108 protein-coding genes (2 of these 108 running past the window's edge) are annotated in these 112,638 nt (G+C 61.0%); 55 read left to right on the forward strand and 53 right to left on the reverse strand.

The window, feature by feature from the left end; translation table 11 throughout:
* Window positions 1-849: the 5' portion of an N-acetylmuramoyl-L-alanine amidase family protein gene (locus E5K00_RS00480; RefSeq protein ID WP_245328176.1), read on the reverse strand. 219 nt of this gene lie to the left of the window's left edge; 849 of the gene's 1,068 nt are visible here — the first part of the coding sequence; the start codon lies at window positions 847-849; the stop codon falls past the left edge of the window.
* A 238-nt stretch (window positions 850-1,087) separates the two neighbouring features.
* Window positions 1,088-1,897, reverse strand: coding sequence for a T9SS type A sorting domain-containing protein (locus E5K00_RS00485; RefSeq protein ID WP_135460641.1), 810 nt, complete (start codon window positions 1,895-1,897; stop codon window positions 1,088-1,090).
* 41 nt (window positions 1,898-1,938) lie between these two features.
* On the opposite strand from E5K00_RS00485, the gene E5K00_RS00490 reads away from it, so the two are divergent.
* Together E5K00_RS00490 and E5K00_RS00495 are read left to right on the forward strand one after the other, a co-directional pair.
* Window positions 1,939-2,601: a hypothetical protein gene (locus E5K00_RS00490; protein WP_135460642.1), complete on the forward strand. Its 663-nt coding sequence runs from the start codon at window positions 1,939-1,941 to the stop codon at window positions 2,599-2,601.
* 18 nt (window positions 2,602-2,619) lie between these two features.
* Window positions 2,620-3,042: a helix-turn-helix domain-containing protein gene (locus tag E5K00_RS00495; RefSeq protein WP_135460643.1), complete on the forward strand. Its 423-nt coding sequence runs from the start codon at window positions 2,620-2,622 to the stop codon at window positions 3,040-3,042.
* An 89-nt stretch (window positions 3,043-3,131) separates the two neighbouring features.
* On the opposite strand, the gene E5K00_RS22700 is transcribed toward E5K00_RS00495, so the two are convergent.
* The 3 genes from E5K00_RS22700 to E5K00_RS00505 all read right to left on the reverse strand — a co-directional run bounded on the left by E5K00_RS22700 (window position 3,132) and on the right by E5K00_RS00505 (window position 4,691).
* Entirely contained in the window at window positions 3,132-3,302 is a 171-nt protein-coding gene (locus E5K00_RS22700; protein ID WP_167856682.1) for a hypothetical protein, read from the reverse strand.
* 214 nt (window positions 3,303-3,516) lie between these two features.
* Window positions 3,517-3,981, reverse strand: a complete 465-nt coding sequence (locus E5K00_RS00500) for a hypothetical protein (RefSeq protein ID WP_135460644.1) — start codon at window positions 3,979-3,981, stop codon at window positions 3,517-3,519.
* 86 nt (window positions 3,982-4,067) lie between these two features.
* Window positions 4,068-4,691, reverse strand: coding sequence for a 2'-5' RNA ligase family protein (locus E5K00_RS00505; RefSeq protein WP_135460645.1), 624 nt, complete (start codon window positions 4,689-4,691; stop codon window positions 4,068-4,070).
* A gap of 157 nt (window positions 4,692-4,848) precedes the next feature.
* Here E5K00_RS00505 and E5K00_RS00510 point away from each other — a divergent pair, with 157 nt between their 5' ends.
* The 4 genes from E5K00_RS00510 to E5K00_RS00525 all read left to right on the forward strand — a co-directional run bounded on the left by E5K00_RS00510 (window position 4,849) and on the right by E5K00_RS00525 (window position 9,261).
* The gene (locus E5K00_RS00510; protein WP_135460646.1) at window positions 4,849-5,598 is read left to right on the forward strand and encodes an acyl-CoA desaturase; all 750 of its coding nucleotides are present in this window, start codon (window positions 4,849-4,851) and stop codon (window positions 5,596-5,598) included.
* 368 nt (window positions 5,599-5,966) lie between these two features.
* Complete coding sequence (locus E5K00_RS00515) at window positions 5,967-6,329, forward strand: hypothetical protein (RefSeq protein WP_135460647.1); 363 nt, start codon at window positions 5,967-5,969, stop codon at window positions 6,327-6,329.
* Between the two features lie 31 nt (window positions 6,330-6,360).
* Window positions 6,361-6,882 carry a PAS domain-containing protein gene (locus tag E5K00_RS00520; protein WP_167856683.1) on the forward strand — a complete coding sequence of 174 codons (522 nt, stop codon included), beginning with the start codon at window positions 6,361-6,363 and terminating at the stop codon, window positions 6,880-6,882.
* A gap of 189 nt (window positions 6,883-7,071) precedes the next feature.
* A complete protein-coding gene (locus E5K00_RS00525) occupies window positions 7,072-9,261 on the forward strand; it encodes a serine/threonine-protein kinase (protein ID WP_135460649.1) in 2,190 nt (729 codons plus the stop codon).
* A 41-nt stretch (window positions 9,262-9,302) separates the two neighbouring features.
* Here E5K00_RS00525 and E5K00_RS00530 read toward each other — a convergent pair whose 3' ends face one another.
* Complete coding sequence (locus E5K00_RS00530; RefSeq protein WP_135460650.1) at window positions 9,303-10,247, reverse strand: gluconolaconase; 945 nt, start codon at window positions 10,245-10,247, stop codon at window positions 9,303-9,305.
* Between the two features lie 272 nt (window positions 10,248-10,519).
* On the reverse strand, window positions 10,520-11,542 hold the full coding sequence (locus tag E5K00_RS00535) for an SMP-30/gluconolactonase/LRE family protein (protein WP_135460651.1): 1,023 nt from the start codon (window positions 11,540-11,542) through the stop codon (window positions 10,520-10,522).
* Window positions 11,543-11,751: 209 nt separating this feature from the next.
* Between E5K00_RS00535 and E5K00_RS00540 the strand changes: the two genes are divergently transcribed.
* Entirely contained in the window at window positions 11,752-11,934 is a 183-nt protein-coding gene (locus tag E5K00_RS00540; RefSeq protein WP_135460652.1) for a DUF2256 domain-containing protein, read from the forward strand.
* A gap of 91 nt (window positions 11,935-12,025) precedes the next feature.
* A complete protein-coding gene (locus E5K00_RS00545; RefSeq protein WP_135460653.1) occupies window positions 12,026-13,663 on the forward strand; it encodes an amidase in 1,638 nt (545 codons plus the stop codon).
* 14 nt (window positions 13,664-13,677) lie between these two features.
* Here the strand turns inward: E5K00_RS00545 and E5K00_RS00550 are convergent, their stop codons facing one another.
* The 3 genes from E5K00_RS00550 to E5K00_RS00560 form a co-directional block, all read right to left on the reverse strand.
* On the reverse strand, window positions 13,678-14,076 hold the full coding sequence (locus E5K00_RS00550) for a hypothetical protein (protein ID WP_135460654.1): 399 nt from the start codon (window positions 14,074-14,076) through the stop codon (window positions 13,678-13,680).
* A gap of 86 nt (window positions 14,077-14,162) precedes the next feature.
* Window positions 14,163-14,870 carry a GAF domain-containing protein gene (locus E5K00_RS00555; protein ID WP_135460655.1) on the reverse strand — a complete coding sequence of 236 codons (708 nt, stop codon included), beginning with the start codon at window positions 14,868-14,870 and terminating at the stop codon, window positions 14,163-14,165.
* Between the two features lie 323 nt (window positions 14,871-15,193).
* Entirely contained in the window at window positions 15,194-17,026 is a 1,833-nt protein-coding gene (locus tag E5K00_RS00560; RefSeq protein ID WP_167856684.1) for an AAA family ATPase, read from the reverse strand.
* 105 nt (window positions 17,027-17,131) lie between these two features.
* Here E5K00_RS00560 and E5K00_RS00565 point away from each other — a divergent pair, with 105 nt between their 5' ends.
* Window positions 17,132-19,063, forward strand: coding sequence for an ABC-F family ATP-binding cassette domain-containing protein (locus tag E5K00_RS00565; protein WP_135460657.1), 1,932 nt, complete (start codon window positions 17,132-17,134; stop codon window positions 19,061-19,063).
* A gap of 87 nt (window positions 19,064-19,150) precedes the next feature.
* Here the strand turns inward: E5K00_RS00565 and E5K00_RS00570 are convergent, their stop codons facing one another.
* The 6 genes from E5K00_RS00570 to E5K00_RS00595 form a co-directional block, all read right to left on the reverse strand.
* On the reverse strand, window positions 19,151-20,032 hold the full coding sequence (locus tag E5K00_RS00570) for a hypothetical protein (protein WP_167856685.1): 882 nt from the start codon (window positions 20,030-20,032) through the stop codon (window positions 19,151-19,153).
* Between the two features lie 283 nt (window positions 20,033-20,315).
* Window positions 20,316-22,130: a cytochrome c peroxidase gene (locus tag E5K00_RS00575; protein ID WP_135460659.1), complete on the reverse strand. Its 1,815-nt coding sequence runs from the start codon at window positions 22,128-22,130 to the stop codon at window positions 20,316-20,318.
* Window positions 22,127-23,029, reverse strand: coding sequence for a leucine-rich repeat domain-containing protein (locus tag E5K00_RS00580; RefSeq protein WP_135460660.1), 903 nt, complete (start codon window positions 23,027-23,029; stop codon window positions 22,127-22,129). The genes E5K00_RS00575 and E5K00_RS00580 overlap by 4 nt, the downstream gene beginning before the upstream one ends.
* Before the next feature lie 27 nt (window positions 23,030-23,056).
* On the reverse strand, window positions 23,057-24,727 hold the full coding sequence (locus E5K00_RS00585) for an alkaline phosphatase PhoX (RefSeq protein WP_135460661.1): 1,671 nt from the start codon (window positions 24,725-24,727) through the stop codon (window positions 23,057-23,059).
* A 313-nt stretch (window positions 24,728-25,040) separates the two neighbouring features.
* Entirely contained in the window at window positions 25,041-25,499 is a 459-nt protein-coding gene (locus E5K00_RS00590) for a nuclear transport factor 2 family protein (RefSeq protein WP_210114262.1), read from the reverse strand.
* Window positions 25,500-25,701: 202 nt separating this feature from the next.
* Window positions 25,702-26,367 (reverse strand): hypothetical protein, encoded by a 666-nt coding sequence (locus tag E5K00_RS00595; protein ID WP_167856686.1) that lies wholly within the window; start codon window positions 26,365-26,367, stop codon window positions 25,702-25,704.
* Window positions 26,368-26,754: 387 nt separating this feature from the next.
* On the opposite strand from E5K00_RS00595, the gene E5K00_RS00600 reads away from it, so the two are divergent.
* A complete protein-coding gene (locus E5K00_RS00600) occupies window positions 26,755-28,092 on the forward strand; it encodes a type IX secretion system plug protein (protein ID WP_135460663.1) in 1,338 nt (445 codons plus the stop codon).
* A 272-nt stretch (window positions 28,093-28,364) separates the two neighbouring features.
* On the opposite strand, the gene E5K00_RS00605 is transcribed toward E5K00_RS00600, so the two are convergent.
* Together E5K00_RS00605 and E5K00_RS00610 are read right to left on the reverse strand one after the other, a co-directional pair.
* Window positions 28,365-29,588 carry a hypothetical protein gene (locus E5K00_RS00605; RefSeq protein ID WP_135460664.1) on the reverse strand — a complete coding sequence of 408 codons (1,224 nt, stop codon included), beginning with the start codon at window positions 29,586-29,588 and terminating at the stop codon, window positions 28,365-28,367.
* Window positions 29,569-30,567: a DUF2157 domain-containing protein gene (locus tag E5K00_RS00610; protein WP_135460665.1), complete on the reverse strand. Its 999-nt coding sequence runs from the start codon at window positions 30,565-30,567 to the stop codon at window positions 29,569-29,571. The genes E5K00_RS00605 and E5K00_RS00610 overlap by 20 nt, the downstream gene beginning before the upstream one ends.
* Window positions 30,568-30,914: 347 nt before the next feature.
* Between E5K00_RS00610 and E5K00_RS00615 the strand changes: the two genes are divergently transcribed.
* Window positions 30,915-32,369 carry a M48 family metalloprotease gene (locus E5K00_RS00615; RefSeq protein ID WP_135460666.1) on the forward strand — a complete coding sequence of 485 codons (1,455 nt, stop codon included), beginning with the start codon at window positions 30,915-30,917 and terminating at the stop codon, window positions 32,367-32,369.
* Window positions 32,370-32,688: 319 nt separating this feature from the next.
* On the forward strand, window positions 32,689-34,128 hold the full coding sequence (locus E5K00_RS00620; RefSeq protein ID WP_135460667.1) for a M48 family metalloprotease: 1,440 nt from the start codon (window positions 32,689-32,691) through the stop codon (window positions 34,126-34,128).
* Window positions 34,129-34,143: 15 nt separating this feature from the next.
* Here the strand turns inward: E5K00_RS00620 and E5K00_RS00625 are convergent, their stop codons facing one another.
* Window positions 34,144-34,905, reverse strand: a complete 762-nt coding sequence (locus E5K00_RS00625) for a hypothetical protein (protein ID WP_135460668.1) — start codon at window positions 34,903-34,905, stop codon at window positions 34,144-34,146.
* Window positions 34,906-35,176: 271 nt separating this feature from the next.
* Here E5K00_RS00625 and E5K00_RS00630 point away from each other — a divergent pair, with 271 nt between their 5' ends.
* The 4 genes from E5K00_RS00630 (at window position 35,177) to E5K00_RS00645 (ending at window position 42,283) form a co-directional block, all read left to right on the forward strand.
* On the forward strand, window positions 35,177-36,469 hold the full coding sequence (locus E5K00_RS00630) for a sensor histidine kinase (protein ID WP_135460669.1): 1,293 nt from the start codon (window positions 35,177-35,179) through the stop codon (window positions 36,467-36,469).
* 196 nt (window positions 36,470-36,665) lie between these two features.
* Window positions 36,666-37,406, forward strand: coding sequence for a LytR/AlgR family response regulator transcription factor (locus E5K00_RS00635; protein ID WP_135460670.1), 741 nt, complete (start codon window positions 36,666-36,668; stop codon window positions 37,404-37,406).
* Between the two features lie 399 nt (window positions 37,407-37,805).
* On the forward strand, window positions 37,806-38,708 hold the full coding sequence (locus tag E5K00_RS00640; RefSeq protein WP_135460671.1) for an ABC transporter ATP-binding protein: 903 nt from the start codon (window positions 37,806-37,808) through the stop codon (window positions 38,706-38,708).
* An 11-nt stretch (window positions 38,709-38,719) separates the two neighbouring features.
* Window positions 38,720-42,283 carry a M1 family aminopeptidase gene (locus tag E5K00_RS00645; protein ID WP_135460672.1) on the forward strand — a complete coding sequence of 1,188 codons (3,564 nt, stop codon included), beginning with the start codon at window positions 38,720-38,722 and terminating at the stop codon, window positions 42,281-42,283.
* Between the two features lie 92 nt (window positions 42,284-42,375).
* Here the strand turns inward: E5K00_RS00645 and E5K00_RS00650 are convergent, their stop codons facing one another.
* The 3 genes from E5K00_RS00650 to E5K00_RS00660 form a co-directional block, all read right to left on the reverse strand.
* On the reverse strand, window positions 42,376-42,585 hold the full coding sequence (locus E5K00_RS00650) for a zinc ribbon domain-containing protein YjdM (protein WP_019947089.1): 210 nt from the start codon (window positions 42,583-42,585) through the stop codon (window positions 42,376-42,378).
* A 143-nt stretch (window positions 42,586-42,728) separates the two neighbouring features.
* A complete protein-coding gene (gene ychF / locus E5K00_RS00655) occupies window positions 42,729-43,829 on the reverse strand; it encodes a redox-regulated ATPase YchF (RefSeq protein WP_135460673.1) in 1,101 nt (366 codons plus the stop codon).
* A 420-nt stretch (window positions 43,830-44,249) separates the two neighbouring features.
* A complete protein-coding gene (locus E5K00_RS00660; RefSeq protein WP_135460674.1) occupies window positions 44,250-44,606 on the reverse strand; it encodes a DUF3276 family protein in 357 nt (118 codons plus the stop codon).
* A 271-nt stretch (window positions 44,607-44,877) separates the two neighbouring features.
* Between E5K00_RS00660 and E5K00_RS00665 the strand changes: the two genes are divergently transcribed.
* From E5K00_RS00665 to E5K00_RS00675, 3 genes are read left to right on the forward strand one after another with little or no spacing between them, the layout of a single operon-like run.
* On the forward strand, window positions 44,878-45,795 hold the full coding sequence (locus E5K00_RS00665) for a DUF58 domain-containing protein (protein WP_135460675.1): 918 nt from the start codon (window positions 44,878-44,880) through the stop codon (window positions 45,793-45,795).
* Window position 45,796: 1 nt separating this feature from the next.
* Window positions 45,797-46,054, forward strand: coding sequence for a hypothetical protein (locus E5K00_RS00670; protein WP_135460676.1), 258 nt, complete (start codon window positions 45,797-45,799; stop codon window positions 46,052-46,054).
* Window positions 46,055-46,086: 32 nt separating this feature from the next.
* Window positions 46,087-46,296 (forward strand): hypothetical protein, encoded by a 210-nt coding sequence (locus tag E5K00_RS00675; RefSeq protein ID WP_135460677.1) that lies wholly within the window; start codon window positions 46,087-46,089, stop codon window positions 46,294-46,296.
* Between the two features lies 1 nt (window position 46,297).
* On the opposite strand, the gene E5K00_RS00680 is transcribed toward E5K00_RS00675, so the two are convergent.
* Window positions 46,298-46,918: a DNA-3-methyladenine glycosylase family protein gene (locus E5K00_RS00680; protein WP_135463632.1), complete on the reverse strand. Its 621-nt coding sequence runs from the start codon at window positions 46,916-46,918 to the stop codon at window positions 46,298-46,300.
* A 28-nt stretch (window positions 46,919-46,946) separates the two neighbouring features.
* Window positions 46,947-47,603, reverse strand: coding sequence for a metallophosphoesterase family protein (locus E5K00_RS00685; protein WP_135460678.1), 657 nt, complete (start codon window positions 47,601-47,603; stop codon window positions 46,947-46,949).
* A gap of 210 nt (window positions 47,604-47,813) precedes the next feature.
* Between E5K00_RS00685 and nhaA the strand changes: the two genes are divergently transcribed.
* Window positions 47,814-48,998, forward strand: coding sequence for a Na+/H+ antiporter NhaA (gene nhaA, locus E5K00_RS00690; protein ID WP_135460679.1), 1,185 nt, complete (start codon window positions 47,814-47,816; stop codon window positions 48,996-48,998).
* Window positions 48,999-49,034: 36 nt separating this feature from the next.
* Here nhaA and E5K00_RS00695 read toward each other — a convergent pair whose 3' ends face one another.
* Window positions 49,035-49,463 carry a winged helix-turn-helix transcriptional regulator gene (locus E5K00_RS00695; RefSeq protein ID WP_135460680.1) on the reverse strand — a complete coding sequence of 143 codons (429 nt, stop codon included), beginning with the start codon at window positions 49,461-49,463 and terminating at the stop codon, window positions 49,035-49,037.
* Between the two features lie 79 nt (window positions 49,464-49,542).
* Between E5K00_RS00695 and E5K00_RS00700 the strand changes: the two genes are divergently transcribed.
* Window positions 49,543-50,388, forward strand: coding sequence for an SDR family oxidoreductase (locus tag E5K00_RS00700; protein WP_135460681.1), 846 nt, complete (start codon window positions 49,543-49,545; stop codon window positions 50,386-50,388).
* A gap of 104 nt (window positions 50,389-50,492) precedes the next feature.
* On the opposite strand, the gene E5K00_RS00705 is transcribed toward E5K00_RS00700, so the two are convergent.
* The gene (locus E5K00_RS00705) at window positions 50,493-51,572 is read right to left on the reverse strand and encodes a threonine aldolase family protein (protein ID WP_135460682.1); all 1,080 of its coding nucleotides are present in this window, start codon (window positions 51,570-51,572) and stop codon (window positions 50,493-50,495) included.
* Between the two features lie 116 nt (window positions 51,573-51,688).
* Between E5K00_RS00705 and E5K00_RS00710 the strand changes: the two genes are divergently transcribed.
* A complete protein-coding gene (locus tag E5K00_RS00710; protein WP_135460683.1) occupies window positions 51,689-51,874 on the forward strand; it encodes a hypothetical protein in 186 nt (61 codons plus the stop codon).
* 266 nt (window positions 51,875-52,140) lie between these two features.
* Here E5K00_RS00710 and E5K00_RS00715 read toward each other — a convergent pair whose 3' ends face one another.
* Entirely contained in the window at window positions 52,141-52,653 is a 513-nt protein-coding gene (locus tag E5K00_RS00715) for a metallophosphoesterase family protein (RefSeq protein ID WP_135460684.1), read from the reverse strand.
* Window positions 52,654-52,859: 206 nt separating this feature from the next.
* Here E5K00_RS00715 and E5K00_RS00720 point away from each other — a divergent pair, with 206 nt between their 5' ends.
* Together E5K00_RS00720 and E5K00_RS00725 are read left to right on the forward strand one after the other, a co-directional pair.
* Entirely contained in the window at window positions 52,860-53,564 is a 705-nt protein-coding gene (locus E5K00_RS00720) for an NUDIX hydrolase (protein ID WP_135460685.1), read from the forward strand.
* Window positions 53,565-53,586: 22 nt separating this feature from the next.
* Window positions 53,587-54,069: a hypothetical protein gene (locus E5K00_RS00725; protein WP_135460686.1), complete on the forward strand. Its 483-nt coding sequence runs from the start codon at window positions 53,587-53,589 to the stop codon at window positions 54,067-54,069.
* Here the strand turns inward: E5K00_RS00725 and coaD are convergent.
* The 4 genes from coaD to E5K00_RS00745 all read right to left on the reverse strand — a co-directional run bounded on the left by coaD (window position 54,066) and on the right by E5K00_RS00745 (window position 56,769).
* Window positions 54,066-54,545, reverse strand: a complete 480-nt coding sequence (coaD, locus tag E5K00_RS00730; protein WP_135460688.1) for a pantetheine-phosphate adenylyltransferase — start codon at window positions 54,543-54,545, stop codon at window positions 54,066-54,068. The two genes, E5K00_RS00725 and coaD, sit on opposite strands and share 4 nt — an antisense overlap.
* Before the next feature lie 92 nt (window positions 54,546-54,637).
* Window positions 54,638-55,501, reverse strand: a complete 864-nt coding sequence (locus E5K00_RS00735; protein ID WP_167856687.1) for a DUF3822 family protein — start codon at window positions 55,499-55,501, stop codon at window positions 54,638-54,640.
* Between the two features lie 125 nt (window positions 55,502-55,626).
* Window positions 55,627-56,151: an NUDIX domain-containing protein gene (locus E5K00_RS00740; protein ID WP_135460692.1), complete on the reverse strand. Its 525-nt coding sequence runs from the start codon at window positions 56,149-56,151 to the stop codon at window positions 55,627-55,629.
* Window positions 56,152-56,178: 27 nt separating this feature from the next.
* On the reverse strand, window positions 56,179-56,769 hold the full coding sequence (locus E5K00_RS00745) for a DUF4126 domain-containing protein (RefSeq protein ID WP_135460694.1): 591 nt from the start codon (window positions 56,767-56,769) through the stop codon (window positions 56,179-56,181).
* Window positions 56,770-56,860: 91 nt separating this feature from the next.
* Here E5K00_RS00745 and E5K00_RS00750 point away from each other — a divergent pair, with 91 nt between their 5' ends.
* From E5K00_RS00750 to E5K00_RS00775, 6 genes are all read left to right on the forward strand, one after another.
* Complete coding sequence (locus E5K00_RS00750; protein WP_135460696.1) at window positions 56,861-57,298, forward strand: PaaI family thioesterase; 438 nt, start codon at window positions 56,861-56,863, stop codon at window positions 57,296-57,298.
* A 3-nt stretch (window positions 57,299-57,301) separates the two neighbouring features.
* Window positions 57,302-57,832 carry a hypothetical protein gene (locus E5K00_RS00755; protein ID WP_135460698.1) on the forward strand — a complete coding sequence of 177 codons (531 nt, stop codon included), beginning with the start codon at window positions 57,302-57,304 and terminating at the stop codon, window positions 57,830-57,832.
* A gap of 217 nt (window positions 57,833-58,049) precedes the next feature.
* A complete protein-coding gene (locus E5K00_RS00760; RefSeq protein ID WP_135460700.1) occupies window positions 58,050-58,391 on the forward strand; it encodes a hypothetical protein in 342 nt (113 codons plus the stop codon).
* 35 nt (window positions 58,392-58,426) lie between these two features.
* Window positions 58,427-59,860, forward strand: a complete 1,434-nt coding sequence (locus E5K00_RS00765; protein ID WP_135460702.1) for an ATP-dependent DNA helicase — start codon at window positions 58,427-58,429, stop codon at window positions 59,858-59,860.
* 96 nt (window positions 59,861-59,956) lie between these two features.
* Window positions 59,957-60,619, forward strand: coding sequence for a DUF4136 domain-containing protein (locus tag E5K00_RS00770; protein ID WP_135460704.1), 663 nt, complete (start codon window positions 59,957-59,959; stop codon window positions 60,617-60,619).
* Window positions 60,620-60,784: 165 nt separating this feature from the next.
* On the forward strand, window positions 60,785-61,330 hold the full coding sequence (locus E5K00_RS00775) for a DUF1573 domain-containing protein (RefSeq protein ID WP_135460706.1): 546 nt from the start codon (window positions 60,785-60,787) through the stop codon (window positions 61,328-61,330).
* Window positions 61,331-61,474: 144 nt separating this feature from the next.
* Here E5K00_RS00775 and E5K00_RS00780 read toward each other — a convergent pair whose 3' ends face one another.
* From E5K00_RS00780 to E5K00_RS00800, 5 genes are all read right to left on the reverse strand, one after another.
* Window positions 61,475-61,852 (reverse strand): DUF423 domain-containing protein, encoded by a 378-nt coding sequence (locus E5K00_RS00780; protein ID WP_135460708.1) that lies wholly within the window; start codon window positions 61,850-61,852, stop codon window positions 61,475-61,477.
* 100 nt (window positions 61,853-61,952) lie between these two features.
* Complete coding sequence (locus tag E5K00_RS00785; RefSeq protein WP_135460710.1) at window positions 61,953-62,633, reverse strand: YggS family pyridoxal phosphate-dependent enzyme; 681 nt, start codon at window positions 62,631-62,633, stop codon at window positions 61,953-61,955.
* A 308-nt stretch (window positions 62,634-62,941) separates the two neighbouring features.
* Complete coding sequence (locus E5K00_RS00790) at window positions 62,942-63,991, reverse strand: vWA domain-containing protein (protein ID WP_167856688.1); 1,050 nt, start codon at window positions 63,989-63,991, stop codon at window positions 62,942-62,944.
* A 32-nt stretch (window positions 63,992-64,023) separates the two neighbouring features.
* A complete protein-coding gene (locus E5K00_RS00795) occupies window positions 64,024-64,944 on the reverse strand; it encodes a hypothetical protein (RefSeq protein WP_135460712.1) in 921 nt (306 codons plus the stop codon).
* 2 nt (window positions 64,945-64,946) lie between these two features.
* Window positions 64,947-65,795, reverse strand: coding sequence for a DUF58 domain-containing protein (locus E5K00_RS00800; protein ID WP_245328177.1), 849 nt, complete (start codon window positions 65,793-65,795; stop codon window positions 64,947-64,949).
* 91 nt (window positions 65,796-65,886) lie between these two features.
* Between E5K00_RS00800 and E5K00_RS00805 the strand changes: the two genes are divergently transcribed.
* The gene (locus E5K00_RS00805; protein WP_167856689.1) at window positions 65,887-66,252 is read left to right on the forward strand and encodes a DUF4296 domain-containing protein; all 366 of its coding nucleotides are present in this window, start codon (window positions 65,887-65,889) and stop codon (window positions 66,250-66,252) included.
* Window positions 66,253-66,269: 17 nt separating this feature from the next.
* Here the strand turns inward: E5K00_RS00805 and E5K00_RS00810 are convergent, their stop codons facing one another.
* The 6 genes from E5K00_RS00810 to egtB form a co-directional block, all read right to left on the reverse strand.
* Window positions 66,270-66,614 carry a tRNA-binding protein gene (locus tag E5K00_RS00810; protein ID WP_135460718.1) on the reverse strand — a complete coding sequence of 115 codons (345 nt, stop codon included), beginning with the start codon at window positions 66,612-66,614 and terminating at the stop codon, window positions 66,270-66,272.
* Between the two features lie 24 nt (window positions 66,615-66,638).
* Window positions 66,639-67,208 (reverse strand): DUF922 domain-containing protein, encoded by a 570-nt coding sequence (locus E5K00_RS00815; protein WP_135460720.1) that lies wholly within the window; start codon window positions 67,206-67,208, stop codon window positions 66,639-66,641.
* A 106-nt stretch (window positions 67,209-67,314) separates the two neighbouring features.
* Complete coding sequence (locus E5K00_RS00820) at window positions 67,315-68,682, reverse strand: MATE family efflux transporter (RefSeq protein ID WP_135460722.1); 1,368 nt, start codon at window positions 68,680-68,682, stop codon at window positions 67,315-67,317.
* Window positions 68,683-68,758: 76 nt separating this feature from the next.
* Window positions 68,759-69,865, reverse strand: a complete 1,107-nt coding sequence (locus tag E5K00_RS00825) for a pyridoxal phosphate-dependent aminotransferase (protein WP_135460724.1) — start codon at window positions 69,863-69,865, stop codon at window positions 68,759-68,761.
* Window positions 69,866-69,914: 49 nt separating this feature from the next.
* On the reverse strand, window positions 69,915-70,895 hold the full coding sequence (gene egtD, locus E5K00_RS00830; RefSeq protein ID WP_135460727.1) for an L-histidine N(alpha)-methyltransferase: 981 nt from the start codon (window positions 70,893-70,895) through the stop codon (window positions 69,915-69,917).
* A 45-nt stretch (window positions 70,896-70,940) separates the two neighbouring features.
* Window positions 70,941-72,233, reverse strand: a complete 1,293-nt coding sequence (gene egtB, locus E5K00_RS00835; RefSeq protein WP_135460729.1) for an ergothioneine biosynthesis protein EgtB — start codon at window positions 72,231-72,233, stop codon at window positions 70,941-70,943.
* 311 nt (window positions 72,234-72,544) lie between these two features.
* Here egtB and E5K00_RS23285 point away from each other — a divergent pair, with 311 nt between their 5' ends.
* From E5K00_RS23285 to E5K00_RS00870, 7 genes are all read left to right on the forward strand, one after another.
* Window positions 72,545-72,811: a KGG domain-containing protein gene (locus tag E5K00_RS23285; RefSeq protein WP_135460731.1), complete on the forward strand. Its 267-nt coding sequence runs from the start codon at window positions 72,545-72,547 to the stop codon at window positions 72,809-72,811.
* A 148-nt stretch (window positions 72,812-72,959) separates the two neighbouring features.
* Entirely contained in the window at window positions 72,960-74,030 is a 1,071-nt protein-coding gene (menC, locus tag E5K00_RS00845; RefSeq protein WP_135460733.1) for an o-succinylbenzoate synthase, read from the forward strand.
* A gap of 65 nt (window positions 74,031-74,095) precedes the next feature.
* Window positions 74,096-75,385, forward strand: a complete 1,290-nt coding sequence (locus E5K00_RS00850; RefSeq protein WP_135460735.1) for an aspartyl protease family protein — start codon at window positions 74,096-74,098, stop codon at window positions 75,383-75,385.
* 145 nt (window positions 75,386-75,530) lie between these two features.
* Window positions 75,531-76,691, forward strand: coding sequence for a lysophospholipid acyltransferase family protein (locus E5K00_RS00855; protein WP_135460737.1), 1,161 nt, complete (start codon window positions 75,531-75,533; stop codon window positions 76,689-76,691).
* 198 nt (window positions 76,692-76,889) lie between these two features.
* On the forward strand, window positions 76,890-77,861 hold the full coding sequence (locus tag E5K00_RS00860) for an alpha/beta hydrolase (protein ID WP_167856690.1): 972 nt from the start codon (window positions 76,890-76,892) through the stop codon (window positions 77,859-77,861).
* Window positions 77,862-78,072: 211 nt separating this feature from the next.
* Window positions 78,073-78,621, forward strand: a complete 549-nt coding sequence (locus E5K00_RS00865; protein ID WP_135460741.1) for a phasin family protein — start codon at window positions 78,073-78,075, stop codon at window positions 78,619-78,621.
* 151 nt (window positions 78,622-78,772) lie between these two features.
* Window positions 78,773-80,455 carry an ABC1 kinase family protein gene (locus E5K00_RS00870; RefSeq protein ID WP_135460743.1) on the forward strand — a complete coding sequence of 561 codons (1,683 nt, stop codon included), beginning with the start codon at window positions 78,773-78,775 and terminating at the stop codon, window positions 80,453-80,455.
* 3 nt (window positions 80,456-80,458) lie between these two features.
* On the opposite strand, the gene E5K00_RS00875 is transcribed toward E5K00_RS00870, so the two are convergent.
* Window positions 80,459-81,580 (reverse strand): hypothetical protein, encoded by a 1,122-nt coding sequence (locus tag E5K00_RS00875; RefSeq protein ID WP_135460745.1) that lies wholly within the window; start codon window positions 81,578-81,580, stop codon window positions 80,459-80,461.
* 357 nt (window positions 81,581-81,937) lie between these two features.
* Between E5K00_RS00875 and E5K00_RS00880 the strand changes: the two genes are divergently transcribed.
* Complete coding sequence (locus E5K00_RS00880) at window positions 81,938-83,002, forward strand: DUF4349 domain-containing protein (protein ID WP_135460747.1); 1,065 nt, start codon at window positions 81,938-81,940, stop codon at window positions 83,000-83,002.
* Between the two features lie 168 nt (window positions 83,003-83,170).
* On the opposite strand, the gene E5K00_RS00885 is transcribed toward E5K00_RS00880, so the two are convergent.
* Together E5K00_RS00885 and E5K00_RS00890 are read right to left on the reverse strand one after the other, a co-directional pair.
* Complete coding sequence (locus E5K00_RS00885; RefSeq protein WP_135460749.1) at window positions 83,171-83,656, reverse strand: nuclear transport factor 2 family protein; 486 nt, start codon at window positions 83,654-83,656, stop codon at window positions 83,171-83,173.
* A 438-nt stretch (window positions 83,657-84,094) separates the two neighbouring features.
* The gene (locus E5K00_RS00890) at window positions 84,095-85,831 is read right to left on the reverse strand and encodes a phospho-sugar mutase (RefSeq protein WP_135460751.1); all 1,737 of its coding nucleotides are present in this window, start codon (window positions 85,829-85,831) and stop codon (window positions 84,095-84,097) included.
* Window positions 85,832-86,107: 276 nt separating this feature from the next.
* Here E5K00_RS00890 and E5K00_RS00895 point away from each other — a divergent pair, with 276 nt between their 5' ends.
* Window positions 86,108-87,805 (forward strand): Hint domain-containing protein, encoded by a 1,698-nt coding sequence (locus E5K00_RS00895; protein ID WP_135460753.1) that lies wholly within the window; start codon window positions 86,108-86,110, stop codon window positions 87,803-87,805.
* On the opposite strand, the gene E5K00_RS00900 is transcribed toward E5K00_RS00895, so the two are convergent.
* Both E5K00_RS00900 and hppD read right to left on the reverse strand, forming a co-directional pair.
* Window positions 87,769-88,854 (reverse strand): serine hydrolase domain-containing protein, encoded by a 1,086-nt coding sequence (locus E5K00_RS00900; RefSeq protein WP_135460755.1) that lies wholly within the window; start codon window positions 88,852-88,854, stop codon window positions 87,769-87,771. The two genes, E5K00_RS00895 and E5K00_RS00900, sit on opposite strands and share 37 nt — an antisense overlap.
* Before the next feature lie 573 nt (window positions 88,855-89,427).
* A complete protein-coding gene (gene hppD, locus E5K00_RS00905) occupies window positions 89,428-90,561 on the reverse strand; it encodes a 4-hydroxyphenylpyruvate dioxygenase (protein ID WP_135460757.1) in 1,134 nt (377 codons plus the stop codon).
* 266 nt (window positions 90,562-90,827) lie between these two features.
* Between hppD and E5K00_RS00910 the strand changes: the two genes are divergently transcribed.
* The 3 genes from E5K00_RS00910 (at window position 90,828) to E5K00_RS00920 (ending at window position 92,701) form a co-directional block, all read left to right on the forward strand.
* Window positions 90,828-91,226 carry a hypothetical protein gene (locus E5K00_RS00910; protein ID WP_135460758.1) on the forward strand — a complete coding sequence of 133 codons (399 nt, stop codon included), beginning with the start codon at window positions 90,828-90,830 and terminating at the stop codon, window positions 91,224-91,226.
* A gap of 133 nt (window positions 91,227-91,359) precedes the next feature.
* Entirely contained in the window at window positions 91,360-91,707 is a 348-nt protein-coding gene (locus tag E5K00_RS00915; protein ID WP_135460760.1) for a DUF952 domain-containing protein, read from the forward strand.
* 130 nt (window positions 91,708-91,837) lie between these two features.
* A complete protein-coding gene (locus tag E5K00_RS00920; RefSeq protein WP_135460762.1) occupies window positions 91,838-92,701 on the forward strand; it encodes a hypothetical protein in 864 nt (287 codons plus the stop codon).
* 55 nt (window positions 92,702-92,756) lie between these two features.
* On the opposite strand, the gene E5K00_RS00925 is transcribed toward E5K00_RS00920, so the two are convergent.
* Both E5K00_RS00925 and E5K00_RS00930 read right to left on the reverse strand, forming a co-directional pair.
* Entirely contained in the window at window positions 92,757-94,670 is a 1,914-nt protein-coding gene (locus E5K00_RS00925; RefSeq protein ID WP_135460764.1) for an ABC-F family ATP-binding cassette domain-containing protein, read from the reverse strand.
* Between the two features lie 67 nt (window positions 94,671-94,737).
* Window positions 94,738-94,971 (reverse strand): hypothetical protein, encoded by a 234-nt coding sequence (locus tag E5K00_RS00930; RefSeq protein ID WP_135460766.1) that lies wholly within the window; start codon window positions 94,969-94,971, stop codon window positions 94,738-94,740.
* Between the two features lie 120 nt (window positions 94,972-95,091).
* Here E5K00_RS00930 and murI point away from each other — a divergent pair, with 120 nt between their 5' ends.
* Window positions 95,092-95,925: a glutamate racemase gene (murI, locus tag E5K00_RS00935; RefSeq protein WP_135460768.1), complete on the forward strand. Its 834-nt coding sequence runs from the start codon at window positions 95,092-95,094 to the stop codon at window positions 95,923-95,925.
* A gap of 18 nt (window positions 95,926-95,943) precedes the next feature.
* Here murI and E5K00_RS00940 read toward each other — a convergent pair whose 3' ends face one another.
* The 3 genes from E5K00_RS00940 to E5K00_RS00950 all read right to left on the reverse strand — a co-directional run bounded on the left by E5K00_RS00940 (window position 95,944) and on the right by E5K00_RS00950 (window position 97,811).
* Window positions 95,944-96,693: a hypothetical protein gene (locus E5K00_RS00940; protein WP_135460770.1), complete on the reverse strand. Its 750-nt coding sequence runs from the start codon at window positions 96,691-96,693 to the stop codon at window positions 95,944-95,946.
* Between the two features lie 177 nt (window positions 96,694-96,870).
* Entirely contained in the window at window positions 96,871-97,389 is a 519-nt protein-coding gene (locus tag E5K00_RS00945; RefSeq protein ID WP_135460772.1) for a hypothetical protein, read from the reverse strand.
* Window positions 97,390-97,442: 53 nt separating this feature from the next.
* The gene (locus tag E5K00_RS00950; protein ID WP_135460774.1) at window positions 97,443-97,811 is read right to left on the reverse strand and encodes a hypothetical protein; all 369 of its coding nucleotides are present in this window, start codon (window positions 97,809-97,811) and stop codon (window positions 97,443-97,445) included.
* Between the two features lie 354 nt (window positions 97,812-98,165).
* Between E5K00_RS00950 and E5K00_RS00955 the strand changes: the two genes are divergently transcribed.
* Window positions 98,166-98,951 (forward strand): LuxR C-terminal-related transcriptional regulator, encoded by a 786-nt coding sequence (locus E5K00_RS00955; RefSeq protein ID WP_135460776.1) that lies wholly within the window; start codon window positions 98,166-98,168, stop codon window positions 98,949-98,951.
* On the opposite strand, the gene E5K00_RS00960 is transcribed toward E5K00_RS00955, so the two are convergent.
* Window positions 98,948-99,739 carry an alpha/beta fold hydrolase gene (locus tag E5K00_RS00960; protein ID WP_135460778.1) on the reverse strand — a complete coding sequence of 264 codons (792 nt, stop codon included), beginning with the start codon at window positions 99,737-99,739 and terminating at the stop codon, window positions 98,948-98,950. The genes E5K00_RS00955 and E5K00_RS00960 overlap by 4 nt on opposite strands.
* A 256-nt stretch (window positions 99,740-99,995) precedes the next feature.
* Between E5K00_RS00960 and E5K00_RS00965 the strand changes: the two genes are divergently transcribed.
* The 10 genes from E5K00_RS00965 to E5K00_RS01010 all read left to right on the forward strand — a co-directional run.
* Window positions 99,996-100,676, forward strand: coding sequence for a hypothetical protein (locus tag E5K00_RS00965; RefSeq protein ID WP_135460780.1), 681 nt, complete (start codon window positions 99,996-99,998; stop codon window positions 100,674-100,676).
* Between the two features lie 6 nt (window positions 100,677-100,682).
* Window positions 100,683-101,879, forward strand: a complete 1,197-nt coding sequence (locus tag E5K00_RS00970) for a glutathionylspermidine synthase family protein (RefSeq protein WP_245328178.1) — start codon at window positions 100,683-100,685, stop codon at window positions 101,877-101,879.
* 555 nt (window positions 101,880-102,434) lie between these two features.
* Window positions 102,435-102,866, forward strand: coding sequence for a CsgE family curli-type amyloid fiber assembly protein (locus E5K00_RS00975; RefSeq protein WP_167856691.1), 432 nt, complete (start codon window positions 102,435-102,437; stop codon window positions 102,864-102,866).
* Between the two features lie 29 nt (window positions 102,867-102,895).
* Window positions 102,896-103,333, forward strand: a complete 438-nt coding sequence (locus E5K00_RS00980) for a curli production assembly/transport component CsgF (protein ID WP_135460784.1) — start codon at window positions 102,896-102,898, stop codon at window positions 103,331-103,333.
* Between the two features lie 19 nt (window positions 103,334-103,352).
* A complete protein-coding gene (locus tag E5K00_RS00985; protein WP_135460786.1) occupies window positions 103,353-104,765 on the forward strand; it encodes a CsgG/HfaB family protein in 1,413 nt (470 codons plus the stop codon).
* Window positions 104,766-105,487: 722 nt separating this feature from the next.
* A complete protein-coding gene (locus tag E5K00_RS00990; protein ID WP_167856692.1) occupies window positions 105,488-106,462 on the forward strand; it encodes a hypothetical protein in 975 nt (324 codons plus the stop codon).
* 223 nt (window positions 106,463-106,685) lie between these two features.
* Window positions 106,686-107,264 (forward strand): hypothetical protein, encoded by a 579-nt coding sequence (locus E5K00_RS00995; RefSeq protein WP_135460791.1) that lies wholly within the window; start codon window positions 106,686-106,688, stop codon window positions 107,262-107,264.
* Window positions 107,265-107,368: 104 nt separating this feature from the next.
* On the forward strand, window positions 107,369-107,764 hold the full coding sequence (csgH, locus tag E5K00_RS01000) for a curli-like amyloid fiber formation chaperone CsgH (protein ID WP_262710044.1): 396 nt from the start codon (window positions 107,369-107,371) through the stop codon (window positions 107,762-107,764).
* A gap of 48 nt (window positions 107,765-107,812) precedes the next feature.
* Complete coding sequence (locus tag E5K00_RS01005; protein ID WP_135460795.1) at window positions 107,813-109,351, forward strand: carboxypeptidase regulatory-like domain-containing protein; 1,539 nt, start codon at window positions 107,813-107,815, stop codon at window positions 109,349-109,351.
* 863 nt (window positions 109,352-110,214) lie between these two features.
* Window positions 110,215-112,638, forward strand: the 5' portion of a protein-coding gene (locus tag E5K00_RS01010) for a T9SS type A sorting domain-containing protein (protein WP_167856693.1). It continues 525 nt past the right edge of the window; the window shows 2,424 of its 2,949 coding nt (coding positions 1-2,424); its start codon is at window positions 110,215-110,217; the stop codon falls past the right edge of the window.

The raw sequence follows: 112,638 nt of genomic DNA on the forward strand, positions 1-112,638 counted from the left end.
GCGGCTGGTGAACACCCGGTGAATGTTCTTGGCCAGGCGCAGGCCGGTGGCGCTGTTGGGGTGGTGGTAAAAAAACACGTCGATGTTCTGGCCCACGCTGCGGCTATCCACGTGCAAGGCCAGCAGGCGCTGGTAGGCCCCCTTGTGGCGGGCGTAAAGCTTATTGACCTGGGCAATGCGCTGGCGCAGGCGCTGCACCTGGCTCAGCGGAATGCGCAGCTGCGGGTACTGCACCTCGTCGTAGTCCATGGGCAGCACGTTCTCGTCCCGGATGCCGTCGTTGGGGTCCTGCACCATCACGTAGACCAGGGCCCCGTAGGAGAGCAGCACCCGGGCCAGGCGCACGGTCACGTCGTAGGCGTACTCGTCTTCGGCCAACTGAAAGGAGCCGTACTGGCCGATGGCGCCGGGGTCGGGGCCGCCGTGGCCGGAGGACAGGTAGAATACCGCGCCCCGCAGCGGCCCGCGGCCGGCCCGGGCCAGGTTGTAGCGGGGCCCAAACAGGGCGGCGTTGCTAATCGGCGTTTTGCTGATGACCACCGGCGCTGCCGTGGCCACGCGGGCGGTTTTGACCCCGTTTTTACGGCTGCCGCCGACCGTCGCTTTGCGGGTGGCTACGGGCCGGGGCAGCAGGTAGGTGCGGCCGGTGATGAGGCCGTGGCGGCGGGTCAGGTTTTTCTTATTGAGCTGCTTGAAGGCGGCCCCGTAGCGGCCCGGGCTCAGGCCGTGGCGCAGCAGCAGGGTTTCGACCCCGTCGCCGTTGCGGGCCTTCACGCGCCGGTAGGCAGCCTGGGCAAACGCCTGCGCCGACAGCAGGCAAAAAAGCAGTAGGAGGGAGACGGTGCGCAAAAGCAAAACGGGATAAAAAGGCGGCCGGCGGCTGAGCAGAAGCACGTAGCCCCCGCGCCGGCCCCCGGAGCCCGACCAACGACAGAAGCCCTGCATACGTGCCACGGCCGGCTTCTGCCATACAATACTGCAAAGGAGGCAGTAAATCTTCAGAATATAGAATATAAAAAAGGCCCGCGGCCGAGCCGCGGGCCTGGGCCGGCTACGATTCCGGCGGGCCTGGCCGCCGGAGCGGGCCTTAGTGGCTTACCACGAAGCGGCGCGCCGGTGAGGCCGAGCCGTCGGCGGCGACCACCTGGTAGAAATACACGCCCGAGCGTAGTTCCCCGGCGTTGAGCAGCAGGTGGTCGAAGGTCGAATCGACCTGGTAGGTGGCGACCGTGCGCCCGGCCGCGTCGGTGATGCGCAGCGTGGCCGTGCCTTTCTTCACCTCGTAGGGCAGGCGCAGGCTTTCGGTGGCGGGGTTGGGGTAGGGCTGGCGTAGGCCGTCGGCTTCGGCCTGTTGGGTTTTGAGCGTGGTCAGGGTGCCGCCCAGGGCGTAGGCTACCACTTTGGAGCGGTTGCCGCCCGTGAGGCTGGGGTAGGCCTTGCTCAGCAGCATTTTGGTGCCCGCGCTGGTGTTGAAAATGTGGTTGACGTACGCCGAGTCGGAGCGCAGCAGCAGGGTGCCGGCCTCCGAGTACACGTTCAGCATGGTCGTTTCCTGGGAGGTGGCGTTGGTGCGGTTGTAGTACACGATGTACTCCAGGGCCGCATCCTGGTTGAAGAGCTTGTCGCTGACGTAGTCGATGCCAGGGGCACCGTAGCCGGCCGGGGGCGCGGGCACGGTCAGCTGCTTGAACTGGCTGTGGTTGAGGTTGTAGAGCGTCATCAGCCGGGTGGCCGAGTTGAAGCGCACGTACTTGGCTTCGCCGGTGGAGAGCTTAATCGGAAACAAGTCCTCGCTCTGCATGGCGGGGGCGTTGAGCACGTAGGTGTTTTCCAGCGTCACCTGGGCCGAGGCCGCCGTGCTGATGAGGAGCGAAGCGGCGAGTAGTAGTTTTTGCATGTAGAGTAGAATAGGGAAAAGAGCCAACCGGAGCGAAACAAGTGCTGCCGCCGGCGGCCTGCGCACAAGCCCCGGCGGGTGCCCCGGGCCACAAATTTATTGGCCGGGAGTTATTCAGTAACAGTATTCCGCTGGAAATTTACGCCTCGCGCCCGGGCCAGGCGCGGGGCGGCAGCCGGCCGCCACCCGAGGAAAAGCTCGTAGCTTACCGGCAAAAACCAACTGTACGCATGGGCTTTTGGAGTTTTCTGTTTGGCAAGCCCCTTCGCCTCGAAGACCAGGTGTTTGGTCGTTTACGCTATTTTGATACACCAGAATCTGGTGGTGGCTACTGGGAGGGAGAAACCCGGTTTACGGCGGCCCGCTACGAAGTCGGGTTGGCTATTGATGGCCCTAAAACAGGCCCAACGGCTGCTCAGCGGAGCTTTTATCAGGAAATAGAAGCCCGGTATGAACAGATGGTACCGGCTATAGCGCAACTAATAACGGCCACGTTTACAAAGTCGGAACCTGATTTTGTGATTCGTGATTTTAAGCAGGAATTTCAGCCGGACTTTCTCAGTTTGCCCGTTATCGAAAAACCAGATACTGCGGAACCGGCTTGGGAAATAGCCTTTGAAACAACGCATGCTAAAATCCGAATGGCCTCGGTGTATGTTGAGATGAGAGGCTTTCAGCCCTATTATGTGTACCTGATGGCCTAACCGCTATTCTCTGCCTTTATGCCTTCTACCCCGTCCATTCCCAAGAAACTCCTGGCCCGCCAGCACGAAATCACCGCCGATTTCCTGCGCCTGATTGACCAGCACCTGGCCGATATCGTCAGCGGCAAAGCCACGGAAATGTTTGAAATCCGGGACCTGGCCGGCCAGCTCTGCATTCATCCCACCCACCTGAGCAACACCATCAAGCTCACGACCGGCCACGCGCCCTGCTACTTTTTCGAGGCCCGCCTGATGGACCTGGCCCGGGCGCAGCTGCTGGACGCGACCCGCTCCGTGGCCGACATTGCCCAGGGCCTGACCTACGACCCCTCGAACTTCACCAAGTTTTTCAAGCGCTTCCAGGGCTGCACGCCCAAGCAGTACCGCGAGCAGCAGTGGGAAGCCCAGCGCCTGGAAGCCTCGGGCGGCTATGCGCTCTAACTAACGCGTCCTGCCCGCAACGCCAGTGGCCCGCCCCATCAACTCTGGATGGAGCGGGCCACTGGTAGGTTTAGCTTTGGCCGGGGGCGTTAGGCTTGGCGGGTTTTCTGGTAGGCTTCGAAGCTGTTGCGCACGGCCGCCAGCAGCGCGGCATACTTGCGCCGGGCCAGCTGGCTCGACTCCAACTGGTGCAGATGATTGTCGATCAGGTGGCAAAACTCATCCCGCGAGAATCGGGGATTGGACGCTGGCTTTTGCACGAGAATAGAGCTGAAGAAACGGACAGTAGAAGAACACTGGCTACGGGTAACAGTAGCAGCTATACTACGCAAGATTGCAAGAAGAAGTGATGGAGACTATAGCTCGCCCAAAAAAACCGCTGAGCCCCTACGCATAGGCGTTAAACTACAACGGCTCCCGGGTGAAGCCGGGAGCCGTCGGTAGGCAACAGATGACCAGAGCCGGAGCCTGCCGCTAGAAGCGGAACAGGGGCCGGGCCGGGTTCCAGATGCCCCACGGAATCATGAGCAGCACCAGCAGCAGGGCAATGGTAAACCACACGAAGGCGCGCTTGTGCTTGAGTACCGGGTCGGTAGCTTTCTTGGACAGGGTGCGGCCCACCTGGGCGGCAATGACGGCCAGCACCATCGTGGCAATGTGCTCGACGCCCCAGAAACGCCCAATCGGGTCTTTCATGACGGCGGCGCCGGCCGTTTCAAACGCCTTCACACCGAAGGGGCTCAGGCCGAAGTACAGAATCAGGCCCAGCAGCAGCTGCAGGTGCATCGAGCCCACGAAGGCGGCGCCCATGCCGTTGTCGGCCCCGAGGTAGGGCTTGCGGCCCTGCCAGCCGCCCAGCGCGCGGAAAATGGCAATCAAACCAAAAATCAGAACCAGCCAGCGGCTCCAGGAGTGCAGAATGAGTACGGCGTTGTACATAAGCAGAAGGGAAGGGTGAAGCGGTAAAGGTCGGGGCTGGAAACCAGATTGCCGCGCCGGCCGCGCAAAAAGTGGAGCCGGCGGCTTTACAGGGCGCGCGGCGTGAGCAGCGTGGCCGGCAGGGGACAGGCCTCGGCATCCGGCGCGGGTGCTGGCGCGGGCACCGGCCGGGGCCGCCCGTCGAAGCAAAACAGCTCCTCGCTCAGAAACAGGTCGCCTTCCTGCCGCAGAATGGCCAGGTTGTCGAGCATGAGCTTCATGTTGAAGGTTTGGCGGTTCAGGTACTGCAGCACCGGGCCCAGCAGCTCGGGCGTGGTGTCGTGCAGGGCCAGGGAAATGTGGGGCAGCCAGCAGTCGGGCCCGCTGAACTTATCGGTGCGCAAACACAGCGGCGCGGTGGCCCGGATGATGCGCTGGTGCAGCTGGTTCAGCGCGTCGGTGCGCAGCACCGGGATGTAGATAACCGGGTTGGGCCCCGGAAACACGCCCAGGCCGGTGGTATGCACCTCAAACGGGGCGGTGGTGGCCGCAATGTCGCGGAGCACCGTTTTCAGCGCCGAGAGCTTGCGCACCCCGGCCAGCTGGTAAGTGATGTGCGGATCGGGGGTTGCCTGCACGTCGTCGAGGCCGAATTCCGTTTCCAGCCCCTTGATGATGCGGTTGATGCGGTTCGCGTAGTGCGGCGTGAGCAGAGTGGTGATGGCGAGCATACCTGCTAAACTCCATAACCGGCCCCGAGGTTGAGCTGGACCGGTATTTCCTGGCCGCTCCCGGTGCGGACCGGCTTTGCTGAAGGGCAGATTCAGTATATTTCCCCGGCTGGCGGCGGGGCTGCCGGCGGGTTTCACGTCTCCGTTGTGCTGCGCTATGGCTATCCTCGTTTTCTTTCTGGCCCACTGGTACCTGTCGCTGTTTACGCAGTCGTTTTTTCAGCACCGCTACGCCGCCCACCGCATGTTTAGCATGCACCGGTACTGGGAAAAGGTGTTTTTCGTGCTGACCTACCTCTGGCAGGGCTCCTCGTACCTGTCGCCGCGGGCCTACGCGCTGCTGCACCGCCTGCACCACGCCTACTCCGACACCGAGCGCGACCCGCACTCCCCGCACTACTCGGCCAATGCCTTCCTGATGATGTGGAAAACGCGGACCGTGTACCACGACGTGCTCTACGGCCGCTCCCGGGCTGCCGAGCGGTTTGCCCAGGGCGACTACCCCGAGTGGCGCGGCTTGGACGAGTTCGGCAACAAGTGGTACTCGCGCGTGGCCTGGGGCGTGTTTTACATTCTGTTCTACGTGCAGTTTGCCACGGCCTGGTGGCAGTACCTGCTGCTGCCCATCCACTTCACGATGGGTGCCGTGCACGGGGCCATCGTCAACTGGAGCGGCCATAAGTACGGCTACCAGAACTTCGACAACCACGATAAGTCGCGCAACTCCCTGTTTTTCGACTTTCTTACCGGCGGGGAGCTGTTTCAGAACAACCACCACAAGCTGCCCAGCCGCGCCAACTTCGGGGTGAAGTGGTGGGAGCTGGACCCCACGTACCCCGTCATCTGGACCCTGGATAAGCTGCGCGTCATCCGCCTCCGCAAAGACGGCGCCCAGCTCCTGCGGTAAGTGGGCCGCCGCTGGCAAACCGGCCACCTACGCTGCCTGGGCCGTTGCTGCCTCCCGGCTGGTCGTTGGGGCATTGGTACTGCGGCCGAGGAGTATAACTATAACCAGACGAAAAGTTCGGTAAGCGGCCGGCAGCACATCGAAAGTTGTTTTTCTGCTACCGGCAAAACACCTAAATTTATGTTTGTGACACTCAGGCCGAAGCGTTAGTCATTGTGAGAGCTCAACCATAAACTGAACTTTTGCCTTTCTCTGCTGTTGCTGCCTCTGATACATTTGCACAACGCAATTTTTCTTTACCCACGGCGGCGGATAGCTGTAGTTGCGTTCAACTCGCTGGTTGTCAGTTATTGGGTAACAGGTACACTATGGACGAAATTCTATTTGACGTCAATTTGCAGCAACTGCCCGATGAGTATCTCACCGGGGAGTGGTGCGTGGCAGACCGGGTGCTGAACCGGGGCAACCCGAACAGCGCGCTGGCGCAGGCCACCAAGCTGACGCTGCAGCCGGGCACTTTGCAGGTGCACGCTCCGGCCCAGCACGACGCGGGCCAGTGGTCGGTGCAGCGCGACGCGCTGCTGAACCGGCCCTACCTGGAGCTGCAGCTGCTGCAGGAAGAAACCAAGGCCCTGATTACGCGGCTCCGGCGCTCCGCCGACGGCCTGCAGAGCCAGCTTAACTTGTATTTCCAGTCGGGCATGGAGTTGCAGCTCGCCCAGCCCTGTTGATTTTTCTTTCCCTATGTTACCCTCTGAATCTTTGTCAAGCGAAGAGCAAATCCGGCAGCAGGCAGAAGCGCAATTCCGTCTTTTCGCTGATTTTATCCCGCAGCTGGTCTGGTTTACCGACCCCACGGGCTTTCATACCTACTTCAACCAGCGTTGGATTGACTTCACCGGCTACTCGCTGGAGGACAGCGTGGGGCCGGATATGTGGAACAACCTGTTGCACCCCGACGACCAGCAGCGGGCCCGCCAGGTGTGGGGCCACTCGCTGGCCACCGGCGAGTTTTACGAAATCGAGTACCGCTTCAAGTCCAAAGCCGGCGACTACCGCTGGTTTCTGGGCCAGGCCCAGCCCCAGTACGACGAAAACGGGCAGATCCGGCAGTGGTTCGGCACCTGCACCGACATTCACGACCAGAAGCTCACAGAGCTGGCCCTGCGCCGGCGCGAGCAGGAGCTGGAGCGCGCCTACGCCGACCTGGAAGTGAAAGTAACGTTCCGCAACCTGGAGCTGGAGCGGCAGGTGCAGGAGTTGCAAAAGCGCCTGGGCAGCTAAGCCGCCGGGCCCGGATTGATTTTTTGCAAAAGGCTTTCCCCGGCGGGAAAGCCTTTTTTTGTCTGGCAAGGGCGGGGTAGGCCTGACGGCGGAAGCAGCGGGCCAAAACAAAACGGGATTCGGCCGGTGGTATGGCCGTAAGCGTAGCGTTCTGCGTTTAGGTCAATTCCCTCTGTCTTTGACTTTCCCGTGACTCTACTCTCCTCTGTCCCCACGACCAACGAGCCGCTGGTTTTGGCCGGCAAGAAACCGCGCCGCTGGCCTTATTGGGTGGGTGGAATCCTGCTGGCGCTGCTCGTGGTGCTGGGCGTGGCACTAGCGCGGCTCGACCCGTGGCTGCGCCGGACGCTGGAAAAGCAAGTCGCCCGGCAGAGTGAGGGGCGCTACCAGCTGCGCATCGGCGAGCTGCACACCCAGCTGCTGACCGGCACGGTCCGGCTCCGTGACCTGCGCCTGCGCCCCGCCGCCGCCGACTCCTGCTGGCAGCAAACCCGCCTGCCCCGGCTACTGGCCGACGTGCGGGAGCTGCGCCTCTCCGGCATCGGCCTGTGGGCCGCCCTGCGCGGGTCCGTCGTGCCCGTTGATACCGTGCTGCTGGCCGGGGCCCGCCTGCGGGTGCTGCGGCTGCCCCCACCCAATCCCGCCGCCCAGCCCCTGCACGAGCAGCTGCCCCAGCACTTTGATGGTCTTCGCATCGGCTACCTGGGGCTGCGGGAGCTGCAGGCCGCGTACGGGCCCGGCCGGGTGCCGCAGGCCAGCGTGCGGCAGGCTTCTTTTTCGGCCCACGACCTGCTGCTGAGCGCCGCCGGAGCCGCCGACTCCCAGCGCGTTGGCTACGCGGCGGCCTGGGCCGGCGGGCTGCGGCGCGGCGTGATGACCGTGGCCCGGCACCGGGTGCTGGTGGGCGCGGCGCAGTTTGCCTCCCGCCGCCAGCAGCTCACCGTCGATTCGCTGCGGGTTCGGTCCCTGGATGCCATGCAGCGGCAGGGCAAGGTCGTGCGGGTACACCTTGTGTTGCCCCGGCTTCAGGTCGGCGGCCTGCGCCTAACCGCCTTGCGGAGCCGCCAGCTGCGGCCCGATTCGGTGGTGCTGACCCGGCCCTGGCTGGCGTTGGCCCTGCCCACTCAGCCGCCCCCGCCGCTGCATGAGGTGCTGGCGCCGTACCTGCGGCAGGTGCAGCTGGGGCAGCTGCGGGTGCGCGGCGGCACCCTGCACCTGACGGCCATCAAGCCCCAGCCCCGAATCCAGGACATTCGCCTGCTGGCCGACAACGTGCTGCTGACGGCCGCCGGGGCCCAGGACCCAAGCCGGATCTGGTACGCCAAAAGCTGGGAGCTGCGCACCGGGCGGGTCCAGACCACGGTTTCGGCCCCGGTGTACTGGCTGGGTTTGCGCAGCATCGAGCTGCTGACGCGCACGGGCCGGGTGCAGGCCACCGGCATCATGCTGAAGCCCACGATGACGCCCTCGGCCCTGGCCCGCTACAAAGGCCACCAGACGCCCCACATTACGGTGCGGGCCCACGCGCTGCAAATTGCCGGCTTCGACTTCGCTGCCTTTGCCCGCCGCCGCTCGTTGCTGGCCGAGCAGCTGCGGATAACGAAGATGCGCGTGCTCATTGCCGGCGACGGGCGCTTTGCCCTGAACCCCAAGGCCTCGTTGGTCACGCAGGAGTCGTTGGCCAAGCTGGCGGTGCGCCTGAACGTGCGCCGGGTACAGCTCGTCAACGCCTACGTGGCCACGTCCTACATCGGGCCCACTACGGGCCGGCCGGGCTACATTAGCTTCAACCGCATCAACGTGACGCTGCGCAACGTGACCAACGACCCGCGGCTGATGACGGCTGCCACGCCGATGACGGCCCAGGCCAGCGGCTGGCTGCAAAACAGCTGGTACGCCACCGCCGCCTTCCGGATTCCGCTGCTCGACCCGGCCGGGCGGCACAGCGGGCAAGGCACGTTCGGCCCGGCCTCCATTACGCTGCTCAACACCATGACCGAACCGACCCGTTTGGTGCGCTTCGAAAGCGGCAACGTGCGTCGCGCCACCGTCCGGTTTCAGGGCAGCCGCCGGCAGATTACCGGCACCATGCAAGCCGAATACTCGGACCTCAAGCTTACGCTGCTCAGCAAAAACGGCGGCCCCGATCAGAAAACCCTGCTTACCAAGTTGGGTTCCAAGCTGCTCAACGGCATCGTCATCCGGGACGAGAACCCGCGCGGGCTGGGCCCCGACAAGCTGAAAGTCGGCTCGATGGAAAGCCGGCGCGACCTGCGCGTCTCGGTGTTTTCCCTGTGGCGGCAGGGGTTGGTCAGCGGCCTGCTGAACAGCATCGGGGCACCCAAAAAAGTGGCCCGGCACATCAGCGAGCAGCCGTAAGCTGCTGCCGTGGTGCCGGGCCAGCGCAGAAGCAAAAAGAGTTAAAACTTCAGCTTACTCAAACTGAAGTCGGGGGAGGAAGAGGGGACAGGCTGCAGCAGTTCGTTGAGCCGGGAGTAGAGCACATAGGTTTCAGTCGTCGTGGTACGGGCCAGGGCGGTGGGGTATTGGGACAAGCCGGCAAAGGTGCCGGATAGCGTGGCCGTAGTCCAACCGTTGTTGCTCGTCAGGCGAAATACCTTTGCCTGACTGCCGCTCACCCCACAAAGTGTGGTAGCATCCATCAGCGTGAGGCCATCCACACCCGTCAGGTCCTGGCCGGTGACTACCGTCGTGAAGCCCACGGGATTGGTTAGCGGCACCTTAAGTAAGCTGCCATCGTCAGTTTTGGCCACCAGCAGATAGCCGTCGGGGTGAAACACGATGCCATTGAGGCCAAATTTTTCGGCTGGGGCACCGAGCCGGGCATCTTCCAAGAACACGGTGGCTTTGCCTTTATTGTCGACTTTATAGATAACCGGGGCGAAGCTGTCCGTCACGTAACAGTTGCCGGCAGCATCTACGGCTACGTCGTTGGCAAAATGCTGGAGTAGGGGCCGTAGGCTACCCAAATCTACGTAGCTGATCTGCTTGCCCAAAGCATCAAAGGAAGCCAGCGCCGCCAGCTTATCCTTGGTGGCCGCCGACGTTTTGGCCTTGTTATAACCTGGGTCGGAAATAGTGACCAGCAGGCGGTTGCCAACGGCGTCAATCTGCAGGCCGCACGAGGAGACGAGGCTGGTGTGGGTAATGAAAGGCTTATAGGTTGTCAACGACCCTACGCCTATTCGGCCGATGGTGCCCGTGGTGAGGGAACTCAGATAGAACAGCTTGCTATTCGTATCAAATTCCACGCTTTCCGGGTACAAGCTGGGTTGCCGGTAGGTAATCAGGTCAGGCGTTGGAGGGGGCACCGGCTTGTTAGGCTCGGGCAGGCTGGTATCCACACAGGCCGATAAACCCAGTAGGCTTGCTAGCAGGCTACAAACTGGTATACTGCTTCTTCTGCGCGTAAAGTAATTGGGCATAACAAGATTGAGGAGAGCTGTTTTGAAAAGAGTCGGTATTAGCAATGAAAATAGCAGACCCGCCACCCACTGCAGCGGTTGGCAGGCCTGGTGTGCGGTACGATTCTACAACACGCCGCCAGGCCTCGGTAGGAAGCAAGTAGGGATTCCTGCCGAGGCCGATTCGGGGCAAAGCAGACGTGCCGACGTAGTTAAAACTTCAGCTTGGCAATGTTGAACTTGGTGGCCGCCGGCGTGGCGGGCGTTTGCAGCTCGTTGATGCGCGAATACAGCACGTAAGTTTCCGTGGCGCTGCGCCGGGCCAGGGTGGTGGGATATTCGGGCAGAGTGGCGAAGGTGCCGGCCACCGTTACGTCGCCCCAGCCATTGGCCGTGGTCAGGTTGTAGACTTTCGACTGGGAGTTGCAGGAGGCGTACAGCCGGCCGGCTTCTATTAGGGTCAGCCCGTCGATGCCCTTCAGATCCTGGCTGCTGCCGACTTTGGTGAAGGCCGTGGGGTTACTCAGCGGCACTTTGAACAGGCTGCCGTCATCCGTCTTGGCGACCAGCAAGTAGCCGTCGGGGTGCACCTCGATGCCGTTGAGGCCAAACTGCCCGGCCGGGGCACCCAGGCGGGCATCTTCCAGGAAAACCGAGGCCACGCCCGCCACGTCGACCTTATAGATGATGGGAGCGAAGCTGTCGGTGACGTACACGTTGCCGGCCTGGTCAACGGCCATATCGTTGGCGAAGTGGCTCAGGGCGGGCCGCAAGCTGCCCAGGTCGACGTAGCCCACGCGCTTGCCAAACCCGTCGTAGCTGGCCAGCGCCGCCAGCTTGCCCTTGGTGGCGGCCGTGGTTTTGTCCTTGTTGTAGCCGGGGTCGGAAACGGCCACCAGCAGGCGGTTGCGTTCCGCGTCGATGTGCAGGCCCACCGACGACACCAGGCTGGCGTCGGTAACGAACGGGGCGTAGGAGCCATCATCGGCCACCTGGCTGATGATGCCGGTGGTCAGGGAGCTCACCAGAAAGCGGCGGCCGTTGGTGTCGTAGTCGATGCCTTCCGGATACAGATTTTCCTTGGTGAAGGTCACCAGGTCGGCCCCGGGGGGAGGCGCCAGGGTAGGCTCTACGTCGTTGTTGAAGCAGGCCGAGAGGCTGACAGAGCCCACCAGCAGGCCCATCATCATCGTGAACTGGCGTGCGCCCCGTGGTTTTAAGCGAAAAGAAGTCATGCGAAGAACAGCGTAAAAGCAGAAAATAATCTTGAAACGTGCGGGCCCCCACCGGGACCAGGCCGCCGGACGAAGCTTTGCTTACAGATAAGAGCCGTTGGGGGCCGGAAAAAGTTGCCTGGCGCACAAGATTAGTAGAATTGTCGCAGATGCCGGGCCGCCCGCAGCCCGCAAAACGAACAAGCCCCGCGTTTTGGTGTTTGCAGCCTATGCCTCGTCCTTCCTCATCGGTGCCCGCCAAGCTGGTCAAAGGGAATCTGCCCACCAAAGTCTGCGCCGTGTGTGGCCGGCCGTTTGAGTATCGCAAAAAATGGCGCAACTGCTGGGATGAGGTAAAGTACTGCGGCGAGAAGTGCCAGCGCCATAAGGCCGGCCGGCCGGCGCCGCAGTAGCGAAGCGCCGCTCTCATTCCTGGCTCTACCCCCGCCGCGCGCCTGGCGCCGTAGGGCCGCGCTGCGTATCTTGACCCGCAAAACCACCCGCATGAACCGACGCTTTTTCCTGCGTACCAGCAGCCTGGCCGGCGTGGCCCTGTCTACCTGGACGCTCAGCAGCTGCACCACCGAATCGAAGGACACGCCCGCGGCCCTGGCCGTGGACCCCGAACAGGCGGCGGCTACGCCCAGCTTTGAGCTCAGCGAGGCCACCATTACGGACCTGCAGGCCAAGCTCCAACGCGGGGAATACACGGCCCGCCGGCTGACGGAGCTGTATTTGCAGCGCATCGAGGCCCTCGACCGGAATGGGCCCCGCCTGCGCGCTGTCATCGAGGTGAACCCCGAGGCCCTGCAGCTGGCCGACGCCCTGGACCAGGAGCGCAAAAACGGCAAGGTGCGCGGCCCCCTGCACGGCATTCCGGTGCTCATCAAGGACAACATCGACACCGCCGACCAGCTGCAAACCACCGCCGGCGCCCTGGCGTTGGCCGGCCACAAGGCCAAGCAGGACGCCTTCATCGTGCAGCGGCTGCGGGCGGCCGGGGCCGTGCTGCTGGGCAAAACCAACCTGAGCGAGTGGGCCAATTTCCGCTCGACGCGCAGCACCAGCGGCTGGAGCAGCCGGGGCGGCCAGACCAAAAACCCCTACATCCTGGACCGGACGCCCAGCGGCTCCAGCTCGGGCTCGGGCGTGGCCGTTGCCGCCAACCTCTGCGCCGTGGCCATCGGCACCGAAACCGACGGCTCGGTGGTGTCGCCGGCCTCGTGCTCGGGCATCGTGGGCATCAAGCCCACCGTGGGCCTGCTCAGCCGCGCGGGCATCATCCCGATTTCGGCTACCCAGGACACGGCCGGCCCCATGGCCCGCACCGTGCGCGACGCGGCCCTGCTGCTCACGGCCCTCACCGGCGTGGACGCCAACGACGACGTAACCCGGGAAAGCGCCGGCAAAGCCGCGGCCGACTACACCGTTTTTCTGCAGACCGACGGGCTGCAAGGGAAGCGGCTGGGCGTGGAGAAAAACCACCTAAAAGGCAATTCCGACGCTATTCCGCTGCTACAGGCCGCTTTGGCGGAACTCAAAGCCCAGGGCGCCACCATCGTGGAAGTGGAGCTGGAAAAGCATATCGACCCGCTCGGCGAGGCCGAGTACGACGTGCTGCTCTACGAGTTCAAGGACGGGGTGAACAAGTACCTGAGTACGGCCGGGGCCGCGGTGAAAACCGTAGCCGACGTCATGGCCTTCAACCTGAAAAACAAGGCCCAGGCCATGCCGTTTTTCCAACAGGAAATTCTGGAAGCGGCCGAAAAAACCGACGGCCTGAGCAGCCCGAAATACCAGGCGGCGCTGAAAAAAAGCCACGGTGGCGCCCGCCAGGCCCTCGACGCCGTGCTGCGCGACAACCGCCTCGACGCCCTCGTGGCCATTACCAACAGCCCCGCACCCTGCCTCGACCTGATCAACGGTGACTCCTGGAAAGGACCGGGCTTTTCCTCCCCGGCGGCCATGGCCGGCTACCCGCACATCACCGTGCCCATGGGGCAGGCCCACGGCTTGCCGGTCGGGCTGTCATTCGTGGGCGGGGCCTACCAGGAAGGCCCCCTGCTGACGCTGGCCTACGCCTACGAGCAGGCGTCGAAGAAGCGGACAGCGCCGCAGTTCGGGGCTCCGTTTGTGGGCTAAGCGGTTGGTAAGCGTCAGGGCACTAGGTGCGCGACCTGCGGCCAGGCCACGGCGGCATGCGTCAGGGCTATGGTGAACAGAAAGGTCAGTAGGCCAACCAGGGCGAAAAACCAGCCTGGTTTGTAGGATTCGATAAGCCTGATTTTGAACAGGCCGTATGCCACGCCCACGGCCAGCAGAAAAGCCGACCCGCCGCACACTACGGACCCCCAATTGCTGCCCAGAAAACCCCGGGGCGTTAGCACGAGCAGCAGCACCAGGAGCGCCAGCAAAAGCACACTGCCGCAAATTACCAGCAGCAGTACGTACCCGACCAACCGGGCCGGCGTCGTGGGGCGTTTGGTTGGTTTGGAAGGCGAGTCAGCTAGCAGTAACAGGTTGCTAAGCACGTCCAGTGCGTCAAGAAAATCCATTGCCTGCTGAATATCAGTATTCTATAACGGCAACCAACAACGGTTGGAGCGGCGCAAGATAAGCAGCCTGGCGTTGAACCAGGAGCTTACGAAACCAGCATTTCCCCAATCAGGCGGTTGAGCAGGGTCGTGAGCTGGGCGGCCTCCTGGTGAATTGCCGGCGTGCCAACGGGGTTGCCGGCAATGTCGACGGCCGCGCCGGTGCTGCCAATTTCGGCCAGCATCGTCAGGCTGTGCACCAGGGAGGGTACCGTCAGGTGGGGCTGCGTTGCCGCGGCCAGCGGCGGGTTGCCCAGGCGGCGCAGCTCCAGCAGCAGCATCACCGTGGTAGCCAGTTGCCGGAGCAGCTCCTGCTCGTCGGGGGAAAAAGTGCGGGCCTGGTGGTCGATAACGCAGAGGGAACCGATGTTGAAGCCGTCGGGCGTTTGCAGCGGATGGCCGGCGTAGAACTCCAGGCGCAGGGCCTGCAGCAGGGTGGGCTCCGTCAGGGCGCAGGGGTTGGTGCCCAGACTTTCGAACACGGTAGCCTGGTTGTGCAGCACGGCCACCGAGCACAGGCTTTCGGAGCGCCGCACCCGCCCGGCGTCGGGCAGGCCAAAGTTGGCTTTAAACCACACGCTCTCGGCTTCTACCAGCGACACCAGGGCAATGGGGGCCCGGAACAGCTTGGCCGTGAGGGCCGCCAAATCGTCGAAGAGGCTTTCCGGGGCCGTGCCCACAATTTGGTAGCGACTCAGCGCCAATAGTCGATCCTCTTCGTTGCCGGGAATCAAGGATGAGGGCGAAAGAGGCATGAAAAACTACGTGGGAAGGATGCGTGTTTCTACGGATAGAAAAATTATTAGATGAATAGGATTTGTTGAATGTTTTGTGAATGGGCTGGGGCAACAGCTCTAGATGACGGTTGCTTTTCCTTACCAGCATGGCACCTATTCCTAGCTCTCCCTACTCGGCGAAGACGGCCGCTACCACCTGCGCGGCGAGTTCTACACGCCCGGCGCTATTCCGATGGCCACGCTGCCGGAGTTGCAACTGGAGTGGGCGGAGGTGTTTGAGGGGGTAGGTGCCTTTAAAAATAGTATCATCCACCTTACAGTGTAAGGTGGATGATACTATTTTACTTCTGTTCCTTGGATCGTAAGCTGCTTAACATTTCAACTATTTCACTTGGTATATCCTCTAATTCTAGACTTGCAAGTATTTCTGCATAAGATATTTGTACTTTAAGGTCATTGTTGATCCAGTGCATTATCCCCTTCATTGTTTCTTTACCCATTCCATTTATGATTAGGCTTTCGAAAGTGCCATCAGCTTCATATAGTTCACATATTTTTTTTGCTTCGCTTCTAGCTAATTCAGGATTTCTGTATTCTTGTTTTCCCATAAGTTGAGCTGATTTGTAAATGTTTTCCTCTAGAGTTCCTTCAAAGTTATATTTTCTAAGTGTTATCGTCTCCTTTAACAAAGATAGTATTTTATCTTTTATGGCTTCAATAGATGTTAAATGAATTATTTCCTTTTTTTTATTAATTGCTCTGAATAATAATTTTGGATTTAGCAGATAATTTTCTATTTCATATCTTTTTAGTACATATAAATTTACATTTTTTCTGTGTCCGAAATTTATTAAATTACTGCTCCATTCATCAGATAGTCCATCTCTGTCTCTTATAAATGTAATATTAATATCTTTGTCTAAAAATTTGTTAAAAATGTCATTGAGAAAAAAAGGAGATTTATCATCCTTTCCTCTGCCTTTTAGTATTGGAATTGTATTCGCTCCGGTTAAGCTGCCAATGCTTGCTATTTTGTCAAAAGCTTCTAATATAGATGTGTTTGCATCCTCCAAAAACAAAAGTTGTCCACTTATTACAGATTTGCCCAAATCATAAGAATCTATTCTTCCTGCTATTTCATTTTCTACATCTTCAGAATTTGCTAACGCTTTGTTTATTTTATTTAAAGATGATACTGGAATAACTTCAGTTGGCTCTGAAGCTCGAATTATGGAAGTAGAATGAGTTGATATTATTATTTGAATACCCAATTCCTTCTGTATGTCACGTAAGGTTTTTGCCAATGAAGTTTGAAGATTGGGATGTAGATGCGCGTCGGGTTCATCCAATAGTACTATATCACAATCTATTGGGCAGAAGCGATAAATAGGTGTAAGTATTTGTAAAATTTGCATGAATCCACTTCCCGAAGACATGAAATCCAAAGAAAGTTTTTCTTTGTCACATTGTTCAGTGTAATGTGCAAGAATATTCAAGTCCTCTCTCTCATTAAATTCTACTTTTTCTAATTCGAAGTTAAAGTCATTCTTAAGTCTTGTTGCTAGTTTTTGATATGCATCAGGTGTATTTTGTTTTGTATCTAGTACTAAATTTCTGATGATTGTGCTTACATCGCCTGTTCTCATTCTATCTTGAATAGCTAGAGGAAATACCCTTTCCTCGCTTGCTCTTAGGCCAATAAATCCCGATATAAATAATGGAGCTTTATTATGTAGATTTGGATTATTTTTTAATTCAGAGGCAGTGGAGACACATTTTAAATTGAATGTTCCAAATAAAGCTCTTATTTTTAATTTATAAATGTTTTTATTTTCATCTGTTAATTCAATAGCGGCTCCTTGGTTAATTGATTTAGTATTCCTTTGTGTGTTCTCACCGCGAGAGAGCTTTGCATAGAATAATTCTCTGTAATCTGAGAAGCTTATGCCTGGTAGGTTTGTCATGCCTACGCCTCTTTTTTTGACTTTTATATTTCCATTTGCGTCGTTGCTGACGAATTCGTTCTTGAATAGAGTATTTAAAGATAAGTTGATAGCCTGCATAACTGTTGTCTTTCCTGAGCTGTTTTCTCCCATGAGTATAGTGAACGGGGCCAATTCTACTTCGATGTCTTTAAATTTTTTGAATCGCTGTATTTTGATTTTGTGTAGCATTAGTGCTAAGATTAGTTGTTTGAGAAGATTGAGAAAAGTAAATAAAAGCCTACTTAGTGAGTATTCCAACCTGTATCTTTGCGGCTTCATACCCCGCAAAGTAGGATGATTTCCATTACCGACCTCGATTTTCACTTCGGCTCCCGCACTCTCTACGACAAGGCCAGCCTCCATATCAAACCCAAGGATAAGATTGGCCTGATCGGGCTCAACGGCCGGGGCAAATCCACGCTGCTGCGCATTCTGGTGGGCGAGTACAAGCCCGACGGCGGCAGCATCTCCATGAGCAAGGACGTGAGCCTGGGCTTCCTGAACCAGGATTTGCTCAGCTACGACTCCCACGAGCCCATCCTGATTGTGGCCATGCAGGCCTTCGGCGAGGCCCTGGAAGTGCAGAAGAAAATCGACGAGGTGCTGCTCGAGTTCGAAACCAACTACACCGACGACTTGGTCGAGAAGCTGGCCGACTTGCAGGAGCGCTTCGAGGCTCTGGGCGGCTACACCATGCAGGCCCGCACCGAGGAAATCCTGGAAGGCCTGGGCTTTACCACCGAGGAGCTGCAAAAGCCGCTGAAGCAGTTTTCGGGCGGCTGGCGCATGCGCGTGATGCTGGCCAAAATTCTGTTGCAGCAGCCTTCCCTGCTGCTGCTCGACGAACCGACCAACCACCTGGACTTGCCCTCCATCAAGTGGATTGAAAACTACCTGGCCGGCTACGAAGGCGCCGTGATTATCGTGAGTCACGACCGGGAATTCCTGGACCGCACCACCAACACCACCGTGGAGGTAACCGGCGGCAAGCTGGTGCCCTACGCCGGCAACTACTCGTTCTACCTCGAAGAGAAGGAGGAGCGCAACGCCATTCAGAAGGGCGCGTTCGAAAACCAGCAGGCCCAGATTCGGCAGGCGGAGCGGTTTATTGAGCGGTTTAAGGCCAAAGCTTCGAAAGCCAAGCAGGCCCAGAGCCGCGTGAAGGCCCTGGATAAGCTGGAGCGCATCGAAGACGTGGCCGCCGACGACGCCAAGGTCAACATCAAGTTCAACTTCACCGTCACGCCCGGCCGCCACATTCTGCGCATGGAGCACGTGGGCAAGAAGTACGCCGATAAGCTCATCTTCCGCGACACCCACGTCCACATCGAGCGGGGCGACAAAATCGCGCTGATCGGGGCCAACGGCAAGGGCAAGTCCACCTTGATGCGCCTGGTGGCGGGGCAGGAGGCGCCCACCACCGGCAACCACCAGCTGGGCCACAACGTCATCATGTCGTTCTACGCTCAGCACCAGCTCGAAAGCCTGCGCATCGACAACGAGATTCTGCAGGAAATGGTGGAAGCCGGCTCCAAGCGCTCCGAAATGGAGCTGCGCTCGGTGCTGGGTTCGTTCCTGTTCACCGGCGACGAGGTTTACAAGAAAATCAAGGTGCTCAGCGGGGGCGAGAAAAGCCGCGTGGCCCTGGCCAAAACCCTGATTTCGGAGGCCAACTTTCTGCTGCTCGACGAACCGACCAACCACCTGGACATGCAGTCGGTCAACATCCTGATTCAGGCCCTGGACCAGTACGAAGGCACCTACATCGTCATCAGCCACGACCGGTTTTTCGTGGAAAACGTGGCCAACAAGATCTGGTACATCGAGGACTACCAGCTGAAAGAGTACCCCGGCACCTACGCCGAGTACGAGCAGTGGCAGGAAGACCGGGACAAGGCCGCCAAGAAGGCCGGCCTACCGTCGCCGTCGGCGCCCAAGCCCTTGCCGAAGGAGGAGAAAAAGCCGGTTTCCAGCTCCGAGCGCGAAGCCAATCAGCAGGAGCTGAAGAAGGTGAACAAGGAGCTGAAGGAAATCGAGGGCAAAATCACGACCCTGGAAAAGGAGCTGGCCGTGTACGAAAAGCAGCTGTCCGACCCCAACATCTACAACAACACCGCCCAGCTGAAAGACGCCACGATGAAGTTTGAGCAGGTGAAAAAGGAGCTGAACCGCACCAACGACCAGTGGGAAAAGCTGGCCGAGCGCGCCGAGCAACTCGATAAGTAGCCCCAAACTGCCCTACTGTGCAACGCCCCGCTGCAAACCCGAAAGGGCGCAGCGGGGCGTTGCTGGTTTCTATCAGCTGGGAAAAGCCTACGGATGGTTCTGCTTGACCAGGCTCACGTTGTCGTTGCCCGCCTGGTACACGGTGCTGCGCTGGCCCTCGGCGCCTTGGTAGGTTTGGGCCGCGTTGCGGCCGCCAATCTGCTCCTGCCGGGCGGTGTGGCTGTTGCCGTCCTGGTCGATGAAGGCCGTATTGCCCACCGTGAAGGGGCCGTTCTGCAGCTGTTGGGCGTCATTATCGTCGCCGTCCTGCTCGATGGTAGCCCGGTTGGTGCCAAATGCGCTTCCCTGCAACTGCTGCTGCGTGGCCACGTTGCGGCTGCCGACCTGGGTGGCGGTGGCCCGGTCGGCTTCCCCGTTCTGGGTTTGGGTGAGGGCGTTGGCGTTGCCGATCTGCGTGCCGGCTGCCGTATTGCCGATGGCACTCTGGCTTTGGTGCGCGCGGTTGTCATTGCCGGCTGTCGTCAGGCTGGCCGTGTTTCCCAACGAGGCCTGGGTCTGGATGGCCTCGTTGTCGTTGCCGGTCTGCACCACCGAAACCAGATTTTCCCGGCCCTGCTGCAGTTGCTGGCTGGCATTGCGGCTACCGATTTGCGCGGCTGTGCCGGTGTTGCCGTTGCCGCTCTGGATCTGGGAAAGCACGTTGTCAACACCGGTTTGCGTGCCCGTGACCCGGTTGAAAGGGCCAAGCCGTTGGCTTTGCACAAGCGTGTTCCGGTCGCCGAGTTGGGTGGCCTCGGCCGTGGATCTGGCCTCTCCAATCTGGTCCTGGGTAATAGCGTTGCGGTTGCCCGTCTGCCGGGCTGCGGTGGCAACCTGCGTGCCTAGTTGATTTACCGTCAGCGTGTTCAGACTGCCGGTCTGGATGCCGGTTGAGGAACTGGCATTACCGGTTTGAGTGATGGTAGCCAAGTTGCTGGCCCCCGATTGGCTAAGGGTCTGAGTGTTATTTTGAGCGTAGGTGCTGCCGCAAGTCAGTACGAAAGCCCCTGCCCATACGGCAGACACAATATTTGTTTTCATAGCAGGCGTGAATAAGAGTGGCGGAGTAGGATGAATGTAGTTAAATAGTAATATAATTTATAAGAATTATTTAATTAAATCCAGGTTGATTGGCTATCGTATTGCCAGTCCAGTTGCCTACGGCCAAGGAATGTGTGGGCTGCTGTTCAGCTTGTCTTACCCCAAAATCGGGCTACGGGGCCGCTGGGGCCGCATCGTCTAGTGCCCCAATGAAGGCAATAATGGCCTGCTGCTCGGCGGCGTTCAGCTGCAGCGGGTCGGCGGCCAGCGTTTGAGAAGGTACATCCAAGCCCAGACCCCGCCCGCCGCCGCGGTTGTAAAAATCCAGCACCTGCTCCAGCGTCTGGTATACGCCGTTGTGCATGTAGGGCGCGGTCCGGGCGGCATTGCGGATGGTCGGGGTTTTGAAGGCCTGGCGTTGGTGGGCAATGCCGTAGAGCCCGAACTTGCCGGGGTCGGCGTCGAGGGCGGTGGCCGCGGCCGTGGCGGGCACGCCCAGCACTTCGCTTTCGGCCTTGTCGTAGAGGGGCGGCACGCTGCCGTTGAACAGCGGCATGTAGTGGCAGGTGCCGCACTGGGCCTTGCCCATAAACAGGTTGAAGCCCAGTACTTCCTGGCCCGACAGGCGCGCGGTGTCGCCGCGTAGGTATTGGTCGAAGCGGCTGTTGAGGCCCACCAGGCTGCGCACATAGGCGGCCACCGCGCGGCGGATGTTGGGCTCCGAAACCGGTTGCTTATCCGTGGCAAAGGCTTGGGCAAACAGCTTCTGGTATGTGGTTTTTTTGCGCAGCAACGCCGGAATTTCGCTCAGTTGCCCGCCCATTTCGGCTTTATTGGTAACCACCGCATGTACCTGATCTTCCAGAAAATGCACCCGGCCGTCGGCAAACTGCTCGGGCTGCAGGGCGGCGTTGAGCAGGGTGGGCGTGTTGCGGGCCAGCTCGGTGCCGGCCAGCAGGGAGCGGTTCACGCGCAGCCCGTCGGTGTAGGCGCGGCCCGGCACGTGGCAGCTGGCGCAGGAGCGCCCCGCCGCCTTGCCCGACAGCAGCGGCTCTTGAAACAAGGCTGCGCCCAGCGCCAGCACGGCCGGGGTGGGCGCGGCGGCATCGGCCGGCGCGAAAAAGGCCGGGTCGAAGGCGTCGGCGGCAAAGAAGGAGGGGGCTTGGGGGCGCACGGCGCGGCGGGCCGCTACGTAGGCTATGCCCAGCTGCTGCTGGGCCTGCTGTAGCCCCGCCAGGGCCGGGTTGAAATACCGTACGAAAAACCGGGCCCGGTCGAAGTTTTCGAAGGTGGCCGCAGGAGCCAGGAGCACGGCCCGGCCGCGGGCCAGCGGGGCCAGAACGGCCGCTGGCCCACCCAACAAGGCCAGCACCTGCTCCGTGGCGTGCAGGGTAACGGCGGCTTCGGGCAGGGCGGCGTGGGCCACCGGCGAGTCGAAGCCCGAAAGGCCCTTGGCGGCCAGGCGGTAGAGGTTCAGGCGCAGCGCATCCAGTACCTCGGCCTCGGAAAAAGTCAGCATGGGGGCCTGCTGCTCCAGGTGCCGCACCTGGTAGAGCAGGTTGTCGGTTTCCTGGCGGATCAGGTCCCGGGTGGCGTGGTCGGTGGGGGCGTCGTACACGTATTCTTCCAGCACCTGAAAGCCCGTGGCCGGAATAACCTCGCCCGGCTCCCCGGCCTCGGTTTCGGGCAGATTAGCCCCGTTCAGGCGCTGGGCGGCGTGCGGGTAGTAGTATTCCACCGCAAACTCCAGGTACTTGTATTCGGTGCGGCAGGCCACAAACTGCCGGCGCAGCGCGGTAGTATCGGCCCGGGGGGCCAGCTGTTGCAGGGTGGTGAGGGCGGCGTGTAGCTGGCGCAGGTGCCCGTCGTAGTAGTCCCGGACCTGCTCGGCGGGCGTTTTGTGCAGCACCGCAAACGAGAACAGCAGTCCGGCCAGGCCCAGCAGCAGCGGCCGGCCCACGCGCCGGCGAAAAGAAAGCAGGTTCATTGAAAGTAGATAGTGGCGTCGGGCAACAGGGCCTGGGCCTGGCGGCAGGCTTCGGGGGTAAAGGCGTTGCCCTTCACGATGATGGTTTTCAGCTTGCGCAGCCGGGCCAGGGAGCGGGGCAGGGCTGTGAGCTGGTTGTCGTTGGCAATGAGCATTTCCAGGTTTTGCAGCCGCCCCAGCTGTTTGGGCAGGGCCTTCAGCTGGTTGCCCGACACAATCAGCACCTTTAGCTGCGCGCACTGGCCCAGGCTGGCGGGCAGGTCGGTTAGCTGGTTGTTGGCCAGGTTCAGCTCTTCCAGACGCGTCAGGGTGCCGAGCCGCGCGGGCAGGCGCTCCAGCCGGTTGTCGTTCAGGTAGGCGTAGCGCAGGCGGCGCAGCTGGCCCAGGGCAGCGGGCAGAAACAGCAGCTGGTTGTGGGAGCCGTCGAAGTATTCCAGCCGCCCCAGCTCACTGAGCTGCTCGGGAAACGAGGTGAAGTTGTTCCAGGCCGCCAGCAGAAACCGCAGGCTGTCGAGGCCGCCGATGCTGGGCGGCAGCTCCCGCAGGGCATTCTGGTCGATTTGCAGCTGGGTCAGGCGGTGCAGGTTGCCCAGCGCGGGCGGCAGGTCGAGCAGGCCGTTCTTATTCACGAACAGCACCTGCAGACTATCCAGGCCGGTAAGGGCTTCGGGCAGGTGGCGCAGGTGGTTTTCGTGGGCGTAGAGGCGCCGTAGCCGGGGCAGCCGGTCCAGGCTGGCGGGCAGCTGCTCCAGGGCCTGGCCGCGCAGGTTCAGCTCCCGCACGCAGCCCGGGCGGCTCAGCGCATCGGTCAGGGTGAAGGCGGCCGGGGCGGGGCAGGGCGGGGCTTGGGCCAAACAGGCGTTGCCCCGCAGAAACTGCGAGGCAACGCCGGCTAGCATAACGATAAGAAAGGGTAAGCGCACGAGCTATTGCTTGATAAAAGGCCGGGTAGTGGAGGTCGTGGCCGTCTGGATAACCAGCGTGTAGTGGCCGCCGGGCAGCTTGCTCACCGGCACCCGCAGGCGGTTCAGGCCCTGGGCCAGCACGGCGGATTGCGTCAGCACCCGGGCCCCGAGCGTGTTGAATACCTGCACCGTGGCGGCTTCCCGGCTCAGGCTGGTCAGCTCCACGCTCAGCTCGGCGCCGGCGGTGGGGTTGGGGTACACGTCGGCCTTAGCTAGCTCGGGGCGGGCTTTTTCGGTGGACAGCGTGGTGCCCAGCACGCCGCGGCGGCTGATGACGATGGCCGACGACTTGTTGAACACCACGGCCTGCCCGGCGGCGTCGGTGGTGGCCAGCGTGTTGGTCGGGTCGGGGCTCTGGATGGAGATGAACATAAATTTCTCGTCGGGCGAGAAGGTCATGCCGGTAGGCTCACAGCCGTTGGGCGTCACGGCAAACAGCTCCACGGCGGGGCTGGCCTGGGTGTGGCAGGGGCGCACCACCCACACGTGGTTGCGGCCCCCATCCTGGAGCACGTAGAGGTTGCCCTGCGAGTCGAAAGTCAGGTTGTCGTTGCCGGTGCCCCAGGCTTCGCTCACGGTGGCCGCGCCGTAGCTGATGGGGTAGGTGCGGTTGGTAACGCCGGGCGAGTTGCCCACGAAAACGTCGAAGGCACTGACCGTGCTGCCCGCGTCGGTGAAGCGGTAGGTGGTGCCGGGGCCTTTGGCCGTGAAGTAAATCTGGCCCGTGACGGGGCTGATTTCAATGTCTTCCACGCCGTTGAAGCTAGTGGCGCCCAGGGCCAGGGCGGCGGCGGCGGTGTTGTTGCACTCGGCCGGGGTGGTGTTGGGCACCGGCAGCCAGGTGCCGGTGGTGGCCGTGCCAATGGCCCCGTCGAGCTTCAGGGCGTAGAGCGTGCCGTTGGCGAACTGCCCGGGCGTGGTAGCCACGAACTTATAAACGAAGCTGTTGGCCGAGCCCTCATCGGCGCCCTCGTACACGGTGCGGCGGTCGGCGGCCACTACCACGTTTTCGTGCTTGAAGCGGCCCATTCGCCAGAGCTTGTCGGGCGTGCCGTTGCCGTCCTGGTCTTTCACGGTGCGGGTGGCCGGATCAATTTCCACGTTCCAGCCGAAGTCGAAGTAGCCGTCGTTGTTGCTGTCGGTGGGAGCGGTGGGGGCGTTTTCCTCGCAGGTAATCACCGTACTCCAGGGCGTGACGCCGCCCGAGCAGTTGTTGAACGTGCCCACCACGGGCCCGAAGTTCACCGGGTTTTTGGCCGTCACACCCCAAAGCTTCGTCAGCGGGTCGAAGCTCAGATTCAGCATGCTCACGCCCGAGGTAGCCGCCGCCGAGCCCTCGTGGTTGATGGATAGGTAGCCGCTGGTGCTGCTGCCCCCGATGGGCACGTAGCCGGTGAAGTCGAAGGCTTCCTTCACGTTGCCGTCGGCGGCCGAGGAGTAGGCCGCCCCGCCCTGCACCAGCAGCTGGAAGGTGTGGGTGGCGGGCAGGCGCAGGTCCTGGGGCTGGGTGGAGGGCTGCACCGAGGTGAAGCGGCTGATGTGGTCCTGGGGTAGGGTGGGGCAGGCGGTCTGGGCCCGGGCGGCGGTGCTCAGCAAAGCAGTGGCGGCCAGTAGCGTAGTCGTGTGTTTCATAGAAGCTTGCGTCGGGGTTGAAAGGTGCCGCAAGTACGAAACCGACTGTTGCGTCTGGTTTACCGCTGGGTTAAGAGTACATAAAGGAGCCGTGACGGCAGTGTTACCGCGCCGTCGCCCGGTTGTCGCCGGGGCTTCGGGAGCAACCGGGCGCTTTTGGCAGTCAGAATAACGAGTAACGTTACCGTATTGGCAACGTGGCGGCATTCACCACTTATCCGGCCCGTACCAATGCCGAATACCTGTACAAGTGTTCATTGCTTGTTTTGTGGCTCAATGAAACCCGGTCACGCCAAAACAAAGTCTGGTTAGCCTAATGGTCGTAGCTAATTACTCTCGTTATTTTCCAGCCGTCGGCTCTTTTTTGCCAGATATGAACGAACTTAAATGTGCCACAATCATCTTTCCCGTTTTCCTGGTGACAAAAACGGTGTGTGCCTATTTCAATGGCGCCGTAGTCTTTGATAGGGTATACCTGAAGACTGCCGGGGACAAGCGTTCTTCTTAGTCCATTGTTTTGGCTGAAAAGCCGGCTGGTATTTTCAATAACCTGATTATAGTTCGTTAAGCCTCCTTCGTCATGGTAAAATTCGAGGTCGGCTGCGAATAGTAGCTTTTGTTTCTCAAGGTCCCGGTTGTTGAATGCGTCAAACAACACGCTGTCCATGTGGGCAATAGTGTTGTATAGCTCTTTCGATGCCGGTGTGTATGATTTTGCTGCCTCGCTACTGCTGGGTCGGGAAATAGAACAAGCGGTAGTAATCCACGCCAAGGTTATATAAACAACAGCGGTCCTTATTCTTTTCATAGGCTCTTTTTAACGTTTTGCGTTGCCTGCAGGTAACGGTTTGGGGCTTGGCGTTCGGGTGGGTTTCGGAATACAACACTGTCAACCAGCACTGGATTTGAATAGACGCACAAAGCTCCCAGTTTGCACGTCACTCAGCCTGAAGTAAAACCCGTGTTATGGGCAGCTATTCTTTTCTGTCCCATAGTTCTAGCATGGCGGTCAAGTCGTGGTATTCTTCTGCAAATGCACCGTCCAGGGTTCCGAATCTGCTTTTAAACTCTTTAAAATATTGTCTTGCGTTTTTGTTGCCCGAAATTGTTGCAATAAAAAGTTTGTTCGCTAATTTCATTTTACTGTCGTTAAGACCTGGTGTTGCTGTTTTATACATTTTCAAAACAGTTTGAATTTCGTCTTGGCTGTATTTCCTGATTTGTCTGTTAACCGTAACCTCTCTAATTACTTTCTGTCCGCTGAAAAATATTTTTTCTGTTGTCCAAACGGTTTCCTGATATTTTAGGCCCTTTCCTGTTGGTAGATTACGAAGGTTGTCAACAAGTAATACGTCTTTGTTGACTCTGAGTCGGCAAGTCAGCGTCGCACCCCAAAAGTTAATGATTTTGCCTTGTCCGCAGGCGGCAAGAATAAACTCCGAAAAAGTTGCCGGCTTGCTGTCAGGGTTTTTGTAGCCACACAAAACAATTGTTTTGCCATTGGAAAGATGAAAAGTCGTATCGGATTTTGTTCCCGCATATTGAGTTTTCGGGCAGTCACACGACGTTGCCTTTGTTTGTCCGTAAATGGAAGGCAAAGTCAGAAAGGTCAGTATGATTGCTATGAGGGTTGACGTCATTATAGTTGCTTGTAACGTTTGAATTGCCGCTACTCAACGGCACTGTATGTAGCGGCAATCCGCCCATAGTACATTACTGAGTAGCGCAATGCAGGTCAATATAGCTAGGAGTACGCTACTTGGTGTTTTCCATAGCGAAGGTTAATAAGCGGGTAGTTATTTCGGTAGTCTTGCTACCGGCGTGGCCTGGCCGATCCTGAATCATTCGGCTATCGGTTGGGGTAAAGAGTGAGCACCTGCTTCCGGTCATCAGCTTCTGCTGTTCGCCACCCCGAGCGTATACCCCGGTCGTAGGGTGGGCAGCTTGGCAGGATAAGTGGTTCCTTGCCGTTCGGATTGCCACCCGCCCGCGCTGCGAAGCGGCTTCTTCCCCCTACATTCGCCTTTATGCACCGTCTCTTACTGCTTTTGCTGCTGGCCGCCCCGGCCTGCGTGCCCCTGGGTACGCCCATCACCGACCCCAACGCCGCCCGGCAGCCGGGGCAGCAGCGCCCCCCGGAGTACTACGCCGACAAAGCCCTGCGCTACGAAGACTACGTGTATGACCCCGACGTGCGCACCGTGCAGTGCTACGTCGGCACGGGGGTGAATACGGAGGTGTTTCAGCCCCCCATCGTGCCTATCAGCCAGCAGCAGCCCATCGTGCTGGAGTTCGATTTGCTGGGCAGCAGCTCGGAGCGGATGACGGCCAAGCTGGTGCACTGCGACGCCGACTGGAAGCCCTCGGTGCTGACCGACATGCAGTTTCTCAACGAAATCAACGAGTTTCTCATCACCGATTACCGCACGGGCGTCAACGTGAAGGTGCCGTACTACCATTACCGGATGCAGGTGCCGCGCGTCAAGCTCAGCGGCAACTACCTGCTGGTGGTGAGCGGGGCGGGGGGCGTGCCGGTGCTCAGCCGCCGGCTATTGGTGTATGAAAACAGCGTGGAAGTAGCCATCCGCCAGGGCATTCCGGTGGCCGGGCAGGAGCGCTACACCCTGCAACAGGTTGATTTCTCCATCGGCTACGGCGGCTTCAACATCGTGAATCCCAGCCAGGAGATAAAGGTGATGCTGCGCCAGAACTTCCGCTGGGACAACGCCAAAACCAACCTGCGCCCCACCTTCGTGCGCGACGCCGAGCGGCGGCTCGACTACCAGTACTTCAACTTCGAAAACGCCTTTGCCGCCAGCAGCGAGTTTCGCTACGCCGACCTGCGCTCCTTGCGCGTAGCCGGGGCCGGCGTGGCCCAGCTCGACCCGGCCGCCTCGCCCCGGGCCGTGGTGCTCAGCCCCGAAGCCACCCGCAACGGCCAGAGCTACTCCCAGTTCGACGACATCAACGGGCAGCGCGTGATTGAGAGCCGCGAGTACGGCAACGGCGCCACCAATGCCGACTACGCCAACGTCACGTTTCAGCTGCGGGCCCCGTCGGCCGCGCCGGGCCCGGTTTACGTGTTCGGGGCCCTGTCCGACTGGCAGCTGAAGGACGAGTTCAAGCTGACCTACAACGAGGAGCAGAAGCAGTACACCGGCACGGCCTTGCTCAAGCAAGGCTACTACAACTATTACTACGTGGTGGGCAAGCCCAGCGGCCCGCCCGACGACGTGTACTTCGAAGGCAGCCACCAGGAAACCGAAAACCAGTACGACCTGCTCGTCTACTACCGCCCGCCCGGCACCCGCGCCGACCTGCTCATCGGCTACCAGATGCTGGCCGTAAACAGCCGCAGGCCTTGAGGTGAGGTGGTGAATGAGTGAATGAGTGAGGTTTTCGTTCTGTCATCCTGAATGTCGCGAAGCAGAGTGAAGGACCTTCCTACCCTGGCCCACCGCGGTTTGTGCCAATGTGCAAAAGCCCTTTGCCGCAACAGTGGTAAAGGGCTTTTATGCGTTGAATGAGCCTTGTCACTTAGGGGAGGAAGGTCCTTCACTCTGCTTCGCGACGTTCAGGATGACAGAACGAACAACCAACAACTAACAACTAACAACCGACAACCAACAACTAACAACTAATACTTCCCTTCCGCGCCGCCGCCGCCGGAGCTGCCGCCGCCGAACTGGAAGCCGGGCTCGGGGGCCTGCATCGTGTTGGCCGCCACGTGCGACATCACCACCGATTCCAGGTTCAGGATGCTGAGGCCGGGGCTGTCGGCGGGCTCGGCGGTGAGGCCGTGGCGGGCCGGGCGCAGGTAGCGCATGGCCCAGCCCGCCACCACAATCAGGACCGCGCCGCCCAGGGTGAGGGCCCACTCGGGCGGCAGCACCGAGCGGTAGAAGCGGTAGGTGAAGAGCGAAAAGGCCAGGGCCAGCAGGCCGGTGTGCAGGAAAATCCGGTCGGCGCGGCGCAGGCCCAGGTAGAGGTAGAGCAGCGGAATGGCGACGGTAAACAGGTAGAACAGCGGGGCAAAGCTGATCTGCACCGAATTGGGTAAGCCCAGGAGCAGGGCATTGACTTCGCGCACCACCAGGTAGTTGCCGGCCAGGTAGAAGCAGGCCAGGGCCAATACTTTCACCGTGCGCACGCAGGTGCGGTAGTAGAGGTAGTCGGGGCGGCGGGTTAGCCACTGCACCACCTGGTAGGCCAGGGCGCAGGCCAGCATCAACCCGAAGGGCAGCAGGGCCTTGCCCAGGGCCGAGGGCAGCAGCAGGGTCACGACGATGCCCAGGTACAGGAAAAAGCTGACCGCGCCCAGCACCGGGTCGGCGTAGCGGATGGCGGCCAGCACCACCAGCACCAGCAGGGGCAGCAGGTAGAGCCACAGCACGCCCCGCCCGAGCAGGATTTCGGGGTCGACGAAGTTGGGCAGGGCCAGGCTGTAGAACGACAGCAGCGTGGCCCCCGCGTACCCCAGGCCGCAGTACAGCAGGGCATTGTCGACGCCCGAGCGGTAGAGGTGGTTGGATGTAATCAGCGTCTCGAGCAGGACGAACGTGCCCACCCCGCACAGCATACAGCCCAGCAGCAGCCGCCACTCCCAGCTGTGGGAGCCGCCGGACGCGCCCTGGCTGACGAACAAAAACACCACCCCCGACACGCCCGACACGGCGAAGCAGGTGAACAGGAACAGCGCCACCTTCACGAACAGGTGGGGCTCGTAGAAATCGGTCGGGAAAGCCTGCCTGACGCTTTCGGCCTGCTCCGGCGTCAGCAGGCCGGTTTTGGCCCAGCGCCGGGCCGTGTCCTGCACCAGGCGGTTGAAGATTCCCTGCTCGTTATAGGCCTTTCTCGTCATGGCTCGCCACTATTTTTTTCAGGTTGAGAAGCAACAGCACCACGCCCACGGTAGACAGCGGGAAGTAAAAGAACAGCAGCCCCTCCAGCCCGGGAATCAGCTCCACCACCTGGAACATCAGGTACGTAACGGCCACGTAGCCGTACAAGGCGCCCAGCAGCACGAACACGTAGGAGTGGGTGCGGCGCGCGTACCAGACCAGGGCCGCGCTTAGCCCGATGATGAGCAGGGCGGCCAGCACCGGCGGCATAAATCCCTGGTCGTAGGGGCCGCTGAGCAGGGCCGTGCAGGCCGCCAGCAGGGCTACGTTGCTGCCCAGCAGCAGGTAGGTGTAGCCGAAGTGCTTTTTGCGGTCCTGGTACTCGGAAACCAGGCCCACGGCCGCCAGCCCCAGGCCCAGCACCAGAGCCACTGCCCCGAGGTGGGGCACGGCGAAGTCGTTCTGGGTGAAGGCCGACAGCGGGGCGATGCTCACGCCCACCCAGGCCGCCAGCCCGGTAATGGCCATCGACAGCACGCCCCGGTGGTCGAAGCGGTAGGCGCAGACGAAGAACACCACCGTGGGCAGCAGCACCAGCAGGCCGTAACGGGTGCCAAACAGGTTGTACTGGTATTGCAGGTAGCCCAGCAGCGTGAGCAGCGTGAGGCAGCCCAGCAGCAGGGCGTAGTCGGCCCCGGTGCTGGGGTTGGGGTTTTGCTGCCACGTAAACGGCTGCCGCTTCCGGTAGGCGTAGCCGAAGCCCGCCGCCGACACCAGCGCAATCAGGCCCACGATGACGCCGTGGCCCAGCGTGTCGATGTTCTGGTAGATGAGCAACCCCAGGCCGGTGCTCAGCAGCGTGACGCCCAGGGAAAGCAGGGTGCGCAGCTCGTAATACAGCGAAAAGGGCTTTTCCCGCTCGTAGGTGGCAATGCCAGCGGCCTGCTCCTCCGAAATCAGGTGCAGGGCCCGCAACGACGCCAGGATTTTATCGGTCATAGGGCAGAGGTAAAAAGTAGGGGAGGGCCGCCGGCGGGTAAACATAGAGTTTTCCCGATTATCCGCCCCTGTTTTGGCCCCGGCAACCCGAAGACGTACCTGCTCAAGCGAAAACGAGAAGGTACTGCAGAGGTGGAGTACCTTCTAAAAATAAAAAAGGTTGGTACGCCACGATTGGAGTACCTTCTAAAAATAAAAAGAGAAGGTACGCCAGCTGTGGCGTACCAATCAGAAATAAAACGAGAAGGTACGCCAGCCGGCGTACCTCGTGCGGCCGGCGCGTGGGGCGACAACCAAACTTTTGGCGTAGCGTTGCACCAACACTCTCGTTCTACCCACCTGACCTGATGAAAAACACCCTCCCGCTGGCCGCCGCCCTGCTGCTGACCTCCGCCTGCGCCACCAACCCCGTCACCGGAAAAAAAGAAGTCATGCTCGTCTCGGAAGGGCAGGAGCTGGCCATGGGCCAGCAGTCCGATCCGGCCGTGACGGCTCAGTTTGGCCTCTATCCGGATCAGAAGCTGCAAAAGTTCATCAATGACAAGGGCAAGGCCATGGGCGCCGTGTCGCACCGGCCCGAGCTGACGTACCAGTTCCGCGTCGTCGACTCGCCCATCATCAACGCCTTTGCCATTCCCGGCGGCTACGTGTATTTCACCCGGGGCATTATGGCCCATTTCAACAACGAGGCGCAGTTTGCCGGCGTGCTGGGTCACGAAATCGGCCACGTCACGGCCCGGCACTCGGCCAAGCAGCAAACCAACGCCATTATCGGGCAGGTGGGCCTGCTGGGGGCCATGATTGCCTCGCCCCGCCTGGCCCAGTTTGGCGAGCAGGCCTCGCAGGGCCTGCAGCTGCTGTTTCTCAAGTTCGGGCGCGACGACGAAAGCCAGTCCGACGAGCTGGGCGTGCAGTACTCCAGCAAAATCGGCTACGACGCCTCCCAGATGGCCGATTTCTTCCAGACCCTGCAGCGCGAGCAGGAAAAAAGCCAGACCCAGGCCATTCCCGACTTCCTCTCGACCCACCCCAACCCGGCCGACCGCTACAACCGCGTGCACCAGCTGGCCGACCAGTGGAAGCAGCAGAACGGCAACCCCACGAACCTGAAAATCAACCGCGACCAGTACCTGCGCCTGATCGACGGCATCGTGTACGGCGAAGACCCGCGCCAGGGCTTCGTGGAAAACAACGCCTTTTACCACCCCGAGCTGAAGTTCCGCTTCCCGGTGCCCGCCGGCTGGAAGCACCAGAACACGCCCCAGCAGTTTCAGATGGCCGACCCCGCCGGCAAGGCCCTGATGATGCTGGCCCTCGCCCCCGGCGCCTCCCTCGACGAAGCCGCCCAGGCCCTGGTAAAGCAGTTTAGCCTCCAGCCCACCGACTCGCGCCGCGTCACCGTGGGCGGCTTCCCGGCCCTGGCCTTCGTGGCCGACCAGGTGCAGCAAGACCCCCAAACCGGGCAGCAGGTGGCCGGCGTGCGCACCCAGGTCTACCTGATTCAGGACGGCAAGACCATCTACGTGCTGCTCGGCGCGGCCGCCCCCGCCGACTTTCCCGGCTACCAGCCCACGTTTAGCAGCACCATGGAAGGCTTTGCCCGCCTCACCGACCCCAACAAGCTGAACCGCCAGCCCGAGCACGTGCGCGTCAAGACCCTGAAGCTGCGCAGCTCCCTGAGCCAGGCCCTGAAAACCAACGGCGTCCCCGAAAGCCGCCTCGAGGAAATGGCCATTCTCAACGGCATGCAGCTCAACGAGCAGGTCAACGCCGGCTCCCTGATTAAAGTGGTGGGTAAGTAACCCCACCCCAACCCTCGCCGCTTGATGCGCGGAATCCTCCGGGAGAGGGGCTTAGGTTAGCACTGCAATGACTTCTAAGCCCTGTAAAGATGTCGTTGTAATGGTAAAATAAGCCCCTCTCCCGGAGGATTCCGCGCATCAAGCGGCGAGGGTTGGGGAGGGGTCCAGGTTTGGCAGGTTTTTTGGCTTGCGTTGCCTAACTGCTGCATTTTGCCGCGGCCAGGGTGATGGTTCTCCCGGTTTGCAACCCTGCCCACACCCCGGCCGTTGCAAGCTCATCCTTTCCCACACGACGCGGCCCGGGCCGCTTTTCTGACCTATGAAATCTTCCCTCAAGCGCGGCCTCTCCACGGGTGCCTTCCTGCTTCTGTTGCTGCCTTTGGGCGGTTCTATCAGCTCCGCTCCGGCCTCAACGCCCCTCACGCTCAACCTGGCCCCCTTGCAGGGCCCCAAGCCCGACCCGGCCGTGCTGGCCCAGTTTGGCCTGTATAGCAACGCCACCCTGCAAAAGCTCATCGACACGAAGGGCCAGCAGATGAACAAAGTCTCGGACCGCCCCGGCGACTACGGCTTCACCATCGTTGATTCGCCGGTCATCAACGCCTTTGCCACCCCCGACGGCCACGTGTATTTCACCCGGGGCATCATGGCCTACTTCAACAACGAGGCGCAGTTTGCCGGCGTGCTGGGCCACGAGCTGGGCCACATCACCGCCCGCCACGGCCAGAAGCAGCAGACGCGCAGCACCATCAGCAGCATCCTGCTGGGCGTGGGCTCGGTGGTGTCGCCGGGCCTGGTGGGGCGCTTTGCCCAGCCCCTGTCGCAGGTGGTGGGCCTGGGGCTGCTCAAATACGGCCGCGACGCCGAGAATGAGGCCGACGTGCTGGGCGTGAAGTATTCGACCAAAATCGGCTACGATGCCGCCAACATGGCCGACTTCTTCCAGACCCTGCAACGCACCGAGGCGCAAAGCGGGGCCGGCGGCATTCCCACGTTTCTGAGTACCCACCCCAACTCGGCCGACCGCTACACCCGCGTGAAAGGCCTGGCCGCCCAGGCCAAGCAGCAGGCCGGCTCGGCCCGACTGGCCGTCAACCGCGACACGTACCTGCGCTCCATCGAGGGTCTGCCCTTCGGCGAAGATCCGCGCCAGGGCTTCGTGGAAGGCGGCACCTTCTACCACCCTGACTTGAAGTTCCGCTTCCCCGTGCCTTCGGGCTGGAAGCACCAGAACTCGCCCGAGCAGTTTCAGATGGCCGAGCCCAACGGCAAAGCCCTAATGGCCCTGGTGCCCGCTCCCGGCTCGTCGCTCGATGCCGCCGCCGAGGCGCTGGTGAAGCAGCTGAGCCTGCAGAATGCCCAGGCCAGCCGCACCACCATCAACGGCTTTCCCGCCGTAGCCATCCAGGCCGACCAGGTAACGCAGGAGCAGTCGGCCAAAACGCTGAGCTACCTGATTCAGGACGGCAAAAGCATCTACGCCTTCATCGGCCTGACGGCCCCGGCCTCGTTTGGCACCTACGCCCCGGTCTTTACCCAGGTAGCCCAGGGCTTTGCCCGCCTCACCGACGCCAGCAAGCTGAACCGCCAGCCCGAGAAAATCCGCATCAAATCGGTGAAAACCGCCACGACGCTCTCGGCCGCCCTGGCCGCCAACGGCGTGCCCAGCGCCCGGCGCGAGGACATGGCCATTCTCAACGGCATGCAGCTCACGACCAAGCTCCCGGCCGGGACGCTGTTTAAGGTGGTGGGGAAGTAGATAATGGAATATGGTCTATAATATCTTCGAATCGATAGAAGATATTATAGACCATATTCTATCTGTGAATACAGATTCTGATTCTCCAAAATCGGATTTAAAAGTCAGGTGTGTTGGGATACTTTTATACTCTTGTATTTTTGAGTTAAAAGCAGGTTTTATTTTCGATATATATTGATAAGCTACAACCGACATAAAATATTTCTTGTCTTCATTTGATATGTCAGCTGTATTGACGCTGTCAATTATGTTATTAATCATTTCCAATAACTTTTCAAGTTCAAATAACTTGGGCAGTGATTCGAAAGGATCCAAGCCTTGGTTTGAATAGTAGTTGATTAAATTAGGTAAGACCTTGATATAAGCGCTGAAAGCGCTGGCGCCTTTATATGGGATGATTTCTTTGTCTACTTCCCTGACTCCTCCTTCTGTGATAGTTGTTTTTGTGTTACTTGTGTAGCTAAAATCATTGATATCATTTCTGATGGTGTTGATATTCTCAGCTAAATAAAATAACTTTTTTCGCGCATTTTCTTCTTTTTGTTGCTGTTCAAACTGCTTTCTTACTAGTTCATTGGCATCTATCTGTGCTCTTAATGCATAGAATACTAAAATTGCTCCTATTAAATTAGTAATTGGAGCTGTTATGCCCCCTATTGTATCTCCAATAGGGCCTGTCTCTTGGAAATTAATTATTCCAAACGTGCGTGTGAAAATAAACGGACTTATTACAGTCAATACCACGCCAGCGAGAAGCCACAGTTTAACGCTCTTCATAGAAAAGATTATAAAAATGCCCCGGTCGAATACCAACCGGGGTGTTGAAGGTACTGGTTGCCGCTGAAAAAGCTGCCGCTGCTACGCCTGCCGCCGCAACTCGGTTTTGAGCACCACCGTGGAGCCGCCCGCACGGCCTTCGATGGTGGCGGCTACCGGTGACGGGCAGGCGCCAAGCAGGTGCTACCAAGGCTGAAATAAAAGTGGCACCTTGCGGCCAAAGCCACCGCCTGAAACTATTCGGCTTTCCCCATTCACTTTGAGTACGACAATGAAGCAGATGCCTCTGCGTAGGCTTCGACAACTACTGTTTTGCAGTTTCCTGAGTACAGTTCTGCCGTACCAGCTGGCGCTGGGCCAGCATACTTCAAGCACAGTTGGTACCGTACCGCACCTCATCGACCAGCAGGGCCGGGTGTGGGAGGCCGCCGCGCCTGGCCTGCAGCTGACCGAAAACCAGCGCCGCACCCGCTTCACCACCCGCAACGGCCTGAGCAACGATACCGTCACGGCCCTGGCCGGGGATGCCGGCGGGCAGGTGTGGGTCGGGACGCGGGAAGGGTTGCTGGTGTACGAGGGCCCGGGCTTTCGGGAAATTACCTACCAGGACGGCTTGCCCAGTAAGCAGATCAACGCTCTGTATCAGGCCGCCGACGGGCCGCTCTGGGTTGGGACCAGCAGCGGGGCCGTGCGCGTCGAAAACCGCCGCCTGACGCCCGTAGCGGCCCTGCGCGGGCTCGACGTGCAGTTTATCGGGGAGGACGCGCGCAGCTGGGTATTCGTGACCCGGCAGGGTATCCGGCGCGTGACCAAGGAGCCGCCTTTCCAGTGGCAATGGCTGGGCGCGGCGGCCGTCGGGGCGGGGCTGCTCGGGGGCGGGTTCTGGGTGCGGCGCCGCAGGCAGCGCGGGCAGCACGTGCAGCTGCGCCTGGCCCAAACCGAGCAGCAGGCCCTGCTGGCCCAGATGAATCCGCACTTCGTGTTTAACTCCCTGCAGTCGATTCAGAAATACATTCTGCGCCACGAGGCCGAAGCCGCCCAGCACTACCTGACCCGCTTCGGCAGCCTGATGCGGCTGATCCTGGAACAGTCGCGCCAGCCGCTGCTGAGTGTGCGCACCGAGCTGAATCTGCTACGTACCTATCTGGAATTGGAGGCGTTGCGCTTCGAGCAGCAGTTTGCCTACGAGGTGACGGCCGACGAGGCGCTGCTGGAGGAGGAAATTCCGGCCATGCTGCTGCACCCGTTCGTGGAAAATGCGGTGTGGCACGGGCTGGCCCACCACATCGGGCAGGGCCGGGTGGCGGTGCGCATCAGCGGGGAAGGGGAGTATGTGGTGGCCGTGGTGGAAGACAACGGCATCGGGCGGGAGCGGGCGGCCGGGCAGCGCGGCACCCACGCCGGCTTTCCGTCCCGGGGCATGGCCATCGTGCAGGAGCGGGTGGCGCTGCTGAATCGGCGGGCCCGGCTGTCCATCACCATTGACATTACCGATTTGGGAAGCCCTAGCCGGGAAGCCACCGGCACCCGCGTGGTGGTGCGCATTCCGCGGCAGCACGCATAAAGCGCCGTTGTTAAAAATGAAACGTCATGTCGACCGCAGGGAGACATCTCGCGTGCTGAGGTATGGTTACTATCCTAACTTAAACACGCGAGATGTCTCGCTTTACTTGACATGACAGCCGGTTTTGGGCTTCTATTGGCTTTTCAGCTATAGTCTGACTTACCTTGCTGCCCAATCCATTACCACCGATCTGCCCGTGACCCGCACCATCCTTATCGACGACGAAACCAACACCCGGGAAGCCCTGCGGGCCCTGCTGGAGCATTATTGCCCCGAGGTGACCATCATCGGGGAGGCGGCTTCGGCCGAGGAGGGCTTGGCGCTGCTGCGCCGCGAAACGCCCGATCTGCTGTTTCTGGACGTGGAAATGCCTCTGGGCTCGGGCTTCGATTTGCTCGATATGCTGGGCGCGGCCTCCTTCGACATCATCTTTACCACGGCCCACGACCGGTACGCGCTGCGGGCCATCAAGTTCTGCGCCCTCGACTACCTGCTCAAGCCCGTGGGCGTGGCCGATTTGCGCGAGGCCGTGGCCAAAACCCAGCGCCAGAAAGCGCCCGTAGCCGCCCAGCTGCACACCCTCTACGACAATATGCGCGAGCGGACCGGCCTGGCCGGCAAAGTGGTGCTGCCCACCATGCAGGGCTTCGAGGTGGTGGACGTGGCCCGGGTGGTGCGCTGCCAGTCCGACGACAACTACACGCTCTTCGTGCTCGACGGCAAGGAGCGGATTCTGGTCAGCCGCACGCTCAAAGAATACGAGGAGCTGTTTGCCGACTACGGCTTTATCCGCGTCCACCAGTCCCACCTCATCAACGCGGCCCACGTGAAGCGCTACATCAAGGGCAGCGGCGGCTACGTGCAACTCACCGACGACTCGATTATCGAAGTTTCTCGCCGCAAGAAGGACGAGTTGATGAAGCGGTTTCAGGTGTGAGCGAGGGGCTACAAAGGCCGTCATGCAGAGCATGTGGCGTGCGGTCGTTGACCCCACCCCAACCCCTCCCCTCTGGGAGAGGGGCTTATTTTACTATTACAACGACACTAGTTACTACTACTACGACACTAGTAAAAGTCGTTGCCAAAGTAAAATAAGCCCCTCTCCCAGAGGGGAGGGGTTGGGGTGGGGTGCAACGTCAGCACGCGAGATGCTTCGCTGCGCTCTGCATGACGTTCTGTTGAGTTCCAAAACGGCTTCTAAGTCAACCCGGCCGGATTCCGGCCGGGGGCTACCACTTACTCATTCCCGGTTGCCGGGCGCGGATAAGAAAGGCATGTTTACGACAGAAAACCGCGTGGCAGGCGCCGCGACACCGCTCCTAAACTCCTTTCCAGCATGGACCTAATCATCAAAAACCTGTCGAAAACCTACCCCAACGGGGTCAAGGCCCTCGACAACGTGAGCTTAACCATTCCGCAGGGCATGTTTGGCCTGCTCGGCCCCAACGGCGCCGGCAAAAGCTCCCTGATGCGCACCATTGCCACTTTGCAGGCCCCCGACAGCGGCAGCATCCACCTCGACGCCATCGACGCGCTGCACGACCAGATGGCCCTGCGCCGGGTGCTGGGCTACCTGCCCCAGGAGTTTGGCGTCTACCCGCGGGTGTCGGCCGAGGAGCTGCTCGACCACATGGCCGTGGTCAAGGGCCTGGTAAACCGCCAGGAGCGGCGCGAGACGGTGAAGGCCCTGTTGGAGCAAACCAACCTGTATGAGGTGCGCAAGCGCAGCATCAGCACGTTTTCGGGTGGCATGAAGCAGCGCTTCGGCATTGCCCAGGCCCTGATCGGCAATCCGCTGCTCATCATTGTGGATGAGCCCACCGCCGGCCTCGACCCGGGGGAGCGGAACCGGTTTTACAACCTGCTGAGCGAAATCGGGGAAAACATCATCGTGATTCTGAGCACCCACATCGTGGACGACGTGCGGGAGCTGTGCCGCAACATGGCCATCATCAACGAGGGCCGGGTGCTGTTTGCCGGTGAGCCCCAGGCCGCCATGCACGAGCTGCGGGGCCGCATCTGGGAACGGACCATCGACAAGGCCGAGCTGGCCGAGTACCAGCAGCAGTACCAGGTGATTTCGACCAAGCTGCTGGCCGGGCAGCCCCTGCTGCACGTGGTGGGCGAGGAGCTGGCGCCGGCCGGGTTCCAGGCCGTGGAGCCTAGTTTGGAAGACGTGTTTTTCTCCACCATTCAGGGGAGAGGCCACGCCGTGCAATCCACTCTTCTTCCTGCCTAAGCCCCGCCGCCATGTTTACCGCCTTTCTCCGCTTCGAGCTGGCCACCTGGCGCAAGCAGCCGCTCACGTATATCTTCCTGGCCGTCACCTTCGGAATGACGTTGCTGGCCATGCTCTGGCCCAGCCTGCAAATGGGGCAGGATTTGCGCAACCTGCACGTCAACGCGCCCTTCGCCATCCTGAGCCGGGCCGGGGCCATGACCATGCTCTGCCTGCTCTTCATCACGGCCATTATGGCCAGCACCGCCACCCGCGACTCGGGCTCGGGCTACGCGCAAGTGCTCTACGCCGCGCCCCTCGAAAAAGCCGCCTACCTCTGGGGCCGCTTCCTGGGCGGGGTGCTGGTGGCGGTGCTGGCTTTGCTGGGGTTGCTGCTGGCGGTGTTGCTGGGTACGCTGCTCAACGAGCCGGCCCGGGTGGGCGCGTTTCAGCTGGCGCCCTACGTGCAGGCCATTAGCCTGTTCATCGTGCCCAACGTGGTGCTGGCCGGGGCCATTATCTACTGCCTCACGGTGCTGACGCGCAACACCGTTTACGCCTTTATTGCCGCCCTGGGGCTGATGGTGGGCTTCCTGCTGGTGGGCCTGTTCACGCCCAACCTCGACACCCCGGCCAGCGTGCTGCTACTCGACCCGTTTGGCCTGCGCACCCTGCACGCATTAACCAAGTACTGGACGGTGGCCGAGAAAAACACCGCCGTGCCGGAGTTCGTCGGGCCGCTGCTCACCAACCGCCTGGTGTGGCTGAGCATTGCCGGGGCGCTGATGGGCCTCACCCACGGCCTGTTTTCCTTCACTACTGCCACCGGCAAAGTTAAAAAGCAGCGCCTGGCTGAGCCCGTAGCCCCGGCCCGACCCGCCGCGCCCACGCCCCGGCCCCGGGTGCAGCCCCGCCACGACCGTAGCGCCGCGCTGGTGCAGCTCACCGAGCAAACCCGCCTCGACTTGCTGGGCATTCTCAAATCGGTGCCGTTCTGGATACTGCTGGGAGTGGGCATGCTCAATTTGCTCAGTATCGCGGCCACGGCCTCGGAGCGGGAAGGCGGCCATTTCTTCCCGGTCACCTACACCATGCTCGACCTGATTAACGGCACCTACGGCCTGTTCGTCGTGGCGGTGCTGGTGTACTACGGCGGGGTGCTGGTGTGGAAAGAGCAGGACGCCCGCCTCGACGGTATCCTGGACGCTTCGCCCCGGCCTTCCTGGGTGCCTTACACGGCTAAAATGCTGACCCTGGTCTTCATTGCCGCCTTTTTGACCACGATGGGCGTGCTGGTGTGCGTGGCGGCCCAGGCCTTGCAGGGCTACACCAACTTCGAGTGGAGCCTCTACGGACAGGCTGTGTTCGGCATCGAGTTTACCCGCTACGTGATGGTGGCCGTGGGCACGGTATTTCTGCACGTGCTGCTGCGCAACAAGTTTCTGGCCTACGGCCTGACGGTGGCCATTATCCTATTCCAGGCCATCAGCGGGGCCGCCCTCGACTGGAACAACAACCTGCTGCGCTTCGCCGACACGCCCGCCTTTACGTATTCCGACATGAACGGCTTCGGGCCTTTCGCCGAGAGCATCGTGTGGTTTAAGCTCTACTGGACGGCCTTTTGCGTGCTGCTCGTGGCCCTCACCGCCGGGCTCTGGGTGCGGGGCCGGGCCGTGGGCGGGGCGTTCAGTGCTACCCAGCTGCGGCAGTCGTTTACACCCGCGCTGCGGGCCGTGGCCGCCACCGGCCTCGTTGCCTGGCTGGGCCTGGGCGCCTGGATTTACTACAACACCGCCGTGCGCAACGACTACGCCACCCTGGCCGAGGATCAAGGTCTGCAGGCTGATTATGAAAAGCTATACAAGCGCTACGAGCACGCCCCCCAGCCCCGCGTCACGGCCGTCAATCTGCAAATCGACCTCACGCCCGCGGCCCGCGCCGTGCAGGTGAAAGGCCAGCTCACGCTCCGGAACAAAACCGGCCGCCCACTCGATACTCTGCTTGTGTCCTACAGCGGCTACCTGGAAAACTACCAGTTCCGCATCCCCGGAGCCCGGCCCGGGCTGAACGACCAGCGCCGGCACTTCCGCAGCTTCGTGCTCCGGCCCGCCCTGGCCCCCGGCGACTCGCTGGTACTCGGCTACTCGGCCCAGTACCGGGCCCGGGGTTTCGAAAACAAGGTTTCCCGGCCCCTGATTAACGGCAACGGCACCTTCCTCAACAACTTCGACCTGGCGCCCACCATCGGCTACACCCGCAACCTGGAGCTGGAAAACGCCACCGACCGGGCCAAGTTCGGCCTACCCGAGCGGGCCCGCATGGCCCCGCAATCCGACTCGGCGGCCTACGCCAATACCTACATTTCCACCGACGCCGACCGGCTGCGCTTCGAGGCCACGGTCAGCACCAGCCCCGACCAGATTGCCGTGGCCCCCGGCTCTTTGCTCAAGGAATGGCAGCAGAATGGCCGCCGCTACTTCCACTACCGCCTGGCCGCGCCGGTGCTCAACTTTTACTCCATCACCTCGGCCCGCTACCAGGTGCGGCGCGAGCGGCAGAACGGCGTCGACCTGGAAATCTACTACCACCCCGGCCACCCGTATAACCTGGACCGGATGATGAAGTCCATGCGCGCCTCGCTGGCTTATTACGGGCAGCAGTTTGGGGCGTATCCGCAGCAGCAGGCCCGCATCATCGAGTTTCCGCGCTACCAGCAGTTTGCCCAGGCGTTTCCCGGTACCATGCCTTATTCCGAAGGCCTCGGCTTTATTGCCCAAACCAGCCCCGACGACCACGACGTGGACCGCACTTACCGCCTCGTGGCCCACGAAATGGCCCACCAGTGGTGGGGCCACCAGGTTACCGGCGCGGCGGTGCAAGGCGCTACCTTTATGTCCGAATCCGTGTCCGAATACCTGTCGACGCTGATGCTGGAGCGGCAATATGGCCCCGCGCGGGTGCTGAAGCTGCGCCGCTATGCCCAGGACTACTACCTGCGGGGCCGGGCCAGTGAGAAGGTGCGGGAGCTGCCCTTGCTCTACAACGAGGACCAGCCCCATATTCACTACGCCAAAGGCTCCCTGGCGCTGTACTCGCTACGCAGCTACCTGGGCGAGCAACGCCTCCACGCCGCCCTCGGCCAGTTTATGCGCGACTACCAGGACCGCCCCGCCCCGTACCCCTCCTCTGAAGACCTTTACGGCTACCTCCTGCGCGCCACGCCTGACTCGCTGCAGTACTTGGTAGCCGACCAGCTCAAGCGCATCACCCTCTACGACAACCAGGTGCGGGAAGTAGCCTACCAGCGCCGGCCCGACGGCCGCTACCAGGTCACGGTGCAGATGGAAGCCCACAAGCGCTACGCCGACGAACTGGGCCAGGAAACCGAAGCGCCCCTGCACGATTACCTCGACCTGGCCCTCTACGGCACCAACAACAAAGTACTGACCCGCCAGCGCCTGCTGGTCACGGCCCCGCGCAAAGTGGTGCGCTTCACCGTGGCCGCCGCGCCCGAAAAAGCCGTTCTTGACCCAGATCTGCTGCTCGTAGACCGCCGGCCGGAAGACAATACCCTGGCCGCCTTCGCAATGAAGTAAGCCGGAAACGCGTGGCTCATACGTCAGTAAAAAAGCCCCGGCCAATCATGGTCGGGGCTTTTTTGCATTGTGCCTTAGTAAGCCGCGGGCAGCTAGGCTTTCTTCAGAAACTCCGTCTTGAGTACCATCGTCGAGCCGCCGGCGCGGCCCTCAATTTCGGCCGGGCTGTTAGTTAGGCGAATGTTCTTGACCACCGTGCCGCGCTTGAGTGTGAGCGACGAGCCTTTCACTTTCAGATCCTTAATCAGCGTCACCGAGTCGCCCTCGGCGAGCAGGTTGCCGTTGCTGTCTTTTACGTCCATGAGGGGAAGTATTTGGGGAAGATGTGGCTTTTAGAACGTCATGTCGACCAGCGGGAGACATCTCGCGTGCAATGGTAATTAAGTTACTACTGCACGCGAGATGTCTCCCGCTGGTCGACATGACGTTCTGTTGTGTTGCGCAATTACACGTTGAAGCGGAAGTGCATGATGTCGCCGTCCTGCACCACGTAGTCCTTGCCTTCCACGGCCATCTTGCCGGCTTCCTTGATTTTGACCTCGGTTTTGTATTCCTGGTAATCGGCCAGCTTAATCACCTCGGCCCGGATAAAGCCCTTCTCGAAATCGGAGTGGATAACGCCGGCCGCCTGCGGAGCCTTGTCGCCCTTGTGGATGGTCCAGGCCCGTACTTCCTGCACGCCGGCGGTGAAGTAGGTAATCAGGTTCAGCAGCTCGTAGCTGGAGCGAATCAGCTTGCTCAGGCCCGACTCAGTGAGGCCGTACTCGGCCAGGAACATTTCCTTTTCCTCGGGGTCTTCCATGTCGGCAATCTGCTCCTCAATGGCGGCCGATACGAGTACTACCTGGGCGCCTTCGGCTTTCACATGCTCGCGCAGGGCGGCCACGTGCTTGTTGCCGTCGGTGGCAATGCTGGCCTCGTCCACGTTGGCCACGTAAATCACGGGCTTGATGGTGAGCAGCTGCAAATCGGCCACGGCCTCCAGCTCCACGTCGTCGGCCACCACGGCGCGGGCGTTCTGCCCGGCTTCCAGCGCCGCCTTAAAGCGCTGCAGAATGGCTACTTCCTTTTTGGCCGCCGCGTCGCCGGCCTTGGCCGAGCGCTCCGACTTCTGGAGCTTCTTGTCGATGCTTTCCAGGTCCTTGAGCTGCAATTCGGTGTCGATAACGTCCTTGTCAAACACCGGGTCGACGCCGCCGGCTACGTGCACGATGTTGGGGTCTTCGAAGCAGCGCACCACGTGGATGATGGCGTCAACCTCGCGGATGTTGGCCAGGAACTTGTTGCCCAGACCTTCGCCCTTGGAAGCGCCCTTCACCAGGCCGGCAATGTCCACAAACTCAATGATGGTGGGCAGCACGCGCTTGGGGTTCACCAGGGCTTCCAGGATCTGGAGCCGCTCGTCGGGCACGGTAATCACGCCCACGTTGGGCTCGATGGTGCAGAAAGGATAGTTGGCCGATTCGGCCTTGGCGTTCGAAAGGGCGTTGAACAGCGTGGACTTACCCACGTTCGGCAAACCGACGATTCCGCAGCGGAGACCCATAATAGTGAAATGGTGAGTTGGTGAAATGGTGAACTGCACCCCAGGGGCGCAATTCGAGGGGCAAAGGTACGGCTGTTTTTCGGGTAATCCTTGGCGTAATCTGCCACAGCTTGGAGAAGGGAAAAGCAGAACGTCATGCTGAGCGAAGTCGAAGCATCTCTACCGCAATGCTAACATTATCCGTCCGTCATCCTGAGCACAGCGAAGGACCTTATCACGTCAGCACGATAATCGTAGCAACGACTCGTTCCAGGGTGATAAGGTCCTTCGTCACCGCTTCATGCGCGGAATGCTCAGGATGACAGCTGAAGAATACCCACAAAAGAACGGCGCGCTTCAACCCTGGAAGAGTCGAAGCGCGCCGCGCGAAGGTGCTGAATTCAGGTAAAGAGTAAAGCAGTGTTTCGCTAAGCTTCGGGGCTAGTAGTTGTCGTCGGAGCGGTTGGGGTTGAAGCCGTTGTTGTCGCCTTCGTAATTGTCGTAAGCGGGACGGGGGCGGTCCAGCTCGGCTACTTCCTCTTCGCTGAGCAGCTCTTCGCGCACGTAGTCCACTGCGTCCTGCAGGGCATCCACGAATTTGGCGAAGTCTTCCTTGTAGAGGAAAATTTTGTGTTTCTCGTAGGAAAACGTGTCATCATCGCGCAGCTTACGCTTGCTTTCCGTGATGGTGAGGTAGTAGTCCTGCCCGCGCGTGGCCTTTACGTCGAAAAAGTACGTGCGTTTGCCCGCTTTAATGCGTTGAGAGTAGATTTCTTCCTGATCGTGACGGTCTTCCACGGTGCCTTCAAATAGGTTGATTTATTCCAAGATGATTGAATTACCACCCAAAGTAAAATGTTCCAGCCGTATATAAAAATATTGAGGTCAAATTTTTTCCACAAAATGCGGGGTATCTTTGTTTTACGGCTTTCCGGGTTTGTGCGCGGGATTTTAGGACGGAGCCGGGAAAAAGTAGGGGCAATACCGAAAGCTGGATTATATCTAGTAAAACCTATGTATTGCGCCTTGCGGCGGCACTTCACTCATTCACTCATTCACTCATTCACCGATGTCCCAACCGCTTGATCTGGCTGCCGTTCGCTCGTTTGAGAACCTGGAGTTTCTGGCCCGCCAGCTCGTGGAAGGCTTTATCACGGGCCTGCACCAGTCGCCCTACCACGGCTTTTCGGTCGAGTTTTCGGAGCACCGCCTCTACAACCCCGGCGAAAGCACCCGCCACATCGACTGGAAGGTGTTTGCCCGCACCGACAAGCTGTTTGTGAAGCGCTATGAGGAGGAAACCAACCTGCGCTGCCACCTGCTGCTCGACGTGAGCCCGAGCATGTATTACCCGGCCCCCGGCCACGACAAGCTGCGCTTCGCCGTGCTCTGCGCCGCGGCCCTCACCACGCTGCTGCAGAAGCAGCGCGACGCGGTGGGCCTGGTCACCTTCGCCGACCAGGTGGAGCTGCAAACGCCGGTGCGGTCCACGACCTCGCACCGCCACACCCTGCTGCTGACTCTGCAACAGCTGCTGGAGCGCCCCGCCGCGCCCCGCCGCGCCACCGACGTGTCGGGCGTGATTCACCAGATTGCCCAGCAGATTCCCAAACGCTCGTTGGTTATTCTGTTTTCGGACATGCTGGGCCGCAACCCCGAGGAGCAAACGGCCAGCCTGGCCGCCCTGCAGCACCTGCGCCACCAGCAGCACGAGGTGTTGCTGTTTCACATCATGGACCGCGCCACGGAATCCGAATTTGCCTTTGCCGAGCGGCCCTACCTGTTTGAGGACGTCGAAACCGGGGAGCAGATCAAGCTGCAGCCGGCCCAGGTGCGCGAGCAGTACCGCGCCGCCATGCAGCAGTACGAGCAGGAGCTGGCGTTACGCTGCGGGCAGTACCGCATCGACTTCGTGCCGGTCGACATCCGGGAGCCGTTCGACAAGGTGCTCTACGCCTACCTCGTCAAGCGGGGCAAAGTCCGGTAGTATGGCAGTATGGCACTGCCGCGTCTGCGGCCTCGATTACGACTATTCGCCCTGGGGCCCCAACGACGATGCGCCCGACTACGGCACCTGCGAGTGTTGCGGCGTGCAGTTCGGTACCGACGACTATTCGGTGGAAACTGCCCGGGCTTTCCGCCGGCAGTGGCTGAATGCCGGGGCCAAATGGTTTTACGTCAATATGCAGCCCGCCGACTGGCAGCTGGAGACGCAGCTTACCCAGATTCCGGAGCGGTTTTGGTAGCCGCTTGTTCTGTTCTTTTAAATTCCCCTGCTTTGCTTGATTACGTCTTTTTGCTGGTCTTCGTGTGTCTGCCCTCGGCCCTGATTACCGGCTACATTGCCCACATGAACAACCGCTCGTTGTGGCGCTGGATGCTGTTTGGCCTGTGCGTACCGTTCGTGGCGGTGTTCGTCACGATGGTCGTCACGTACTTCGACCAGAAGCGGGCGGCGCGGAACAACCCCGATTCGGACGCCCGCTAGGCTACTGCTCGTCGGCGGGTGTATTGTCCAATGACTGCCAGAGGTACTTGCTGGCCAGCGTGCGGTAGGGGCGCCAGGGTTCGGCCAGCTCCGTCATGCGGCGCAGCAGGGTCCGGCCGGTTTCCTGTAGGCCGTAGTGCTTGCGCATGGCGTTCTGAATGCCCAAATCACCCTCGGGAAACACGTCGGGCTGGTCCAGAGCAAACATTTGCAGCATCTGGGCCGTCCAGCGGCCCACGCCTTTGATCTGGGTCAGGTGCTGGGTGAAGGCCTCGGCCTCGAGCTGGCTGAGGTGGGCGTGGTCGAGCTGGCCGCGCTGGGCAAACTCGGCAATGGCGCGCAGGTAGCCCGCTTTCTGGCGCGAAATACCGGCCGCGCGCAGGTCTTCGTCGGTGAGCTGTAGGAGGACGGCCGGCTCGGGGTAGCCCTCGGGCAGGAACAGGGCCTGCACCTTTTTCCAGATGGCCGCCGCGGCTTTGGTGGAAATCTGCTGGCTGACGATGGCGCGCAGCAGGGCCAAGTACAAATCTTCGTGGGGCCGGGGCTCGATGGCGCGGCCCCGGGCAATCAGGGTGGCCAGCACGGCATCGGCCTGGCTCAAGTGGCGCAAAGCTTCTTCCATAGAAAAGGCCGGGGCGGCGGCAGAGAAATCAGGCTTGGTCACTGTCAATGGGGTGAGTGGGGACGGTAAGAATCTGGAGTACCTCGCCCTGGGGCGAAAGTTTCACGCCGGTCAGGGCCCGGCCATACACGGCCCCGGTGTCGATGTTGAGGACGTGGTGCGCGGGGTCGAAGTCGGGGCTGCCGGCGGTGGGCGTGTGGCCAATCACCTGCAGCTTGCCAATGTGGTGCAAGGGGCCTCGCCGCCACAGAATGCCGTCCGGGTTGTCCTCGTTCAGCGGCTCGGGCGTATCGGCCAGGCCGGCGTGGCTGACGAACACGTGGTCATTTTCCCAGAACAGCGGCCGTTGACCGAGCCAGGATAAATGGCTGGGCAGCAGGCTGCGGCGCAGGCTATACTGGGCCGTGGTGTAGCGCCCGCCCCAGAGCAGCCAGTTGGGGTAGGGGCCCTGGGGGCCGTAGTGGCGCGTCATGCCCAGCTCGTGGTTGCCCTTGAGAAACACCGTGTTTTGGGGGTGCCGCTCGCTCAAACTCAGGGCCAGACCGACGGTATCGGGGGAGAAGTTGCCGCGGTCCACCAGGTCGCCCACCTGAATCAGCAGCTCCTGCTCGGGCTGCCAGTGCTGGAGCAGCTCCAGGAAGGTGTGGTAGCAGCCGTGGACGTCACCGATTACAAATAGATTCATAGGGTAGGCGTGGGGTAACTCGGGGGCAAAAGTAGCCTGGGGCCGCCGGTAGTCACCCCGGTGGCAATTAGTTCGTAATAGATTTACGGGCCCGTTCGTTTGATGGGTATCCGATTTGCCCGCCGGGCGGCCCAAACCCGACGTTACGGCTAGCTTTGCTCCGCCCCAGGCGTGGGCTGCGCCCGGGTTTTTGCCACAAAATATCCGCTAATGCTTTATCGCATAGTCATTGTTCCAATCCGGGAGCTGTCCGAAAGCGGGAAGCTTTCGGGTTTGCTGCTGCTGCTGGCCACCATTATTTCTCTGCTGATCAGCAACTCGGCCTGGGGCAATGCCTACCTGCATTTCTGGGAAAATCCCCTGGGCTGGGCGCCGCTGGAAAAAACGCTGGCCCACTGGGTTGATGATGGTCTGATGGTGATTTTCTTTTTCGCGGTCGGACTGGAAATCAAGCGGGAAGTGCTTTATGGTGAGCTAACGGACGTGCGCCAGGCCTTGCTGCCCACCCTGGCGGCCGTGGGGGGAGTGGCTGTGCCGGCCGGAATTTACCTTTTATTTAACGTGGGCACCGCCGCTGGCCACGGCTGGGCCGTGCCCACGGCTACCGACATTGCCTTTTCCCTGGGCATCCTGTCCTTGCTCGGCGACAAGGTGCCCTTCGGCCTGCGGGTGTTCCTGACGGCCCTAGCCATTATCGACGACCTGATTGCGGTACTCATCATTGCCCTGTTTTACACGGCGGAGCTTCATACCACTTACTTGCTGATTGCCGGGGGCCTGTTTGGGGTGCTGATACTGCTCAACCGCCTGAAAGTAAGCTGGCTGCCGCTGTACTTTCTGCTGGGCCTGGCGCTGTGGTTTTTCGTGCTCAAATCGGGCGTGCACGCCACCATTGCCGGCGTGCTGCTGGCCCTGACCATTCCCACCGACGCCATTGAAAAGTTGGAAGCGGCCCTGCACAAGCCCATTAGCTACCTGATTCTGCCCATCTTCGCCCTGGCCAACACGGCCATCGTGGTGTCGGCCGAGTCGGTGCAGGAGCTGCTGAGCCCGTTGGGGCTGGGCATCGGGCTGGGGCTGCTGCTGGGCAAGCCGCTCGGAATTTTCGGCGTTACCTGGCTCAGCGTCAAAGCCGGCGTGGCCTCGTTGCCGGAGCGCGTTACCTGGGTCAAGATGCTGGGTCTGGGTTTCACGGCCGGCATCGGCTTCACCATGGCCATCTTCATTGCCAACCTGTCGTTCACCGACCCGGGCCGGATTGACCTGGCCAAAATTGCCGTTATCGTGGGCTCGTTGGTGGCCGCGCTGTTGGGGCTGCTGGTGCTGCACCTGGCCCACCAGGCCGAGGAAAGTGCTGCCGCTAAGCTGGCCGCCGCCGCAGAAGCCGCTCCCTAGCGCCCTTGCCCGCCACCATTTGTGCCCCAACTAGGGTTAGCGACGAGCGGGCTCGTTGTTGGCCGTGGCATTCCAGTGCTGCTGCACTACGGGAAAGCTGACTTCCACCCAGTCGGCCAGGGCCCGCACTTTCGGGGCCGCCTGCTGGCCCAGCGGGGTCAGGCTGTATTCCACGTGCGGCGGCACCACTTCGTAGGCCACGCGCTTCACCAGGCCGTCGGCTTCCAGCCACTGCAGCGTCTGGGCCAGCATCCGCTCACTGACGCCGTCAATCAGGCGGCGCAGTTCGCTGAAGCGCCGGGTTTCGCCTTCCAGTACCAGCAGCACCAGCACGCCCCAGCGGCTGGTCAGGTGCTTGAGGACCGTGCGCGAAGGGCAGCCGGCCGATAGCAGGTCGCCGCGCAGCAGCTTGTCGGAAAGGGTGGCCGCGGCGGCGGGCGGGGAAGCGCCCAACTCTTTTTTCATACTTACCTTTTTGTACGTACTTACTTTATGTAAGTAAAGATAATACTTTTGGCCCATCCATCATTTAACCGACCAGTATATGAGCATTGCCATCACCGGCGCGACGGGTCAGCTCGGCCGCCTTGTTATTGAAAAGCTGAAAGCCCGGGTGCCCGCCGCCCAAATCGTGGCGCTGGTGCGCAACCCCGCTAAGGCCGCCGACTTGGGCGTGGAGGCGCGCGAGGCCGACTACACCCAGCCCGCCGCACTGGAAGCGGCACTGGCGGGCGTAGATACGCTGCTGCTGATTTCGTCGAGCGAAGTAGGCCAGCGCGCCACCCAGCACCGCAACGTTATTGAGGCCGCCAAAAAGGCCGGCGTCAAGCGCATTGCCTACACCAGCCTGCTGCACGCCGACTCCTCGCCCCTGAGCCTGGCCGAGGAGCACCGCGCCACGGAAGCCGATGTGAAGGCGTCGGGCATTCCGTACACGCTGCTGCGCAACGGCTGGTACACGGAAAACTATACCGGCTCGGTACACGGGGCGGTGGCCGGCGGGGCCTTCCTGGGCAGCGCCAAGGACGGCCTGATTTCCTCGGCCACCCGGGCCGATTTTGCCGAGGCGGCCGTAGCCGTGCTCACCGGCACGGGCCACGAGGGCCAGACCTACGAGCTGGCCGGCGACGACTCGTACACGCTGACGGAGCTGGCGGCGGAAATCTCGCGCCAGACCGGCAAAGACATTCCCTACAAAGACCTGCCGGTGGCCGACTACGCCGCCGTGCTGAGCAGCTTCGGCATTCCCGAAGGCTTTGCCCACGGCCTGGCCAGCTGGGATGCCGACGCCGCCACCGGTGCCCTGTTCGACGACAGCCGCCAGCTGTCCCGCCTGATTGGCCGCCCCACCACGCCCCTGTCCACGGCCGTAGCCGCGGCGCTCAAGTAAGTACTGGCGGGTTGCCAGTAAACACAAACAGCCGACCCGCGGTAGTCCCGGGTCGGCTGTTTGTTTTACGCGTAAGGCTGACTGCTGAGAGCTAAGCGGCGACTTTAGTAGGCCGAAAGAGAGCCGGAGGGCGTGGTAGCGCCGGGCGCGCCAACGCTCAGGGCCTGCAACGCCTGCGTTACCCGCTCAACCATCGGGTCGTCAACGTCGAGGTGGGTGACGAACCGAATCATCTGGGGGCCAAACGACGACGCCCGGATGCCCTGTTGCTCCAGCGCGGCCAGGAAAGTATCGGCCGGCATGTCGTCCTGGAGGCGGAAGATGGCCAGGTTGGTTTCGATGGGCAGCACTTCGGCCACGTAGGGCTGGGCGGCCAGCACGGCCCCCAGCTGCTGGGCGCGGCGGTGGTCGTCGGCCAGGCGCGCCACGTTGTGCTGGAGGGCGTAGAGGCCCGCGGCGGCCAGAATGCCGGCCTGCCGCATGCCGCCGCCCATCACCTTACGAATGCGGCGGCACTTGTGAACAAAGGCCTTACTGCCCAGCAGCACCGAGCCCACCGGCGCGCCCAGGCCCTTCGACAAGCACACCGAAATCGAGTCGAAGTACTTACCGTACTCCGCCGCGTCCTGGCCGGTGGCAACCAGGGCGTTGAACACGCGGGCCCCGTCGAGGTGCAGGGCCAGGCCCCGGCGCTGGGCCACTTCGGCAATGCTGGCAATGGTTTCCAGCGAGTAGCAGCTGCCCCCGCCCCGGTTGCTGGTGTTTTCCAGGCAGATCAGGTTGGACGTGGGGTAGTGCACGTTGTTGGCGGGCCGGATGGCGGCTTCCACCTGGGCGGCCGTCACGCGGCCCCGGTCGCCGGGCAGCAGCGCCACCGAGGCCCCCGAGTGGAAGGCAATGCCCCCGACTTCCCACAGGTAGACGTGGGCCGTCTGCTCGCAGATAACTTCCGACAGCGGCTCGGTGTGGGCTTTGATGGCAATCTGGTTGGTCATGGTGCCGGAGGGGCAGAACAGGCCGGCTTCGAGGCCGAAGCGGGCCGCCGCCGTTTCTTCCAGCTCCCGCACGGTGGGGTCTTCCTCGTACACGTCGTCGCCAACGGGGGCACGGAGCATGGCTTCGAGCATGGCGGCGCTGGGCCGCGTGACGGTATCGGAGCGTAAATCGATAAGGGGTTCAGACATAGCCGGGAGGAAAAGGGAACGGAAGAAGACAAGGAAGACAAAACAAGTGTTTCCCGATTCAAAAATAAGACTTACTTTTGCCCCTCCTTTACAAAAAGACTTTAACCGACCCGGATATGAGCGTCACCCGACTGAAGCGGAAGCACCGCAAGAACATTGCGCGTGCCAACAACAAGCAGCGCGTTATCAAGCAACTGCTCCTGACCCCCGTTCTGAAGAACGTGGACCTTGATGAACTGAAGTCCCGCTTCAACGGCGGCACCACTTCGGCAGCCACTACTCCCGCTACCGCCGAAGCGTAAGCTCCCGGGTAGCTGACGATGCTGATAGTCCGCAAACCAAGCTGGTAGGCAGGACGAAAATTCCAAGTCGGAAGTGTCCTGTACCTCGGCTTGCTCTCCGCGTCGGTAGGGTTCTATTAGCCTCAAAAAAGCGCCTTTTCCCCCGGGAGAAGGCGCTTTTTGCGTGTCATAACGCGCCAAGAATGGCAGCAATAACAGGCAGTTCCTAGAATGGGCGCCGCAGAAGGTCATGCCTGCACGCCGTGACGGAACTGCCGCTTACAGCTTCACCGTTTCACCACTTCACCGCGGAGCCCCAGCTCAATAGCCTGGAGCTGCTGCACTTTGCCGTTGGCCACTTCAAAGCGCAGCATGGTGCGCACTTTGTGAAAGCCGTGCATGCCGGCCGCGCCGGGGTTCAGGTGCAAAAGGCCCAGCTTCGGGTCGGGCATGACCTTGAGAATGTGGGAGTGGCCGGAAATAAACAGGCCGGGGCGCTCCTGCGCTACCAGCGGCCGGGCGGCGGGCGAGTAGTGGCCGGGGTAGCCGCCAATGTGGGTCATGAGCACGCGCAGGCCCTCTAGTTCGAAGTTCTGCACCAGCGGCTGAGTCTGGCGCACGTCGCGGCCGTCGATGTTGCCGTAGACGCCCCGCAGCGGGGCCACCGTTTCCAGGGCTTCAATCACGGCCGCCGAGCCAAAGTCGCCGGCGTGCCAGATTTCGTCGCAGCCCGCGAGGTGGTGCAGGATGCGCTCATCCCAGTAGCCGTGGGTATCCGAAAGTAAACCGATTTTTTTCATTGCCGCGTAAAAGTAGGACCCGTCTGGGGCTTACGACGAATTGAGGTTTGGGAAAAGGGACCTTGGGCGCAAGCCCGGCAACAGAACCGGCTGCATCCCGTATCTTGCCCAGCTTTCCGGATTTCCGTTTGCCAAATTTTATGCTGTGTTTTGCAACGGACCCCGGCGCCACTTCCTCATCATTTTGCCCTCCTGATTACCCTGCGATGAACGTCTTCATCAACGATATTCCGCTGATCATCAAAAAGAACAGCGAGAAGATATACAAGCACCGCTACGACCTGATTCTGAACGCGGAGGACGAGTTCAGCTCCAAAGATCTGATCGGCGATGTGCTCGTGCGCGACGTGACGGACCCCTTCATCGACCGGATTCTGCGGCTGATGGAAGTCAAGAAGCTCAAAAAGCTGAAGTCCCTGACGCTGCTGGCCCGCAAAAAGAAGCGCCTGATTCTGCACCTCAAAGACCAGTTCCGCATCGTGAAGGCTGCTGGCGGCCTGGTGGTGAAGGACGGCATGGTGCTGATGATTTACCGCCTCGGCAAGTGGGATTTGCCCAAGGGCAAGCTCAAAAAGGAGGAAGACCCGGGCCTGGGCGCCCTGCGCGAAGTGGAGGAGGAGTGCAACATCAAGGTGGAAATGGGGGAGGAGCTGCCCAGCACCTGGCATTCGTACGCCTACAACGGCAACAAAATCCTGAAAAAAACGAACTGGTACATCATGAGTTGCTCCGACGACTCGCTGATGAAGCCCCAGGCCGAAGAATACATCGAGGAAGTGCGCTGGATGACCCCGCAGGAAGCATTGGCCGTACTAGACGAAGCCTACGCCTCCATTGCCCTGGTCGTGCGCCACTACCTGGGCGAAACTTCCGGCACGGAGCCGACCAAAGAACCCGCCAAGGAAAAATAATCTAACCCCCTACGCCCCGCTTATGCGCCCGTTCCGCTACTTGCCTTTTGTATTGTTGCTGAGCGGGGTTGCCGCGTGCACCGGCAGTCAGAATGCCTCCGAGAAAAGTGCCCCCAAAATGGAACAGGGCACGGCCGCGAATCCCAGCCAGCTGGATTTGCCGTCTTTGGTGGGCAAAAACATCGACCAGGTGCGCCGCGCCCTGGGTACGCCGCTGGAAAGCAAGGACGACCCCATCGGGCTGGAGCCAAACCGGGAGCAGATGAAAAGCACGAAGGGCGCCGACTGGATCAACACGTTCGAAAAGAACGGCTCGACCATCGTGGTGAACTTCAACGCCAAGTCGCGCAAGGTGCTCGATATGGTGCTGATCGGTTCGGACGAGGATGAGCTGATGCGCCGCGGCAACCTGGTGATGACGGCCCCCGAGTACATCGTGCTGCCCGTGCCCGACCCGAAGCGGCCCCAGGCCATTTCGGGCGTCCGGATGGTGTCGCGCCGCTAGTGGCCGGCCGGGACCTCGTAGGCTGGTAGCCGGAAGGGCACGAAGTCGTCGACGTTGCCGCCGAAGCGGTGAATTTCGCGGATGATGGTGCTGCTGATGGCCGCCAGCGCCGGCGAGGTAATCAGAAAGACGGTTTCCAGCTCGGGGTTGACGTGGCGGTTGGCCTGGGCAATGGTATTCTCGTACTCGAAGTCGGTGGTGTTGCGCAGGCCCCGTAACAGGTATTTGGCCCCCACTTCCCGCGCAAACGTGGCCGTCAGGCCCTTGTAGGCCCGCACCGACACGTGGGGCTCATCCCGGAACACTTCCTCAATCATGCCTACCATCTGCTCCACGGGCAGGTAGCGCGACTTACTGCTGTTGTTGCCGATGGCAATGATGACCTCGTCGAAAAGGGAAGCACCGCGCCGCACGACATCGAGGTGGCCATTGGTAAACGGGTCGAAAGAGCCGGGGAACAGGGCAATGCGCTTCATGCGGTGAATGAGTGAAGTAAGGAATGAGTGAAGGGTAATGCCCGAGCGAATCAGGAGCCGAAACTCACTCATTCACTCATTTACCACGGCCCTCACTCGCAGAGGTGCAGGCTGTAGAGCTCGAAGTAGCGGTACTCGAATACGTCGTTCAGGCGGTAGCTGTAGGCCACGTCGAAGGGGCGGTTGCCGAAGCGGATGTTGCGGATGTACTTGCGCAGGATGGTGAACAGCTCGGAGTCGTGCATCAGGTCGCCCCACACCACCACGCCGTCCTGGTCGGGGTTGAGCTGCAGTTCCTGCATCACCAGGATGGTGTAATAAATCAGGTCTTCGGGCGTGCTGAAGGCAAACACGTTGCAGAACTCCAGGCGCTTGTCGCGCACGGCCACGATGGTAACTTCCTGGTGCCCCAGGCTCATGTAGAGGCGGCGCGGGGCGCCCACTTCGCTCTGGTGAATGATGCCTTCGAGCAGGGCGCTGGTCTGGTGCAGAATCTTGCCGGTGGGGTAGGTGGCGCGAAACCAGCTGGCCAGGGCGCGCTCGGCGGCAAATACGCTGACCATTTCCAGGCTGGAGTGGCGGTAGCTGCCCACCGTTTCGTGGTCAGGATCGAGGGCGTGGTGCAGGCGTAGGTAAGCCGCTTCGTCGCCGGGGCGCAGCAGGGGGGCGGGCAGCAGCGTAAACGAGCGGTTCTGTACGGCCAGGCGCACTTGGTTCCAGCCGGTCTGGCCCAGCAAATCGTGTTCCTGGGCCAAGGCCTGCAGCTGCTCGGCCCAGGTAGCGCCGCTGGTCACGGGGTAGTCTTCCAGGGCCACGAACTTGTTGCGGCGCATGTCGGCCACGCCCAGGCGCAGACCGTTGGCGCCGGCCGTCAGATACAGGTTGCAGCCGCCCGGCAACGCGGTTTCCAGCGTTTCGTCGCGCAGGGACTGCAAAGCAACGGGGGGAGCGGGCAAAGGCAAAACGGCGGCAGGCAAAGAGTTAGCAGACACGGCGGGGCGGAGAAAAGCGGCAATCAGGCCGTTAAAGGTACGAAAGGCCCGCAAACCACTCAGCAGCTAGTGGCCGTGAGCCGCGGGCGTTACTGAAACAGAATGTGGGGAATAAATACGTCGTCGGGGCTGATGACGTGGCGCATGATGGGGTGCACCTGGGTGGGCAGCAGCGCGCCCAGCTGCCGGGGCGTGAGAAAAGCCAGCTCCGTGAGCAGCTGGGTGTCGGGGCTGTGCTCGGGGTCGGAGCCCAGCCGCGGCACCGCCCCGGGCGTCAGCAGCTTGACCTCAAAAAACAGCTCCAGGGCCTGCAGCGTCTCATTCTTGAACTCGTGCAGGTGCAGAAAGCGGCCTACGCTGACTTCCAGGCCGGTTTCTTCCCGGTATTCGCGGCGCAGGCAGTCCTGAATGGTTTCGCCGAACTGCCAGCCCCCGCCGGGCGGCGACCAGAACGGCAGGGCATTGGGCAGCAGGCCGCGGTGGGCCGTCAGCAGCATGGCGCCCTGGTGAATGAGCATGCCACAAACCCGCACCCGCACCTGGCCCGTGTAGGCCTGCAACAGCGAATCGGGAAGGGCGGTGGGAGAAGCCGGAGTAGAGGAAGGAGGAAGCATACGGGAGCAGCAATAGGAGAAAGGAAGCTAGGAATTGGCGGGCGGCGGGGAAGAACGGCGGAAAAACAGCCGCCGGAACCGGCCGCCAAGATACAGCAGCAGCAGCACGACCAGCCCGGCCATTACCAGCGGCAGAAACAGGCCCAGTACAGAACCGGCCACGGCCAGAAAGTTTTCCAGCGTGGCCAGAATCGGGTTGCCCAGGCCGGCCGTGGTGGCCGTGGAGCCCGCCCGCAGCAGCGCGGTGCCACTCTGCACCATGCCGGCCGTGCCGCCGCCCACCAGCACGCCCAGGCCCCAGCGCACCACCGGGTCGAGGTCGGGCAGGGCCGAGGTCATCAGCAGGGTGCCGGCAATAAACGAAGCCGGCGTCGTAATGGTATCCAGAAAGTTGTCGATGACCGGCACGTAGTAGGCCAGCATTTCGGCCACGGTGGCGGTGGCCAGCACCCCGAAGGCCGGCCAGGTGCCCAGCCACGCAAATCCCGGCGACGGGGCCAGGAAACCCGACAAATAAGCCAGGCTGGCCGCCAGCAGCGGCACGAAGATGCGGAAGCCGCTACAGGCCGCCAGTGCCAGACCCAGGCCCCCGGCGACCAAATATTCCAGTGTTGTCATAGGCGTAACGAGAACTCAGGTGAGGCGTGGCGGGAAGATACGCAAGCTCACGGATTGCGCCGGCCGCCGGCCGCGTGCGTACCTTTGGGCCATGAGTACTACCGCCGCATCTGAGCTAAACGTCGAAACCCTGGAAGTTCGCATCCGCCGCAAGCTGGAACGTCAACATTTTATGCACCTTATCGGTGCCCAGCTGACTACCGTGGAGCCCGGCCGCGTGGTATTTGAAGTGCCGCTCGAACAGCGCCACCACCAGAACCTGGGTTTCGCCCACGGGGGCCTGGTGGCTACGATGGCTGATCTGGCCGCCGGCTTTGCCGCCGTTACGCTCGTGCCCGATGGCACCGGCGTGGTGACGGCCGAGCTGAAAACGACCTATCTGCGCCCCGGCATCGGCGGCACGCTGCGGGCCGTGGGCTGGGTGCTCAAGCCGGGCCGCCGTCTGCACTTCTGCGAGGCCGAGGTGTGGTGCGACGACGTGCTGATTGCCAAAGCCTCGGCCACGATGGCCGTGGTGGAGCCCCAGTAAACTATGGAAGCCCAGGATAACCGGAAATATTTCGTGTCGTGGTACCGGCTCGACGGGCAGGACCGCTACCTGATCTGGTGGACCGGCGACTACAACGATGCGGTGTGGGTGGATGCCAAGCGGCAGATTCCGGTCTTTACGACCATCGGTCAGGCCCAGGATTTTGCCCGGCAGCGGGGAATACCGCTGGAAACGGCCGAGCCTGAGTTGCAGAATCTGGACTGGGTGAAGCATTGGCTGCAACACCCAACATCAGCTATTAATACCGAAGAATGCCTGATGGGCTGGAATTTCTTCATCGATGTGGCCGATGGTACTGGCCGCCCGTTTGCCGGCCAGCGGGGTAAAATCCGAAAAGCCTGGCGCGGAAAAATATACGACAAGCTCTTTTTCGGTACCAGCACCGGCATGCTGCTGGCCCCGGAAGGAACGGCCCGCTATATTCCGAGGTGGAACAAGGCTGAAAAGAAGTTCTTGGCTAAGGTGCTGACGCAAGGACTGCGCATCTTTCGGGAACATATGCAGCTCTTATAAGTCTGACCCGGCATGTTATGGGAATTATTAGTATTCAAACTCTAACGCTGTTGTGATAAAATCTCTGCTCCTTATTCTGCTAGCCGCGCTGCTAAACAGCTGTAGCCCGGAAAAGCCAACTCAGGAAACCGCCCAAGCCCCGGTCGGGCCGGCAAAACCACCTGTAGCCGACGACAGCACGGTCCTCGCGCACCTTGACAGTCTGACGCAGGCCGTGGTGCAACACAGGTCGCTGCCGGCCCTGCAGAAGCTGGATTCCGTCGCCTGCATCAGCGACGGTTACGTGACGGAAGCCGTCGACGTGGCTGCTACCAGCATCTGGGACAGCCAGTTCACTTTTCTGGTCAACTACCTGTATCAGCATCCTAAGTCTCTGTTGCGGCCGCAGCTGATCTGGGGCCTGAGCGCCAATATGTACACCGCCGACAACCGGGCGCGGGCGCTGGCCGCTTTCCGGGCCACGGCGCTGGATAGTGCGCGCCGGGCGGGACTTTCTAGCGCCGAAATGGTGTTCTTGCAGAAGATTCTGAGTGAGGTCAACCCGGCCCGGCTCGATTAAACCGCCCTGGTGGCGCGCTACCTTTTTTCTACCGTATGCTTTCTGTTCGCACCCCGTCCGTTCGCGACTATTTTGCTTTTGAACCCACCCAGGACCAGGCCACGCTGTTTCGCAAGCTCGACGAGTTTCTGAAGGACGATTTGCCGGGCCGCAAGGTGTTCGTGCTGCGCGGCTACGCCGGTACCGGCAAAACCACCGTGGTCAGCGCCCTGGTGCAGTGGCTGCACCGCATGCAGCGCAAATACACCCTGATGGCCCCCACCGGCCGCGCCGCCAAGGTGATGAGCGCCTACTCGGGCGTGGCGGCCAGCACCATTCACAAGAAAATCTACCGCCAAACGTCCAGCACGCCGTCCGACAGCCTCTCGTTTCAGCGCCAGCCCAACCGCACCACCGACACGCTCTACATCGTGGACGAAGCCTCGATGATTTCCGATGAGAAGTCGTTCGGGGAAAACGGCCTGCTCGACGACCTGATGGGCTACGTGTTTGAAAAGCCCAGCAACAAGCTCCTCGTCATCGGCGACACGGCCCAGCTGCCGCCGGTGGGCCAGCTGCTGTCCCCGGCCCTCGACCCCGAGCTGATTGCTCACCGCTTCAAGGCCAAGGTCGACGGCGTGGAGCTGCGCCAGGTAATGCGCCAGGCCGAGGAATCGGGTATTCTGATGAACGCCACGGCCCTGCGCGAAGAGCTGCGCCAGGAACACCCCAGCATCCAGTTTTACACCCGCGGCTACCCCGATATTTTCAAAGTCGGGGGCGACAAGCTGGAAGATGGCCTGCGCTGGGCCTACAAGAATTTCGGCCACGAAAACACCACCATCATCTGCCGCTCCAACAAGAACGCCAACCTCTACAACCAGATGATCCGGCGCACCCTGTTCGACGCCGAGGAGGAAATCGAGGCCGGCGACTACCTGATGGTGGTGCGCAACAACTACTTCTGGCTGCCCAAGGATTCGGAAATGGGCTTTCTGGCCAACGGCGACTTCGTGCAGGTCACCAAAATCGTGCGGCGGCAGGAGGAGTTCGGCTTCCGCTTCGCCGACGCCCGCGTGCGGTTCGTGGACTACCCCGACGAGGAGGAGCAGGAAGTGAAGCTGCTGCTCGACACGCTGCACACCGAAAGCCCGGCCCTGCCCGCCGACCGTAGCAACGAGCTGTACAAGACCATTGCCGAGGATTACGCCCACCTCACCACCAAGCGCGACAAAAGCGCGGCCCTGCGCAAAGACCCCTACCTGAACGCCTTGCAGGTGAAGTTTGCCTACGCCCTGACCTGCCACAAGGCCCAGGGCGGCCAGTGGCAGGCCGTCTTCGTCGACCACGGCTTTCTGAAGGAAGATATGGTGAACAGCGAGTTTGCCCGCTGGCTCTACACGGCCGTCACCCGCGCCTCCGACCGGCTGTTTCTGCTGAACTTTAACCAGAAGCTCGTGGGCGACGCGCCCGCGGAAAAAGACTACTAAAGCTGGCAATATCACATGAAGTGGGGATTGTGAAGGTGAAACGGCTTCTGTAGCTTGCCGACAAATTCATCTTCATAATCCACCCTTTTTTCTGTTATGAAAAGCTTACTTCTGGCCGCACTGTGCGCGCTGCTAACGGTAATGGGCGCTTCGGCCCAGACCCGGGAAATCTACACCAGCCCTAAGTTCGGGGCGCTGGCCAAAGGTCATAAGTCGTTGGCCGTGTTGCCCTTCGCGGTAACGCTGCAGCTGCGGCCCAATGAAGTAACCAAGAACGGTGGCCCCGAAGGCGTAGCCAAGCTGGAGCAGCGCGAAGGACTGGACGTGCAGAACGCCTTGCACTCGTACTTCCTCAAGCGCAAAGCCGAGAATGACATCACCGTTGACGTGCAGGACCCTGCCCGCACCAATGCCCTGCTGGTGCAGAACGGCGTGACGGCCGCCAACTTTGCCACGTTCACGCCCGAGCAGCTAGCCAAGTTCCTGGGCGTCGACGGCATTATTTCCGGCACTTTCAACAGCACCCAGCCCATGTCGGCCGGCGCGGCCGTGGCCATGTCGATGCTGGTTGGCGTCAGCGGCCCCACCAACACGGGCAAGCTGATGATCAACATCAACGACGGCGCCACCGGCGAGCTGCTCTGGAAATACGACAAGTCGCTGTCGCGCGGCTTCGGCAGCGACACGAACACCATCGTGACGACCATCATGCGCAAGGCTTCGCGGCAGTTTCCTTATTCTAAGGAATTTAAAGGCTAGGCTGAGGTCCGGCGTTATTTCGGTTCTTCATCTGAACCTCATGCTCGCGTAGCAGGTTGTGGTGGCAAAAGAGTATTGCCGGGGCGGTGAAAGTTGGCAGGATAGTTGGCTCACCCCTCAAAATTTCTAAATTTGTTAACCTCAATTTACTAACGAAACCACCCCATGAAAAAGGCACTCATTCTGGCTTTGTCGCTTTCGCTCACGGGCCTGGCCGCCCAGGCGCAGTCGGCAGCCGTAAAGCCCGCCAACGCGCAGGAGAAGGTAGCTGGCCCCCAGATTCAGTTTGAAGAAGTGAAATACGACTTCGGCTCCATCAAGCAGGGCGACGTGGTCGACCATACGTTCAAGTTCAAAAACGTAGGCACTCAGCCGCTGGTCATTTCCAACATCGGCGTGAGCTGCGGCTGCACCACCCCCGACTGGACCAAGGACCCCATCATGCCCGGCAAGAGCGGCACTATCTCGGCCAAGTTCAACAGCGCCGGCAAGATGGGCATGCAGAACAAAGTGCTGACCGTGGAGTCGAACTCGGCCGGCGGCAACGCTATGGTATCGTTGGTCGGCGAAGTGAAAGACGCCGCCTCGGCCAACGCTACGCCCACGATGACCGTGGAGTCGAAGACCAACGGCGTGATGGACGAGAAGGATGCCAAGCAGAAGTCGAAAATCGGCGACAACAAGATCAAAGCCAAGCGCAAGTCTTCGTAGTCAGCTTTTCGCCGCACAAGCAAAAAAAGGGTGTTTCGCAGCTGCGAAACACCCTTTTTAGTTTATTTAGCCTGTCCCTGCGAGGCGTGAGCCATAATACGAGTAGGGCATTAGCACATTACCCACATTCCGCACATCAGCACATTAAATCTGGCGGGCGGCGAGTAACAGGCTGATCCAGCCGGCAATGAGTAGCAGACCGCCCAAGGGAGCCACGGCGCCCAGCTTGGTGATGCCGGTGAAGCACAGGGTGTAGAGCGAGCCGCTGAAGATGATGACGCCACCCAGCCACAGCCAGGCCGTGGTGCTCAGGCTTTTCATTTCGGGGCGCAGGGCCAGCAGGATGCCAACGGCCAGCAACGCCAGCGTGTGGTAGAACTGGTAGCGCACGGCGGTTTCGAAGGTGTCGAAGCGGCCGGAGGCTTCCAGCATTTTGCGCAGGCCGTGGGCCCCAAAGGCCCCAATGGCAACGCCGGAGCCGCCCAGCAGGGCCGCCAGTTGAATGATCAGACGAGCAGTCATAGGTTAGTTGTTGGTTGTTGGTTGTCAGTTGTTCGTTGACAGTTGTTCGTTGACAAGTGTTGGTTTTGAAATAGCCCTAACAACTGACAACCAACAACTATCAACTAACAGCTCCATAGTTGCGGGCGCCAAAAATAGCACTGCCCACCCGAATTAAGGTGCTGCCTTCCTCCAGGGCCAGGCGGTAGTCGGAGCTCATGCCCATGGATATTTCCCGGAAAGCGGGCTGCTGCGCGAAATAACGCGCCTTCAGGTGCTCGAAGTAGCCCCGCAGCTCCCGAAACTCCCGGCGCAGCTGCTGCTCGTCGTCGGTGTTGGTGGCTACGCCCATTACGCCGGTCAGCTGCACGTGGCGCATGCTCCGGTAGGCTTCCGATTCCAGGATTTCCTCGGCTTCGGCCAAGGACAGGCCGAACTTGGTTTCTTCGGCGGCAATGTGAAACTGCAGCAAGCCCTGAATAACGCGGCCGTGCTTGGCAGCCTGCCTCTCGATTTCCTGGAGCAGCTTCAGGCTGTCGATGCTCTGGATGGTGTGCACGAAGGGCGCCACGTACTTCACCTTGTTGGTTTGCAGGTGGCCGATGAGGTGCCACTCAATGTCGGCGGGCAGCTCGGGCTGCTTGGCTACCAGCTCCTGCACCTTATTTTCGCCAAACAGGCGGCCCCCGGCATCGTAAGCCTCCTGCAGCAGCGCTACCGGGTGGGTTTTGGTGACGGCCACCAGCCGGGCCTTGGTGCCCTGCAACTGGCTTTCGAAGTAGTGAAGGTTATCGGAAATCATTCTTTCTAATGTGCTGATGTGCTAATGTGGGAAATGTGAGTAATGTGCTCAGGTGCTAATGTGGGTTAAATGTGCTAATGCTTTCGGTGTCATTGCGAGGCAGAACTGAAGCAATCCGTCCTGTGAAATGTGCTCAGCCTTCTAAGGTGGAAAGCTTCGATTGTTGCTGACAGAAAAAGAAACTCAGTGGGAGAAAAACGGGTCGTACTGCGCAGCGGACGGATTGCTTCGTCTCTGCTTCAGGCGCAGAATGCTCACATCACACGTTTAGCACATTCAATCACATTAGCACCTGAGCACATTAACAGCTAGTCTTCCAGGGAGTTGGTGAGAAACGTGTTTTTCAGGGCCAGCCAGAGCAACCAGAGGCCCACGCACCAGAACAAATAGATGCGGTAATAGTCTTTGGTGTTGCGGTAGCGGGTCTGCTTGATTTCGGACTTTTCGTACTGGTCGATGCGGCGGAACACCCCGCGCAGGGCGCCGTTGTCGGTAGCCCGGAAAAACTGGCCTTCGCCGGCCTGGGCCAGCTGCCGCATGGTGGTTTCGTCGAGCTGGGTTTCCACGAAGCGCGGGCGGCCGTTTTCGTCCTGGCCGTAGGGTACGAAGCCGTCTTTGCCCAGCCCAATGGTGTAGATTTTAACGCCGAAGACGTGGGCCAGCTGGGCGGCAGTGAGCGGGTCGAGGCTGCCGGCCGTGTTTTCGCCGTCCGAAATCAGGATGCAGACCTTGGTGCGGCTGCGGGAGTCGCGCAGGCGGTTGGTGGCCACGCCTAGGGCTGTGCCGATGGCCGTGCCGTCGTTGGGTATCATGCCCAGCTTCAGGCCAGCCAGGCTTTCGCGCAGCAGCTCGTAGTCGGTGGTCAGGGGCACCATCGAGTAGGCGTCGCCGGCAAACACGACCAGCCCGATTCGGTCGCCGGAGCGGCCATCCACAAACTCGCGGGCCACGCGCTGGGCCGCCTCCAGCCGGTTGGGCTTCAAGTCCTGCAGCTCCATCGACGACGAGACGTCCACCAGCAGCAGAATATCAATGCCCTGTCCGGTTTGCACCACCCGCTCGTCGGTGCGCTGGGGGCGGGCCAGGGCTACGATGCCCAGCGCCAGGCTCAGGCCCAGCACCACGTCGGGCAGGAAGCGCAGCACCGCGCTGTAGTCGGGGCGCAGCTCGCCGGCCACGAAGGCCACCCCGAGGCGGGGCCGGCGGCGGTGCACCAGCAGCCAGCGCACCAGAAACAGCACCGGAATCAGGGCCATGAGCAGCAGCAGGCGCGGCTGCTGCCAGCTGTAGCTCGTGAGCGTGGCGTAGCGCAGCCCATCCACCATCGGAGCCAGGAAGCGTTGCCAAAGCTGATTCATGCGCGGTGGATAAAGGGAAAGAAAGCGGCAATCTACGCCCGCAGGCGGGCCGAAACCAAGTCGTAGCGCCGCTGGGCGAAGTCGCGCAGCAGCACGAAGGCCAGGTCAGTTTCGGATTCCTCCTCCGTAAACTGGTTGCCGTAGATAACCCGGTCGGTGATGCGCAGGGCGGTGTTCACGTCGTGGTCGTTCTCGTAGTGGGCTACTATTTCCTTGGTAGTAAGGCTGTTGATGGTGTTGTCTTCCAGGCCCGTCAGGTAGTTTTTCCAGAGCGTAATGGCCCGCTCCATGTTGATCAAAGACCGGGACAAGGTAAACCGCTCGATGTGGCGGGCGTACTGGGCCAGGAAATACGCGTGGTTTTTCCGCAGCCGGTAGCGCTGGTAGCGCAGGCGCAACGCCCCCCGGAACCCGATGAACACGCCGCCCAGCAGCACCGCCACCACACCCGTGCCGGCCAGCCAGTAGGGGTAGTTGAACTGCGTGGGCACCGGCACCAGCCGGGTGTTCTGGCGCAGGGCCGGCGCTTCCGGGCCGGCTGTCGGCGGGGCCGTGCGCTGCAGCCGCACCGAGGCGGCCGTACTGGGCACGGTCACGGTGTCGTTGCCTTGCAGCAGCGTCACGGGCAAGCTCAGGCGTTGCACCGGGTCGAGGGTGAAGGTGCGCAGGTGGTAGACGGTGCGGTCGACGCTCTGACCGCGGCTGGTGCGGGTGGGGTAGAAGGTTTTGCCCACGTACTCAAACGGCTTGAACTCGGCCGTGGAATCGGGGAAAATAACTTCCAAGCCCGGCCGGTGGGCGTAGCTCAGCTCGTAGTCGATGATTTCGCCGACCCGGGTGCCGGGCCGCATAAAGCGGCTGCGGGGCACCTGCGTAGAGTCGGTTGGCGGCGCCTGGCCGGCGCCGGGAAGTGCCAGCAGCACGCCGGCCAGCAAAGGGAAAAGACGCCGCATACCTACGCCCGGCCGCCCCGCTGGTTACGCCGCCGAAACAGCCGCACCAGCTGCGGCACGAAATCCGAGTCGGTGGCAATGGACAGGAACTCGGTGCGGTGGCGGCGGCAGATCTGGCCGATTTGCTCCCGGTTCTGCTCGTAGGTGGCCCGGTACCGCTTCCGAAACGACTCGGCCGAGGTGTTGACCCACACGGTACGGCCGGTTTCCTGGTCGAGCAAGGGCACGATGCCCAGGGGCGGAAACTCCTTTTCGCGCTTGTCGAGCAGCTGGAGCACAATCAAATCGTGCTTGCGGGCCAGCATGGTTAGCTCCCGCTCGTAGTTGGTGTCGATAAAGTCGGAGATGAGCAGGATGATGCTGCGGCGCTTGAGCAACCCCAGGGCCTGCTTGATGCCGCCGCCTACGGCCGTCTGGCGGGAGCGGGGCTCTAGGTCAAACAGGCGCTTGATGAGCGAATAGGCGTGGTGAATGCCTTTGCCGGGGGCCAGGTACAGCTCTTTCTGGCTGGAAAAAGCCAGAATACCCAATTGGGCCCCCTGCCGGGCGGCGGCCAGGGCCAGAATCCCGCAGATTTCCCGGCCCACGTCGAGCTTGCGGCGGCCGGCGGCGCCCACCTGCTGGGAGGCACTCACGTCGAGCAGCAATAAAACCGACTGTTCCCGTTCTTCCTTGTAGGTTTTGACGAAGGTGCCGTGGCCCTTGCTGGATACGGCCCAGTCGATGGCCCGCACCTCGTCGCCGTACTGGTAGAGGCGCACGTCGTCGAACTCCAGCCCAGTGCCTTTGAATACGGAATGAAAATCGCCCTGCAACTGCGCATCCGCCGCTTTCAGAATGCGTATTTCCATCTGCCGCAGCTTCCGGACGAGTTGTTGGAAAGGAGTAAGGGCCGGTGAATTCATTTCAGCTAAACTACGGGTTCCTCCTAACTTTGCACACGTGAAAAAGCTTCCTATCTGCCTGGGCCTGATTCTGAGTGCATTGCTGGCCGGCTGCCAGCGGCCGGAAGAGGCCGTGCCGCCTTCCAATCTGTTGCCCAAAGAAAAAATGATTCAGATGCTGGTAGAGGTGCACCTGAACGAAAGCCGGGTGGAAGCGGCCCGCCTGCGCGCCGACTCGTCCCAGGCCCTGTTCAACCAACTCCAGAAAGACATGCTGTGGCGCCACGAGGTGTCCGATTCCACGTTCTGGCAGAGCTACCGCTACTACGCCGTGCACGAAAAGGACCTCGACGAAATGTACGGCATCGTGCTCGACAGCCTGGCCATGCGCAAGGTGAAGATGCAGACCATGCCCAAGCAGTAAGCGCGAAAAGCGCGCCGCTAGGCCAGCCGGCTGCCGTTGGGCACCGGCCCGGCCAGCGTGGCCAGCACGATGTGGCCCTCGGCATCGGGCGCGCCCGTGACGAGCACCTCCGAGCGAAACGGCCCGATCTGCTTCACCGGGAAGTTGACCACGCACAGCACCTGCCGGCCTACCAGGTCGGCGGGCTGGTAATGGTGGGTAATCTGGGCGCTGGAGCGTTTGGGGCCCAACTCGGGGCCCAGGTCGATGAGCAGCTGGTAGGCGGGCTTGCGGGCCTCAGGAAATTCGCGGGCTTCGAGAATGGTGCCCACGCGCAGGTCGACGCGTTCAAAGTCGGCCCAGGAAATCGGTTCTGAATTCATGGCCGCAACTTACGACGCCCGCGCCTAAGGCTGCACGGCAAACTTGTCGAGCAGGGCCAGGCGCTGCTTCACCTGCGTTTCCCAGTAGGTTTGCTTGGCCGTGTTCAGGCCGTGGTTGGTTTCCCGGTCGTAGTTGAACTCCTCCCGCTTCCAGGCCGAAAACGACGCGTTAGTCAGGTTTTTAAAGGCCGGGTTCAGATGCTCGCAATCCAGCTTGATGAGGCTGATTTTCTGGCGCAGCATCCGGGCGTGCAGCTCGGTGATGTCGAAATGCAGCTGCTCGTGGCGCAGCAGCTCCGGCGAGGCTTTGCCCTTGTCGCGCACCCACGATTCGGTCGGAATAAACACGGCCTTGACCTCCGAGGAAAACACGTAGTCCTTGCACCCCACCTGCACGTCGATGTTGGCGGCCGTCAGGGCGGCCAGCTGGTCGGTGGGTTGGGGCTTGGCCTGAAAGTCGGCCCAGGTCAGCGGCCGGTCAGCCGACCAGCCAATCAGGACCGGGGCTGGTTTGACTGTGGGCTTGGGCTTGGGCGCGGCCGGTTGCGGGCCCTGGAAGGGCAGGAAGGTCAGCAGGAAAGAGAAAAAGAACATTAGCTATAGCAGAAAAGTACAATCGAAGGTGCGTCAGCACAGGGCGTACGGGCAAAACTACATCCGCCGAATTTCAATTCCACCCAGCTACATTCTCTTCATCAGATTAGCTGGCCACCGGTGCCGGCGCTGCCATAACCAGCGAGGCGCTATGCTGGCGGAAGCGCCACAGCAGCATGCCGGCCACCAGCGTCAGGCCCGTGAGCAGGCCGATCCAGACGCCGGTAGCGCCCAGGTGCAGGCGGGTACTGAGCCAGTAGCCGAAGGGCAGCGCCACCGCCCAATAGGCCAGCAGAGCTACCACGGAAGGCACTTTCACGTCTTCCAGGCCCCGCAACGCGCCCAGCCCCACTACCTGCAAGCCGTCCGAAATCTGGAACAGGGCCGCAATGAGCAGCAGGGTGGCCGCCTGGGCTACCACTTCCGGGTCGTGGTTGTAGAAGTGCGGAATCAGGTGGCGGCCGCCAATCAGCAGCAGCGCCATGGTACTCATAAACAAGAAGGTAATGAGGTAGGCCGTGAAGCCCGCCTGCCGGGCTCCGTTGGCGTCGCCGTGTCCCCGAAAATTACCAACCCGGATAGTAGCCGCCGCCCCGATGCCGCTGGCCGCCATATAAGTGACGGAAGCTACGTTGATGGCAATCTGGTGGGCGGCCAGGGAAGTGGCACCCAGCCAGCCAATCATAATGGCCGAAAAGCTGAAAGCTCCCATTTCAAACATCATCTGCACCCCGATGGGCGCGCCCAGGCTCACCAGGCGGCGAATCGTGGCCGGATCGGGCCGCAGCCAGTGCGTGGCGGCCGCGCGGTAAGGAGCCAGGCGTTGGGCCCGCAGCACGTAGGTAGCCATAAACAGGGCCATCAGGATGCGGGCTACCAGCGTGGCCCAGGCCGCGCCCATCATGCCCAGGCGGGGCGCGCCGAGGTTGCCGAAAATCAGGGCGTAGCAGAGCAGGGCATTCACCACGTTGGCCAGCAACGACAGCGTCATGGCCTGGCGGGTGAGGCCCAGGCCTTCGGCAAACTGCTTGAAGCCCTGGAAAATCATCAGGGGAAACAACGACAAAAACGTGACCCGCACCCAGGGCGCGGCCAGGGCCACCACCTCGGCCGGCTGGTCGAGGTACTTGAGGAAGGGTGCCACCAGAAACCCCACGCCGGCCAGCACCAGGCCCGCCACGGCGCTCAGCCACACGCCGCCCGTGAGCAGGTTGCCCAGCACCGGAATGTCGCGCTTGCCGTCGGCGGCGGCTACCAGGGGCGTAATGGCGAAGGACAGGCCCATGCCGAAAATCATCACCACGGTGCTGACACTGACGCCCAGCGACACGGCGGCCAGGGGCAGCTTGCCGGTCTGGCCCACCATCACACTGTCGCAGACGCTAACCAGAATGTGGCCCAGCTGGCTCAACACCACGGGGTAGGCCAGCAGTAGGGTGGGTTTGATGTGGGGGCGAATCTGGGAAAGGGGCATGGGCAAAAGCAAAAAACGAGGCGCAAAGGTACGACCCCCGCTTGGCCGCCGCGCCAGAAATCCGAAATAAGCCGGGTTAGCGCAAGGGCAGCGCGGCCGTCAGCCGGCGCAGGGCCTCGCGCAGCTCGGGCTCGGGCACGGCGTAGGAAATCCGGAAAAAGCCCGGCGCGTCGCAGCTGGCCCCGTCCACGACTTCCACGCCGCCGGCCCGCAGCCGGGCCGCCAGGTCGGCCGAGGCCGCCGGTAGGGGCAGGGCCGGATTCAGAAACGCCCGGAAGTCGGGGAAGACGTAGTAGGTGCCCTGGGGCAGCTGCTGGCGCACCGAAGGCATTGCCGCCAGCGCCGCCACCATCCGCTCCCGGTTGGCCCGCAACCCGGCGCACAGCCCGGCGCTAATGCTTTCGGCCTGCTCGGTAGCGGCCAGCGCCGCCGCCTGCGACACGGCCGAAACGGCCGCGGCGGTGGCAAACTGCCAGGCCGCGCACTGCCGGGCCACGGCCGCCGGCGCCACGAGGTAGCCCACGCTCCAGCCAATAAGCGCCAGCGACTTGGAGAAGCCACTGACCACTACGTGCTGACTCAGCGGGTCGTCGAATTCCAGCAGGGAGGGTACCCGGTCGGGGCCAAAGCAGATACCGTCGTAAATCTCGTCGGCCAGCACCATTAGCTGGGGGTGCTGGCGCGTGAGGTGCAGCAGGGCCGCCAGCTCGGCGCGGTGATACACGCGGCCGGTCGGGTTGTTGGGGTTGCTCAGCAGCAGCACCCGGGTGCGGGGCGTAAGGGCGGCTTGCACGGCCGCAACGTCGAGGGCGTAGTCGGTGGCGGGGTCGAGGGGCAGGGTGCGGAGCGTGCCCCCGGCTTTTTCCACCAGCCCCTGAAACCCAAACCAGTTGGGCGTCAGCAGCAGCACTTCGTCGTGGCCGGGGCTCAGCAGGGCTTTAAGCACCGCCAGCAGGGCCGGCTTGGCCCCGGGCGTCACTACTATCTGCTCGGGCGCTACGGCCGCGCCCTGGCGCTGGTAGCGCGCCGCCAGCGCCGCCCGCAGCGCCGGCAGCCCTTCGATGGGACTGAGCGGCAACGGGCCGCCCTGCAACAGCGTGGTGGCCTGTTGCAAGGCGGCCGGGGGAGTCGTGAAGTTACCGTAGCCCGAAGCCAGGCTGATAGTATCCGGGAAAGAAGTCATGGGCGAAACTACCGCAAACCGGTGCAGAAACTACCGCTTTTCAACCCGATTACCCTTGCGGGGCCAGCACGACGTCGGCAAAGTAGTCGTGCTGGTCGGTGAAGAAGTGCTGCACGCCCAGGCCCGCGTCGGCGGCGGCCTGCTCGATGAGGTGGCGGGTAAACTTGTAGGAGTTTTCGGTGTGAATCACTTCCCAGGCGTCGAAGGCCACGGTTTCGCCCAGGGCCTCGATGCGCACCTGCTGCTGCCGCGTGCTGACCAGAAACGAGCGTACCGCGCCGCTGAGCGGGTCGTAGTCGGTGTAGTGCTGCCAGGCGGCGAGGTCGAAATCGGCCCCCAGCTCCCGGTTCAGGCGGGTGAGTAGGTTCAGGTTGAAAGCCGCCGTGACGCCCTGCGCATCGTCGTAGGCCGCCCGGATCTGGCGCGGGTCTTTCTGCAGATCGAAGCCCATGAGCAGCCGGTCGTCGGGGGTGAGGGGCTGGGCCAGGTTGCGCAGAAACTCGCGTCGGTCGGCGGGCAGGAAGTTGCCGATGTTGGAGCCCAGAAACAGCACGGCTTTGCGGCCGGGGCGGGCCGCCATCAGCGTGAGGGCCGTGGCGTAGTCCGTTACCTGGGGCTCGACGCGCAAGGCCGGCAGCTCCTGCTGCAGGCTGGCCACCAGGCCCTCCAGCGCAGCGCCCGAAATATCGACCGGCACGTAGGTGAACGTCGCACCCGTATCGAGCAGGTGGCGCAGCAGGATCTTGGTTTTCAGTCCGTCACCGGCTCCCAGCTCCAGCAGGAAAAAAGGCTCGGCGGGGTCAGTTGGCCGTAGCGCCTTGCCAATGGCCACCTGGTGCTGGGTGAGCAGGCCAAACTCGGTGCGGGTGGGGTAATATTCCGGCAGGGCCATGATCTGCTGAAAAATCTGGCTGCCCGCGTCGTCGTAGAAGTACATCGACGACAACGTTTTGGGGGTGCGGCGCAAGCCCTGGGCCACGTGCCGGGCCAGATCGGAAGGAGCAACTGCCGGGAGAGAGGAAGCAGACATGAAAAGGGGAAGAGAGGAGAGAGGAAAAGAGGAAGTAAGCGCCGCTTAGCGCGCCAGCCGGATGCCCGTGAACTGCCAGCGCTTATCGGCGTGGAAGAAGTTGCGGTACGTCAGGCGGATGTGGCTTTCGGGCGTGGCGCAGGAGCCGCCGCGCAGCACCAGCTGGTTGAGCATAAACTTACCGTTGTACTCGCCTAGCGCCCCGGCCGCGCGCACGTAGCCGGGGTAGGGGTGGTATGCCGAATACGTCCACTCCCAGGCGTCGCCGAGCAGCTGGTGGCACTGGTCGGCCGCGGCCGTGGCGGGCAGGGGCTGCGGGTCGAAGCTGCGGCTTTCCAGAAAGGTGCCGTCGGCCGCTTCGGGCCGGAAACGGCGGGCCGCAATTTCCCATTCCGGCTCGGTGGGCAGCCGCGCCCCGGCCCAGTGAGCGTAGGCATCGGCCTCGTAAAAGCTGACGTGCGTCACGGGTGCGGCCATATCCACGGGGCGCAGGCCGTGGTGGGTGAAGCGGAACCAGCCCTCGGGCCGCTCTACCCAGTAGAGCGGGGCCTGCCACTGCTGCTGCTGCACCAGGTCCCAGCCTTCGCCCAGCCAGTAGCGGAAGTCGGCGTAGCCCCCGGCCCGCATAAATTCCAGGTACTCACCGTTGGTTACCAACCGGTTTTGCAGCGCGAAGTCGGCCACGTACGTCTCGTGCGGGGCGTGCTCGTTGTCGAAGCAAAACCCCGGGCCCTCGTAGCCGATGCGGTACACGCCGCCCGGCACCGGCAGCCAGGCCACGGGCGGCGGACCGGTTTCAGCTTCCGGCGCGTCGGAGGAAAGTGGCAGGTAGGCCGGGGCCAACGGACTGGTGCTCAGAATGTACTTGATGTCGGTGACGAGCAGCTCCTGGTGCTGCTGCTCGTGCTGCAGGCCCAGCTCCAGCACTTCCCAGAACGCCTCGGGCAGGGTGTCGGCCCGGCTCAGCAGCTCCTGCATGCGGGCATCGACGTGGGCGCGGTAGGCATACACCTCGGCCAGCGCGGGCCGGGAAAGGGTGCCCCGATCGGCCCGGTTTACGCGGCTGCCCAGCGAGTTGTAGTAAGAGTTGAACAGGAAGGCGTATTCGGGGTGAAAAACCTGGTAGCCGGGCTGGTATTGACCCAGCAGGAAGGTCTCGAAAAACCAGGTGGTGTGGGCCAGGTGCCACTTCGGCGGACTCACATCAATGACGGGCTGCACCACCGTGTCTTCGGGCAGCAATGGGCGGCACAGGGTTTCGGTCTGGTGGCGTACGGCCTGGTAGCGGGCCAGCAGCGCGTCGGTAGTGGGGGCCGTCAGGGAGGAAACGAGGGTCATAGCAAAGAAGGGGAGGGCGTGGAAAGGTAACCGGAAAAGCAGACCCGGGTTTGTACGAAGCCAGGAGAAATATAGTGCAGCTCTTATTTCAGCCGGGAAAGAACGGGGGTGAAACCCGGGAAAAGCCCAACATCTAATGCCCACTGAGTACTTATCGCGCCGCCTCCTTTTAAGTACGCAGTAGCTCATCAGTAGTAGTTGGTATTTTGACTATTACAAGCTGAATTAGGAGTTAAAATGGTTATCCTTGTTAAGCGCCGCTCGTTGAAGGGGGCACATTACCTCACCCGTTCTCCAAACCCTACAAGACTATGATTACGAACAACACAGCCCGCGCCAGTGCCGCGCGTACCAGCACCCGCGCTGCCAACAGCAAAACCACGCCCGCCGGCAAAAGCCTCCGGGGCTTTGCCGCCATGGACCCGGCCGAACAGCGCCGCATAGCCAGTGAAGGAGGCAAGGCCTCGCATGAAAGTGGCCGCGGCCATCGTTTTACTTCAGAGGAAGCCCGTGCTGCCGGCCGTAAGGGGGGCCAGGCAAGTCGCGGACGGAGCAACCAGGGCGGTGCCACCCGATAGTTTCTCTCTGCAGTAACGGCGACTACTCCAGGTCGCCAGTAAGCCGACAAGCTCCCGTGCTCTGCACGGGAGCTTGTTCTTTTTTAGCCTGGCGAGGCCGGCTGGTCGATTTCGTTGTTATTTGCCCGTTCATCCGTTTTGCCGCCCCATGCTGCACCTTGCCTATTCCCGGCGTGTTCTGCGCTTCAACTTCCCGGCCCGCACGTCCCGCGGGGCCCTCACCGAGCACTACGCCTACTACCTGCGCCTGACCGATACCGCCCAGCCCGGCCGGGAAGGCGTGGGCGAAGCCGCGCCCCTGGCCGGCCTCAGCCCTGACTACGGCCCCGACACCGAAACCCGCATCCGGGAATTTTGCCGGCAGTTCAACCAACGCCAGCTGGCCGCCCTCAGCCCCGCCGCCGCAGCGGCCCTGGTGCCGGCCGAGCTGCCCGCCCTGCGCTTCGCCCTCGAAACTGCCGCCCTCGACCTGGAGCAGGGTGGCCGGCGGCAGCTGTTCGACTCGCCCTTCAGCCGGGGGCAGGCCGGTATTGCCATCAACGGCCTGGTCTGGATGGGCGACGCGGCGTTTATGCGGGAGCAGATCCGGAAAAAGCTGGCCGAGGGCTACTCCTGCCTCAAGCTCAAAATCGGCGGCATCGACTTTGCCACCGAGCTGCGCCTGCTGGCCGAAATCCGGGCGGTGGCCGGGCCCGAACAGCTGACGTTGCGCGTCGATGCCAACGGGGCCTTTGCGCCCGCCGAGGCCCTGGACCGGCTCGGGCAGTTGGCCCGCTTTGCGCTGCACTCCATCGAGCAGCCCATCCGGTCCGGGCAGTGGGCCGATATGGCGCGGGTGTGCCGGGAGTCGCCGGTGCCGGTGGCGCTGGATGAGGAGCTCATTGGCGTAACCGACACCCAGCAGCAGCAGGCCCTGCTCGACCAGATCCGGCCGGCCTATATCATTCTCAAGCCCACGCTGCTCGGGGGGCTGGCCGCTACCCGGCACTGGATTGCCCTGGCCGAGGCCCGCGGCATCCGGTGGTGGCTCACCTCGGCCCTGGAATCCAACGTCGGCTTGAACGCCATCAGCCAGTTTGCGGCCCAGGCCGCGCCCCCCGATTTTCCGCAGGGCCTAGGCACCGGGCAGCTGTACTCCAACAACGTAGCCGCCCCGCTGACCATCCGGGGCGGGCAGCTGCACTACGAGCCCGACCTGGGCTGGGGTAGCTTGGAATAACCATACCCGGCGGGGATACGGACAGGCAAAATTTCACTATATTACAAGGCCGCCATGTCTTCGCTATGTCCCGCTCCGGAGTATATACGTTCAGCTGCCGCCGCCTTTCGGGGCTGCTCCGGATGACTTTGTTGCTGGTGCTGGCCTGCGGTCTGCTCACCGTTGGGGTGGCCGCCCAAACGCCGGGCCCGTTTCAATTCGCGAAGCCCAAGGCCCATAAAGTGAAATTTCATTTCGAGCTGGAGCGTAACCTCATCGTGGTAAACGCCATGCTCAACGGACAGGGCCCGTTCAACTTTCTGCTCGATACCGGCGTGGGCACCTCGCTGATTACCGACCCCTCGCTGCGCCTGGCCCTGGGCCTGCGCACGGGCCGCAGCTTCCGGGTGGCCGGCGCGGGCAGCGAGGCCCCGCTGGAAGCCGCCGAAACCGACAGCGTGCGGGTGGAGCTGCCCGGCGTGGTGGCCCCGAACATGCTCTTTCTGACTCTGTCGGAGGATATTCTGAACCTGTCGGGCTACGTGGGCATGCCCATTCACGGCATCCTGGGCTCCGACGTGTTTCGCAGCTTTGTGGTGGAAGTGCGGGCCGCCGAAAGCTTGCTGGTGTTCCACGACCCGAATTCGTACCGCAAGCCCCGCGGCCGCCGCTGGACCGACGTGCCCCTCGACCTGGAAGGCAACAAGCCCTACCTGACCGCCGAAGTGCAGCTCACCGACTCGTTGCAGCTGCCCCTGAAGCTGATTCTGGACACCGGGGCGGGCCACGCCCTGTCGCTCGAAACCACGTCCAGTAGCCAGCTGCGGGTGCCGCCCAAACGGCTCCGCTCCCAGCTGGGCAAGGGCCTCAACGGGTTTATCAACGGCTACCTGGGGCGCGTGTCGGGCATGAAGCTGGGCCGCTACCAGATCAACTCCCTGCTCACCTCGTTTCCCGACTCGACCGACGTGGCCATGCGCGCCGACGTGCCCCGCAACGGTAACATCGGCTTCGAGTTGCTCAAGCGCTTCGACACGGTTATCGACTACACCCACAACTACCTGCTGCTGCGGCCCAACCTGCTGTACCGGGAGCCCTTCGAGCACGACATGTGCGGCATGGACCTGGTAGCGGCCGGCCCCGACTTCCGCCGCTACGTCATCACCCAGATTGTGCCCGGCTCGCCGGCCGCCCAAGCCGGCCTGCAAGCCAACGACGAGATATTGTCCATCAACTTTCTGCCCGCCAGCGCCTTGTCTTTAACCCAGATCAGTAGGATTCTGCACTCGGCCGATGGCCGCAAGATTCTGCTCATCGTGCGGCATGCCGACGGGGAGTTGGGCACGACGCAGGTGCAGCTCAAGCGCGAGATTTAAGCCCGGCCCCCGGTACCAGCTACTCTGGTTTCGGGCCGGTAGATGAGGGGCAAGTCGCCGTTTTACCCCTCGCAACCGTATATTTTCCTACATTAGAAGCCCGCCTGCTCCCTGCTACCCCTTACTTCTCGCCCGAACTCGCCTGATGCCCACGGCCCCTTCGCCCGCGCTGCCCACCCCGCCGCCCGAAATCCGGGCCAACCAGCACATCTACTCCGATTATTTCGACGAGGAGTTCGTCTATCAGCTCGATAAGAACATCCTGCAGCTGCTCGACCGGGTCTGGTTCCGCTCCGAGCTGGTCGGCTTCGACGAGTACCCGCAGCGCAACAACCCCGACAAGCCCCTGATTTTCGCCTCCAACCACTCGGGCATGGCGTTTCCCTGGGATGCCATGGTGGCCCTGTCGCACTTGTGGCGCAAGCTGCCCAACCTCAGTGACTTGCCCCGGCCTTTGTCGGCGCCCATGCTTTCCCAGTCGGCCCTGATGAACCCGTTTCTGGTGCGCAACTTCTGGAAGCGCTGCGGCTGCGTGGATGCCACCACGCTGAACTTCGAGACGATGATGTACTACCAGGAGCACAACCTGATGCTCTACCCCGAGGGCGTGCCGGGCATCGGCAAGGGCTTCAACCGCAAGTACCAGCTGCAGCGCCTGGCTACCAGCATCGTGCGCCTGGGCATTCAGCACCGCACCGACATCATCCCGTTCTATACCATCAACGGCGAGTACCTCAACCCCTACGCCTACAGCTGGGACTGGATCAACAACCTGAGCAAGAAAATCGGGATTCCCTTTATTCCCATGGGCCCCATCGTGCTGATGGTGCTGCTGCAGCCCTGGTTTTTTTACATGGCCTTTCCGGCCAAGCTCACCTTCGTGCTGGGCTCCCGCATCAAACCCTACGAGCTGACCGACAAAGCCCACGACGAGCTGAGCCGGGCCGAGTACGAAGCTCTGTCGGAGCAGGTGCGGGGCCGCATGCAAACCGAGCTGGACGCCGCCGTGCGCCAGTACGGGCAGCACCCCTACCGCTGGGGCGAAATGTGGCAGCGCATCCGCCAGAACTGGCGCTACTTCCCCTTTTTCCTGCCTTTCGCCTGGCCCGCCGTCTTCACCGAGTTTGAAAAGCAGTACACCCGCAAAACCCCGCCCGACGTCAACCTGGACCTGACCAGCCCCGGCGCGTGGCTGCGCATGATCTGGCGCAACCCGTTTACCATCAGCTTCTTTATTCCGATTCTGGGCTGGATTCCCATTGCCATCCGGGGCTACAAAGGCCACCGGCTGGGAAAAAGAGCGTAGGCAGGCGGCGCCAAAATCCAAATCGAGCTGCTTTGGCGAAACTTGTTCTGCCTCAGTCAGTAAAAGACAATATTAACCTCCGGTGCCGCCTTCGGGGCGGCCTTTTCCCTTGCCAAAATACCACGCGCCCCGCGTGGCCCCCGCGCCGACTTCGTTCTTCCCGCTTTTACCTCCGCTCAAATGCCTTCCCCCCAGCATTTGCTCCTCAAACAATTCCTGACGGCGGCCACCGCGCCCCTGTCCCGCCGCCGGCCCACGCTGGCGGCCATGCGCCTGAGCCTGGAAATGGCCAGTCTCGGCCAGTTTATGCCCTGGGGCGTCCACCTCGAGTGCTTTCAGCTCGAGGGCATGGCCGCCGAGTGGGTGCGCCCCGCCCCGGCCGACCCGCGCCGGGTGCTGCTCTACCTGCACGGGGGCGGCTACGTGCTGGGCTCCCTGAACACGCACCGCAGCCTGGTGGGGGCCCTGGCGCAGCGCTGCGGCATGTACGCGCTGGCCATCGACTACCGCAAAGCGCCCGAACACCCCTTCCCGGCGGCCCTGGATGATGCCCTGCTGGCCTACCGCTGGCTGCTGCGCCAGGGCTACCGCCCCCACGACATCATCGTGGCCGGCGACTCGGCCGGTGGGGGCCTCACGCTGGCGTTGCTGCTGGCCCTGCGCGACGGGGCCGGGCCGCTGCCCGCCGCCGCCATTGGCCTTTCGCCCTGGACGGATCTGGTGCTGCCCACGGCTACCATCCGGCGGGTGGCCCACGAAGAGCTCCAGTTTCTGGAGGCCCTGGCTATCCGGGGCTGGGGCGGGCAGTACGCTGGCAGCGCCCCGCTGACCGAGCCGCTGGTGTCGCCGGTGCGGGCCGCCCTGCACGATCTGCCGCCGTTGCTGCTCCAGACTTCCGACGCCGAAGTGCTCTACGACGACGTGCTGACCTTTGCCGCCAAAGCCCGGCTGGCCGGCGTCCCCGTTACGCTGCAGACGTTTGCGGGCCTGGTACACTGGTGGCATTTGTTCTGGCGCGTGGTGCCCGAAGCCCGCACCGCCCTCGACCAGGTTGCAGCCTTCACCCAGGGCATCTGGGCCGCGCAGGAAGCCGCCGCGCGGGTCGTACGCGCGGCCCGCGCTTCGGCCAAACCTGCCAAAACGGATCTGCGGCCCCGCGCCCGGCTCTGAGAGCCGCCGGATGGCCCGGCCGAAGCCGGCAACCGCTAAAGACACCTATATGAAAGCGCCACGGGAAAAATTCTCACCTCATAGCCAACTATATAGCCATGTTTTTGTAGGTTTGCCGAAGATAGTCGGCTTGCATACTATTTTTCCTGCCTGACGCGGCTACAGCGTTGTTTTTCCCATTCACTTCAACTCTTTTTAACCGTTTAGCACCATGGAAGACTTGTTTAAGAAATTTATCAATGCCGGGGTCGGCTTCGTGTCATTGACCAGTGACCGGGTGCAAACCACCATCGACGCCCTGGTGAAGGAGAGCAAGCTGTCGGAGCAGGAGGGAAAGAAGATTATGGACGACTTGAAAAAGAACTCCGAAACCAAGCGCAAGGAGCTTGAGCAGCAGTTCAGCAGCATTGCCAGTAAGCTGATGAAAAGCGTGGGCGTAGCCTCCAACTCCGACGTGGAAGACCTGAAGCGCAGCGTGAAAGGCAGCAACTCGAAGTCAACTTCTTCGGCTTCCTCTTCGGCCAGCAAAAGCAGCGGTTCGAAGTCGGCCGCCAAGCCAGCTTCGAGCACTACGGCCAAGGTTGCGGGCGCCACCAAGAAAGCCGCCGATAAGGTAAGCTCGGCCGCCGGCACCGCGCAGAAATCGGCGGCGGCGAAGGCTGGCGCGGCCAAATCGTCGTCGGGCGGCAGCAAGTCGGGCGGGGCCAAGAAGGATACGCCCGCGGCTCCGGCCGGTGGCACCGACACGGCCGGCGCTTAATTGCGCGTGCTGTTCAGCTAAAAAGAGCCAGCGCCTGCCGATGCGGGGCGCTGGCTCTTTTTTGTAGCCAATTTTACCGCACCGGCCCCAATTGCCCGGCCCAGCGCGTATTTTGCAATTCTAAACTCGTCCTTTTCCCGCCCGCTTCCGCATGTTCAAAAACACGATTTCCAATCTGAGCCGCATCCGGCAGGTAGTGGAGGTGCTGGTGCGCTACGGGTTTGAGGATGTGGTAACGTCTACGCCCCTGCGCCGGCTGGTGACGCAGAAGCGCCGCCTCTCGTGGCAGCATGCCGAGCGGCCGGTGTTTGAAACCAGCCGCTGGGAGCGGGTCCGGATGGTGATTGAGGAGCTCGGGCCCACCTTCATCAAGCTGGCCCAGGCCATGAGCAACCGGCCCGATTTGCTGCCCGAGGCCCTGATTGACGAGTTTCAGAAGCTGCAGAGCGACGTGCCGCCCTTCGACGTGCGCCTGGCCCGCGAGATTATCGAGCGGGAGCTGGGCCGGCCCATTACGGAGGTGTTCAGCGAGTTTGAGGAAAAACCCCTAGGCTCGGCCAGCATCGGGCAGGTGCACAAGGCCCGGCTGCTGACGGGCGAAGACGTGGTGGTGAAAGTGCAGCGCCCCGACGTGCAGGAAAAAGTGCGCACCGACCTGAGCCTGCTGCACGAGCTGGTGCGCCTGACGGCGGGCTTTTTGCGCAACCACGGCCTGAGCAACCCCCAGGACATCGTGGACGCCTTCGAGCGGAGCATGATGAAGGAGCTGGACTACACCTCCGAGGCCCGCAGCATGGAGCAGTTCCGCAAGCTCTACGAGAGCTACGAAACTTTCTCCATTCCGAAACCCTACCGGGAGCTGTCGACGGCCAAAATCCTGGTGATTGAGTTTGTCTCGGGCTGCAAGATTACCGACAAGCCCCAACTGCTGAAGTGGGGGCTGAGCCCGGAAAAGGTGGCCGAAACCGGCATGGACATCTACCTGACCCAGATTTTCGAGTTCGGTATCTTCCACGCCGACCCGCACCCCGGCAACGTGCTGGTGCGCCCCGACGGCACGCTGGTGCTCATCGACTTCGGGATGGTGGGCCGGCTCAGCAAGCAGCAGAAGTATGCCTTTGCCGGCGTCTTCATCGGCATGGCCCGGCAGGATGCGCGCAGCATGGCCCTGAACTTCCGGCGCCTGGCCCTCACGGCCGACATTCCCGACATGCGCACCTTCGAGGCCGACCTCAACGACTTGATTGAGGACTTTGCCTTGCTCGACGTGCAGGACATGAGCATGAGCGACCTGGCCGACCGGCTCCAGAACGTCATCTACGACTACAAGCTGCAGGTGCCCGGGGCCATCTTCCTGATTCTGCGGGCCCTGGTGATTCTGGAGGGCATCGGCAAGGTGCTGCACCCGCGCTTCAACACGTTCGAGTTTGTGCGACCCTACGGGGCGCGCATCATTGCCGAGCAGTACTCGCCCGAGAATATCCTCAGCGAAGCCCAGTACACCGGCACCCAACTGCTGGCCCTGCTGCAAACGCTGCCGGCCGACGTGCGCCAGATCATGCGCAAGATTTCGCGCGGCGACCTGCGCCTGAAGGTGGAGCTCAGCGGCTACCAGGCCCTGATGCGCACCGCCGACCGGCTCGTGTCGCGCACCATCATTGCCCTGATTGCCGTGGCCTTCCTACTGTTTTCGGGGCTGAGCCTGCTGGGGCGCTACTCGCCGGACATGCGCTACTGGCACGGCATCCCGGTGCTGACGTGGTGGAGCCTGGGCATTACGGGCTTCCTGTTCCTGATTCTGCTGATTCTGGGCACGCAGAAGCGCAAGGAGTAGCCTTTATTTCAGAAGCCAGTAGTAGGCCAGCTGCGCCCCAAACGAGTTAACACTACCAACCAGAATGCGCTGGTACGTGGCATTCAGCCGTACTTCCTGGCTCGAAGACAACGGCAGAAGCACGCCCGTGGAAACGGTGGCGAACACCGCGCCCCCGAACGACTCGCGGGTGAGGGAAACGCGCTGAAACTCGGTGGTGCTGCCGGCCGCGCGCTGCTGAATTTCGCGGGTGCCATCGAGCAGGAACGCAAAGCCGAGTCCGCCGCCGAGGTAAAAATTGGGCCGCCGCACCTTGCCAAAGCGTTTGCCAACCGTCAGGACGGGGGCCAGCACGTGGGAGCGGGAAATCAGCCGCTCTTCCAGCACCGTCTGCCTGGGGCCCGCTACCTCAATCACGGGGCTATACCCGTTGAGCTGGATATAGTCTAGCTGAATGCCGCTTTGCAGGCCACTGGCGCGTATGCCGGTCCACTCCAGGCCTACTTCCCGGCTCTGGGCGTATACTTGGGAATCGAAAAAACCTTGGGCGGTCCGCAGCACTGCCAGGTGCACGCCAACGCCTTTTCGCCAGCCCGAGTAGTTGGTGCGGGGCCGGGGCTGCCACTGCGGCTCGACGCAGGTGTTGTACTGCACCAGCACCCGGCGGATATCCGCTTCCGAAAAAGGCAGGGCCATCAGCGCGGGGTCGGTGTGGCGCAGGCTAGGGCAGGCGCGCAGGTACCGGTTCAGCACCACGTGCCAGTTGCTGGCCGTCAGCTCGTACAGCGTATCCGAGGCAGCGGTGCCGAGCAGCAGGCCCTGATCATTCGAAAAAGAGTACAAGCTGGCCGGCCCCGGCGTTTGCAGCAGCACGAAACGGGCCGAGTCGGCTCCGGTGGCCAGCTGCACTACCTTGCTCAGGATGGGGGCATGGCCCCGCAGGCCATAGCCGCGCAGCTGGTCGGGGCGGTACACCTGCGCTGCCTGCCGGGAGGCCGGGTAGAAGAGAAGCCGCTGGCCGGATTTCTCGACCACGTCGCCGGGCAGCGTGTCGCCGGAGGTGGTAATGACAAAGCCCGGCAAGCCCTGCGCGCGGGCAGCAGCGGTAGAAATTAGCAGAAAGAGAAAAAAGTAAAGTCGAATCATGCCACTGAACACAAAAGATAAAACAGCTAGTGGCTACAAATATAAACTGGATTTGTGGCCCCAGCGAATTGGTAGGCATAGCTGCTTTGTAGCCCCCAATAGCCTCGCTATGCACCCGCAACGGCTGAAAGCCCCCTTGGGCCGGGTAGCCGGGAGCCGCCTTGAGGGCCACTTCTTAAGTCGGGGCTGATTTGTGTAACGAGCTGATTACAAGAAATGACAAGTGAAATCCAGAAGCGCTGAAAAGTCTAAAAACTTGGTCTTTTATTGGCCATTCTTATATCGGGTAACTCGAATAAAGCCCAACTTGCTGCCGCCTGCCGCTGATTGGTAGGTCGCACAAAAACGGCAAGCACCATGCATCTGCTACCCACATTCCCGTTGCGCCGCTGGGCGGCAATTCTCCTGTTCAGCACCCTGGCCCTGCCCGCGCTGGCGCAGTCCGGCAACGACCAGGAGCTGTTTGAAACCCAGAAGCGGCTGAGCGTCGGCGTTACCAAGTTTGCCGAGGCCCGCACCGCCGTCAACGCCTTTATCAGCCGCCGGGCGGCCTGGGTGCAGAAGCAGGAAGAAACGCCCGACCAGCTCACGGCCGAATTCGTGCTGCCGACCCGCGCCCTGGGCGGCCTCGACTCGCTGGCGGCCGGGCTGGGCTTCGTGCTGGAAAACAACCTGAACGCCCACAACCTGACCTCCCGCCTACAGGAGCTGAAGGCCGACGAGCAGGACTTGCAGGCCCAGCTGGCCCTGGCCACGCTGGAGCTGCGCAACCCCCGGCTGGAAGAGCCCAAGCGCCAGAGCCTCCAGGAGCAGGCCGCCCGCTACGAAACCCGACTGCGCGAGCTGCGGCAGCGCCAGCAGGTGGTAGCCAGCCACGCCGGCCAGGCCTACGTAACGCTGCGCCTCTACGACGAGGTGACTTTCCCGACCGGTAACCGCAAGGTGAGCTTCGTGAACATGCCCGGCGTGGAATATGGCTACCTGCGCCTCGACAACCCCAAGCCCGGCCTGAGCAGCCGCGCCTACCAGGGCTACGCCATCAAATACATGTTTACCCGCGGCAAGAGCTACTTCAACCTGGGCGTGTATAAGCCGCTGGAAAAAGCCGAGGAGCCGGAGTTTATCAACGAGCTGTTCGTCATCAACTTCGGCCAGGACTTCTACCCGCGCAACTTCGGCCGGGGCCGGCGCAAGTTCCTGAACCTGTACACCAGCTACCAGGTGGGCGGCTTTATTCTGAACCGCAATAGCGACGAGGACAACGAGTTTATTCCCAACCTGAACCTGGGCCTGGGTATCGAACTGATCAAGACCCGCCACATCCTGCTCGATACCAAAGCCAGCTACTTCGTGCCCCTCCACGACCACAGCCGCGACCTGCGCGGCATCCTGGGCCAGGCTTCGTTCAACTTCGTGTTCTAGCGCTAGTAGTAAGTAAAAATAAGCCCGGCCAACATAAGAACGTCATGTCGACCAGCGGGAGACATCTCGCGTGCAATGGTAACTTGATTACTACTGCACGCGAGATGTCTCCCGCTGGTCGACATGACGTTCTGTTTTTACTGTCGGTAGCCTCTCTCAGTAGCGCAATTACGGCTTGGAGGCCATCGAGACGGGTCCTACCCGCACCGATTGGCTGTCGATGACCTGCCAGCGGCCGTCGCGGCGCACCAGCACGTGCATGCGGCGAAACTCGCCACTGGCGTCTTTGCCGTTTTCGGTGCCGGTGGTGGTGATGTTGTGCCGGATAACGGCCATATCGGGGCCGAAGAGGCGCACGTTGTACTCGGTGGGCTGGTTGCTAATCGTCTTGGACTTGCCCGACTGCATGTCGGCCATCATTTCGGCCTTGGTGCCCACGGTGCCGTCGGCTTCGGTAAACAGGCAGTCGTCGGCCACCAGCTTCTGCACGAAGGCCAGGTCGTTGCGGACTGTGGCGGCGCCCCAGTCCTGGTCGAGCTGAATCAGGGCGGCTTTGGTCTTTTCGGAGTCCGCGGCCTTCGCGGCGGCTTTTTGCTGCCCCACGGCCAGGGTACAGCTTAGGGCGAAGAACAATAGACAAAGGGTGCGTTTCATCGGGTAGTGGGGTTAGGGTAGGCAGCCGCACCCATCATGAAACCTGCTCACAACGCCACGACCTGTATTAATATAGGTAAAATATTATATACATGCCAGCCAGTACCCCGCCCGGTGTTTCGCAAGCACTTCACGGTTCCCGGAAGATGGTTCAAGATGCTTAGCATATTGTTAACACCCTTTAGCACATCCTTCACGCTGCTCGGTAGATTGTTCACGGCGTCTCTTTGCTCATGCACGCTGCCTCTACCATCGTTGCCGCCGTTTCTACAGTTATTTCCGCCGCCCCTGACATGGTTACTGCCTTCGCTCAGATGCTTGCCGCCGCTGACATGCTTTCTGCCGGGGTTGCGGAAGGGCCGGTAGGAGTGGAAGCTTGAAAAGCAAAAAAGCCCGGCCGAGCCGGGCTTTTCTGTTGGGGTTAGAACGCGGTATGATTTACCGCAGCTGCATGTCCTCGATGATGAGGTTGATGTAGTCGCCCAGCTTCTGGTTGACCTGGTCGTAGTCGACGGCCGACTTGAGGGGGTGCTTCACGCTGAAGTAGAACTTGATTTTGGGCTCGGTGCCCGAGGGACGGGCCGAGACTTTGCTGCCGTCGGCCAGGATGAACTGGAGCACGTTGGAGCTTTCCAGGCCGGTGGCCCGCTCTTCGCCGGTTTGCAGGTTCCGGATGATGCCGGTTTTGTAGTCGCGCAGCTCTACTACGGGCGAGCCGGCAATGGTTTTCGGCGGGTTGGCGCGCAGGCCGGCCATCATTTCCTGGATTTCCTCGGCCCCGCGCTGGCCTTTCTTGGTCAGCGAAATCAGGTCTTCCTTGTACAGACCGTAGGTGGCGTACATCTCCACCATAGCCTGGTACAAGGTCTGGCCGTTGTCTTTGGCCACGGCGGCCATTTCGGCCAGCAGGGCGCAGGCCGATACGGCGTCCTTATCGCGCACGAAGGAGCCAATCATGTAGCCGTAGCTTTCCTCGCCGCCGCCGATGTAGTTTTCCTGGCCTTCCAGGTCGCGGATGATGCCGGCAATGTACTTGAAGCCGGTCAGCGTCTGGTAGGCCTTCACCTGATGGGCCCGGGCCACGTCGCCGAGTACGTCGCTGGTGACGATGGTGTAGACGATGAAGTCGTTGGGCTGCATCTTGCCAGCCTGCTTACGGGCCGAGAGCAGGTAGTGCGTGAGCAGGGCAGCGGTCTGGTTGCCGTTCACCAGCAGCCACTCGCCGCGGTTGTCTTTCACGGCAATGCCCACCCGGTCGGCGTCGGGGTCGGTGGCAATAACCAGGTCGGCATCCTGGGCCTTGGCCTGGTCGAGGGCCATCTGCATGGCCACTTTTTCCTCCGGGTTGGGCGACTGGATCGTGGGGAAGTTGCCGTCGGGCGTAGCCTGGGCTTCCACGATGCTCACGTTGGTAAAGCCCAGCTGGGCCAGGGCCTTGGGCACCAAGGTAATGCCGGTGCCGTGCAGGGGCGTGTACACGATTTTCAAATCGTGCTGGCGCTGAATGGCGGCGGGGTTGATGCTCAGGGTTTTGACCTGGGCCAGGTAGGCGTTGTCCAGCTCTTCGCCCAGCATATGAATCCGGGACTCGTCGCCCTGGAACTTCACCTGGTCGGGGCTCTGGATGGCGTTGACCTCGGCAATGATGTTCTTATCGTGGGGGGCTACCACCTGGGAGCCGTCCTGCCAGTACACCTTGTAGCCGTTGTACTCCTTGGGGTTGTGCGAGGCGGTAATCACGCAGCCGCTCTGGCAGCCCAGGTGGCGGATGGCAAACGACAGCTCGGGCGTGGGGCGCAGGTCGGAGAACAGGTAGGCGTGAATGCCGTTAGCCGAGAAGATGTTGGCCGCAATGCGGGCAAACTCCCGGCTGTTGTTGCGCGAGTCGTGGGCCAGGGCCACCTTGATTTCCTGATTCGGGAACGACTTGAGCAGGTAGTTGCACAGGCCCTGGGTGGCCATGCCCAGGGTGTAGCGGTTCATGCGGTTCGAGCCGTTGCCCATAATGCCGCGCAGCCCCCCGGTCCCGAATTCCAGGTCGCGGTAAAACGCGTCGTTGAGCGTTTCCTCGTCGCCCGCGTCGAGCAGCTGCTGAATGTTGGCTTTGGTGTCGGAGTCGTAGTTGCCGGTCAGCCAGGTGTTGATTTTGGCGTGGATGTCGGTGGTCAGGGCCATAGATAGGGGGATTTTGGTTCGGTATGGACGAGCAAATGAGGCTGAAAGTTGTGCGCGGTGCCCGGGCGCCGGGCCGCACCCACGGCTTGTTGCAGGGGGCAAAATGCTACTTAATTGGCAATTAAGCCCGATTTCACATCAATATGTGAGGTGTTTTACCGAATGATGTGATTGACGAGCGGGCTTTTTTTTGCGCACTTGCGGCGTCTAACGCGCTTTGCTGCTGGCTGCAAGCGGCGGCCTGGCGCCATCTGCTCACCCTTACTTCGCTGAACCATGCAATTCGCTCATCGTGCCGTCAATCTGCTGATGTTTCTGGTGCTGCTGCTGGCTTTTCTACTGATGGCCGCAGTGGCTATGGCCCAAAAACCCGTCAAAACCGACCTGCTCCCGTATTTCGACCGGGTGCCGGCCCCGCCCACGGCCTTCAGCGCCACGCTCAAGCGGCCGGCCGGCTTTACCGACCTCGACCAGCAGCTCCAGCAGCTTGGCAAGAGCATCGGCGCGGGCCGCACCGCCGAGCAGAGCCGCGACCAGCAGGCTTTGCAGCAGTTCGGCCAGCAGGCCGCTGCCGCCGGCGTAGAGAAAATGACCGACCAGCAGCAGATGGCCTATATGCAGCAGCAAGGCAGCGCCCTGCCCGGCTACAACCCGCAGGCCATGCAGCTGGCCCAGCAGATGCAGGACCCCGCGTTTCAGGCCAAGCTGGCTAAAATGAGCGACGCCGAAAAAGCCCGCTTCCTGCAGGCCCAGCTGGCCCCGGCCGGCAGCACCCAGCAGCGCATGATGAACGACCCCAGCTTCCAGGCGGCCCAGGCGGAATTTATGCAGCAGATGCAGAGCCCGGCCTTCCGCGCCAGCTGGGAAAAAAAAACGGAGGCCGAACAGGATGCCTACATGCAGCAGCTCATGCGCAAGCACGGCCTGAATGAGGCCAAGATGCAGGCCATCGGCGGCCATCAGCGCCCCCCGAAAATGGCCCCGCTGGTGGCTTCGCCCGCTTTGGAGGCCAATAATAAGATGGTCGAAGCTTTCAACGCCGACCTGAGCAGCAACGGCTTTACCCGCGTTCAGCAGCAGCTGCAAACCGAGCTGGAAACCCTGAAGCAGGAGCAGCAAAGCCGCGCCCTGCCCACGGCCCGCGAGGGCGACTGCCCCGGTCAGCGCCGCAGCTACGACCAGGGCCACCAGTTTCTGAAGCGCCGCCTCGACCTCTACACCAAGTACCTGCCCCAGCTAAACACGGCCTGGGCTACCCAGAAAAGCCTGCTCAAAGCCCGCGTGGCCCCCTTCCAGGCCGAGCTGGCCAAAATCCACTACGGCGACGACATTCAGCGCCCCGAGGAAAAAGCCGTCATCAGCGCTCTGGCCGGCGGGCAGCAGCTGATGATTGGGCAGGTGCAGCAGCTGGCCAGCTACAGCAGCGCCATCTACGACCTGAACCAGGAGTACGTCGACAGCAAGAAAGCCTACGACCAGCCCTTCCGCTGCGAAGAAGCCGTGTGCTTCCCCGCCCTGGCCCGCGTGGCCCTGCCCAACGGCCAGCAGGTAGCCATCAGCCGGGTCCGGGCCGGCGACGTGGTGCTGGGCTACGACGCCCGCACCGGCCAGGTCGTACCCACCCGCGTGCTGCGCCTCGACGTGCATCAGGACCAGCAGGACTATCCGCTGGTGCAGCTCACCATTGGTACGCCCGCCGTGTATGCCGGCCTGGCCGAGCAGCCGGCACGCCCGGCCCAGGCTCCGCTGGAAGTAGTGCTCACGCCCAACCACCCCGTGGCCACCGCCGCCGGGCCGCTGGTGCGGGCCGACGAGCTGCAGCCCTCCGCGGCCGTGCTGCGCCTAGCGGATACGGCCGTGGAAGCAACGCACCTGGCCGACCGACAGCCGGCCGGTACAACTCCTGTCGTGTTTAACCTGCGCACCGAAAGCGGCAACTACTTTGTCGGAGGGCTGCTGGTAGGCGCTAAGTAGTCTAAGGCTTTGTAGGCCAGGTCGCCGAGCTTTTCCAGGTCGCCGGTGTCGGTGTTGTTGAGAATGATAATCACCCGGGTAAAATCCGGGTCGGTCAGCAGCACCGAGTTGAACCCGTCGATGCTGCCGCGGCGCTCCACGACGGGCTTCGGAAAGGTCCGGTCGTTGTAGTAAAAGCCCAGCGTGGGGTAGCCCCGGGCCTGTTCCACGTAGCCTGTCGGCTGAGGCTTCAGCAACAGGCTGGAGGCCGTAGCCGAGAGCAGGGCCCGGGTTTGCAGGGCTCGTACCAGCTTGTAGAGGTCAGCCGCGGTGGAGTACATGGCGCCGGCCCCGGCATAGTTCGACAGGTACTTCGGAGCATCGTTGCGCAGCGTGTCCCGGCTGCTGCCCGCCCCGAAGGTGTAGTTGTGGTAGCCATACGCCAGGTGGGGCGTAATGCGGGCTTCCTGCACCAGGCCGGAGTTCTGCATCTGCAACGGCGCCAGGATGCGTTGGCGCAGCAACTGCCCGTAGGTTTGCCCGGAAACCACCTCCAGAATCCGGGTCAGCAGGATGTAGTCGATGTTGTTGTAGTTGAAGGCGGGCGCTTTGCCCTCGTCCTTGGCCACGAATTTCCGCACGAACTCGGCAGTAGAGTAGCGGGCCTGATACACCTGGGTGGAAGGCTCATTCCTGAGGCCGGAACGATGCGTCAGTAGGTCGGCAATGGTAATCGAGTGGCAGGCGGGCGGCAAGTCCGGCACGTAGGCAGCGGCCTTGTCTTCCAGCTTCAGCACCGCCTGGTCGACGAGCTGCAGGGTGAGTACGGCCGTGAACAGCTTGGTCATGGACGCAATGGGAAACCGGGTATCGGCCGTGACGGGCACCGAAAACTGGAAGTTCGCATACCCCTTGCTGACCTGGGCCACCACCCGCCCGTCTTTCACGGCCAGCAGCGTCCCGTTGAAATGCCCGGCCCGGTACTCGGCTTCCACCAGGGCCGTCAGGGAGCGTTGGGCCCCGGCCGGGGTTGTAACGAGCAAGAGGATCAGCAGGAAAAATCGGGACATAGCGGAAAGGAGCCGGGCGGTGGGGGAGCGGGGAGGCGAATGTAGGTCGTCGGGCTGATATGTCTTCCGCCTGTTTGTGCTGGCGAAGGCAAGCCGGCGGGCAGAAAGGGACGGAGAGTAGCGGGCTGGCAGAATAGGGTGGTGAGAACAGCAGCGTGTAACAGAGTCCCGGCGGCCGATGACGCGGCCGGGGCTGTTGCGCCGGGCAAGGCCCCGCCCGCTGACCTAACGGTTTTCGGAGCCGCTTGAAAAACCGTTAGGTCGTCAGTGACCTAACGGTTTTTGCGGCGATGAGAAAAACCGTTAGGTCGTCACTGACCTAACATTTTTTGTGGCGATGAGAAAACGTGTTAGGTCGGTCGGAACCTAACACGTTTCTGCCTCACACATTTTTGTGTTAGGTAAAAAGTTGTGAGGTTCTCCGACGCCGGCATGAAAAAGCCCCGACGGCCTGGCAGGCGTCGGGGCTTTGTGGGAGCAGAGCGTGGCTAGCCCCGCAGCAGACGGATGATCTATGCTATCCTCCGGGTGCTTCGCAATGACACGACTCCGGGAGCGGCTGATCGGGGGAGCTTACAGGTTGCCGCGCAGGGCCTGCTCCCGCTCGATGCTTTCGAACAGGGCCTTGAAGTTGCCTTTGCCGAAGCTCTTGGCGCCTTTGCGCTGGATGATTTCGTAGAACACCGTGGGGCGGTCCTCCACCGGCTTGGTGAAAATCTGGAGCAGGTAGCCTTCCTCGTCGCGGTCCACGAGCAGGTTCAGGGCCTTGAGCGACTCCAGGTCCTCGTCGATGGCGCCGATGCGCTCCAGCAGATCCTCGTAGTAGGCGCCCGGCACCGAGAGGAACTCCACGCCGCGGCGGCGCAGCTCGGTCACGGTGGCCCGGATGTCCTTGGTGGCAATGGCAATGTGCTGCACGCCGGGCGAGTGGTAGTAGTCGAGGTACTCCTCAATCTGCGACTTTTTCTTGCCCTCGGCCGGCTCGTTGATGGGGAATTTCACGTAGCCGTTGCCGTTGCTGACCACCTTGCTCATCAAAGCCGAATACTCGGTGCTGATGTCCTCGTCGTCGAAGGTCAGCAGCAGCTTGAAGCCCATCACGTCCTCGTAGAACTTCACCCACTGGTTCATTTCGCCCCAGCCCACGTTGCCCACGCAGTGGTCCACGTGGAGCAGGCCCACGGGCGTGCTCTGCGGTACGCCGCTGCTCTTGGCCACGAAGCCCGGCATGAACGGCCCGGTGTAGTTGGTGCGCTCCACGAAGGTGTGCACACTCTCGCCGTAGGTATAAATGCCCGAGAGCGTCACGCTGCCGAACTCGTCCTCAACGGTGTAGGGCTCGAAGGCCGACTTAGCGCCGCGCTTGGTGGTTTCCTCCCACGACTTGCGGGCGTCGTCGACCCACAGGGCCATTACCTTCACCCCGTCGCCGTGCTTGGCCACGTGCTGGGTAATTTCGGAGTCGGGCAGAAGGGAGGTGGTGAGCACCAGCCGGATTTTGCCTTGCTGCAATACGTAGCTGGCCCGGTCGCGCAGGCCGGTTTCGGGGCCGGCGTAGGCCACCAGCTCGAAGCCGAAGGCGGCCTGGTAGTAGTAGGCGCTTTGCTTGGCGTTGCCAACGTAGAACTCGACGAAGTCGGTGCCTTTCAGGGGCAGGAAGTCGTGGGCGGGGTGGGCCTGCACCTCAGGCGAAGTCATTGTTTGCATGGCAGTATAGAGGTAAGAATGCGGGTGGAAAGGGGTTGTCCGGGTAAAAATACAGGTTTGCCCCAAATCGTTCGATGGAGCCCGAACTTTCGCGGCGCCGGCTCCCGGTTGTCGTGCCCGTGCCCGGCGGCCTGCGGGGCGTTCGGAGCGGCGAACTGCCCGGTTTGTGCTACCGGAAGCGGCCGGATGTGGCGTTTGCCGGTTTTGCTGCGTACAATTGCAGAATCCTACGCACCTTTGTGCATTAACCCTTTTGTCCCGTAGCTATGAATAAGGAGGAACTCAACCAGGCCCTCGTTGCGCTGATCGAAAAAAAGCAGGAGCTGCATAAGCTGACCTACGACGATGCTCGCTACGACGACGTGGAAGAAGAACTGCACGATCTGGAAGACGATTTCAACGACGAATACGGTCAGTACCTGGAGGAAGTGCTGGAGAAAGTGCACGAGCAGCTCTGCCCCGACACCGACGTGCTGCTGCCCACGGCCTACCTGCCCAACGACATCAAGGGCGACACTGGCTATTTGCCCTCCCACAAGGAGGGCGTCTGGGTCGACTCCGACGAGTTTCCCGGCAAGGAAGCCCGCCTAGTGCTGGTGCCTAACCCCACGCGCCTGATTTTGTCGGTGGGCAAAAACGTGCGCAAGGAGGTCTGGAAAGCGTAAACGGCTAATTCTGAATTCGGAATCATGAAATAAAGGGGCCGTTCAATGATCCAAGCCGGATTCGTTGAGCGGCCCCTTTATTTCACCCTGTTCAATTCAGAATTTCGAATTCATAATTCAGAATTTCCCGGATATGATTTACCGCCTGGCTACTACGGCCGACTGGGAGCAGGCCCGGCAAACCGGCTTCTTCGCCAGCGCCGACCTGCGGGCCGAGGGCTTTATTCACTGCTCCGAAAAGTCGCAGGTTCTGGCAACGGCCCGGCGCTACTACCCCGGCCGCCCCGACCTGGTGCTGCTGGAAATTGACGAAAGCCAGCTGCGCGCCGCCGGCGTGCGGGTAGAGCGGGAGTGGGTGGCGGCCCGGGGCGAGGCTTTTGCCCACGTGTTCGGGGCCATTCCGGTGGCCGCCATTGTCCGGCCGCTGCCGTTTCGGCCCGATACGGCGGGCACGTTCACTTTGCCCGCCGAAATCAGCTAACGTATCGAGGCCCAAGGCCGGTAGTGTCGGGCAGACTGCTTATGTTTGGCTACGGCTGCCCCGTGGCCCGATTACGGGCCACCCGGAAGGCGTCTTTATCCTCCTGCTACTATACTTTACCATTCCGCGTATGAACCTGCGCCAGTTTTTACTGCCCCGCACGGCCGCCGTGCTGCTCACTTCGGCCAGCCTGCTGAGTGGCTGCGGCCCCTCGTATTATCTGGCCGTGCAGCCCAGCCACCCCGACAGCCAATGGCCCGACGGGCGCCAGGCCGTCAGCACCAATTTCGACCAAGTAGAAGTGCAGGTGTGCTACTCGCACCTGCGCAACAAGGAGCTGATGTTTGAAGTGGAGGTGCGCAACGGCTCCGACAGCGTGCTGACCATCAACCCGGCCTCGTTCTACTACATTCCCAAGGTGATGGACCGCGCCACGGCCAAGCAGAACGGGGTGAAGCTGAACGGCAACGTCATTATGCCCTCGGCCGTGTACGCCGTCGACCCCGAGGCCCGCATCCAGCAGCTGTCGGCCAAGCTCGATAAGGAAGCCCGCAAGGCCAACGGCGTCAGCGCCCTGGAGCTGCTGACCGTGGTGACCAACGTGGCCGAAGACCTGAAGCCGGTACAAGGCACGCCCCAGGAAAAGCAGATTGAAACGTGGCGGCGCGAAGACAAGCGCGCCAACGACGCCGCGTACTTCGACGATCAGCGCATGCAGCACGCCCAGAATGCCGACAACGCCTACCTCGACAAGTCGCTCTGGGAAGTGAAGGTGCTGCGCAAAAACACGCTCCGGCCCGGAGAGCTGGCCCGCGGCTACGTCACCTTCCCCAGCTACGAGCAGACGGCGCTGCTGCGGCTGGCGCTGCCCCTGGCCGGCCGCACCCTATTCTTCGACTTCGACCAGGAACGCAAGAAAAACCAGTACGAGCCCGTGGTGCCGCCGGCCCCCCTGCCCGCCCCGGTGCCGCCCACCGCTACCACGGCCCCCTAAACAAAAAGCCCTGCCAGATTCCTGGCAGGGCTTTTTGCTGGATGCAAACGAAGGGCTACATCAGGTCGGCCAGCTCCAGCCACCGTTCCCCTTTGCTGTCGAGGTCCTTGTCGGTTTGCTTGAGCTCGGCGGCCCAGTCGGCCAGCTCCTTGTGGGAGCCGGTGCCGGCGTTGAGCTTGTCAATTAGCTCCTGCTTGCGGGCTTCGAGCTTTTCAATGTCCTTTTCCAGGGTTTCGTACTCTTTCTTCTCGGCAAACGTGGCCTTGCGCTTGGGCGCGGCGCCCGCGGCGGCCGCGGCGGCCACCGGAGCGGCCGAAGGCGCAATGCCGGCCGCGGCTTTGGCCGTCTGGGCCTTTTCGCGGGCGTATTCCTCGGCCTGGTGCTCCTTCTGCCACTCGCGGTAGTCGGTGTAGTTGCCGGGGAACTGGCGGATGTGCCCGCCGGGCTCCAGCACAAACACGTGCTCCACGAGGGCATCCATGAAGTACCGGTCGTGCGAGACGATGAGGATGCAGCCGGCAAAATTCAGCAAGAAGTCCTCCAGAATGTTGAGCGTGATAATGTCCAGGTCGTTGGTGGGCTCATCGAGAATCAGGAAGTTCGGGTTCTTGATGAGCACCCGCAGTAGCTGGAGGCGGCGCTTTTCGCCCCCGCTGAGCTTGCTGACCATGGTGTACTGCTGGGCCGGCGGAAACTGGAAGTGCTGCAAAAACTGCGAGGCTGTGACCACCTCGCCGTTGGCCATTTCCACCACTTCGGCCACTTCCTTCACGATGTCAATCACGCGCTGGGTTTCGTCGAACTCCAGCTCGGTCTGGGTGTAGTAGCCGAATACCGTCGTCTGGCCCGCGTCCACGGTGCCGGAGTCGGGCTGGAGCTTGCCGGTGAGCATGTTCAGCAGCGTCGACTTACCCGCCCCGTTGGGCCCGATCAGGCCGATGCGGTCCTTTTTCTTGAACACGTAGCTGAAGTCGTCGAGCACGACATGGTCGCCGAACTGCTTGTGCAGGTGTTCCACCTCGATGATCTTGCCGCCCTGGCGCGTCGTTTTCACGCTCAGCTCCATCTGCGGGCCGCTGATTTTGGTCTTGGCCTTCTCCTGGGTTTCGTAGAAGGCGTCGATGCGGGCCTTTTGCTTGGTGCCGCGGGCCTGGGGCTGGCGGCGCATCCAATCGAGCTCTTTGCGCAGCAGGTTGCGGGCCTTTTCCACTTCGGCCACCTCAATCTGCTCGCGCTCGGCCTTTTTCTCCACGAAGTAGGAGTAGTTGCCCTGGTAGCGGTACACCTTGCCCTGGTCCATCTCCACAATTTCGTTGGCGACTTTGTCCAGGAAATACCGGTCGTGAGTCACCATCAGCAGCGTGAGGGAAGGGGAGGCCAGGCGGCCTTCCAGCCACTCGATGGTGTCGAGGTCGAGGTGGTTGGTGGGCTCGTCGAGAATCAGCACTTCGGGCTCCTCAATCAGCACCCGGGCCAGGGCCACGCGCTTGCGCTGCCCGCCCGAGAGCATGCTCACCTTGCGCTCCAGCAGCTCGCCCAGAATGCCCAGGCGGCCCAGAATCTGCTTGACCTGGGCTTCGTAGTCCCAGGCGTTGAGCGAGTCCATCAGCTCCATCACCCGCTGCAAGTCGTCGGGCTTGTGGTTCTCGTCGTTCACCACGTGCTCGTAGTCGCGGATGGCGGCCAGCGTGTCGTTCTGGGAGGCGAAGATGGTTTCCTCCACCGTCAGGTTCTCGTCGAACACCGGCTGCTGGCCCAAAAAGGCCACCCGCACGCCCTTGCGCACGCTCACCGAGCCGGTGTCGGGCTGCTCGATGCCGGCCAGGATTTTCAGCAGCGTGGTTTTGCCGGTACCGTTGATACCGACCAGCGCCACCCGCTGCCCTTGATTCAGACCAAAGCCCAGCTCGCGGAAGAGCCAGCGGTCCGCGTAATTTTTTGAGAGGTTTTCTCCGGAAAGCAGATTCATGGGGCAAAGATAGCCCAATGCGGCTTGCGGTTTCTGCCCCGCCTTGGATTCTGGCGGAATTCGTGGCTCAGATCACCCGGATGCGGTCCACGTTCCGGTCGTCGCGCAGAATTTCCAGGCCTTTGTAAGCCAGGGGGCGGCCGGTGTTGGTGGTCAGCTCGCCGCCGGCGCTGTGCTGGTGGGCCACATCGAGCACCAGCTGGGTGTATTTTCGTTCCCCCAGCTCAATGGCGACGGGCCGGCCGTGGCTGGAATCGAAGGAGCCCAGGGCCCGGTCAATTTCTTCCAGTATTTTGCTCATAATTAGGACAATGGGCGTGCGTACTGTCCGTAAGATAGAATTTTGGCCACATAATTTGTACCGGCCCGCATTTATTTGCCGCCGCCCGCCCACCGTGAAAAAGCCCTTACCTTCGCCCGTATGGCACCTTCTTCTCCTTCCGACCTAAGCCGCCGGCCCATTGGCGTGTTCGACAGCGGCATTGGCGGCCTTACCGTGGCCCGGGCCGTAAACCGGGTGTTGCCCCACGAGCAGCTCGTGTATTTCGGCGACACGGCCCATCTGCCCTACGGCGACAAATCCACGGCCGCCATTCAGGCCTACAGCATCAAGATCTGCGACCTGCTGCTGCGCCAGCACTGCAAAGTCATTCTGATTGCCTGCAACTCGGCCTCGGCGGCGGCCTACGAGCTGGTGCGCGAGTACGTGGGCTCCAAGGCCCGGGTGCTGAACGTTATTGACCCCATCGTGGCCCACGTGGGTGAAACCTACGCCCAGCGCACCGTCGGGCTGATTGGCACCAAGCAAACCGTCAATTCCAACGTGTATAAGAAGAAGATTGACGACCTCGACGCGGGCGTGGAGCTCCGCTCGTTGGCCACGCCGCTGCTGGCCCCGATGGTAGAGGAAGGCTTCTTCAACAACACCATCAGCGAAAACATCATCAGCTCTTACCTGGCCCAGCCCGTGCTCGAGGGCATCGAGGCGCTGGTGCTGGCCTGCACCCACTACCCCCTGATTCAGGACCAGATCAAGGCCTATTATAAGGGCGACGTGGCCGTGCTTGACGCCTCCGATGTGGTAGCCAGCCACGTGAAAGCCTACCTGGAAGCCAATGGCCTGGCCGCGCTGGCGCAGCCTACCTCACCCCGGCACCAGTTCTACGTCTCCGACTTCACCCGCTCCTTCGAGGAAAGTACCCGCATTTTCTTCGGCCAGGAAGTGCACCTGGAGCACTACCCGCTGTGGGAGTAGCCGCCGGGTAGTGCCGGGCTAAATCTGGACCCGAATCGTGTAGGCGCCCCGTGTCCCGCTGACGTAGGACTGCAGCTCAAACACTTGGGAGCGGGTAGCGTCTTTGATGGTAATGCCCGGCGTGCAAGGCGGAATAGTGCCTTCGCTACGGGCAATAACGCCAATCCAGTGGGTGCCCCGCGGTAGGGTTACGGTAAAACAGCGGTTGGTGCCGTTGATGGTATAGTTACTGAGAAAGGTGGTGCCATCAATCACCAGATCAATAATATCGTTGTCAATCTGGCCGTGGTCCCGCACGCAGATCTGGAGCTGGGGAGTGTCGACCGTAATGGTTCCCTGGCTGGTGTAGCCGGTCGGAATCGGGTTGCTTACGCCCTGGCTGCCGCCGCTGGGCTGGCCCGTCAGTTCGTATTTCAGGCAGGTATTAGTATCCAGCGTAAACGTGCCGCGCCAGGTTGCCCCAGCCTCATCGGTGGCCACGTAGCTGTAGCTGCCCGGCGCCAGCTGGGTAGTTACCTCACCCTGGCCGCAGGTAACGCCGCTGGGATGGTACTGGGTAAGGGTGCCAATCGGCCGGTTGTTGACGCTTACTACCACGCGGCCATTTCCCAGGTCGGAGCGCATCCAGAAGGTAACGGTGCTTTCCGAGGGCGTGGGCTGCGGGTCATCGACGTCGTCGTCGTCGGGCACGCAGCCGGTCAGGACGCTGAGAAATGCCAGCAGTAACAGCGTACGAAACCAGGGACGGGTAGAAAAAAGCTGTTGCATGGTGCAAGGAAGAAGAAGGATGAGGAGTGGTGTTTTTCAGCGGAAGCCACTAGCCAGCAAATACTGCGGCGTAGTAGTGCAGCGCGCATGCAATAATTACTAGCTGAAGATGGAGTAATAGTATTGGGCTAAATATTTATCTGTTTAAATAAAAAATGTCCGGTAGAATCATTTGTGTTACCTGATGGCATTGAATGAGACGCCGTCTAATTTCTCCCAATTAGGTTTCGGTGTTGTCTTGTCGATACAGCCGCCGTAGCTCAAATCAAACCTGCCCACAATATTCTTGTCCGTAAAATCCAGATAGGGATATCCGTAGGGTAAGCCCCATACAGCATTTCCTATCATCGGTTCCCCGTTAATTTCCTGGGTGCCTTTTCTAAGCTTTAATTTTATGTCTTTGCCATAAAAAGGCTCGAAGGAATTATTGGCCGCCAGAACAGTGACGTTGACGGTAGAGTCATTGACTTTCGTAACGGCAATAGAGCAGGCCCCGGTTTTAGCATTCAGGTCCCACCAACAGGTGGAGGAATAGTCGCGGTACCAGCGCCGGCCCGAGCCCGCGTAGGTGCCGATTACCTTATCGGCCAAAGAGGCGCTTTTGGGCGTGATGAGGTCTTCCGGAGCCGCGTCAGACTGGCAGCTGACCACGCCAGGGAGGCTACTGAGTAGTAGCAGGAGGGTAGTGGCTTTCATAACAGCAAGGCGTTGCGAGGGTGGTGACCAGGATCTGTAACTGCCTGTCTAATCTAATTCTGGTCGTTCCAGGTATCGGCCACGTAAATGTTTTGTCCGCCCCGGCTGATGCATTCGTTTTTAGCCCGGTTCACGGCATCGGCACCGGAGGAATACCCTCCGGAAGCGCCGATAACCCGCACTCCGTTGCTGCCCGTGCCCACGACCAGCGCGCCATATCCTTTGGAGCTCGTCGAGAAAACAGAGTACGGGGATGTTCCTCCGTATTTCACGCACATATTGTAGGCGCACCCATTTACATTGCTGTTACCGTAGCAATAGCCGTACGCTCCGGTTTGAGAACATAAATACGCGGCAGTCTGCGCATTGCTTTTTGCCAAAGGAAAAAGAATGAATGCAGCGAGAAACAAGAATGCTTTCATGTTTTTTTGCTCTAGTGGTTTTGCCTACTCTGACTGCTTTTCGGCTTCCGCATATTTTTTAAGCTGTACTTGATATGGATGCTTACTGGGTGGTTCCTGCTGGTCGTTCCGCGTAGTTGAGCTTAGGAAGAAAAATGGCGAGAAATTATATTTAGCAGTTGCTGATTGTATTTTATCCGCAATGCCGGCGCGGGCAATAGAGGCAATTCTATCCCGTAGGATGGCCTGGATATGCTTTCAAAGTCCGGAAAATGCGGGCGTAGTTTCAATACTCATTATTGAGTATTTTTTAAATAATAAATAGTACTTTAACGGCGGGTTGGAAGTAGGGCGACAATTTATTCCGGGATACCTATGCCACGAGTTGCCATTCCCTATTTGCCAGATTATCAGCTTCGGCTGCACGCGCCGGTGGCCAGCGTCTGGACCCCGGACTTATTTGATCATCCGGATGCCCCCCCGTCGCAGTTGGCCATGGAAGTAGGGCAGCGGCTGGCGTCGGCCATCTTACATACCCAAGGAGTTTACGTGTACGACATCCGGGCCAAGCTCACCCTATTCGTGTCGGCTGGCGTGGAACGGATGTTGGGCTACCCCAGTACTGATTTTACGACCGACTTCCACTATGCCCTCATCCACCCCGACGATCTGCCCATTGTTACGGAGGCTTCCATTCTGGCCAACAAGTACGTGACCGAGCGCCTCGATGATCCGCTGTCCGGGCTGGTTTTTTCGGTGGATTACCGGATGCGGCACCGGCGGGGCCATTGGGTGCGGGTGCTGCGGCAGAATATTATCGTGGCGCGCGACACGAACGGGGCGGTGGTGGGTCTGGCCGGGATTCTAACGGATATTACCGCTCATAAATCCACCAACGACGTCCGGTTTCATATGAACCGCCCCGACTTTGCCGCTTTCGTGCGTCGGCAGCAGGTAGAGTCGTTGCCGGAGCCGCTGAGCACGCGGGAGCAGGAAATCATGGGGCTGCTTCTGGAAGGCTTGACAAGCAAGGAAATTGGTGAAAAGCTGTTCATCAGTCCTACTACCGTGCAAAAGCACCGGCAGAATATTCGGCTGAAAGTAGGCTCTCATAACGTGCACCAGCTGCTGCAACACCTGGATGCGGCTACCGGCAGCTAGGCATGCATTGCTAAATGGGTGGCAACCGCTGCAAAAATGGCATCCGGCTTGTCCAGGTGCAAAAAGTGTCCTGCGTCGGCAATAGTTGTTACCTGTGCGCCGGCAAACAGAGCAGGAACAGTAAACTCCAGGTCGTAGTCGGTGACGTAGCCGGAAGTAGCGGCCCGCACGAAAGAAGCGGGCTTGTTGCATCGACTGGGGGCCGTCAGGGCGGCCGCTAAGTCTTGGGTGGCGGCGGCTATGGCCGCCAGGTTTACGCGCCAGTACCACGGGCCTGCGGCCGGGCCCGCCAGATTCTGCAACACGTAGTGCCGGATGGCCGGCGGAATTTCCTCGGCCGCCAGCAGGGCCTCCGTCTGGGTGGGCCCGGGCAAGCCATCTGCTTCCAGACGGCGTAACACGGCAAGCAGGTGGTCAACGTACGTCAGGTCATCGGGGCCGGGTGACATATCCAGGCAAATGAGGCTGGCCACCCGGGCCGGGTAGCTCAGGGCCAGGCGCATGGCCACTTTTGCGCCCATGCTATGGCCGAGCAGCACTACTTCATCCGGTAAGCCAAGCGCATCAAGGAGCCGCAAAATATCCACCGCCATTGCCCGGATAGTATGGTCGGGAGCATGAAACGAGCGGCCGTGGTTACGTAAATCCACCAGGATAACCCGGTGGTGCAGCTCGCGGGCCCAGCGGCGGGCAAGCGCCTCCCATTCATCCGCCGAGCCCAGAATACAGTGCAGGACAACGATTGGTCGGTTGGGGCCCGGTAAGTCGATATAGTGTAGCAAAGGCATCTGAAGGGGCTTGTTGGTGACGCACACGCGGACTGAGGTTTACTCAAGCTGCAACATGTTGGTAATATAATTATATGTTATATAAATTATCCGGGTATGAAGTTCCGTCGGTAGCGGGAATTGTAGCAGTACACGCCTGAGTCGACATCCCCGCCTTACGCCGCCCCGCCGGGGTGCAACCCGCAAAATCAGCCCGAAGACTTTATATTGCCGCCCGCCGCGCCGCTGCCGGCTTCACCATTCCGACCGACCCGCTATGAAAAAAACGTATTACCCCTTGGGCGACTGGCGCCGCAACACGCTGCTCGTCGCCGCCGCGGCCAGTCTGGGCCTAGCGCTGCTGCCCGCCTGCTCCTCCGACTCCGGCTCCGATACGGAAGCCGCGCAGCAGGAATGGGGCAGCGGCAACGAAGGTAGCTACTCGGAGGGCGTCGTGACGGAAATGACCGAAACGTCGCCCGGCCAATGGAAAATCACGGCCGAGCGGCCGGCCGGCAAGGAGGAAGTAGCCGCCATTATGCGCCACTACGATGGCAAGATCGATACCCTGCAGGGAGCCGCCCTGCAACGCCAGATGCAGGACTACAGCCGGCAGTACCCCGAAAACCGGGTGGGCGGTACCAGCATGATGGACGTGCTGATGTGGAGCGGCATCGGCTACATGGCCGGCCGCTTCCTGACGCCCAATCCGGGCTACTACGCCAATCCGGGCCTGGTGCAGCAGAACTCTCCCTGGCGGCAGCGCGTGCAAGGTGAGCGGGAGCGGGGTCGGGGCTTTTTCGGGCGGGGCTTCAGCGGCACGGCGGGGCGGCGCACGGCGTCGGGCATTCGGCCCAGCACGTCGGTATTTCGCTCCCAGGTGCGCAGCAGCGGCCCCCGCTTCGGGCGCAGCAGCGGCTTCGGCAGCCGGAGTAGCTCCCGCGGCTTTGGCGGCTAGGCATCCATGTACACTACTGCCATGATGAACCCGATTCAACTGTTGCCCCTGGCGGGCAACGTCGGTCCGGCCGTGCGCGCCCTGGGGTGGGAGTGGGCCGTGGAAGAAGCCTGTGAAAACTACGTGGCCCAGGAAGCCGTGCTGCTGCCCGAGGCCGAGGCCGACGCCCTGCTCAGCGCCGCCGACACCTTGTACGACATGCTGGTGCGGGCTATTCCCGATGCCGTGCCCGATGACCTGCTGCAGCTGCTGGCCATTCCGCCCGGCCTGTGGGCCGCCGTGCGCCACTCCTGGCACGACGACCGGCACTGGCACCTCTACGGCCGCTTCGATTTGGCCAGCACGCCCGAGGGGCCTAAGCTTATTGAGTTCAATGCCGACACGGCTACCAGCCTGCCGGAAACGGCCGTGGTGCAGTGGGCCAGCCTGATAGCCGCCCAGCAGGGCGAGGAAGACCGGCAGGCCAATGGGTTATTCGAAGGGCTGGAAGCCCAACTCAGCCACTGGCTCGGGCTAAATGAGGACCTGGACAGCTCCCTGCTGCTGGTGTATTTGCCCGACAGTGCCGAGGATGAAGCCAACTGCGGCGTGGTGGCCGAAGCGGCCCGGGCCGCGGGGTTCAGCCGCGTGTACCTGTGCCCCGTCGATGCCATGCAGGTATCAGTGGTGGGCGAGGAGCGGGGCGTGTGGGCCGAGGCAGCTCCCGGCGAGTGGGTGCGGTTTGGCTTCGTGTTCAAGCTGGTGCCCTGGGAAATTCTGGCCGAGGAAGAGCCGGCCCTCACGGCCGACCTCAGCCAGCTGCTGCTCAGCCGCGATGTTATCGTTGCCAATCCGGCCTACACGCTGCTGTTTCAGAGCAAGGGGCTGCTGGCCTGGCTGTGGCAGGTGTATCCGCAGCATCCGCTGCTGCTGGAAGCTTCCCTGCAGGATTTGCCGGGCCGCCACGTGCGCAAGCCCCTGCTGGGGCGCGAAGGCCAGAACGTGGTGGAGCTGGACGGCAGCCGCCTCCTGCACGAGCAGCCCGGCGACTTTACCCACCAGCCCCAGGTGCGCCAGCGCTGGGTGGAGCTGCCCCGCGATGCGCAAAACCGGCGTTACCAGGCGGGCGTGTTCTGGGCCGGTGAGGCCTGCGCTATCAGCTTCCGCCGCGAAGCCGGCATTATCACCAACCTCTCGGAGTTCGTGCCCCACCTGCTGAGCTGATTCGCAGCGGCACTCCCCCAACAAGCTCCTCCGGGCAGCCGTGTGCTGTCCGGAGGAGCTTGTTCGTTTTTAGCTGTGTTCTTTCGTGGAATAAGTTGCTTTTATCAGGTTGTTGAATGTTGGATAAGCATTGCAGTTACGTTCTTTCTGTGAGGCTCTTACCTTCCCTATTTCAGTATTATATAAACATTTGAATAAAATATTTTACAAAAACATGTCTGAAGTGCTTGTATTATTCTTTTAAATAATTAAGTTTATTCAGCAAAATAGATAGCGGCTACTCTCATCGGCCATTTGCTTTGGTTTGATTCTCTCTTTTTTACCGCTCAGGAAAGCTACGTACCTATGGATACCCGTGACGTAACCCCGAAGAATGTAGAAACTGTAGCACCGGCTGCTCCCACGCCGCATACGTTGATGGTGTTGTGGTGGCGCCCCTGGATGATGGGGCTGGGCTGCTGGCTTGGGTTGCTATTGCTCGCCGGCAACAGTATAGCCCAGCAGCAACCAAACCCGGCGGCCCCGAAACCGGAAAAGGAACGGGAAACGGCGCCCTTGCCCGCCAAGAAACTGGAAGAAGCCCTTCAGCTTCTGCTCAAAGCCACCGCCCGCGACAGCAGCCAGGTGGCTAACCAGCGCCGCCGGTTTCGGCCCACCGAAATCGAAGGTTTGGTAATGGACCAGACGATTACCAAGGTAGGCCACGATTTCTACGATGCCTTCTACGGCATGTGGGAAGCACCCGCGGAAGTAGGCGACTACACCATTATCATTCACGAAAAGCCCGCCCGGGGCACCAGCACGCTGGTATCGGTGGAGGTAAATGAAAATGAGCTGCTGGAGCTGCCGCTGCAGCCCAAAGCGGAAGTCATCGAAGAAACCGCCCAGTATGCCTTCGAGGTAGCCACCAACTTTCTGGTCCAGTCGCGCAACGACAGCAAGCACCTGGAGCTGCAAGGCGGCCGCCAGCCCCGGGAAGTATTCTGATAGCGTCTCACTCCTTACTATAGGCAGCTATGAAACCAGTACTACTACGCGGATTTCTACTGGGTTTTGGGGTGTGCGGCGCCCAGCTGGCCGCCGCCCAGGACTTTGTCTACGAACCCAAAAATCCTTCTTTCGGCGGGGGCAACACGTTTAACTACTCCTGGCTGCTGAGTTCGGCTCAGGCCCAGAACACCATTGCTGACCCGGCCACGTCTTCCCTGAGCAACCCGTTTCAGCAAGACCCGCTCAAGCAGTTCGAGCAAAACCTGAACCAGCAGATTCTGGGGCAGCTGGCCCAGCGCCTGATCGGCAACCAGCTGGGCAACCAAACCAAAGGCCTGCAGGAAGGCAGCTACTCGGTAGGGGCCTACAACATCAACGTGGTGCCGACCAACGGGGGCTTTTCGGTGCAGATAACCGACACTAATACGGGCAATCAGACCACCGTCACGATTCCCTATTTCTAATCCCTTTCCCGTCCCACCCATGATCCTCGCTCTATGTCGTCGCTTGCTGCTGGGCTTTCTGGCAGTGGGCGGGGTAGCGGCCTGCGCCCCTTACTTTCATCAGCCGTTTACCGGCGAAAAGGCCCGGCTGGGGGCCGATGTCCGCGGCAACCGGGAGCTGCGCGGCCTGCCCCAGCCCCGGGAGCGGATTGTCGCGGCCGTTTATAAGTTTCGGGACCAGACCGGCCAGTACAAGCCCAGCCAGAACGGCTCCAGCTTTTCCACCGCCATTACCCAGGGCGGCACCAGCATTCTGCTGCGGGCCCTGGAAGAGTCGCGCTGGTTTAACCCCATTGAGCGCGAAAACCTGGGTAACCTGCTCAATGAGCGCAAAATCATCCGCTCCAGCCGGGCCGAATACCAGGAGCAGACCGGCCAGCGCCAGCCGATGCTGCCCTCCCTGCTGTTCGCCGGCATTATTCTGGAAGGCGGCATTATTTCCTATGATGCCAACGTGATAACCGGCGGGGCGGGGCTGCGCTATTTCGGGGCCGGGGCCTCGGGCCAGTACCGCCAGGACCGGGTCACGGTCTACCTGCGGGCCATCAGTACCAGCACCGGCGAAATCCTCAAAACGGTGTACACGTCCAAAACGATTCTGTCGCAACAGGTCGATGCCAGTCTGTTCCGCTTCGTCGACTTCAAGCGGCTGCTGGAAACGGAAACGGGCTTTACCTACAACGAGCCCACCGAAATGGCCGTGAAGGAGGCCATTGAAAAAGCAGTGGAGGCCCTGGTGTACGAAGGAATTCAGGAGCAACTCTGGACGCCCCAGAACGAAGCCGACCGCCACGGCCCCGGGATGCTGGCCTACCAGCAGGAAAAGCGGGAAAACCAGAACATCGACGTCCTGGGCCGCGAGCAGCACGACCGTCGGGGCACCTTCGGCGTCGGGCTGAGCGCCGCCACGGCCCGCTACAACGGCGACTTCAGCAACGCGCGGCTGCGGGCCGGCGGCGAGTTTACGCTTCGCTACGCGCCGACGCCCGCCAGTAAGTTTTCGGCGGCCATCAATCTGGGCCGGTTTGAGCTGGGCGCCGGCGAATTTTACCGCGAAACCTTCAACTATGCCGAGCTATGCGGCCAGTACCGCCTGTTTCCGCACGACCGGTTCACGCCGTACCTGCTGGCGGGCGCCGGCATCACCTCCCGCGACCCTTCCACTGACCTTCGGGCGGTGCTGGGCCATATTACCACGGGACTGGGAATGGAATTTCTGCCCACCGACCGGTTTGGCATCAGCGTAGGGCTTGACAGTCACTACTATATGACGGACCGACTGGACCATATAAAGCTAGGAAAATACAACGACTCCTACTGGTCAGCCCGAGTTGGGGCAGTATTCTACTTTGGAGCCCGCTCCGCAGGTACAGCCAAACGGGTTATTCCTTAATAGATTCGGAATATTTATACCAGTCTGTTAGGCGATAAGCAAGGATATCGGCTCATTACTTAACATATTATAACTATTACAATAAATATTTTAACTATAATTATTGTTGTGCTTGTATTTTACCTTTTTTAATATATATTTGTGTTATTCCTCCGGAGGGAATAGTTTTTAGTGGTTTAATTACAAAATACCGCTTCCTTTCCAACCATTTCACAAAACCCACTATGAAACAGAACAGCCCCACGGCGGCACTGGCCGCCACTGACAGCAGCTAATAGCTTCTGTCGCTCATACTTACTACGCTTAATTGGCTTTATAGGCCTGCTTATCCCAGGTAATATAAAGCTCTTCCACTTGTCGGATTCGCTGCCTGTGCGTCAGCAGAAGTACCTCTCCGTTAGCAATCTTACGCAGTAGTTAAAGATTGCGCAGAGACTCCCACGCCGAAAGCGGCTGGGAAGGGAGTAATCCGGCTTCCCTGCTGGCACGGTCGTCCCGGTTACGGGTTCCGAATCCGTCAATACCCTTTGGTCGTACCGGACCTTCGCTCCGGCAACTGGCCCCGCTGCCTGATTCGCGGCATCCACCTCTAACAGTGCTTTCCTGCCTTCTCTGTTTCAAGGAGAATTATGGGCTTGCTATGCCTTTGGAGGGGCTGCGCGACCAGGCTGCTCACTCGGATTACCCAACTTATTTCCCTCTTATTCCAATCTTTTTTTTCCATGAAAAATCTCTCTTTACTCGCTGCCTCGCTGTTGGTAGCCGGCGTAGCCCACGCCCAGAACAACATCCAGTCCTTGTCGCAGACCGGTGGCAGCAACACGGGCACTGTCACGCAGTCGGGCAGCTTCAGCACGGCCACGGGCACTCAGAATGGCAATGGCAACCAGCTGACCCAAACCCAGGACGCCGCCACCGGCTACGGCAACACGCTGAACACGGCCACTGCCTCGCAGCGCGGCAACAACAACAAAGCCAGCCAGTCGCAGTACGGCTCGCGCAACGAAGGCACTATCACGCAGGGCGACGGAGTAGCCAATGATGATGGCAACGAAGCCACGCAGCTGCAGATCGGGCAGCGCAACAAGGCTACGGCTACTCAGCTGGGCGGAAGCAGCCTCTCGTATCAGGAGCAGCGCGATGGTAGCCGCAACGAAGCCACCGTTACCCAGAAAGGCGGCGACTTCAACCAGGCCCGGCAGGTGCAGCGCGATGCTACCTCGGGCTACGGCACGAACGATAACAAGGCGGTTATCGAGCAGACGGGCAGCTACAACAAGAGCTCCCAGGAGCAGCGCGGGGTTGAAAACCGGGCCACGGCCATCCAGAATGGCGGTCTGAACGAAGCCACCCAAACCCAGGGCGGCAACTTCGACGGCAGCTTCCGCAGTGTGGCCGCCATCGACCAGCTGGGCGACGGTAACAAAGCTACCCAGACCCAGAACGGCGACAACCAGCGGGCAACCATCGAGCAGGAAGGCAACCTGAACATTGCGGTGCAAACCCAGGGCAACAGCATCGGGGGCGTCGGCAACCGCGCCTACATCGACCAGGACGGTGATGGCCACTACGCCCGCCAGATCCAGACGGGGGTAGGCAACCAAGCTGATACGTGGCAGGGGGCCAGTGCCAACACCAGCGACGTCTCGCAGATTGGCAACGGTAACACCAGTGTTGTAAAGCAAAACCACCCGTAAGCAGCTGCTTCATAGTGCTATAAGCTATGAATGACCCAAAAAGCATCTTTCCGAGCCAAGCCCGGAAGATGCTTTTTGCCGTTTCACGGAAAAATTATTCTCTATTTGTATTTTAATTCTAAAAAATAAAGTTATTTTTATAAGGCTTTGAAAGGTATTCAGGCAAGGCCGAGTAAGTTTTATCCTTATCTAGCTTCTCTTCACCTTCTTTACTTTACCTCCGATGAGAACAGTTCTAGCTTTAGGCTTACTGGTTATACTCGGGCTGAGCAGCCGTCCGGGGCAGGCTCAGTCGGGCCAGAATGCCGACGATATAAGTGTTGGTCAGCAACTGATTCAGCAGGATGCGGGGAGCATCGTCGAGCCAAGCAGCGCCACCAACAAGGCTTCCTTGCTGCAGAACGGAACGCTAAACCAAAGCAGCATCGATCAGCGCATGCTGGGGGTAGGGCAGGGCAACACCGCCCTGATAACCCAAAACGGGGCCAGCAACGTGGCCTACATTCTGCAGGCCGGGGCCCAAAACCGCACCTCCGTTTCGCAGGTCGGGGCCAACAACGTGGCCCTGAGTGAAATAACGGGCTCCAACACCGAATCGGATATCGTGCAGCGTGGCAATGGCAACCGGGTCGAGCAACGCCTTTCGGTGGATGACCGGCGCTACACGGTGGAGCAGATGGGCACCAACAATACGTTGCTGCAACGGGAAAGCGGCACTACGGCCCCCGGCTACGAGGTGACGATGAAGGGCAACGGCATCCGCATCGTTATCGAACAGGGGCGGGTGGCCACGATGCCTTGACGACAGGAAACGGAAAGCCTCCGGTTGACTTTGTGCAGCCGGAGGCTTTTTAGTGGCTTAAGTGAAAAGATGATGACAATTAAGTAATTGACTTGCAAATAGATATGAAAGCACTGGGTTTTTTTGTCGCTGTGCCTTTGCTGGGTGCTGCCACTTTCAATGCGTCGGTGCCGAGGGCGGATGGTGGCTGTCAGGTCCGTTTGGAGGCGCGCGTCGCCGGGAATATGCTCACGCTGGTTGGCCGCTGCCTGAACGTCGGCCCGCAGCCGCTGGCGTTGCGTTACGAGCTGCTAACCGAGAAGAAAGGCCCCGCCGGCACCTCGCGCAACGCTCAGTCGGGCAACGTGACGCTGGCGCCCCAGCAAACAACGACGCTTTCCCAGACCACCATCAACGTAAGCCCGGCTGATTTCTACCGCGTGCGGCTGCGGGTGCTGGACCAGCAGGGGAGTGTCGTGGCCGCCGACTCCCTGGTACACCAGCCCGTTTCCCGTCCCTGATTCAGACCTGCTTGCCGCCCCACCTTTTTCCTTCCCGCTCTACTTCGTATGTACCGTTCCCTGCGCACCGGATTCCGCCTGTTGTTAGTTATAGCTCTGGGGCAAGCCCTGCTGGCCTGCGAAAACGAAACCGTGGAGCCGGCCCGCTACGGCTCCCTGGAAGGGCAGGTGCTCGACGCCAGTAACAACAACGCCCCGCTGGTCAATGCTGTGGTTACGACGAATCCGGCCACCTCTTCCTTTACCACCGATGCCGACGGCCGGTTCGTGCTGCCCAACCTGTTGGTGGGCAAGTATGCTATTTCCGTCCGCAAAACGGACTACAAGACCGAAAACGTGAGCGTGCAGGTCGATGAAGGAGTAAATACCGTGGTACGGGTGCCGTTGGAAAAGGCCAGCGGCTCGAACCGGCGGCCCAACGCACCGTTCAGCCCCAGCCCCGCGGACCGGGCTACCGGCCAGGCTTCGCGGGTTACGTTGCGCTGGCGCGTTTCCGACCCCGACAAAGGCGACTCCCTACGGTCCGACGTGGTATTGTTCGAAAGCAACTCCACCGACCGGCGCCAACTGCTCTCCAGTGCGCGTGATACGACCGTAACCGTAACCGACCTGAAATATAATACGACCTACTTCTGGCAGGTAACCGTGCGCGACAAGGCGGGCGAAACGGTGCGGGGCGACGTGTGGAGCTTCCAAACCGGCCCACTGCCCGACAATCGGTTTCTGTACGTCCGCACGCTGGACAGCAACACTGACATCTATTCCTCCGACAACGCGGGGGCTAACGTGTTGCGCCTGACGACCTCGGCCTTCGTGGAAACAGCTCCCCAACTGAGCCCCTTGCGCAGCCGCATAGCCTATTGCTCCAACGCCACGGGGCGCTACCAGCTCTACACCATGAACCGTGACGGGTCCGACCAGCGGCAGATTACGCCCGACATGGTACCCGTGGAGGGATACAGCAACTTCGGTATCGGGTATCACTGGTCGCCCGATGGGTCGCAACTAATCTATGCCAGCTACGACAAGCTGTGGCGCATCAACAGGGACGGTACCGGCTTGGTGCAGCTGGCTACCGCTCCCAACGGCCGCCATTTTCGGGAGTGCGACTGGAATGCCCAGAACAACAAGATCCTGGTGCAGACGGTCGGGGCCAACGTATATGACTCCGAGTTTTACACGATGAATGCCGATGGCACGGGGCTGACGCAGATACTTGGCAATCTGCCGGGGCGGATGGATTCGCCCTCCTATAGCATCAATGGAAGCATGATTTTGTATAGCCGGGATGTGGACGGCTACGAGAATGCCAACGGCCGCCAGCTCAATGCGCATATCATTATGCAGCGCCCCGATGGCAGCGGCGTTGTTGACCTGTCGGTCGGTCCGCTTGGCTCGACCACCAATACCGGTAAGCCAGCGGGTACCAACGACTTATTTCCAAGATTCTCGCCCGATGGGTCCAAAGTAATTTTTGTCAATACTAATAATGACAATCAATCGGCTCCGGAAGTATGGATGATGGATATAGATGGGCGTAACCGTACGCGGCTATTTCAAAACGCAACTATGCCGGATTGGAAATAGCGGAGTAGTCCCGCGTTAAATTCAGAGTCCTGCCGGGTTGGAGTGTCGTAGCACTTCATCCCGGCAGGACTTTTTTGTTGTCAGCAAAGAAACAATCCGAATTACTCAACGGTATAAGCCTGCAATCCAGGCGACTACTCGTTGCCGCGCTGGAATCTGCTTCGGGAAGTGAACCAGTTTAGGGTTGACTTTGTATGTACGCGGCCTCGCACTGGATGCTAGGCGCCAAAAAGAAAAACCAAATCCCCCGCTTTCCAGTGCTTGCCAGAAGCATCCCGTTTGCTAATTATTAATATAAATGATATGGATAAAATCATGCAACTTTGCAGCGTAGGACGGTATATCACGATAAATGCATATATACCGGAATACTATAATTTAACTATAAAGTTAAATTTGAATACAGCGCCCTAGGTTCTGCCAGGTCTATGATAAAGTTGATAGATGATGTATTTGGCATGAAATATGAGCAGAGTGCGCGACTTTGGGAGCAGTCCTGGTCCTCTTTAATCACAAAAAAATACCATGCAACCTGTGAAATTTAGTAATCTATTTTCCAGGTTTACCCGTAATGACGTTGAGTTTGAGGCATAGCCTTCCAAGTAGCTTTTTCCCTTTCCTTCCTTTCGTAACCTTTACCTGAACATACTATGAAAAACCCTTACATGAGTGCCGTACGGTGGGCACAGAAACCGCATCTGCGGTTTTTGCTCCTCCTGTTACTGGCCTTGCCTTTTGTGGGCCGCGCCCAGACGTTTACTGTAACGCCATCTGATCCTGCCAATCCCCAGAACTTTGGGTCAGTCGCAGTTGGCTCTACGTCGCCCGCCAAGTCGTATACCGTCGTTGGCTCACGTATCACGATGCCCATCGTTGTTGCCCTGGGTGGCATCGGCGGCGGCACGCGCTACGAAATCAGCCGTGACAACATCACCTTCAGCGGTACTGCCATTGAACTGCAGCCCGATGCCAACGGTGACATCTCGACGACGGTATATGCCCGGTTTCGCCCCACCGCAGTAGGTGCTGCCAACGGCCGGACCCTGTCCTTCTCTTCGGACGAAAGCTCGGATTTCTTCCAGTATACCCTCAACGGCACTGGTATTGCCGGCACGCCCACGGTTAGTGCTGATCCTACTTCCCGCAGCTTTGGCAATCAGGTAGTGAATACGGCTTCGGCCCCTCAGACCACGGTTGTATCCGGTACGTCGCTGACGGGCCCCATCACGGTTACGGCGCCTGCCGGCTTTGAAGTAAGCGTTGGTGCCGGTGCTTATGCCTCTTCCCTGACTTTGACGCCGGTTAGCGGCTCGGTGAGCCCAACGACGGTAAACATCCGCTTTGTGCCAACCGCGGCTCAGGGCTACGTAAGCAACGTAACGGTAGCAAGCCCCGGTGCCACGACCGTTAACGTAGGCGTATCGGGTACCGGCGTACTGCCGACTCCCGTTCTGACGGCCACGCCCAGCCCGTTGCAGGACTTCGGTCAGGTAACGGTGGGTACTGCCAGCGCGGCTGTCCGCTCGTTTACGGTGAGCGGCCAAGACCTGCAGGGTCCGGTTACCATCACGCCCCCAGCCGGTTTCCGGATTCGCACGGGTGCCAACTCTTTCTCGACCAGCGCTATTACCCTGACGCCAACCAACGGCGCTCTGGCTGCTACCACGGTTGATGTACGTTTCTACCCCACGGTAGCTCAGCCTTACGCCAGCGACATTACGGTGGCTTCTACCAACGCCGCTACGCAACTGGTGCGCGTGACTGGTGAGGGCACGCCCAGCTCGGGTAACCCCGTTATTACGCTTGACCCCGGTGCTATCAACTTCGGCACCATCACCAGCAGCGGTGGTACCAGCACGCGGACCTTCGAAGTTAGCGGCACGGACCTGCAATCAGCCATTGTGCTGACGCCTAGCATCAGCAACATCCAGATCCGGAATGCTTCGGCCGGTGGCACGTTCTCGTCGGCTCCCCTGACCCTCAATCCCATCAACGGTACGGTGGCCTCGCAAATCATTGAAGTGCGTCTGGTATCTCTGGTAGCCCAGGGCAACTTCAACGAGCGTATCGATGTCACCTCGACCGGCGTTACCTCGGTGGTGACGGTAACTGGTACGAACACCAGCGGCGCCATTTCGGACATCTCGGTTTCGAACCCGAACGGTAACGAGTTTACCTTCGTAACGCGTCCTACCACGCAGTCGGTTTCGCAGTCGTATCTGCTGGCTGGTACTAACCTGATTGATCCGCTGATCGTGCAGCCCATCGGTCCGAATGCTTCCTACTTCCAGGTATCGGCCGACAACATCAACTTCGTTTCGCAGCTGTCGTTTGCTCCTGACGCTCAGGGCAACGTGACCCAGCGTCCGATCTACGTACGTTTCGTGCCCGGTGTAAACGCCGTGACGGTAAGCGCCAACATTCGTAACTCCAGCGCTCCGGCTCCTGACTTCGACGTGTCGGTAACTGGTATCAGTGAGCCAACGATTCGTCTGGACCGCGCCATTGGTGCATTCCCCGACAACATCGTGAAAGGCACGCAGTCGAACCCCACGACGGTTCGTCTGGACGGCTTCCTGCTGGCTGGCGACGTAACGTTGCGTTTCCCTCCGGATGCTAACGACCCAACGCGTAACCCCACCCAGATTCCTCAGTTCGAGTTCTCGCTGGACAACGGTACTACGTACGTGAAAACGGCTACTATCACGCCCGACAGCGAAGGCAACTTTACCCGCAACCTGCTGGTGCGCTACGCCCCAACCCGCGTAGGTAATGCTGCTCAGGAACTGCAGTTCAGCAACGCCAGCTTCTTCAATGGTAACTTCTTCGCTCTGACCAGCGGCTTCGGCCGGACGACGGGCTTTGGCATTGCCACGGAGCCCACGGTACAGTCGACGGCTACTATCGTCCGCAACGGCGGCTCGGCCACGATTACCTTTAACCTGTCGAACCCGCCCGCTGGTACCAGCTACGGCCAGAACCGCTTGGTAATTGCCACCAGCACTTACAAGCAGCTGCCCACGAGCCTGTTCCCCCGCGACAAGCAGAACTTCAACCCCGGTACCACGGTGAACGGCTCCTTCCAGTTTGGTAGCGGCACGGCCATCGAGGCTTCCAGCAACACGTACGTAGTGTTCAGCGCCGCTTCCGACAACTTCACGGTGAGCAACCTGGATCCGAACCTGACCTACTACTTCTTCGCCTTCGAATTCAACAACGACGGTGTACTGAACGCTGAGAACTACCGCGTGCCAAACAACGAGCCCCAGAACCCGCTGCCCGTGGAG

The sequence above is a fragment of the Hymenobacter aquaticus genome, assembly GCF_004765605.1.
Lineage (GTDB): Bacteria > Bacteroidota > Bacteroidia > Cytophagales > Hymenobacteraceae > Hymenobacter > Hymenobacter aquaticus.

Bases quoted from the DNA above. Each gene is read 5' to 3' on its own strand.
- E5K00_RS00485 (WP_135460641.1), bottom strand. From the start codon at position 1,897: ATGCAAAAACTACTACTCGCCGCTTCGCTCCTCATCAGCACGGCGGCC.
- E5K00_RS00495 (WP_135460643.1), top strand. From the start codon at position 2,620: ATGCCTTCTACCCCGTCCATTCCCAAGAAACTCCTGGCCCGCCAGCAC.
- E5K00_RS00500 (WP_135460644.1), bottom strand. From the start codon at position 3,981: ATGTACAACGCCGTACTCATTCTGCACTCCTGGAGCCGCTGGCTGGTT.
- E5K00_RS00505 (WP_135460645.1), bottom strand. From the start codon at position 4,691: ATGCTCGCCATCACCACTCTGCTCACGCCGCACTACGCGAACCGCATC.
- E5K00_RS00510 (WP_135460646.1), top strand. From the start codon at position 4,849: ATGGCTATCCTCGTTTTCTTTCTGGCCCACTGGTACCTGTCGCTGTTT.
- E5K00_RS00515 (WP_135460647.1), top strand. From the start codon at position 5,967: ATGGACGAAATTCTATTTGACGTCAATTTGCAGCAACTGCCCGATGAG.
- E5K00_RS00535 (WP_135460651.1), bottom strand. From the start codon at position 11,542: ATGACTTCTTTTCGCTTAAAACCACGGGGCGCACGCCAGTTCACGATG.
- E5K00_RS00540 (WP_135460652.1), top strand. From the start codon at position 11,752: ATGCCTCGTCCTTCCTCATCGGTGCCCGCCAAGCTGGTCAAAGGGAAT.
- E5K00_RS00545 (WP_135460653.1), top strand. From the start codon at position 12,026: ATGAACCGACGCTTTTTCCTGCGTACCAGCAGCCTGGCCGGCGTGGCC.
- E5K00_RS00550 (WP_135460654.1), bottom strand. From the start codon at position 14,076: ATGGATTTTCTTGACGCACTGGACGTGCTTAGCAACCTGTTACTGCTA.
- E5K00_RS00555 (WP_135460655.1), bottom strand. From the start codon at position 14,870: ATGCCTCTTTCGCCCTCATCCTTGATTCCCGGCAACGAAGAGGATCGA.
- E5K00_RS00560 (WP_167856684.1), bottom strand. From the start codon at position 17,026: ATGCTACACAAAATCAAAATACAGCGATTCAAAAAATTTAAAGACATC.
- E5K00_RS00565 (WP_135460657.1), top strand. From the start codon at position 17,132: ATGATTTCCATTACCGACCTCGATTTTCACTTCGGCTCCCGCACTCTC.
- E5K00_RS00575 (WP_135460659.1), bottom strand. From the start codon at position 22,130: ATGAACCTGCTTTCTTTTCGCCGGCGCGTGGGCCGGCCGCTGCTGCTG.
- E5K00_RS00580 (WP_135460660.1), bottom strand. From the start codon at position 23,029: ATGCTAGCCGGCGTTGCCTCGCAGTTTCTGCGGGGCAACGCCTGTTTG.
- E5K00_RS00585 (WP_135460661.1), bottom strand. From the start codon at position 24,727: ATGAAACACACGACTACGCTACTGGCCGCCACTGCTTTGCTGAGCACC.
- E5K00_RS00595 (WP_167856686.1), bottom strand. From the start codon at position 26,367: ATGACGTCAACCCTCATAGCAATCATACTGACCTTTCTGACTTTGCCT.
- E5K00_RS00600 (WP_135460663.1), top strand. From the start codon at position 26,755: ATGCACCGTCTCTTACTGCTTTTGCTGCTGGCCGCCCCGGCCTGCGTG.
- E5K00_RS00605 (WP_135460664.1), bottom strand. From the start codon at position 29,588: ATGACGAGAAAGGCCTATAACGAGCAGGGAATCTTCAACCGCCTGGTG.
- E5K00_RS00610 (WP_135460665.1), bottom strand. From the start codon at position 30,567: ATGACCGATAAAATCCTGGCGTCGTTGCGGGCCCTGCACCTGATTTCG.
- E5K00_RS00615 (WP_135460666.1), top strand. From the start codon at position 30,915: ATGAAAAACACCCTCCCGCTGGCCGCCGCCCTGCTGCTGACCTCCGCC.
- E5K00_RS00620 (WP_135460667.1), top strand. From the start codon at position 32,689: ATGAAATCTTCCCTCAAGCGCGGCCTCTCCACGGGTGCCTTCCTGCTT.
- E5K00_RS00625 (WP_135460668.1), bottom strand. From the start codon at position 34,905: ATGAAGAGCGTTAAACTGTGGCTTCTCGCTGGCGTGGTATTGACTGTA.
- E5K00_RS00630 (WP_135460669.1), top strand. From the start codon at position 35,177: ATGAAGCAGATGCCTCTGCGTAGGCTTCGACAACTACTGTTTTGCAGT.
- E5K00_RS00640 (WP_135460671.1), top strand. From the start codon at position 37,806: ATGGACCTAATCATCAAAAACCTGTCGAAAACCTACCCCAACGGGGTC.
- E5K00_RS00645 (WP_135460672.1), top strand. From the start codon at position 38,720: ATGTTTACCGCCTTTCTCCGCTTCGAGCTGGCCACCTGGCGCAAGCAG.
- E5K00_RS00650 (WP_019947089.1), bottom strand. From the start codon at position 42,585: ATGGACGTAAAAGACAGCAACGGCAACCTGCTCGCCGAGGGCGACTCG.
- ychF (WP_135460673.1), bottom strand. From the start codon at position 43,829: ATGGGTCTCCGCTGCGGAATCGTCGGTTTGCCGAACGTGGGTAAGTCC.
- E5K00_RS00665 (WP_135460675.1), top strand. From the start codon at position 44,878: ATGTCCCAACCGCTTGATCTGGCTGCCGTTCGCTCGTTTGAGAACCTG.
- E5K00_RS00670 (WP_135460676.1), top strand. From the start codon at position 45,797: ATGGCAGTATGGCACTGCCGCGTCTGCGGCCTCGATTACGACTATTCG.
- E5K00_RS00680 (WP_135463632.1), bottom strand. From the start codon at position 46,918: ATGGAAGAAGCTTTGCGCCACTTGAGCCAGGCCGATGCCGTGCTGGCC.
- E5K00_RS00685 (WP_135460678.1), bottom strand. From the start codon at position 47,603: ATGAATCTATTTGTAATCGGTGACGTCCACGGCTGCTACCACACCTTC.
- nhaA (WP_135460679.1), top strand. From the start codon at position 47,814: ATGCTTTATCGCATAGTCATTGTTCCAATCCGGGAGCTGTCCGAAAGC.
- E5K00_RS00695 (WP_135460680.1), bottom strand. From the start codon at position 49,463: ATGAAAAAAGAGTTGGGCGCTTCCCCGCCCGCCGCCGCGGCCACCCTT.
- E5K00_RS00700 (WP_135460681.1), top strand. From the start codon at position 49,543: ATGAGCATTGCCATCACCGGCGCGACGGGTCAGCTCGGCCGCCTTGTT.
- E5K00_RS00705 (WP_135460682.1), bottom strand. From the start codon at position 51,572: ATGTCTGAACCCCTTATCGATTTACGCTCCGATACCGTCACGCGGCCC.
- E5K00_RS00710 (WP_135460683.1), top strand. From the start codon at position 51,689: ATGAGCGTCACCCGACTGAAGCGGAAGCACCGCAAGAACATTGCGCGT.
- E5K00_RS00715 (WP_135460684.1), bottom strand. From the start codon at position 52,653: ATGAAAAAAATCGGTTTACTTTCGGATACCCACGGCTACTGGGATGAG.
- E5K00_RS00720 (WP_135460685.1), top strand. From the start codon at position 52,860: ATGAACGTCTTCATCAACGATATTCCGCTGATCATCAAAAAGAACAGC.
- E5K00_RS00725 (WP_135460686.1), top strand. From the start codon at position 53,587: ATGCGCCCGTTCCGCTACTTGCCTTTTGTATTGTTGCTGAGCGGGGTT.
- coaD (WP_135460688.1), bottom strand. From the start codon at position 54,545: ATGAAGCGCATTGCCCTGTTCCCCGGCTCTTTCGACCCGTTTACCAAT.
- E5K00_RS00740 (WP_135460692.1), bottom strand. From the start codon at position 56,151: ATGCTTCCTCCTTCCTCTACTCCGGCTTCTCCCACCGCCCTTCCCGAT.
- E5K00_RS00745 (WP_135460694.1), bottom strand. From the start codon at position 56,769: ATGACAACACTGGAATATTTGGTCGCCGGGGGCCTGGGTCTGGCACTG.
- E5K00_RS00750 (WP_135460696.1), top strand. From the start codon at position 56,861: ATGAGTACTACCGCCGCATCTGAGCTAAACGTCGAAACCCTGGAAGTT.
- E5K00_RS00755 (WP_135460698.1), top strand. From the start codon at position 57,302: ATGGAAGCCCAGGATAACCGGAAATATTTCGTGTCGTGGTACCGGCTC.
- E5K00_RS00765 (WP_135460702.1), top strand. From the start codon at position 58,427: ATGCTTTCTGTTCGCACCCCGTCCGTTCGCGACTATTTTGCTTTTGAA.
- E5K00_RS00770 (WP_135460704.1), top strand. From the start codon at position 59,957: ATGAAAAGCTTACTTCTGGCCGCACTGTGCGCGCTGCTAACGGTAATG.
- E5K00_RS00775 (WP_135460706.1), top strand. From the start codon at position 60,785: ATGAAAAAGGCACTCATTCTGGCTTTGTCGCTTTCGCTCACGGGCCTG.
- E5K00_RS00780 (WP_135460708.1), bottom strand. From the start codon at position 61,852: ATGACTGCTCGTCTGATCATTCAACTGGCGGCCCTGCTGGGCGGCTCC.
- E5K00_RS00785 (WP_135460710.1), bottom strand. From the start codon at position 62,633: ATGATTTCCGATAACCTTCACTACTTCGAAAGCCAGTTGCAGGGCACC.
- E5K00_RS00790 (WP_167856688.1), bottom strand. From the start codon at position 63,991: ATGAATCAGCTTTGGCAACGCTTCCTGGCTCCGATGGTGGATGGGCTG.
- E5K00_RS00795 (WP_135460712.1), bottom strand. From the start codon at position 64,944: ATGCGGCGTCTTTTCCCTTTGCTGGCCGGCGTGCTGCTGGCACTTCCC.
- E5K00_RS00800 (WP_245328177.1), bottom strand. From the start codon at position 65,795: ATGGAAATACGCATTCTGAAAGCGGCGGATGCGCAGTTGCAGGGCGAT.
- E5K00_RS00810 (WP_135460718.1), bottom strand. From the start codon at position 66,614: ATGAATTCAGAACCGATTTCCTGGGCCGACTTTGAACGCGTCGACCTG.
- E5K00_RS00815 (WP_135460720.1), bottom strand. From the start codon at position 67,208: ATGTTCTTTTTCTCTTTCCTGCTGACCTTCCTGCCCTTCCAGGGCCCG.
- E5K00_RS00820 (WP_135460722.1), bottom strand. From the start codon at position 68,682: ATGCCCCTTTCCCAGATTCGCCCCCACATCAAACCCACCCTACTGCTG.
- E5K00_RS00825 (WP_135460724.1), bottom strand. From the start codon at position 69,865: ATGACTTCTTTCCCGGATACTATCAGCCTGGCTTCGGGCTACGGTAAC.
- egtD (WP_135460727.1), bottom strand. From the start codon at position 70,895: ATGTCTGCTTCCTCTCTCCCGGCAGTTGCTCCTTCCGATCTGGCCCGG.
- egtB (WP_135460729.1), bottom strand. From the start codon at position 72,233: ATGACCCTCGTTTCCTCCCTGACGGCCCCCACTACCGACGCGCTGCTG.
- E5K00_RS23285 (WP_135460731.1), top strand. From the start codon at position 72,545: ATGATTACGAACAACACAGCCCGCGCCAGTGCCGCGCGTACCAGCACC.
- menC (WP_135460733.1), top strand. From the start codon at position 72,960: ATGCTGCACCTTGCCTATTCCCGGCGTGTTCTGCGCTTCAACTTCCCG.
- E5K00_RS00850 (WP_135460735.1), top strand. From the start codon at position 74,096: ATGTCCCGCTCCGGAGTATATACGTTCAGCTGCCGCCGCCTTTCGGGG.
- E5K00_RS00855 (WP_135460737.1), top strand. From the start codon at position 75,531: ATGCCCACGGCCCCTTCGCCCGCGCTGCCCACCCCGCCGCCCGAAATC.
- E5K00_RS00865 (WP_135460741.1), top strand. From the start codon at position 78,073: ATGGAAGACTTGTTTAAGAAATTTATCAATGCCGGGGTCGGCTTCGTG.
- E5K00_RS00870 (WP_135460743.1), top strand. From the start codon at position 78,773: ATGTTCAAAAACACGATTTCCAATCTGAGCCGCATCCGGCAGGTAGTG.
- E5K00_RS00875 (WP_135460745.1), bottom strand. From the start codon at position 81,580: ATGATTCGACTTTACTTTTTTCTCTTTCTGCTAATTTCTACCGCTGCT.
- E5K00_RS00880 (WP_135460747.1), top strand. From the start codon at position 81,938: ATGCATCTGCTACCCACATTCCCGTTGCGCCGCTGGGCGGCAATTCTC.
- E5K00_RS00885 (WP_135460749.1), bottom strand. From the start codon at position 83,656: ATGAAACGCACCCTTTGTCTATTGTTCTTCGCCCTAAGCTGTACCCTG.
- E5K00_RS00890 (WP_135460751.1), bottom strand. From the start codon at position 85,831: ATGGCCCTGACCACCGACATCCACGCCAAAATCAACACCTGGCTGACC.
- E5K00_RS00895 (WP_135460753.1), top strand. From the start codon at position 86,108: ATGCAATTCGCTCATCGTGCCGTCAATCTGCTGATGTTTCTGGTGCTG.
- E5K00_RS00900 (WP_135460755.1), bottom strand. From the start codon at position 88,854: ATGTCCCGATTTTTCCTGCTGATCCTCTTGCTCGTTACAACCCCGGCC.
- hppD (WP_135460757.1), bottom strand. From the start codon at position 90,561: ATGCAAACAATGACTTCGCCTGAGGTGCAGGCCCACCCCGCCCACGAC.
- E5K00_RS00910 (WP_135460758.1), top strand. From the start codon at position 90,828: ATGAATAAGGAGGAACTCAACCAGGCCCTCGTTGCGCTGATCGAAAAA.
- E5K00_RS00915 (WP_135460760.1), top strand. From the start codon at position 91,360: ATGATTTACCGCCTGGCTACTACGGCCGACTGGGAGCAGGCCCGGCAA.
- E5K00_RS00920 (WP_135460762.1), top strand. From the start codon at position 91,838: ATGAACCTGCGCCAGTTTTTACTGCCCCGCACGGCCGCCGTGCTGCTC.
- E5K00_RS00925 (WP_135460764.1), bottom strand. From the start codon at position 94,670: ATGAATCTGCTTTCCGGAGAAAACCTCTCAAAAAATTACGCGGACCGC.
- E5K00_RS00930 (WP_135460766.1), bottom strand. From the start codon at position 94,971: ATGAGCAAAATACTGGAAGAAATTGACCGGGCCCTGGGCTCCTTCGAT.
- murI (WP_135460768.1), top strand. From the start codon at position 95,092: ATGGCACCTTCTTCTCCTTCCGACCTAAGCCGCCGGCCCATTGGCGTG.
- E5K00_RS00940 (WP_135460770.1), bottom strand. From the start codon at position 96,693: ATGCAACAGCTTTTTTCTACCCGTCCCTGGTTTCGTACGCTGTTACTG.
- E5K00_RS00945 (WP_135460772.1), bottom strand. From the start codon at position 97,389: ATGAAAGCCACTACCCTCCTGCTACTACTCAGTAGCCTCCCTGGCGTG.
- E5K00_RS00950 (WP_135460774.1), bottom strand. From the start codon at position 97,811: ATGAAAGCATTCTTGTTTCTCGCTGCATTCATTCTTTTTCCTTTGGCA.
- E5K00_RS00955 (WP_135460776.1), top strand. From the start codon at position 98,166: ATGCCACGAGTTGCCATTCCCTATTTGCCAGATTATCAGCTTCGGCTG.
- E5K00_RS00960 (WP_135460778.1), bottom strand. From the start codon at position 99,739: ATGCCTTTGCTACACTATATCGACTTACCGGGCCCCAACCGACCAATC.
- E5K00_RS00965 (WP_135460780.1), top strand. From the start codon at position 99,996: ATGAAAAAAACGTATTACCCCTTGGGCGACTGGCGCCGCAACACGCTG.
- E5K00_RS00970 (WP_245328178.1), top strand. From the start codon at position 100,683: ATGTACACTACTGCCATGATGAACCCGATTCAACTGTTGCCCCTGGCG.
- E5K00_RS00980 (WP_135460784.1), top strand. From the start codon at position 102,896: ATGAAACCAGTACTACTACGCGGATTTCTACTGGGTTTTGGGGTGTGC.
- E5K00_RS00985 (WP_135460786.1), top strand. From the start codon at position 103,353: ATGATCCTCGCTCTATGTCGTCGCTTGCTGCTGGGCTTTCTGGCAGTG.
- E5K00_RS00990 (WP_167856692.1), top strand. From the start codon at position 105,488: ATGAAAAATCTCTCTTTACTCGCTGCCTCGCTGTTGGTAGCCGGCGTA.
- E5K00_RS00995 (WP_135460791.1), top strand. From the start codon at position 106,686: ATGAGAACAGTTCTAGCTTTAGGCTTACTGGTTATACTCGGGCTGAGC.
- csgH (WP_262710044.1), top strand. From the start codon at position 107,369: ATGAAAGCACTGGGTTTTTTTGTCGCTGTGCCTTTGCTGGGTGCTGCC.
- E5K00_RS01005 (WP_135460795.1), top strand. From the start codon at position 107,813: ATGTACCGTTCCCTGCGCACCGGATTCCGCCTGTTGTTAGTTATAGCT.